General features: G+C 44.7%; 96 protein-coding genes, 2 pseudogenes and 2 riboswitches (1 of these 100 running past the window's edge). Of the genes and pseudogenes, 67 read left to right on the top strand and 31 right to left on the bottom strand.

The genetic code is table 11. The features are described 5' to 3' along the window. The coding region (locus tag HP552_RS34665) for a hypothetical protein (protein ID WP_217506343.1) at positions 1 to 188 on the bottom strand (188 nt) is incomplete at its 3' end. A gap of 117 nt (positions 189 to 305) precedes the next feature. Between HP552_RS34665 and HP552_RS06505 the strand changes: the two genes are divergently transcribed. The 6 genes from HP552_RS06505 to HP552_RS06530 all read left to right on the top strand — a co-directional run bounded on the left by HP552_RS06505 (position 306) and on the right by HP552_RS06530 (position 7,672). Beyond that, entirely contained in the window at positions 306 to 1,061 is a 756-nt protein-coding gene (locus HP552_RS06505; protein WP_175394757.1) for a response regulator transcription factor, read from the top strand. Beyond that, entirely contained in the window at positions 1,030 to 2,685 is a 1,656-nt protein-coding gene (locus HP552_RS06510) for a sensor histidine kinase (protein ID WP_175394758.1), read from the top strand. The genes HP552_RS06505 and HP552_RS06510 overlap by 32 nt, the downstream gene beginning before the upstream one ends. 220 nt (positions 2,686 to 2,905) lie before the next feature. After that, positions 2,906 to 4,543, top strand: a complete 1,638-nt coding sequence (locus tag HP552_RS06515) for an extracellular solute-binding protein (RefSeq protein ID WP_175394759.1) — start codon at positions 2,906 to 2,908, stop codon at positions 4,541 to 4,543. Between the two features lie 196 nt (positions 4,544 to 4,739). Then, positions 4,740 to 5,609, top strand: a complete 870-nt coding sequence (locus HP552_RS06520; RefSeq protein WP_175394862.1) for an ABC transporter permease — start codon at positions 4,740 to 4,742, stop codon at positions 5,607 to 5,609. Between the two features lie 10 nt (positions 5,610 to 5,619). Further along, positions 5,620 to 6,507, top strand: coding sequence for a carbohydrate ABC transporter permease (locus tag HP552_RS06525; RefSeq protein WP_175394760.1), 888 nt, complete (start codon positions 5,620 to 5,622; stop codon positions 6,505 to 6,507). 28 nt (positions 6,508 to 6,535) lie between these two features. After that, on the top strand, positions 6,536 to 7,672 hold the full coding sequence (locus tag HP552_RS06530) for a glycoside hydrolase family 76 protein (protein WP_175394761.1): 1,137 nt from the start codon (positions 6,536 to 6,538) through the stop codon (positions 7,670 to 7,672). A 140-nt stretch (positions 7,673 to 7,812) separates the two neighbouring features. Here the strand turns inward: HP552_RS06530 and HP552_RS06535 are convergent, their stop codons facing one another. Further along, entirely contained in the window at positions 7,813 to 9,870 is a 2,058-nt protein-coding gene (locus tag HP552_RS06535; protein WP_175394762.1) for a GxGYxYP domain-containing protein, read from the bottom strand. Between the two features lie 310 nt (positions 9,871 to 10,180). Between HP552_RS06535 and HP552_RS06540 the strand changes: the two genes are divergently transcribed. The 8 genes from HP552_RS06540 to HP552_RS06575 all read left to right on the top strand — a co-directional run bounded on the left by HP552_RS06540 (position 10,181) and on the right by HP552_RS06575 (position 22,281). Further along, on the top strand, positions 10,181 to 11,329 hold the full coding sequence (locus HP552_RS06540; RefSeq protein ID WP_175394763.1) for a GntR family transcriptional regulator: 1,149 nt from the start codon (positions 10,181 to 10,183) through the stop codon (positions 11,327 to 11,329). A gap of 160 nt (positions 11,330 to 11,489) precedes the next feature. Then, on the top strand, positions 11,490 to 13,700 hold the full coding sequence (locus HP552_RS06545; protein ID WP_175394764.1) for a hypothetical protein: 2,211 nt from the start codon (positions 11,490 to 11,492) through the stop codon (positions 13,698 to 13,700). Between the two features lie 39 nt (positions 13,701 to 13,739). Continuing rightward, on the top strand, positions 13,740 to 16,826 hold the full coding sequence (locus HP552_RS06550) for an alpha-mannosidase (protein ID WP_175394765.1): 3,087 nt from the start codon (positions 13,740 to 13,742) through the stop codon (positions 16,824 to 16,826). A 44-nt stretch (positions 16,827 to 16,870) separates the two neighbouring features. Beyond that, on the top strand, positions 16,871 to 17,797 hold the full coding sequence (locus HP552_RS06555) for an ABC transporter permease (protein WP_175394766.1): 927 nt from the start codon (positions 16,871 to 16,873) through the stop codon (positions 17,795 to 17,797). 12 nt (positions 17,798 to 17,809) lie between these two features. Beyond that, positions 17,810 to 18,706: a carbohydrate ABC transporter permease gene (locus HP552_RS06560; protein WP_175394767.1), complete on the top strand. Its 897-nt coding sequence runs from the start codon at positions 17,810 to 17,812 to the stop codon at positions 18,704 to 18,706. A 68-nt stretch (positions 18,707 to 18,774) separates the two neighbouring features. Continuing rightward, positions 18,775 to 20,421: an extracellular solute-binding protein gene (locus HP552_RS06565; protein WP_175394768.1), complete on the top strand. Its 1,647-nt coding sequence runs from the start codon at positions 18,775 to 18,777 to the stop codon at positions 20,419 to 20,421. A gap of 264 nt (positions 20,422 to 20,685) precedes the next feature. Then, positions 20,686 to 21,762, top strand: a complete 1,077-nt coding sequence (locus HP552_RS06570) for a glycosyltransferase (protein ID WP_175394769.1) — start codon at positions 20,686 to 20,688, stop codon at positions 21,760 to 21,762. An 18-nt stretch (positions 21,763 to 21,780) separates the two neighbouring features. Next, positions 21,781 to 22,281 (top strand): PIG-L family deacetylase, encoded by a 501-nt coding sequence (locus tag HP552_RS06575; protein ID WP_175394770.1) that lies wholly within the window; start codon positions 21,781 to 21,783, stop codon positions 22,279 to 22,281. 114 nt (positions 22,282 to 22,395) lie between these two features. On the opposite strand, the gene HP552_RS06580 is transcribed toward HP552_RS06575, so the two are convergent. Together HP552_RS06580 and HP552_RS06585 are read right to left on the bottom strand one after the other, a co-directional pair. Continuing rightward, entirely contained in the window at positions 22,396 to 23,187 is a 792-nt protein-coding gene (locus HP552_RS06580; protein ID WP_312884222.1) for a glycosyltransferase family 2 protein, read from the bottom strand. Then, positions 23,148 to 24,158 (bottom strand): glycosyltransferase family 4 protein, encoded by a 1,011-nt coding sequence (locus HP552_RS06585; RefSeq protein WP_175394772.1) that lies wholly within the window; start codon positions 24,156 to 24,158, stop codon positions 23,148 to 23,150. Before HP552_RS06585 ends, HP552_RS06580 begins: the two co-directional genes overlap by 40 nt. A gap of 265 nt (positions 24,159 to 24,423) precedes the next feature. Between HP552_RS06585 and HP552_RS06590 the strand changes: the two genes are divergently transcribed. Together HP552_RS06590 and HP552_RS06595 are read left to right on the top strand one after the other, a co-directional pair. Then, positions 24,424 to 25,419, top strand: a complete 996-nt coding sequence (locus HP552_RS06590) for a sugar phosphate nucleotidyltransferase (protein WP_175394773.1) — start codon at positions 24,424 to 24,426, stop codon at positions 25,417 to 25,419. After that, positions 25,416 to 26,708, top strand: a complete 1,293-nt coding sequence (locus tag HP552_RS06595; RefSeq protein ID WP_175394774.1) for a UDP-glucose dehydrogenase family protein — start codon at positions 25,416 to 25,418, stop codon at positions 26,706 to 26,708. Before HP552_RS06590 ends, HP552_RS06595 begins: the two co-directional genes overlap by 4 nt. A gap of 304 nt (positions 26,709 to 27,012) precedes the next feature. Here the strand turns inward: HP552_RS06595 and HP552_RS06600 are convergent, their stop codons facing one another. From HP552_RS06600 to HP552_RS06620, 5 genes are all read right to left on the bottom strand, one after another. Then, positions 27,013 to 27,648, bottom strand: a complete 636-nt coding sequence (locus tag HP552_RS06600; protein WP_175394775.1) for a LysE family translocator — start codon at positions 27,646 to 27,648, stop codon at positions 27,013 to 27,015. Between the two features lie 106 nt (positions 27,649 to 27,754). Beyond that, on the bottom strand, positions 27,755 to 28,504 hold the full coding sequence (locus tag HP552_RS06605; RefSeq protein WP_175394776.1) for a YqcI/YcgG family protein: 750 nt from the start codon (positions 28,502 to 28,504) through the stop codon (positions 27,755 to 27,757). A gap of 93 nt (positions 28,505 to 28,597) precedes the next feature. Further along, positions 28,598 to 29,167, bottom strand: a complete 570-nt coding sequence (locus HP552_RS06610) for a YdeI/OmpD-associated family protein (protein WP_175394777.1) — start codon at positions 29,165 to 29,167, stop codon at positions 28,598 to 28,600. A 41-nt stretch (positions 29,168 to 29,208) separates the two neighbouring features. Continuing rightward, positions 29,209 to 29,724 (bottom strand): DinB family protein, encoded by a 516-nt coding sequence (locus tag HP552_RS06615; protein WP_175394778.1) that lies wholly within the window; start codon positions 29,722 to 29,724, stop codon positions 29,209 to 29,211. 81 nt (positions 29,725 to 29,805) lie between these two features. Continuing rightward, a complete protein-coding gene (locus HP552_RS06620; protein WP_175394779.1) occupies positions 29,806 to 30,723 on the bottom strand; it encodes a helix-turn-helix transcriptional regulator in 918 nt (305 codons plus the stop codon). A 259-nt stretch (positions 30,724 to 30,982) separates the two neighbouring features. Between HP552_RS06620 and HP552_RS06625 the strand changes: the two genes are divergently transcribed. Both HP552_RS06625 and HP552_RS06630 read left to right on the top strand, forming a co-directional pair. Next, on the top strand, positions 30,983 to 31,459 hold the full coding sequence (locus HP552_RS06625; protein ID WP_175394780.1) for a DUF2975 domain-containing protein: 477 nt from the start codon (positions 30,983 to 30,985) through the stop codon (positions 31,457 to 31,459). A gap of 9 nt (positions 31,460 to 31,468) precedes the next feature. Continuing rightward, positions 31,469 to 31,687 carry a helix-turn-helix domain-containing protein gene (locus HP552_RS06630; RefSeq protein ID WP_175394781.1) on the top strand — a complete coding sequence of 73 codons (219 nt, stop codon included), beginning with the start codon at positions 31,469 to 31,471 and terminating at the stop codon, positions 31,685 to 31,687. A 132-nt stretch (positions 31,688 to 31,819) separates the two neighbouring features. Here the strand turns inward: HP552_RS06630 and HP552_RS06635 are convergent, their stop codons facing one another. Then, complete coding sequence (locus HP552_RS06635; RefSeq protein WP_175394782.1) at positions 31,820 to 32,677, bottom strand: helix-turn-helix transcriptional regulator; 858 nt, start codon at positions 32,675 to 32,677, stop codon at positions 31,820 to 31,822. 180 nt (positions 32,678 to 32,857) lie between these two features. Between HP552_RS06635 and HP552_RS06640 the strand changes: the two genes are divergently transcribed. The 3 genes from HP552_RS06640 (at position 32,858) to HP552_RS06650 (ending at position 37,071) form a co-directional block, all read left to right on the top strand. Continuing rightward, positions 32,858 to 34,924, top strand: a complete 2,067-nt coding sequence (locus tag HP552_RS06640) for a beta-galactosidase (RefSeq protein ID WP_175394783.1) — start codon at positions 32,858 to 32,860, stop codon at positions 34,922 to 34,924. A 157-nt stretch (positions 34,925 to 35,081) separates the two neighbouring features. Next, positions 35,082 to 35,609, top strand: a complete 528-nt coding sequence (locus HP552_RS06645; RefSeq protein ID WP_175394784.1) for a sigma-70 family RNA polymerase sigma factor — start codon at positions 35,082 to 35,084, stop codon at positions 35,607 to 35,609. Then, positions 35,596 to 37,071, top strand: coding sequence for a DUF4179 domain-containing protein (locus tag HP552_RS06650; protein WP_175394785.1), 1,476 nt, complete (start codon positions 35,596 to 35,598; stop codon positions 37,069 to 37,071). The genes HP552_RS06645 and HP552_RS06650 overlap by 14 nt, the downstream gene beginning before the upstream one ends. Before the next feature lie 409 nt (positions 37,072 to 37,480). Here the strand turns inward: HP552_RS06650 and HP552_RS06655 are convergent, their stop codons facing one another. Together HP552_RS06655 and HP552_RS06660 are read right to left on the bottom strand one after the other, a co-directional pair. Continuing rightward, complete coding sequence (locus HP552_RS06655; protein ID WP_175394786.1) at positions 37,481 to 38,530, bottom strand: Gfo/Idh/MocA family protein; 1,050 nt, start codon at positions 38,528 to 38,530, stop codon at positions 37,481 to 37,483. A 170-nt stretch (positions 38,531 to 38,700) separates the two neighbouring features. Next, positions 38,701 to 41,061, bottom strand: coding sequence for a beta-galactosidase (locus HP552_RS06660; RefSeq protein ID WP_175394787.1), 2,361 nt, complete (start codon positions 41,059 to 41,061; stop codon positions 38,701 to 38,703). Between the two features lie 121 nt (positions 41,062 to 41,182). Between HP552_RS06660 and HP552_RS06665 the strand changes: the two genes are divergently transcribed. From HP552_RS06665 to HP552_RS06675, 3 genes are all read left to right on the top strand, one after another. Continuing rightward, positions 41,183 to 42,028 carry a helix-turn-helix domain-containing protein gene (locus tag HP552_RS06665; protein WP_175394788.1) on the top strand — a complete coding sequence of 282 codons (846 nt, stop codon included), beginning with the start codon at positions 41,183 to 41,185 and terminating at the stop codon, positions 42,026 to 42,028. A gap of 117 nt (positions 42,029 to 42,145) precedes the next feature. Continuing rightward, positions 42,146 to 45,499 (top strand): DUF5107 domain-containing protein, encoded by a 3,354-nt coding sequence (locus tag HP552_RS06670; RefSeq protein ID WP_175394789.1) that lies wholly within the window; start codon positions 42,146 to 42,148, stop codon positions 45,497 to 45,499. Between the two features lie 298 nt (positions 45,500 to 45,797). Beyond that, on the top strand, positions 45,798 to 46,421 hold the full coding sequence (locus HP552_RS06675) for a DUF8426 domain-containing protein (protein WP_175394790.1): 624 nt from the start codon (positions 45,798 to 45,800) through the stop codon (positions 46,419 to 46,421). Between the two features lie 159 nt (positions 46,422 to 46,580). On the opposite strand, the gene HP552_RS06680 is transcribed toward HP552_RS06675, so the two are convergent. After that, positions 46,581 to 47,432: a bifunctional 5,10-methylenetetrahydrofolate dehydrogenase/5,10-methenyltetrahydrofolate cyclohydrolase gene (locus HP552_RS06680; protein WP_175394791.1), complete on the bottom strand. Its 852-nt coding sequence runs from the start codon at positions 47,430 to 47,432 to the stop codon at positions 46,581 to 46,583. Positions 47,433 to 47,483: 51 nt separating this feature from the next. After that, positions 47,484 to 47,563: riboswitch (ZMP/ZTP riboswitch) on the bottom strand. A gap of 199 nt (positions 47,564 to 47,762) precedes the next feature. Here HP552_RS06680 and HP552_RS06685 point away from each other — a divergent pair. The 3 genes from HP552_RS06685 (at position 47,763) to HP552_RS06695 (ending at position 50,276) form a co-directional block, all read left to right on the top strand. Continuing rightward, a complete protein-coding gene (locus HP552_RS06685) occupies positions 47,763 to 48,200 on the top strand; it encodes a ribonuclease domain-containing protein (RefSeq protein ID WP_175394792.1) in 438 nt (145 codons plus the stop codon). A gap of 16 nt (positions 48,201 to 48,216) precedes the next feature. After that, positions 48,217 to 48,492 (top strand): barstar family protein, encoded by a 276-nt coding sequence (locus HP552_RS06690; protein WP_175394793.1) that lies wholly within the window; start codon positions 48,217 to 48,219, stop codon positions 48,490 to 48,492. A gap of 770 nt (positions 48,493 to 49,262) precedes the next feature. Beyond that, the gene (locus HP552_RS06695) at positions 49,263 to 50,276 is read left to right on the top strand and encodes an ABC transporter substrate-binding protein (protein WP_175394794.1); all 1,014 of its coding nucleotides are present in this window, start codon (positions 49,263 to 49,265) and stop codon (positions 50,274 to 50,276) included. Positions 50,277 to 50,341: 65 nt separating this feature from the next. Here the strand turns inward: HP552_RS06695 and HP552_RS06700 are convergent, their stop codons facing one another. Continuing rightward, positions 50,342 to 51,103 carry an MBL fold metallo-hydrolase gene (locus tag HP552_RS06700; protein ID WP_175394795.1) on the bottom strand — a complete coding sequence of 254 codons (762 nt, stop codon included), beginning with the start codon at positions 51,101 to 51,103 and terminating at the stop codon, positions 50,342 to 50,344. A gap of 209 nt (positions 51,104 to 51,312) precedes the next feature. Here HP552_RS06700 and HP552_RS06705 point away from each other — a divergent pair, with 209 nt between their 5' ends. From HP552_RS06705 to HP552_RS06725, 5 genes are all read left to right on the top strand, one after another. Beyond that, a complete protein-coding gene (locus HP552_RS06705; protein ID WP_175394796.1) occupies positions 51,313 to 51,729 on the top strand; it encodes an Lrp/AsnC family transcriptional regulator in 417 nt (138 codons plus the stop codon). Positions 51,730 to 51,916: 187 nt separating this feature from the next. Then, a complete protein-coding gene (locus HP552_RS06710) occupies positions 51,917 to 52,288 on the top strand; it encodes an iron chaperone (RefSeq protein WP_175394797.1) in 372 nt (123 codons plus the stop codon). 162 nt (positions 52,289 to 52,450) lie between these two features. Next, complete coding sequence (locus HP552_RS06715; protein ID WP_246310787.1) at positions 52,451 to 53,536, top strand: threonine aldolase family protein; 1,086 nt, start codon at positions 52,451 to 52,453, stop codon at positions 53,534 to 53,536. A gap of 153 nt (positions 53,537 to 53,689) precedes the next feature. Then, positions 53,690 to 54,943, top strand: a complete 1,254-nt coding sequence (locus tag HP552_RS06720) for an MFS transporter (protein WP_175394799.1) — start codon at positions 53,690 to 53,692, stop codon at positions 54,941 to 54,943. Between the two features lie 166 nt (positions 54,944 to 55,109). Further along, positions 55,110 to 55,463: an MmcQ/YjbR family DNA-binding protein gene (locus HP552_RS06725; protein WP_175394800.1), complete on the top strand. Its 354-nt coding sequence runs from the start codon at positions 55,110 to 55,112 to the stop codon at positions 55,461 to 55,463. Between the two features lie 122 nt (positions 55,464 to 55,585). Here the strand turns inward: HP552_RS06725 and HP552_RS06730 are convergent, their stop codons facing one another. The 3 genes from HP552_RS06730 to HP552_RS06740 all read right to left on the bottom strand — a co-directional run bounded on the left by HP552_RS06730 (position 55,586) and on the right by HP552_RS06740 (position 58,673). Then, a complete protein-coding gene (locus tag HP552_RS06730) occupies positions 55,586 to 56,416 on the bottom strand; it encodes a carbohydrate ABC transporter permease (protein WP_175394801.1) in 831 nt (276 codons plus the stop codon). 1 nt (position 56,417) lies between these two features. Then, positions 56,418 to 57,290, bottom strand: a complete 873-nt coding sequence (locus HP552_RS06735; protein WP_175394802.1) for a carbohydrate ABC transporter permease — start codon at positions 57,288 to 57,290, stop codon at positions 56,418 to 56,420. Positions 57,291 to 57,359: 69 nt separating this feature from the next. Further along, complete coding sequence (locus tag HP552_RS06740) at positions 57,360 to 58,673, bottom strand: ABC transporter substrate-binding protein (RefSeq protein ID WP_175394803.1); 1,314 nt, start codon at positions 58,671 to 58,673, stop codon at positions 57,360 to 57,362. A gap of 207 nt (positions 58,674 to 58,880) precedes the next feature. Between HP552_RS06740 and HP552_RS06745 the strand changes: the two genes are divergently transcribed. Next, positions 58,881 to 60,644, top strand: coding sequence for a sensor histidine kinase (locus HP552_RS06745; protein WP_175394804.1), 1,764 nt, complete (start codon positions 58,881 to 58,883; stop codon positions 60,642 to 60,644). A gap of 20 nt (positions 60,645 to 60,664) precedes the next feature. Beyond that, on the top strand, positions 60,665 to 62,167 hold the full coding sequence (locus HP552_RS06750) for a response regulator (RefSeq protein ID WP_175394805.1): 1,503 nt from the start codon (positions 60,665 to 60,667) through the stop codon (positions 62,165 to 62,167). Positions 62,168 to 62,333: 166 nt separating this feature from the next. On the opposite strand, the gene HP552_RS06755 is transcribed toward HP552_RS06750, so the two are convergent. Further along, the gene (locus HP552_RS06755; RefSeq protein WP_175394806.1) at positions 62,334 to 62,747 is read right to left on the bottom strand and encodes a MerR family transcriptional regulator; all 414 of its coding nucleotides are present in this window, start codon (positions 62,745 to 62,747) and stop codon (positions 62,334 to 62,336) included. A 292-nt stretch (positions 62,748 to 63,039) separates the two neighbouring features. Here HP552_RS06755 and HP552_RS06760 point away from each other — a divergent pair, with 292 nt between their 5' ends. Beyond that, complete coding sequence (locus HP552_RS06760) at positions 63,040 to 64,080, top strand: NAD(P)-dependent alcohol dehydrogenase (RefSeq protein ID WP_175394807.1); 1,041 nt, start codon at positions 63,040 to 63,042, stop codon at positions 64,078 to 64,080. Positions 64,081 to 64,516: 436 nt separating this feature from the next. Here the strand turns inward: HP552_RS06760 and HP552_RS06765 are convergent, their stop codons facing one another. After that, positions 64,517 to 66,007, bottom strand: coding sequence for a glycoside hydrolase family 43 protein (locus tag HP552_RS06765; protein ID WP_175394808.1), 1,491 nt, complete (start codon positions 66,005 to 66,007; stop codon positions 64,517 to 64,519). Between the two features lie 175 nt (positions 66,008 to 66,182). Here HP552_RS06765 and HP552_RS06770 point away from each other — a divergent pair, with 175 nt between their 5' ends. Further along, positions 66,183 to 67,091: an ArsR/SmtB family transcription factor gene (locus HP552_RS06770; protein WP_175394809.1), complete on the top strand. Its 909-nt coding sequence runs from the start codon at positions 66,183 to 66,185 to the stop codon at positions 67,089 to 67,091. 386 nt (positions 67,092 to 67,477) lie between these two features. Next, entirely contained in the window at positions 67,478 to 69,463 is a 1,986-nt protein-coding gene (locus tag HP552_RS06775) for a methyl-accepting chemotaxis protein (protein WP_376768943.1), read from the top strand. A gap of 121 nt (positions 69,464 to 69,584) precedes the next feature. Here HP552_RS06775 and HP552_RS06780 read toward each other — a convergent pair whose 3' ends face one another. Then, positions 69,585 to 70,454: a helix-turn-helix domain-containing protein gene (locus HP552_RS06780; protein ID WP_175394811.1), complete on the bottom strand. Its 870-nt coding sequence runs from the start codon at positions 70,452 to 70,454 to the stop codon at positions 69,585 to 69,587. Between the two features lie 233 nt (positions 70,455 to 70,687). On the opposite strand from HP552_RS06780, the gene HP552_RS06785 reads away from it, so the two are divergent. Further along, on the top strand, positions 70,688 to 71,887 hold the full coding sequence (locus HP552_RS06785) for an MFS transporter (RefSeq protein ID WP_175394812.1): 1,200 nt from the start codon (positions 70,688 to 70,690) through the stop codon (positions 71,885 to 71,887). 228 nt (positions 71,888 to 72,115) lie between these two features. Continuing rightward, a complete protein-coding gene (locus tag HP552_RS06790; RefSeq protein WP_175394813.1) occupies positions 72,116 to 72,865 on the top strand; it encodes a gamma-glutamyl-gamma-aminobutyrate hydrolase family protein in 750 nt (249 codons plus the stop codon). Positions 72,866 to 73,373: 508 nt separating this feature from the next. Here HP552_RS06790 and HP552_RS06795 read toward each other — a convergent pair. After that, positions 73,374 to 73,982, bottom strand: coding sequence for a hypothetical protein (locus tag HP552_RS06795; RefSeq protein WP_175394814.1), 609 nt, complete (start codon positions 73,980 to 73,982; stop codon positions 73,374 to 73,376). A gap of 439 nt (positions 73,983 to 74,421) precedes the next feature. Continuing rightward, the gene (locus HP552_RS06800) at positions 74,422 to 75,282 is read right to left on the bottom strand and encodes an alpha/beta fold hydrolase (protein WP_175394815.1); all 861 of its coding nucleotides are present in this window, start codon (positions 75,280 to 75,282) and stop codon (positions 74,422 to 74,424) included. Positions 75,283 to 75,569: 287 nt separating this feature from the next. Here HP552_RS06800 and HP552_RS06805 point away from each other — a divergent pair, with 287 nt between their 5' ends. The 4 genes from HP552_RS06805 to nspC all read left to right on the top strand — a co-directional run bounded on the left by HP552_RS06805 (position 75,570) and on the right by nspC (position 79,977). After that, complete coding sequence (locus HP552_RS06805; protein WP_175394816.1) at positions 75,570 to 76,148, top strand: TetR/AcrR family transcriptional regulator; 579 nt, start codon at positions 75,570 to 75,572, stop codon at positions 76,146 to 76,148. Positions 76,149 to 76,327: 179 nt separating this feature from the next. After that, positions 76,328 to 76,678, top strand: coding sequence for a DUF3221 domain-containing protein (locus tag HP552_RS06810; RefSeq protein WP_175394817.1), 351 nt, complete (start codon positions 76,328 to 76,330; stop codon positions 76,676 to 76,678). Between the two features lie 931 nt (positions 76,679 to 77,609). Then, positions 77,610 to 78,848 carry a saccharopine dehydrogenase family protein gene (locus tag HP552_RS06815; protein WP_175394818.1) on the top strand — a complete coding sequence of 413 codons (1,239 nt, stop codon included), beginning with the start codon at positions 77,610 to 77,612 and terminating at the stop codon, positions 78,846 to 78,848. A 1-nt stretch (position 78,849) separates the two neighbouring features. Beyond that, the gene (gene nspC / locus HP552_RS06820) at positions 78,850 to 79,977 is read left to right on the top strand and encodes a carboxynorspermidine decarboxylase (protein WP_175394819.1); all 1,128 of its coding nucleotides are present in this window, start codon (positions 78,850 to 78,852) and stop codon (positions 79,975 to 79,977) included. 89 nt (positions 79,978 to 80,066) lie between these two features. Here nspC and HP552_RS06825 read toward each other — a convergent pair whose 3' ends face one another. Both HP552_RS06825 and HP552_RS06830 read right to left on the bottom strand, forming a co-directional pair. Beyond that, positions 80,067 to 80,945, bottom strand: a complete 879-nt coding sequence (locus HP552_RS06825) for an aminoglycoside phosphotransferase family protein (protein ID WP_175394820.1) — start codon at positions 80,943 to 80,945, stop codon at positions 80,067 to 80,069. Between the two features lie 98 nt (positions 80,946 to 81,043). Continuing rightward, positions 81,044 to 81,940: an AraC family transcriptional regulator gene (locus HP552_RS06830; RefSeq protein ID WP_175394821.1), complete on the bottom strand. Its 897-nt coding sequence runs from the start codon at positions 81,938 to 81,940 to the stop codon at positions 81,044 to 81,046. A gap of 154 nt (positions 81,941 to 82,094) precedes the next feature. Here HP552_RS06830 and HP552_RS06835 point away from each other — a divergent pair, with 154 nt between their 5' ends. The 4 genes from HP552_RS06835 to asnA all read left to right on the top strand — a co-directional run bounded on the left by HP552_RS06835 (position 82,095) and on the right by asnA (position 85,393). Continuing rightward, positions 82,095 to 83,006, top strand: coding sequence for a DMT family transporter (locus tag HP552_RS06835; RefSeq protein WP_175394822.1), 912 nt, complete (start codon positions 82,095 to 82,097; stop codon positions 83,004 to 83,006). 42 nt (positions 83,007 to 83,048) lie between these two features. Further along, on the top strand, positions 83,049 to 83,381 hold the full coding sequence (csaA, locus tag HP552_RS06840; protein ID WP_175394823.1) for a chaperone CsaA: 333 nt from the start codon (positions 83,049 to 83,051) through the stop codon (positions 83,379 to 83,381). Positions 83,382 to 83,609: 228 nt separating this feature from the next. Then, a complete protein-coding gene (locus tag HP552_RS06845; protein WP_175394824.1) occupies positions 83,610 to 84,245 on the top strand; it encodes a LysE family transporter in 636 nt (211 codons plus the stop codon). Positions 84,246 to 84,379: 134 nt separating this feature from the next. Then, a complete protein-coding gene (gene asnA, locus HP552_RS06850; RefSeq protein ID WP_175394825.1) occupies positions 84,380 to 85,393 on the top strand; it encodes an aspartate--ammonia ligase in 1,014 nt (337 codons plus the stop codon). Between the two features lie 53 nt (positions 85,394 to 85,446). Here asnA and HP552_RS06855 read toward each other — a convergent pair whose 3' ends face one another. Then, entirely contained in the window at positions 85,447 to 86,817 is a 1,371-nt protein-coding gene (locus tag HP552_RS06855; RefSeq protein ID WP_175394826.1) for an amino acid permease, read from the bottom strand. A gap of 247 nt (positions 86,818 to 87,064) precedes the next feature. Here HP552_RS06855 and HP552_RS06860 point away from each other — a divergent pair, with 247 nt between their 5' ends. The 3 genes from HP552_RS06860 (at position 87,065) to HP552_RS06870 (ending at position 90,267) form a co-directional block, all read left to right on the top strand. Next, complete coding sequence (locus HP552_RS06860; protein WP_175394827.1) at positions 87,065 to 87,406, top strand: ArsR/SmtB family transcription factor; 342 nt, start codon at positions 87,065 to 87,067, stop codon at positions 87,404 to 87,406. Between the two features lie 74 nt (positions 87,407 to 87,480). Then, positions 87,481 to 89,748 carry an ATP-binding cassette domain-containing protein gene (locus HP552_RS06865; protein ID WP_175394828.1) on the top strand — a complete coding sequence of 756 codons (2,268 nt, stop codon included), beginning with the start codon at positions 87,481 to 87,483 and terminating at the stop codon, positions 89,746 to 89,748. Positions 89,749 to 89,796: 48 nt separating this feature from the next. Beyond that, positions 89,797 to 90,267 carry a GNAT family N-acetyltransferase gene (locus tag HP552_RS06870; RefSeq protein ID WP_175394829.1) on the top strand — a complete coding sequence of 157 codons (471 nt, stop codon included), beginning with the start codon at positions 89,797 to 89,799 and terminating at the stop codon, positions 90,265 to 90,267. Between the two features lie 292 nt (positions 90,268 to 90,559). On the opposite strand, the gene HP552_RS06875 is transcribed toward HP552_RS06870, so the two are convergent. The 4 genes from HP552_RS06875 to HP552_RS06890 form a co-directional block, all read right to left on the bottom strand. Beyond that, a complete protein-coding gene (locus tag HP552_RS06875) occupies positions 90,560 to 91,015 on the bottom strand; it encodes a CBO0543 family protein (RefSeq protein ID WP_175394830.1) in 456 nt (151 codons plus the stop codon). A gap of 270 nt (positions 91,016 to 91,285) precedes the next feature. Continuing rightward, positions 91,286 to 92,566, bottom strand: coding sequence for a glycoside hydrolase family 27 protein (locus HP552_RS06880; protein ID WP_175394831.1), 1,281 nt, complete (start codon positions 92,564 to 92,566; stop codon positions 91,286 to 91,288). Between the two features lie 108 nt (positions 92,567 to 92,674). Then, the gene (locus HP552_RS06885) at positions 92,675 to 93,556 is read right to left on the bottom strand and encodes a helix-turn-helix domain-containing protein (protein WP_175394832.1); all 882 of its coding nucleotides are present in this window, start codon (positions 93,554 to 93,556) and stop codon (positions 92,675 to 92,677) included. A 99-nt stretch (positions 93,557 to 93,655) separates the two neighbouring features. Next, positions 93,656 to 94,300, bottom strand: a complete 645-nt coding sequence (locus HP552_RS06890) for a YczE/YyaS/YitT family protein (RefSeq protein WP_175394833.1) — start codon at positions 94,298 to 94,300, stop codon at positions 93,656 to 93,658. A gap of 169 nt (positions 94,301 to 94,469) precedes the next feature. On the opposite strand from HP552_RS06890, the gene paiA reads away from it, so the two are divergent. Next, positions 94,470 to 94,994 (top strand): spermidine/spermine N(1)-acetyltransferase, encoded by a 525-nt coding sequence (gene paiA, locus HP552_RS06895; RefSeq protein ID WP_175394834.1) that lies wholly within the window; start codon positions 94,470 to 94,472, stop codon positions 94,992 to 94,994. 131 nt (positions 94,995 to 95,125) lie between these two features. Here the strand turns inward: paiA and HP552_RS06900 are convergent, their stop codons facing one another. Further along, positions 95,126 to 96,457: an APC family permease gene (locus HP552_RS06900; protein ID WP_175394835.1), complete on the bottom strand. Its 1,332-nt coding sequence runs from the start codon at positions 96,455 to 96,457 to the stop codon at positions 95,126 to 95,128. A 260-nt stretch (positions 96,458 to 96,717) separates the two neighbouring features. Then, a riboswitch (guanidine-I (ykkC/yxkD leader) is annotated at positions 96,718 to 96,822 on the top strand. 70 nt (positions 96,823 to 96,892) lie between these two features. Here HP552_RS06900 and HP552_RS06905 point away from each other — a divergent pair. The 10 genes and pseudogenes from HP552_RS06905 to HP552_RS06950 all read left to right on the top strand — a co-directional run bounded on the left by HP552_RS06905 (position 96,893) and on the right by HP552_RS06950 (position 110,766). Then, on the top strand, positions 96,893 to 97,615 hold the full coding sequence (locus tag HP552_RS06905; protein WP_175394836.1) for an urea amidolyase associated protein UAAP1: 723 nt from the start codon (positions 96,893 to 96,895) through the stop codon (positions 97,613 to 97,615). Position 97,616: 1 nt separating this feature from the next. After that, the gene (locus HP552_RS06910; RefSeq protein ID WP_175394837.1) at positions 97,617 to 98,285 is read left to right on the top strand and encodes an urea amidolyase associated protein UAAP2; all 669 of its coding nucleotides are present in this window, start codon (positions 97,617 to 97,619) and stop codon (positions 98,283 to 98,285) included. Beyond that, positions 98,278 to 101,898, top strand: coding sequence for an urea carboxylase (uca, locus tag HP552_RS06915; protein WP_175394838.1), 3,621 nt, complete (start codon positions 98,278 to 98,280; stop codon positions 101,896 to 101,898). Before HP552_RS06910 ends, uca begins: the two co-directional genes overlap by 8 nt. After that, positions 101,895 to 103,658, top strand: coding sequence for an allophanate hydrolase (locus HP552_RS06920; protein ID WP_175394839.1), 1,764 nt, complete (start codon positions 101,895 to 101,897; stop codon positions 103,656 to 103,658). The genes uca and HP552_RS06920 overlap by 4 nt, the downstream gene beginning before the upstream one ends. Positions 103,659 to 103,942: 284 nt before the next feature. Continuing rightward, positions 103,943 to 105,412 carry a S8 family serine peptidase gene (locus tag HP552_RS06925; protein WP_175394840.1) on the top strand — a complete coding sequence of 490 codons (1,470 nt, stop codon included), beginning with the start codon at positions 103,943 to 103,945 and terminating at the stop codon, positions 105,410 to 105,412. Between the two features lie 347 nt (positions 105,413 to 105,759). Then, positions 105,760 to 106,617: an aldo/keto reductase gene (locus HP552_RS06930; protein ID WP_175394841.1), complete on the top strand. Its 858-nt coding sequence runs from the start codon at positions 105,760 to 105,762 to the stop codon at positions 106,615 to 106,617. Between the two features lie 161 nt (positions 106,618 to 106,778). After that, positions 106,779 to 108,212, top strand: a complete 1,434-nt coding sequence (locus HP552_RS06935; RefSeq protein ID WP_175394842.1) for a spore germination protein — start codon at positions 106,779 to 106,781, stop codon at positions 108,210 to 108,212. 41 nt (positions 108,213 to 108,253) lie between these two features. Continuing rightward, a pseudogene (locus tag HP552_RS06940) lies at positions 108,254 to 109,420 on the top strand (Ger(x)C family spore germination protein). A gap of 12 nt (positions 109,421 to 109,432) precedes the next feature. Further along, positions 109,433 to 109,660, top strand: coding sequence for a hypothetical protein (locus HP552_RS06945; RefSeq protein ID WP_175394843.1), 228 nt, complete (start codon positions 109,433 to 109,435; stop codon positions 109,658 to 109,660). A gap of 11 nt (positions 109,661 to 109,671) precedes the next feature. Beyond that, positions 109,672 to 110,766 (top strand): GerAB/ArcD/ProY family transporter, encoded by a 1,095-nt coding sequence (locus HP552_RS06950; protein ID WP_175394844.1) that lies wholly within the window; start codon positions 109,672 to 109,674, stop codon positions 110,764 to 110,766. A gap of 53 nt (positions 110,767 to 110,819) precedes the next feature. Here HP552_RS06950 and HP552_RS06955 read toward each other — a convergent pair whose 3' ends face one another. After that, positions 110,820 to 111,221: a collagen-like protein gene (locus HP552_RS06955; protein WP_175394845.1), complete on the bottom strand. Its 402-nt coding sequence runs from the start codon at positions 111,219 to 111,221 to the stop codon at positions 110,820 to 110,822. A gap of 441 nt (positions 111,222 to 111,662) precedes the next feature. On the opposite strand from HP552_RS06955, the gene HP552_RS06960 reads away from it, so the two are divergent. The 6 genes and pseudogenes from HP552_RS06960 to arsC form a co-directional block, all read left to right on the top strand. Continuing rightward, positions 111,663 to 111,992, top strand: coding sequence for an ArsR/SmtB family transcription factor (locus HP552_RS06960; protein ID WP_175394846.1), 330 nt, complete (start codon positions 111,663 to 111,665; stop codon positions 111,990 to 111,992). A gap of 14 nt (positions 111,993 to 112,006) precedes the next feature. After that, positions 112,007 to 112,404, top strand: a pseudogene (locus HP552_RS06965) (SRPBCC family protein). Positions 112,405 to 112,497: 93 nt separating this feature from the next. Next, complete coding sequence (locus HP552_RS06970) at positions 112,498 to 113,091, top strand: YdeI/OmpD-associated family protein (RefSeq protein WP_175394847.1); 594 nt, start codon at positions 112,498 to 112,500, stop codon at positions 113,089 to 113,091. 135 nt (positions 113,092 to 113,226) lie between these two features. Beyond that, the gene (locus HP552_RS06975; RefSeq protein ID WP_175394848.1) at positions 113,227 to 113,553 is read left to right on the top strand and encodes an ArsR/SmtB family transcription factor; all 327 of its coding nucleotides are present in this window, start codon (positions 113,227 to 113,229) and stop codon (positions 113,551 to 113,553) included. Between the two features lie 75 nt (positions 113,554 to 113,628). Beyond that, complete coding sequence (locus tag HP552_RS06980) at positions 113,629 to 114,924, top strand: arsenic transporter (RefSeq protein WP_281366013.1); 1,296 nt, start codon at positions 113,629 to 113,631, stop codon at positions 114,922 to 114,924. Between the two features lie 25 nt (positions 114,925 to 114,949). Continuing rightward, positions 114,950 to 115,343: the 5' portion of an arsenate reductase (thioredoxin) gene (arsC, locus tag HP552_RS06985; RefSeq protein WP_175394850.1), read on the top strand. 26 nt of this gene lie beyond the right edge of the window; only the first 394 of its 420 coding nucleotides appear in the window; its start codon is at positions 114,950 to 114,952; its stop codon lies off the right edge, out of view.

Genomic DNA, 115,343 nt, shown 5'->3' on the forward strand with positions numbered 1-115,343 from the left:
GCCTCCAATTTCAATTCCAAGGAGTACCGCCGGAAAGTTTGTCCTTTTTTAGCCATAAAAAAATCCCCTTCGTTTGGCAAGATTAAGTCCATCTTAACAGATGTCTTTTTTCTCTTGTCTACTAAAAGGGGATAATACCAAATTGGCGGCTTTTTTGGTCTGGAAAAGACGGCTGTTGAAATGCTCATTATAAATGAAAGCCCTTTCTTGATTCTATGATATACTACGATGTAACTGGCATATCATGAATAACATGTTTTTCCCATTCTCTATATCCTCTCACTTTCACTTGCAAAGGAGATGTCATGATGTTTAATGTTCTGGTTGTTGACGATGAGTCTGTTCAAAGAGAAGGAATTAAGAATTTGATAGCTCACTATGGCTTTCCTTTTCACATCATGGAAGCGGAGAACGGAAAGACCGCGGAACGGATTCTGGTTCAAAATGCAATTGATATCCTGATCACTGACGTCAAAATGCCACTCATGGACGGACTGGAACTTAGCAAGCAAGCACGCAAAACACAGCAGAACCTGGATATTGTCATTTGCAGCGGATACGATGAGTTTGAATATGCCCGCAGTGCCATTCGACTGGGCGTTGTGAATTATTTGCTTAAACCACTGGTGAAGGAAGAGTTTCTGCAGGTCATGGTGGATATCACAAAACTGAGCCCGTACGGCGGGAAGTCTGAACCTGAATCCATGGAAATGAAGGTTATTCGGCAGGTTAAGAACTATGTGAAGGATAATCATCAGAAAGATATTTCATTGTCTGAAGCGGCACACGATGTGTACCTGTCGCCAGGATATTTAAGCATTTTGTTTAAAAAGGAAACCGGAGAGAACTTCTCGAAATATTTGACGGATTACCGGCTGAGCCGCGCAAGTCATTTGCTGGTGCACTCGAATATGAAAATCAATGACATTGCGGTGGCTGTCGGCATCGACAACCATTCCTACTTTGCCAAGCTATTCAAAAACAAGTTCGGCATCAGTCCGTTACAGTTCAGAGAGTGCGGGGTGCTTCATGATCGGGTGGATCAAGAGCAGATTCAATGATATCAGGTTCCGTAACAAGCTGCTGCTTTCGCATTTGGTCATTGCCCTTATTCCGATTCTACTGCTTGGACTGCTCTCCTTCATTCAATCGTACCGTATTCAAATGAAAGAGCTGCGAAGTGAAGCAGAAGCAAGCCTGGAGCAGGTGGCGAGCATCATGGATTACAAAATCAATCGGTACAATACGCTGAGCGAGTTTATGGTGCTTAATCGAGAATTTTCGCAGATCTTTACCAAAGATTACGATGATAATTATTATAATATGTACCTGGATTTTCGTGACATTATGGAGCCATTGATCTCAAACATCAAAATGATGGACGATAATATTGAAGGGATTACCTTCTATACTTCCGGAGAATTGCTCGGAATTCGCAATAATATTTTGCCAATCGGGGAGTTCAGGAGCCAAGCGTGGTACGACGGTTTCCGAGGCAGGCGCTGGGTTGTGGATGGAGAGAAGCTTTATCTGGTTCAGGAACTGATCAGCAACCCGAAAGACAGCAACTTTATGGTGATTTCCATTCAGCATGACAGCATCTTTGGAGATCTGGATAATCTGTCTGAGCATGTGTCCGTTCATATTGAAGACTCGGATCAGCATGTTATTTTTCAGGAGAACAATAAGCGGAATGCGGTGAACGGATTGGGAAAAAAAGAGACTAGCGATCTGAGCCTAAACCGATCACTCTCCAGCAATGGCTGGACGATCCATTATAGTCTGCTGAATACCAATGCGTATGCAAATGCGATGGGCATTTTTCAAATTACTCTGTTTGTCATTATTCTCAGCCTGATCATTACCTTCCTGCTGATTTATGTTATCTCCAACAACTTTACGCGCCGGATTCTTCGTCTGAAGTACAAGGTCGACAAGGTTGAACGGAACAATCTGGAAGTGATAATTCAGAGTTCATCCCGGGACGAATTCGGTGAGCTGACGAACGGCATCGGTAAAATGCTCAGAAGAATCAACAGCCTGATCTCACAGGTATATCACGCCGAGATCGCCAAGAAGGAAAGTGAATATAACAGGCTGATCAGCCAGATTAATCCTCACTTTCTGTATAATACACTTTCATTTATCCGGTGGAGAGCCGAGAAGAAGGCAGATATTGAAACGAGTTATATGGTATCGGCATTAGCCCGTTTCTACAGAACGACATTGAACCAGGGGAGACATATGACCACGATTGAAGCTGAAACCCAGCATATTAAGGCATATCTGGATTTGCAGCTCATTATGAATGATGGTCTGTTTGACGTGGATTACGATATTGATGAAGAGTTGCTGCAAGCTGAAGTGATTCATTTTGTTTTACAGCCTATTGTAGAAAATGCTATTAAACACGGTTTTGTTAAGCCGGATGCGACGGATTACTGCATTCAGATTACGATCAATCGGGTGAACGAAGGTATAAAATTAGCTGTAACGGATAACGGCGCAGGCATGATGCCTGAACAAATCGTGCGGTTGCTAACCAGTGAAAATGGGGGATGCGGCGTGAGGAACGTGAATGATCGAATCAAACTGTATTATGGACAGGATTATGGACTCGCCATTCGGAGTGAGCCGGGGCACGGAACAGAAGTGTCTATGGTCATCCCGACTTCTACAGCATAACAACAAACAACAGACAGGCACAAAACAAAACGTTAGAAATGAAGGCGGTTGCTGAGGCAGCCGCTTATTTTGTTCTCTGCCCAAGTGATGAGCGCTGGGAGAAGGGGAAGTGGAGGTCATGAAAAAAGTGATACATATCCGAAAAAAATTGCATATACGCCAAAATTGAAAACGCATACAATTTGGTTATTCAAGCAAATCAAATGAAGGGGATGACAGGATGAACAAACGCGGTAAGATCGCTTCACTACTGATGGCCTGTATGGTGCTGGTTGTAATCAGCGGCTGCACCGGAGGGACCAGTGACAACGCACAACCTCAGATATCGGAGCAGGACTACGAACCTTACGGTAAATATGAGACACCCGTGGAATTCACAATTGGTCGAAATACGAATCATGTCAATAACTTGCCTCCCGGCGATACCATTGAGGACAATTTGGCTACACGTTATGTCGAAGATCGGGTGAATGTCAAGGCCAAGGTGGCTTGGGAAACGGACGACATGGATCAGAAGCTGTCCTTATCCATGACCACGGGTGACCTGCCAGATGTAATGCTGGTCAGCCGCGAAATTTTTAACCAGCTGGTTGATAATGATCTGATCGCCGATATGACAGAGGTATATGAGAAGACAGCATCCGAGGGTGTGAAGAATATCTATGGTTCCTATGGGGATTTGCTGCTGGATCAGGTTAAGGTGGACGGCAAAATCATGGGTCTTCCCATGACAAACATTGGGAATCAGCACCAATTGCTTTGGGTTCGGAAAGATTGGGTAGATAAGGTGGGCGCCAAGCTGCCGGAATCTGTGGAGGACGTGTGGAATCTCGCCAGAACATTTGTGGAACAGGATGTGTCGGGAACAGGCAAGACGGTGGGCATGGTGATGGATTCCAATGCAATGAACTTCACCCCGATATTTGCTGCACATGGTGCCTTTCCGATGAACTGGATTGAGAAAGATGGTCAAGTGGTATACGGCTCAGTTCAACCGGAAATGAAGCAGGCACTGGCAGAGGTCAGTGCCATGTATAAGGAAGGCTTGATTGATAAACAATTTGCTGTCCGGTCGAGTGAAGAGAAAGAGGCACTCGTTATTAACGGACAGGCGGGAATGGTTTTTAATCCATGGTGGATCGGCTATACCAACTACAAAGACTCCATCAAACAAGATCCCGATGCAGTCTGGGTTGCCGTATCAGCACCACTGGATGGGAATGGCAAGTTCAGAACGATTCGACAGGATCCTGTAGGGGGAGGGATCGTCGTGGTGAACAAGAACTTTGCCCACCCTGAAGCGATCATGAAATCAGTTAACCTCACAACGGATTTCCTCTACGCCTTAACAGAGGATGCGATCAATTACAAGAAGGAACATCCCGATGAGATGTTGACCGATGCGAGCCGCTGGAACAACGATCCGACACAAATCCCGATGCAAGTCGATTATGACGATGTGTTGAAGCGCTATTACGAAGATTTAATGAAAGCTGATGAGAGCGGAGATGCTTCCAAAGTTCAGGAAGATCGGGTCGTTTCTTTCAAGGCTTATCAGGAATTCAAGGAGAAAGGAAATGCCATAGACGTAAACACTTACGGCGAATATCTCTCACGGATTGAAGGACAACGTGAAGCAAATAACCCCAATCTGGAAGTGACTCCTGCCGGCTTTTACGGAACAACGGAGACCATGAAGCTGAAGTGGGCAAACCTGCAGAAGCTCGAGGAAGAAACGATCCTCAAAATCATTATGGGCCAAGCTCCTGTAGACGAATTTGATACATTTGTCGACACATGGAAACGTACAGGTGGAGATGAGATTACGGAAGAAGTCAACGAGATGAGCAAAAGGTAAAATAACCGGAGTGAAGTAGGAGCGCAATGTTGTGGAAGCCTGGTACCAGACTTCCGCAAGTGCTTTTACCGATAAGACCTGCCTATAGACGTGCAGGATGGAGGTGTAACGGACAATGGCGCAAGTGAAAACGACGATACATCCGAAAAGGGAAGTGCGCTACCCAGGCAAAAAAAAACGTAAGAGATTTGACGAGATGACCTACCATTTTATGCTGCTGCCCGGCATGGTCATGCTGTTCATTTTCTCCATTGTGCCTATGTTTGGTGTAATCATGGCCTTTCAGAAGTTCATTCCTGCCAAAGGCATATTCGGCTCCAAATGGGCAGGACTAAGCAATTTCACCTATATGTTTCAACTGCCGGACGCGAAGCAGATTTTTATCAATACCTTGGTCATTGCGGTCGGGAAAATAGTGCTTGGATTGATTGTGCCGATCGTATTCGCCCTTCTGCTTAATGAGGTGCGGCTGAAGGTATTCAAGAGTTCGATTCAAACCATTGTGTATTTGCCGCACTTTATGTCCTGGGTCGTTCTGGGTACGATGCTCACGATGATTTTCTCCTTTGATGGGATGATTAACAATTTCCTTGAAATCCTCGGTCTGGAGCGGATTATGTTTCTGGCTAGCAATGACTGGTTCAGGCCGCTGCTTATTGTGACGGATACCTGGAAGGAATTTGGCTATGGAACCATCGTTTATCTGGCTGCATTAACGGCAATTAACCCTGCCTTATATGAATCTGCTGCAATGGATGGAGCGAATCGCTGGAAACAGACGCTAAACATTACGCTGCCGGGCATGTTCCCGACCATCATTCTTCTGGGTACGCTGAGTCTTGGCAATGTGTTGAATGCGGGATTTGATCAGGTTTTCAACCTGTACAATCCGCTCGTATATGAAACAGGTGATATTATTGATACCTTTGTATACCGCATGGGTTTGATCAATATGCAGTATTCATTCGCGACGGCCATTGGTTTGATGAAATCGGTTATCAGCTTTGTTTTGATTGTCGTTTCGTACAGACTGGCATCGAAATATGCGGGGTACAGAATTTTCTAGGAGGGTTAGCATGATCCAATCAAAAACGCTGGGTTCCAGGCTATCCCGCCTGTTGATTATGTTTACTTTGATCCTGATTACATTCATGTCCCTGGCCCCGATTGTGAATACGATCATGGTTTCCGTCAGCAGCAGTACGGCTGTGAATGCCGGCAGGGTCTACTTTTTTCCAGTGGAGTTGAACTTCTCATCCTACGCACAGATTTTGAAAGATACGAAGTTTTGGAATGCTTTTCTGATATCCGTGGAACGGGTGCTGCTGGGGGGCGCCATTAATATGGTTCTCACCATTCTTATGGCCTATCCGCTGTCACGCAGTGTCACACAGTTCAGATCACGGAACGCCTACATGTGGATTATCGTATTTACGATGCTGTTCAGCGGGGGGATCGTTCCCTGGTACATGGTGATTAGCAAGCTCGGGCTGATCAACAGCATATGGGCGCTCGTACTGCCAGGTGCCGTTCCTGTCTTCAATGTGATTCTTCTGATGAATTTCTTCAAAGGAATTCCGAAGGAACTCGAAGAAGCCGCATTTATTGATGGCGCAGGACCAATGAAAATTTTGCTCAAAATCTTCATCCCGATCTCGATGCCAAGTCTGGCGACCATTATGCTGTTTGTCATCGTCGGGCACTGGAATAACTTTTTTGACGGAATCATTCTAATCAACGACAGCTCCAAAATACCGCTTCAGACCTATCTGCAGCAGCTTAGTCTCACGCGGGACCAGATGCAGAATCTCTCCGTAGAACAGCTGCAGCAGTATAATAAAATTTCTAACACCACATTGAATTCTGCCAAAATACTGGTCTCCATGATCCCGATTCTGCTGATTTACCCTTTTCTACAGCGTTATTTAATCCATGGAATTGTTCTCGGTGCAGTGAAAGAATAATCTGATGATGAAGAAGGGATGGAATAGGATGAGAAAAAAGAAAATCGTAAGTTTGACGGTTGTACTCAGTATCATTTTGGTGACCACTATGGGTGCCAGTGGTGGAGGCAAAAATCAATATACCCGCCAAGCGCAGTGGGCACAAGAAAAGCTGCATGAATACTACTGGAATGATGAAACAAAAATGATGAATAACGCTTATCCATCGACACCGGAAGGTGAACAAGCCCTGAATTATTGGTGGAAAGCTCATGCGGTGGATGCACTGGTAGACGGATTTGAACGGACAGGAGACAAAGCGTACACGGAACGTGCGGAAGAACTGGTACACAGTATTATTGAACACAATGGTTCCCTTCATAATGAGTTCTATGATGATATGGAATGGCTTGCCCTTGCTGCTCTTCGGTTATATGATGCGACAGGCAGTGAAGAGATGAAAGGGTACGTGCTGGATCTCTGGACAGACATTAAAACGGCCTGGTGGGAGGATGACCTGGGTGGTATGGCATGGAAGAAGGATCAGCGGTATAACCGGAATGCATGCTCCAGCGGACCAGCTTCCATTCTGGCAGCAAGGTTATATGAACATTTTGGTGATACACAGGACCTGGAATGGGCGCAAAAAATATACGATTGGGAAAAACAATATCTTGTACATCCGGAAACGGGACTCGTAGCGGATGGTTTGGTGCTGCGCGAGGATGGCACGCTTGATGTTAATGAAGCTTGGATCTTCACATACAACCAAGGTACATTCATTGGAGCCGGAGTAGAGCTTTACCGGATTACAGGAGATCAGATGTATTTGCAAGATGCAGAGAAGACAGCCGCGGGATCCCTGAAGTCCTTGACGGATGAGAAGACGGGGATTTTCTTAGAGGATGGGGATGGAGATGGTGCCTTGTTCAAAGGCATACTGATCCGTTACCTGGCGGAGTTGTATGATATTGGTCATAACAAGAATCTGAAGAAAGCGATTGACCGCAATGCAGATGCGTTACTGAAAGGCAGCCGAAAAAACGGGTTATTTGGTCAGGCGTGGGGTCAACCAGCCCAGAATCCACTCCACCTGACTGCACAGCTTAGCGGTGTCTTCCTGCTGGAAGCAGCTGCTAAACTGGAGGCGGGCAAACATTTCAAGCTGGAAAAGCCAAGGAAATAATTTACTCATTGTATGGTCAACTTAAAAATATCTATTTTCGATCAACATGAAGAAGAAGCATCGAATCCCTAGCAAAGGGCTTCGATGCTTCTATGCGTTCTATACGTGCTGCAGTCGAAATTCTCTATGAGTATGGAAGATTACTTGGAAGCAGGCAAATCGTAACTTTCCCGAATGAGGGAGAAGTAGTCATCCGCCCGTACTACTTTAAATTCGGCTCCCAGTTCTTCGGTGAGTGCGAGTGCATCGGATGGCATCATGCTCCAGGCAAGCAACCCTAGGGAAATGAACAACGGCGACTTTCCATCCCAATTCGCTTTTGCCTCATTCAATACCTGCAGTCCGTCCTGGGCAGTACTTATTCCACGAATTGTAGACACCGGCAAACTCTCACCAACGATCTCAACACCATAATTGTCTTCATAGCTAATGAACAGACCTGGTGAATGGTAGTCTTTCTCGTAAGCGCTTGCTTTAAATGGCGTGAGAGGTATATTTTCGCTGTCTTCCCGGTTCAACACATACGAGATATTCATGCCTGTCTTTTTCAGGTATTTTTCAGTCTGCTGCAAAAATGGACGGAAGCTTGAGTCTGGCCATGCACCCGGATAGAGGTATCCTGCACCGGATGGTCCGGCAATCAGCAAATCATTGGGGGTTGCAGTATTCACATAATGATTCAGTATCGCCGGCGCACCCTCATACAGTAGGGGGCTTGAAGTCCAGTTGATGGGAACCTTGCCTCGCGCCGGATCCTCCCACATGACACGCATGCGGTGCTGGTTGTACTGAAAATTATCGCCTTCCGTGAAGGTATACGTCACGTAGATTTTGTTCTCCAACTCCGGACGTGGAGATTTTTGGGCAGGTTTGAACTTGGGCTCGGTACCCGAGAAAACAGTCAGATTACTGAACCAGTCTGCAGCGAGTACATAGACACCATATCGGGAAGCAATCTCGACAGAGCTGAACTCACCTTCCACATCATTGCTGAACCAGCCAAGGTAGGGAGTTCCGGGTTCCACGTCGGACATGATTTTCTCAAAAAGTGCTTTCTGTTCAGGCACATTGGAATCCAGCCAAAATACCATCGCTTTGTTGGCGACCGCGTAATCCCGTAAATAGGCATAGGGTTCTTGCTGCTCGGCAGAGAGTGGGCGGATATTACCAGCCGATACCTTAAACTGGTTCCACATGTCCACTTCAGCCGTCAGCTTTTGGGTTCCCGCAGGAAGGCTGAATTCATATACAAAATAATTGCCATTATCGGCGAAACGGTGACCGCCCTGTCCCTCTGCAACCTTGGAATTTTGTCTGTCATACAGAAAAACTTCCTCTTCTGGTGTTCCTGCAACGAAGTTTGCAATGATTTTGCCATCCGCCTTCAAGGTAACTTCATGCACGGCCGGGCCCCAGCCATCCTGGGTTAAGGCGTCATCAAACCGGAGATAAACCTCTGATTTCCCAAGCAGCGAAGTAAGGTCAAGGGAATACGTGTCTCGGTTGCCAGCATCGCGTATCGGCTGCTCTTCCTCCGCAATGGTCACAAATGACTCAGGAAGACCGGATGGGATACGAATGGCTGTATCCGGATCCAGTCCGACTAACATCTGGTGGGTTGTCTTCTTCCACAGATGCTCATATTGCCAGGTATACGCATCAAGTCGGCTGCTGAATTTACCCTGTAGATCATCGAGGATCTTCAGGTTGTACGGTGCTTTGGATAATTGGCTTGCCAGCTCCGGACTGGCAACTACAGCATCCTTCAAACCGGCAAGCGTGGTTGCCACATTAATTGAATCAGGTAACTTCGGATCATACACAATTATGCCTTTGACTTCGCTGCGATATGTCGAAAACACATCCCAATAATCCTGATGAAGTGTATAGGGTACATCGAGATCATTGAGCCAGGTCAATTTTCCTTCTTCCTGGGATTCGATCAGATAGATTCGCGGTTGTTTCCTGTTTACAATTCCCTGTAACGTTCCAAACAGTAATTTGATATCACCTGGTGCATCATAGATATCGGCTGCATCCAGATGTTGGGGCTTCTTGAAACGGGGGAGTTCACGGTTAGCTTTGGAATCTCCAGGTTTAGCGGTCTGAACACTGGTTTGCGAAGCGGATGCCGCTCCGGCAGTTAAGGAAAAAGCACAGAGGAAGGCTAAACAGAGAATCGTGAATCTACGAGCCATGGCCAATTCACTCCTTGTTATAATCAGAAATATGAGCGTGTGTATCCCTCGGTCATCCCATCCTCCTTTTGCGGCTAAAATGCCAGGCAACACATCTCACTTCAAGATATATTAAATATATACATATATGTTATTGCAAGGGCTTCGACAAAAGTTCCCAGTGTTTATGGAAAAGAGACATTTTAATCACGGTATATCTAGGAGATCTTATGTCAAACTGCGGATAAGTTCAGCTTGTTTATTGCGCTCTTTTGTGAAAGGATATATTATATATCTCAAATATTACGAATGAATTGGTGATGTGATCCGAATGAATACAAACGAACGAGTTCCGTTGTATCAGCAAATCCAGGACTATGTCAGACAGATCATAACAACAGAAAAGATGAAGCCCGGTGACCGGATACCGACAGAGAAGGAACTGATGGATCAGTTTCAGGTCAGTAAAATTACCGTTGCCAATGCCTTGACAGGATTAGCGAATGAGAAGCTGATCGCCAGGGTGCCTGGCAAGGGCAGTTTTGTGGCAGAAGAAAACGATATCGTACCTTCGACATCAACGCCGGCGGCTGCAATAAAGGGAAGAGAAGGCACACTCGCTGCAGGAATGGTCGGTGTGATTATGCCCTCCATCCACGATTACTTCGCCATCAGACTGGTTGAGGGAATTGAACAAGCCCTTAGCGAGAAGGGCTATCGAAGCATGATCATGTTCACACATGGCAGGCTGGACAAAGAGAAGGATGTCATCAAGGAACTGAAGGCACTCGGCGCTGAAGGCCTGTTAATTTTTCCTGTCGATGAGGAAAACTACAACGAGGAGATCCTTGGCATGAAGCTCTCCGGTTTTCCTTTTGTACTGATCGACCGCTATCTGCCTGGCGTTGAGACACACTATATTGCGGCGGATGGAAGACGCGGTACAAAACTTGCGGTAGAGCATCTGTGGGAGCTCGGACACCGGGATATCGCCATCTGTTCGGATTCACCATTGCAAACGGTCACAGTCCAGGAGCGGATCGAAGGCTATATCGATGCCTTGAAAGGCAAAGGGGCGTTAATAAATCCGGCGCATATGATCACAGATTTCCAACCATTAAGCTTGCTGAAAGATGCAGAGTCCCATCCCCTTTACAGGTATATCGTAAACCGAATGGTGACAGCATACGTTTCGCTTAACGGAAGGCTCGGTGTACAAATTCACCAAATAGCCAAGCAGGCAGGTCTCCGGGTTCCTGAAGATGTGTCCATTGTAAGCTTTGATGATCCCACTTCCATCGTGGAGGAATTCAGCATATTTACTCACGTGAATCAGTTTGAGCGGGATATGGGATACCAGGCAGCGGTTAAATTACTTGAAGTGCTGCATGGACATGAAACAGCGAAATGCTATAGCAAAATTCTAATCGAACCGGAACTTGTGGTACGCCAAACCACTGCAAGAGTTCCTCAAATTTAACTTGGAAGCACATTGGAAACCTTTACGTTTAATGCGGGAAGGTTTTTTTTGTATTCAAAAAAACATATTGAATATATTCAATTCATATATTATAGTCTAGAAAATGATGGATAATCATACAACGCAATCCAAACCTACATCAACACTAGGGGGTTAGAATGTGTCACGAGACCGGAAAGAAGAACGCACCGGATTTCAGGAGTCAGCTCCGTATCATCCCGACTATGACCTGCAGACTGACTTTGTGATGGTATATGGCATTGACGAGTCAATGACGGAACGCATCAAGCAATGGAAAGAGAAGGGATATATTGTGCATCTCATGACCGGGGTAGCCTGGGGAAATTACAACAGTTACCTTGATGGCGAGGTGGATGGCATACCCCATTGGGATGAAGCGCAGATGGGTCGCCACCAGCAGATGATTCTTCACGGTGATCAGCCCGTTATTCCGTACATGGTACCTACCCTTTCGTTTGGACGCTATCTGGCGGAGCACATTCGAATTGCTGTAGATGCAGGTGTTGAGGCCATTCATCTGGAAGAACCTGAATTCTGGGTGAACGGTGGTTATTCTGAAGCCTTTAAGAGGGAGTGGCAGCTGTATTACAAAGAACTCTGGATTCCGCCGCATGCTTCTCCTGATGCACAATATCGAGCCTCCAAACTAAAGGCATATTTATATACTCGGGTTCTGGACCGGTTATGTGCCGAGATGAAGGATTATGCATTGCAACGATATGGCCGTGTACTCCGCTTTTATGTTCCAACGCACAGCCTAATCAATTACACGCAGTGGCGAATCGTCAGTCCGCAATCTCAATTGGTTGAGCTGGCCTCCATCGACGGATACATCGCGCAGATCTGGACGGGGACATCCCGCACACCCAATGTGTATGAAGGGGTTCGGAAGGAACGCACATTTGAAACCGCTTACCTAGAATATGGCGTCATGCAGGAACTGGTCCGCGGAACCGACAGACGCATGTGGTTCCTGCATGATCCGATCGAAGATAACCCCAATTACACCTGGGCGGATTACAAGCAGAACTATTTGAAGACCGTGGTTGCTTCGCTGCTGCATCCCGGGGTTGCCCATTATGAAGTTGCGCCATGGCCACGAAGAATATTTCAAGGAACTTATCCGGCGGAAGAAGGTGCTGGTAAGGAGAACATTCCGGCAGACTACGCAACGACGCTGCTGCAAGTCATGCATACGCTGGGTAACCTGGACCAGAATGTGATCGAGATCGATCAGATACCGCTGCAAGTTGGCGTTCTTATCGCCGACTCCGCAATGTTTCAGCGGATGAAGCCAGATCCTGAGGCGCCTCATCCGGGGAAATATGATGGAACAGACCCTGAAGGCTTTCAGCAAGAGGGCGATACCGAGCTGCTTGATTTCTCTCCATTTTACGGTCTGGCGCTCCCGCTACTAAAATACGGGATACCCGTTCGTCCTCTTTTACTGGATCATGTGCGACGATATCCGGGGTATTTGTCACCTTACCATGTTCTCGTACTCAGCTATGAATTTATCAAACCTGAGTATCCGGATATTCATTACGTTCTGGCGCAGTGGGTGCAGGATGGCGGGGCACTGATCTATGTTGGCGATGACAGTGATCCTTATCATGCTATTCGTGCATGGTGGAATCTCGAGCAGCAAGATGGGAAGAAGAAGTTCGGAACCAAGTATCATTCCCCGCGGGAGCATTTGTTCGAGCAGCTTGGTCTGAAGAAAATGAAGAGTGGTATCGAGATAGTGGGAAAAGGAGGCGTGGCTTGGCTGAATGAACATCCGGCTGATCTCACGCTGTCCACGGCAGGGGCCAATCGTCTCCGCCAAGCGGTTCAGGATTTGATTGGGATGCTCAACCAACCAGCGATGCAGTGGGTATCAAGGTCATATTTCAAAATCAAGCGCGGGCCTTACATCATCGCAGCTGCGTTAGACGAGTCGGTGAGCGATGAACCACTATCTATACCGGGTCCAGTTGTGGACTTATTCGATGCGAAGCTCGCGGTACTGAACCAAGTTGTTATGAAACCGGGAGAACAGGCACTTCTCTATGATATTGAGTCAGGACGTCCAGCGGCTGGAGGAATTTCCCTCATTGCGGCTTCCTCCCGAATTGAAGCTCTGTCCGAGTCGGCCACAGGTTTTCAATTCGTGGCGCGAGGGCCAGCTCGCTTGCAGGCTGCTGCACGGCTGTACAGTAAGGAGAAACCTGTATCTGCCCAGTATTTTGTTCAAGGGAAAGCAGCAGCCGCTTCTTGGGAGTGGGACCCGGATTCGCAGACCGTGCTTATTCAATATGAGCATGGGAACGAGAACCGGACAGAGGTACATGTGCGATGGTCTTCTTGATTCATAGCCCAATCATCGTAACAGAGAGGAGTAACGAACATGCCATATGAACCGATAAGGCCAGAACGGTTAAAACAGTTGTTGAACAAACTTCGAGAAGCCATATATGATCCGCTGACCGAACTGGAAGCAAAGGCATGGGTTACAAACGAGCCCGTGTCCTACGATTCTCGGAGTTCTGGAAGGGAAGTGACTCTGCAGCAAGGAGAACGATGGGGTGAGCTCTGGGACTGTGCCTGGTTCCGTTTTGCAGGCCCATTGCCAGCCCGTAGTGTCAGCAGCCATGAGCGCTTCGTTCTCTTGTTGGATGTCAGTGGAGAACTATGTCTGTTTGACCATGAAGGAACGCCTGTTCAGGGGTTGACGACCATTAACTCCGAATTTGATTTCTCCTTGGGATTGCCCGGCAAGCGGGTCGTTCATCTGAGCGAGAGATTTGTCAGGGGAGATGAGATTGAAGTATGGGCGGAAGCGGGCAATAACGATTTATTCGGCAAGTATCAGGGTGGCTCTTTAAGAGAGGCTGTTATCGCAGTCTGTCGGGAAGATATCCGCAGTTTGTACTACGATATCGAGGTTCTCCTGGAAACGGCAGACTGCCTGGCAGCTGGATCAGCTCGCAAGGAGAGAATATACCAGTCGCTCTATGACGTTTCGCTGCAGCTGACCGATTTTTCCGAAGAGCGTGTACGACTAGCGAAAAAACGTACGGAGGAACAGCTCGGTTTGCAAGGGGGAGATCCAGTCTTAACCTTGAGCGCTGTAGGCCATGCACATATCGATTTGGCCTGGTTATGGCCGATCCGGGAAACGATCCGTAAGGGTGCAAGAACGTTCTCGACCGTGCTTCGCATGATGGAACGTTATCCGGATTACGTATTCGGTGCGAGTCAACCTCAACTGTACGACTGGATGAAGCAGCATTATCCCAAATTGTACGATCAGATCAAGGAACGAGTTCGTGAAGGCAGATGGGAACCGCAGGGCGCCATGTGGGTCGAGTCGGATACAAATGTCCCCGGTGGTGAATCTCTTGTACGGCAGATTCTGTATGGCAAGCGCTATTTTCAACAGGAGTTCGGGTTGGAGATGAAGTCACTTTGGATGCCTGATGTATTTGGTTATTCGGCAAGCTTGCCCCAGTTATTGAAGCAGTCCGGAGTTGATTACATGATGACCCAAAAGCTCTCCTGGAGTGAGTACAATCGACACCCCCATCATTCGTTTATGTGGGAGGGGATTGATGGATCAGCAGTATTAACACATATGCCGCCCGAGGATACGTACAACAGCCCGGCGGCACCTCGATCCATTGCCAAGGCAGAGCGAGAATATCTGGATAAAAATGTATCCGAGCATGCGCTGATGCTCTTTGGCATAGGGGACGGGGGAGGCGGACCAGGTGAAGAGCATCTGGAACGACTCGAACGGACCAGGAATCTGCTTGGATTGTCTCCCGTTATACAGGAGCCTTCGTGGACCTTTTTTGAAAGGCTCAATGAAGAACGAGAGAAATTTCAAACGTGGCGGGGGGAGCTGTATCTGGAAAAGCATCAGGGTACGCTGACCAGTCAGGCGCGAAGCAAGCGGTATAATCGGAAAATGGAAAAAGCGCTGCGTGAATTGGAATTTGCCTCCGTTCTGGCGGCGGTCCATTCGGGCAGAGCTTATCCATCCGATACGCTCGAACTCATATGGAAGGAGGTCTTATTATATCAGTTTCATGATATCCTTCCGGGATCTTCGATCAAGCGGGTTTATGATGAATCACTCATCAGATATGCGGAGTTATTGACCCAAACAGAAAACATGATTGCAGAAACCTACAGCAGTTTAGCGGATCGGATCGCTTCAAGCAGCAAGCCCCCATCCGTATCTGCAGTGGTGTTCAATTCATTGCCTTGGCAGCGGAAGGAATGGCTTTTTCTACAAGGACGATGGATAAAGGTACTTGTTCCCTCCATGGGATACATGGTTGTACCTGAATATCCTAGCCAGTGTACGGTGGGTGAGGTCGGAACGTGCATCGAAATGGGATCGGAGACGCTGGATTCAGCGTTACATGTAAATGTGGAAGAACGCTTCATAGAAAATCATGTGCTTTTCGTGAAGTTTGATCAGTACGGTGCAATCATCTCGATTTTGGATAAAGCAGAAGGTAGAGAAATCATTCCTCAAGGACATCAGGGAAATCATCTCCGTGTATATCATGATGAAGGAGACGCTTGGGATTTCAGTCATGACTATTCAGAGCATCCGGGTATGCCTTTAACACTGGGTAACATTCGTGAGCTTCGTGAAGGGCCTAGGATTGGACTGATCTTTCAATACAGCTATGGTGAATCCGAATTTAATCAGAGCGTTATTCTTACGGAGGGCAGTCGCCGAATCGATTTTGAAACTCATGTGGATTGGCGGGAAGATGCCAAGATGCTTCGCTCGTCTTTTCCGTTGAATATTCGTACAGATCAGGTGCATTGCGAGATCCAGTTTGGCAGTCTGTCCAGACCGACCCATCGCAATACCCTATGGGATTTTGCCAAAGATGAAATCTGTGCCCACCAGTGGATAGATATTTCGGAGCCCGATTACGGAGTCGCATTACTCAATGATTGTAAGTACGGTCACAGAGCCCTTCATAATGTGCTTGACCTTAACCTGCTGCGCAGCAGCTCGTATCCTGATCCGGAAGCCGATCGTGCGGAACACGTATTCACTTATTCGTTATATCCGCATCAAGGGAATCATGTTCAAGCCGAGATCTATCGGAGAGGTAATGAACTGAATATTCCATTGCGTACAGTCCCCTTACCCTCTGTCCATGATAAACCGGCTGGAACTTTGCCGCTTTCAAAATCGTTCCTGCAACCGGAACATGCACACGTCATGGTAGAGTCCATTAAAAAAGCCGAAGATGGCGACGAAATCATCGTCCGCGTGTATGAAACGTCCGGAACACATGCCCATACGGTCATTCATCTTGGAATCAACACCGAGGAAGCATGGAAAGCTGATCTGATGGAGAACATCATTTCGTCGATTCCGATGACAGACCCATCGATGATCACGCTATCGTTCAAGCCATTTGAAATTATTACGCTGCGTTTGAAGTTGCTGCAGGTATAGCAGAGGCAGTGAATTTCTCATTTTGAGAAAGGAGATGTGGGAATGTGATCAAGACGAGAGCAACTAACAATCGATTGATGAAGCGAATCTGGCAGCATAAACTCTTTTATTTGTTCATGCTGCCAGGCATTGTCTGGTTTTTTCTGTTCTCTTATGTCCCTTTGTACGGGATTCAGGTTGCCTTCAGGGACTACAACTTCATTGGTGGATTTACCGGAAGTCCATGGGCAGGTTTCAAGTATTTCGAACAGTTCTTCAATTATTATCAATCCGGTGACATTATCCGCAACACGATCATCATTAGCCTTATGAAACTGCTGATCGGCTTTCCGATGCCCATTATTCTCGCACTCCTGTTAAATGAAGTTCGTAAGATCCGGTTTAAGAAGACCATTCAGACGTTGTCCTACTTGCCTTATTTCGTATCCTGGATCGTTGTGGTCACGCTGATGCAGAGACTGCTGACACCCTATGGTGGACCGGTCAATGACTTCATGGGAGCCATGGGTGCAGAATCCATCCAGTTCCTGAACAATCCAACGTGGTTTTATCAACTGATTGTTGGATCGGACATCTGGAAGAACATCGGCTGGAATTCGATCATCTTCATGGCCGCCATCGCAGGAATCGATCAGCAGCTCTATGAAGCTGCCAAGATTGATGGTGCAGGACGTTTCCGGCAGATGTGGCATGTGACACTTCCCGGCATTCGTAACGTGGCTATCATCCTGTTCATTCTTGCCGTAGGCAGCCTGATGAGCGCAGGCTACGAACAGCTGCTTCTGCTGAATGGTCCGGCGACCGCGAGTATCGGGAGTGTTCTGGATGTGCACGCCATCAACTCTGGCATTCGCGAAGGGCGCCTCAGTTATGCCGCAGCTGTTGGATTATTTCAAAGTATTATTGGACTTATCCTGGTACTGACCGTCAATCGCATTGCCCGCAAAGTCAGTGATGTATCCCTGTTTTAAGGAGGTGATGATATGGAACGAAAATGGTCTGTATTCTCGGTGTTTAACTATACCTTTCTTGCGTTGGTTGGATTCTCGATGATCTACCCGTTTATTTATATTTTGGCCTATTCATTAAATGAAGGGAAGGACTCGATGCAAGGGGCGATTTATTTTCTACCCCGAAAATTTACATTGGAGAACTATGCCGAGGTTTTTGATAATGCACGCATCTGGAAGGCATACCAAATTACCCTCATGCGCACCCTGCTGGGGACGTTTCTGCATGTAATCCTGTGTACCCTTATGGCATATGCGCTTTCCAAAAAAACACTGCCGGGACGTTCCTTTTTTACCTTCTACATTTTTTTGCCCACAATTTTCAGCGCGGGATTCATTCCGTTCTTCATCACACTGCAAAAACTGCATCTGATCAATACCTTTTGGGTGTACGTTTTGCCGCTTTTATTTAATTTCATGCACATCATCATTATTCGTACGTTTCTACAAGGCATCCCGGAGGAACTGGAGGAGTCTGCCCGTATCGACGGATATGGCGATTTTCAAATCTTTGTGAGAATCATTCTGCCTCTTTCTGGTCCGGTACTCGCAACCATTTCGCTGTTTATCGGAGTAGCCCATTGGAACGACTGGTTCTCTGGTGCCTACTACGTTTCCAACAAGGATTTGATTCCGGTTCAGACCTTGCTGCAAGAAATGTTGACGGAAGCGGAAGCGCTATCCAATTCCATGCAGCGAGCAGCACAGCAAGGTGGCCAAACGGTAGGTGGCGTCGGTGGTGCAGGAGCAACACCGGAATCGATGCGCATGGCTCTGCTGGTCATTACGGTTTTCCCAATCTTGTGCATTTATCCGTTTCTGCAGCGCTATTTTGTCAAAGGGGTCATGATTGGCTCGGTTAAGGGTTGATCATATCGGTTTGATCTGCCCACGCTTCACCGCGATTCATTGATATCCATAACCAGGAGGCGATTGGTTTGAATAGGATTTGGTCGAAAGGCATGTCTGTGTTGCTCGTGTCTATTATGGCTGGAAGTTTGCTGAGTGGCTGCATGAATTCGGCGGGGAATGGAGAAAGCGATGGAGAGGGTACCACACTTAAGATACTGCATAATTGGAATGGTTCAGGCGGATCGGACAATGGAATTACCCCAGTAGAGGAAGTTATTAAGGAGAAGACCGGAGTGACCCTCGAGTGGGAGTATACGAAAGGCAGCGAGACCGAGAAGGTAAACCAGATTTTTGCTACGCAAGATTTGCCGGATATATATACCGGACCTGCTTGGGGCGGCGAGCTTGACGGGATTATCAAGGCAGCGAAAGAAGGTCAGTTAGTCGATATATCCGACAAATTGGACAATTATCCCAACCTGGCCAAATCCATTGCAGAAGAAAACGTTCCGCCAGCATTGTATGAAAAAGCGATTAATGCGTATGACGGTAAAAAATATCTTCTTCTGCAGAATCAGCCTGCTACGAACGAAGACGGAATTGATTGGTTATACGGATTCTATGTACGCAAGGACATTGCCGAGAAGGTAGGTGTGGACCCGCAGTCCGTGGGGACGAAAGAGGATTTTTATGCTTTTCTCAAAAAGATAAAAGACGCCAACCTGCAGGAGAACGGTCAGCCTGTCTTCCCGCTGGGTGGATTCAGTAATGGCTGGTCTGTAGGCATCGGCAATACGATGTTTTACTCGGGAGCAAGTTACGTAGACAAGGGCGATGGTACGCTTGAGCACAGTTTCTTCACTCCAGGCTATGAAGAATACATGCTGTTCTATCGAAAACTGCTGGCAGAAGGCCTGCTCGATCCGGATGTATTTACCCAGACAGATCCCATCGCCAAAGAAAAAATCAATCAGGGTCGTATTGCCATTCTTGCGGCACATTATCCGGCCATTTTGGATGCTTCCAAGGAATACGTCACCTCTCATCCTGGAAGCGATTACATTCCCGTCGGTCCGCTAGAGCGGGCTGATGTCGACCCGAGTCGTCCCGTGGATCTTGGCATTCAGGGGAACAACGTAACGGTTATTACCAAGAGCTGCAAAGGTGCATGTGTAGATGCTGCGCTCAAGTTTTTGGATTATATGGCTTCTGACGAAGGTTTCATGCTGGCCAGATACGGGGTGCAAGGCGTTCAATGGGATATGAAGGACGGCAAACCCGTAGCCAATAAGGAATGGTTTGATAAATTCGCAGCGGATCAATCCGGTAAAGTCCGCAAAAACGTAGGGATCTCTATCGGTTTGGAATCGTTAACCGGACTTGATCGCATTAACTCGTATGCAGGTGGGGACATCTGGGCAGATCAGGACAGATTGGATGCAATGGATCATGCTCGTAAGGTACTGCGTCCGAACGGTATTCAGGTTATAACAGCTTATAACCCGGGTGATGTTATCACCAAAGCCTCTGAATGGGAAATGTTGAAACCTTCGATGGACCGGATGGGAGACGCCTGGAAGGAAGCTGTTTTTGCAAAATCGGATGAAGCTGCCATGAGCATTATTAACGAGTTGAGGGATCAACTGCGGAATACCGGATACGATCAAGCGATGCAGTTTACCAATGACAATTTGAAAGGAAAAGAAGTGGTAACCGTCCAGATGCCGAATTAAACTGAGACTTAAGAAGTAACAAGTCTATATTGGTATTATCCCTTTTTAGTAGACGAGAGAAAAAGAGACATCCAGAAAATGGATCTACTCTTGTCGAAAGGAGGGGATTTTTTATGCTCAAAAACAGAGAATCGTAAGAGTAGATATAATTCTTAAACCTATAAATCGCCTGTTTTGTCTTCCTGGGTAAATTCCGGTAACGACAACCATTAACACCCCATACTATAAGGAGTGAGAATGATAACCTTATGGGAGGGGAAATTCATGAAAAAGCCAACTCTTCGGTTGCTTATGATCATAGATAAATTTGAAGTGGGAGGAACAGAGACATATGTGTCTGCCGTTGTCGAAGAGATGGGAAAAAGAGGGGTCTCCATTTATGTAGCAGGTAAACGGGGGAGTTTGTTGTCCAAGTTCAGGGCGCTTGGTTGTCCAATATTTACGAAAATAAACGACCGGCAAAGATTGGAGCAATGGATTATCAAGCATAAGATCAACGTCATCAATGCTCACCATGAATCTACCGGAATAATCGGCAGCGCCCTCAGCAGAAAGCTGAGAATCCCTTTTGTCTACACCATACATGGGACATACTATCCTCGGGCACTAATCACGAAAATAATGAAGAGGTGTTATAGTCGTCACGCGGTTATAAGCGTTAGCTGGCCGGTTAAAAAGTGGCTGGAAGAGAAAAACATCCAATCTGTATTAATTCCAAATGGAATTAATACGCAGCATTTTAGATACAACAGGAACAAGCAGTTGCTCGCACAATTAAACATTGCCAGTAAGTCGAAAGTGCTATTGTATGTCAGTCGTATTGAGGATGAAAAAGCAGAGATATGTAAAAGTTTTTTAAGAGCTGCACAGCGCTGTATGGATTCATCCCCAAACATACATGTCGTAGTGGTTGGTGGTGGACCGGGATTGAATAGTGTCAAGAAACTAGCAGCTAGAAAACACAGTAATCGGATTCATGTATTGGGTGAACGCCTAGATACATCATCCTTTTTCTCCATTAGTGACGTTGTTGTAGGAACGGGACGAGTAGCTCTTGAAGCGATGTCCTGCAAGCGGCCCGTCATAGCGATCGGTGCAAAGGGGATATTTGGCATTGTGAAGCCAGATAATTTCAAGCTTGCTTGGAGGTATTACTTCGGAGATCACAGAGCCAAGGAGACTCTTGAAATAAGCAAGATCGAAAGTTTGATTCTTACTGCATTAAGGTCTAAGAAAAGTTCAAAAAATTGGGGAGAAGCAGGACGTGAATTCGTTAAGAAGCAATTTAATATCTCTGGTATCGTCGATAAGCTGCTTGGCTTATATCACTCCTTCATCTAAAGATTTGGAGGGAAGACAATGTTCAATAAATTGATGATTGTAGCCCATCCTGATGATGAAATAATCTTTGGAGGAGCTCAACTTATAAAGGGAAAAGGGTGGAAAGTTATCTGTGTAACCAACGGCAAAAACAAAGTGCGGGCAAGAGAGTTTAGAAAAGCAATGAAAGACGTAGGAGCCGAGTATGAAATGTGGAGTTATAAAGATAAATGGGAAGGAGATTTTAACCGAAAGGCTTTGAAAAAAGATATCGCACAGGTGCTGCAAGCCAATCCTCAGATCACGATGATTGTGACCCACAATAAAAAAGGGGAGTATGGCCATACTCAACACAGAGCATTGCATCAGGTTGTCAGAGAGTTAGCTCAGGAGAAGATGTATATTTTTAAACGCTCTAAATATAAATTGCCTGAAGATCTGATAAAGCAAAAGCACAAAATTTTAAAACGATACAGAAGCCAGGACATTGAATGGCTAAAGAAATATACGGATTACGAAAGTATTCGGAAATTAAGGTAGGGTATCATGATCAAATGTGCGGCAATGTTGTTTGATACGGCGAATAGAATGGACAGTCCCTAAAGTAGTTTCACTACAGGAACAGCCCATTCTTCGCTTCAAATGTCCAATTTGCTAAATTGAGCCATTTGAGAGTGAATTGGATTCTTCTTTACTGGTATCTTCATCTGGAATAGTATCGGTTGTATAAGGTATAAAGTCATCCGTGTAGGCAACCAATTTACAATTTCTCATATATTCCTCAGTATCCCGTTTCTGCGTATGTGACTGAATGTTCTCTCTTCGAATACAAACGTAATTTTTCTTCGACACATAATATACGGAGTAGCCAGCTCTGCGGCATTTTTTTGACCATTTGGCATCTGATCCTCCGATCGTATCCTCCGGAAATTTCACATGTTTCCATACCCTTTTACGAAAAAACAATGTCCCGCCTTTAATCCTTTTGCCAGGCACATTCTCTTGTCCGGGTCGGTATTCCATAAGCGCTTTTTTCGCCTCAAAATAAATATACGTTGTGTGTTTACCAACAATAGGTGCCTTGCGTGCTCTTAGTGCAAGGATGGATTCTTTTAAATAATGAGCTCCATAATAATCATCATCATCAAATTTGGCAATAAACGAACCTTTTGCTCTGGCAATGGCCCAGTTAAGACATTTTCCCAGTGTATATTTCTCAGGAAGCTTATAGACTCTAACATTTTCGTATTCTTTAGCTTTCTTTCGCCACTTTTTAAGATTCATACTATCTTTGTTAAGGATGATGATCATTTCTTTGTTATGCCATTCCTGTCGTGCATAATTTGCAAAAATGTTATCCATATATTCAGGTCTCATGGTACACGCTATGATTGAAGCCACTGATTTCAACTCCTTTTTAGAATCAGATTTTTTCTGGTGTTCCACACCGACTGACGGACAATTTTGTATTCCTTATTCGTGATGACTTTTTTATATAATTTAAGAAAATTGTCAGCCATGACTTTATCCGAAAAATGCTTTTTTACATAGGATCGGCAAACTCTTGCGGTGGGGAATTTGTTACGATATTTCACTTTGCGAACCATATCATCTGTAGAGTTACATAGTAATTGTGGTAAGCCTTTTAGCACTTCCGGAACGGCCCCTGCTTTGAATCCAAGTACCGGTGTACCACAAGCCAAAGCTTCGATAAGCACAAGTCCGAAGGGTTCATTCCATGTAGAGGTAAATAACACACAGCTTGCTCTTGAAATCAAATTAATTTTCTTGGTTCCACCGACAGGGCCGATAAATCGTATCTTTTCATTAAGATGCGGTTTGACTTCGCTATCGAAATACTCTTGATATGCAGGCTTGTTAATTGTCCCAGCAATAATTAATTCTTTCCCCGTTTTTTGTGCAACTTCAATCGCTAAATGAACTCCTTTTTCTTTCATGATTCTACCCAAAAATAAAAGATAGCCCTTTTTCTTGGTTCGAAAAGTATAGTCACGAAGACGAATCCCGTTATGCACGAAGTAACCCTTCTTGTTCTTATCACGAATTTTCTTGCTCACAAACACGGGAATTTGTGATCCTTTTGCCTTTTTGGAATGGGAGTTGTGGAGCGTAGGAATGGGCGGATTTGTTTTCGCAACAATGCCATAGTGATCATGGATAATATCCACATTCGAAGGAATGCGCTTAATGATGAAATCCAACTGCTGATCCGGGTCATCAGTGGGATATTCGTACGTCCTTGTGGCGTTGGTTTTCGAACCTTTCTTAGCAAATAAAATGACCTCATGACCTCGACGAACCAACTCTTCTGTCAGGTAGTGAATATCGCGCTGAGTGCCGCCATAATCTTCTGGGGGAACGGGAAGTGTATTTGTAGATATTTGAACTATTTTCATACCATTTCAGTCTCCTTTGGTTAGCATGAAGCCAACGGCTCTTTTGCCGTCATCTTATGCGAATGACCGATGGAATGAATGGGCTTCAGAAAATTTTCACAAGCGTCAACGAACCATTTCATAAGAATTAGAAAACTTAGTTTTCTGAGAAACGTTTCAAGGCTGTTAGAGCCATTCTATAAAATCTATCAGATATTCGTCCAATCCAAATATATTTGTTTTTCATAGAGTATACAGAAGTGAAAATTAGAAGGGAGGAAACGACTTGAAAGGACTAATTCTATGTGCTGGCAAAGGTTCCCGCTTGTATCCATTCACGTTCTCTTATCCAAAATCATTGATTCCTGTAGCCAATACTCCCTTGTTGCACTCCTGTATAGATAAATTGGTTGAACAAGAGATTTCTGAGATCGGAATAGTAATCCAAAAATCGCAAGAATCACTCATTAGAAGCAGCTTAGAGAGTGTCACTAGGTGGAGTCGTACGAATATTACGTTTATTTATCAAAAAGATCCAAAAGGAATCGCAGATGCCATATTACAAGCAGAGCATTTTATTGGTCAGGACTCATTCATTTTACTCTTGGGGGATAACTTAATTTCCATTTCACTCTCTCAACTTAAAAAGCAAATAGTAGAACATGGGAATCATGCTGCGCTGCTTCTATCGGAAGTGGACAGTCCTCAGGATTATGGCATTGCAGAGGTGGAAGACCAACGGATTGTGAAGCTTGTAGAGAAGCCGAAAGCTCCCAAATCAAATCTTGCGGTATTAGGAGCATACGGTTTTACTTCTTCTATTTTCAAAGCTGCCAAAAAGATAGAACCTTCGGCCAGAGGAGAGTATGAAATTACAGATGCGATCCAATGGCTGATCCAACAGGGCTACTCGGTATCTTATCAGCAAGCTGAAATAGCAAATATTGATGTCGGAACTTTACAGAGATGGCTTGATGCCAACCGAAAAATGCTTCGGGAGATGCCAGTTGAAAATGATATTCATCCTTCGGTGATTCTACAAAATTGCAAGATTATTGCCCCAGTCTCTATAGAAGCAGGCTGTATTCTAGAAGATTGTGTGGTTGGTCCTTACGTTTCTATTGGTGCAGATTCCACTATTGAAAGCTGCTACATCAGAGACAGCATTCTATTAGGTAATGTTCATATCAAGCAACTATCACACGCTGTTGTTAATACGGTAGTTGGGACCGGTTCTACCCTGGCTGGCTTAGAAGCGAGAAGGAAGGGTGACGAGGAATGAAAATACTTGTGATTGGGACAGGCTACGTGGGTACAACCACTGCCTTGGTGTTTGCCGAGATGGGCTGGAAAGTAGTAGGACTTGATACAGATGCACACAAGGTCGATCAATTAACGAAAGGTGAACTTTATTTCTATGAGCCAGGTCTCAAGGAACTACTGGTAAAACATCTTAAATCCGGTCAGATTATGTTTACTACAAATCAAGCAAAAGCTATTCAGGAGAATGATGTAATATTTATATGTGTCGGGACTCCATCGCTTAATGATGGAAATGCAGATTTAACTTATGTGAAGCAGGTTTCACAAGATATTGGTCGTTATATGAACGGTTATAAACTCATCGTTAACAAGAGTACCGTGCCCGTAGGGACACAGGAAAAAGTGACTCAATGGATATTGCGGTCTCAGGCAGCATCTTATCCTTATGATGTTGCATCCAATCCTGAATTTCTGCGGGAAGGTAAAGCAATGGAGGATTCTCTAAATCCAGACCGGGTTGTCATTGGCGCGACGAGTACTAAAGCGACCAAAATGCTTCAGACCCTCTACGCTTCAGTTCAATGTCCCATTGTGGTAACAACACCGCGGACCGCAGAGCTCATTAAATATGCATCGAATGCTTTTCTAGCCACAAAAATTTCTTATATTAATGAACTATCCAGATTAAGTGACAAACTTGAGGTAGATATAAAAGAGGTTGCTTTTGGGATGGGACTTGATCAAAGGATTGGCAGCAGCTTCCTGCAAGCAGGAATTGGTTATGGTGGATCATGTTTTCCAAAGGACGTTGCAGCTTTACTCCGTATAGCAAAGGATAATAATACGGAACTACAGGTACTGAAAAACGTCGTTGAGGTTAATGAAACACAATATTTGTATATGGTTGAGAAAGCTAGAAGAAGGTTAGGAGATTTCGCAGGCAAAAAAATAGTGGTTCTTGGCCTGGCATTCAAGCCCGATACGGATGACATACGGGAAGCTCCTGCGATCCGGCTCATTCAGGAATTGACTGTGGGACAAGCACATATTAAATTGTTTGACCCGGTCGCCAAACTTCCCTCCTATTTGAAGAATTCAAATATTCAATTCATGACTACCCCTGAGGAAGGCTTTAAAGATGCAGATGCTGTTTTTATATGTACGGAGTGGAAGATGTATCATGACCTAAACTGGAGTATGCTCAGTAAACAGATGAAGCAGCCCAACATCTTCGATGGCCGAAACATGTTGAATGCCGACTTCATGAAATCGCTGGGTTACTATTATCAAGGCGTCGGTTATAACTAATATGAGGATTCAATGGCGATATTGTTGCAGTTTTGGCTGCCGGCACGAGCTCATAAATTAAATCTTCTCACAGAAATCCCCCAATCCTTGTTACTGAGGAATGGGGGATTTTACATGGGAATTAAAGAGTAAGATTTTATCTTCTATGAACTACTCTCCATATTACTGGCCGAAGGCTGTAGCAGTGAATACGAGTGGACCAGTGACAAATGCTGTCGTAGCGGGTGACTGGTTTTCAATACGATCCACTCCTTTTTTTTGTCTAAGCATTCATATTATTGTGCAGGTTGTCCAACGAAGGCAATCACAGAATATATGCCCAAAGTGACATAACGAACTCATACAAAAAATAGAATGAAAAACCGAGCAAAAGTGTGCCTGCAGCAACTGAAACCAAACGGATCAATCTTCTGCTCATCACTTTTCGCGTCACGGAAACCAGAGAAACCAAACCAAGATCATGAATCAGAATGCCGCACAGCACCCCGCAAGCTGCGATAGCGAAGCTCTCCTTCCCGGCAGAACGATATGAATCAGACAGTACGGCACCAAAAACGGATACCCAAAAGATCAGATTACCCGGGGAAATGGCAACCAACAAACCGTTACGGTATGTCTTCCAAAATGATTTTTTTACTTTTTCATTGGCGGGTGTAATATCCTGATCTGCATTCCTGATCGAATCATAACCCAGATAAGCAAGAAAGCCCGCTCCAACAAGCCAGAGCGGAATCTGAATGTAAGGTAGGGAGAGGAAGGAGGCAAACCCCAGATACATCGCTATAATTAATGTGGTATCCAAGGTCATTCCGCCCAGACCCACAGCCCAGCCGTGAACGAATCCATTTTTTAAACCCTGTTTTGTCATTTCCACAGTGATCGCTCCAACAGGCATGGCAATAGCTAGTCCGATCAGAACATATTTGATATACATTTCCATGGTCATGTCCCTTCCTTGATCCAGTTAATGGAACGCTCCTCCTTATAACTGTAGAGTACAGCTTATTCGGAGGAGGGCACTTTTAGGACAAGTAAGGGAAACACTTCTATTCTTGCACCTTTTCAGCTTGTAGAGCGCGAAGAAAAGGGCATAGAGAGGGGGAGGAGTCATCGTCTCTTAAAAAATACTGCTTATATTCAAGATTCCCTTGGGCTCCATACTGTTTTAGTTCAGGATGGGCGGGTATGGCATCGTATTCCGCTAGTCGTTCACGGATCTTAGGGCTAATTGCAGCTGCTTTCTTGGGATGAGCATTCCATTGGTCCAGTACCCAACGAGGCGTCATAGCCAGCATGAAGTAAGGGAAACTCCGACTCTGACGGGAGATGTGGGCGGGTGTCCCGCAATAGACGAAATATCGCTCATCGTCATAACAGAATTCCCACAAGGGATTTTCCGGGTTCTCCGGAATGTCTGCAGGCCATCGCTTTACATCCAAAACGCTAACCTTGCTTAATAAATCCCAGAATATCTCTTCATAGTCCAAAACGGTCCTCATCGTTTTCTCCAATTCAAAAAACACAATCAAAGATGAGTAATCACCAAAAGAACGCGATTCCCGGCCGTATTCGGTAATGATGTCCGCGAGTCTACGATCTGCTGACCCGGGATCCAAATATGACACAAAACCATATCGGAGATGCCCCATGGCGAAGGCCTGAGTCGCCGGAATGCAGGGGAAACGAGCCTCCCGATCACTCATTTTGGAAGCAAACAACTGGTAGGCATCCTTCTTCCAGGCTTCCAGAGGAATCTTTTCATTCTCCAGTTCAGAATGTTGAAACAAAAGCGACATGAACAGTCCTCCTTTTACCTATAGGATATCGTCCAATGGCAAAAAGGTGACTGTCCAACACCACTTCCATGTGATAGACCAAGATGGGGGAATCTAATAATTCAGAAGGCGTCCATGGTCATGCCATTGACCAATCATTTTGTTTTCTCTTGTGTTTGTAATGAATTTGTCCAATCTGTGATTGAACAATGCCGACTGATTTTTTACGCTCTGAATGGTGTCGATGCGGACTCTTCTATAAAGAGAAGGGAAGGCCATGAAATTCTCATAAGTTTGTTTATCTTCCTTAAGCCTGATCTCAATATCCTTGATAATGCGAAAAGAATCGATCTCCATGTCCGGTAGTACCCGTCTTCCTTCGTCCCTCATAAGCCCCAACTTTTCAAGACGCCTTACACGTTCTTTATTCAATTCGGTCCACGGACTGCTTTTGCTTCTGGGTGACAATCGCTGTGCGAGTTCTGTTTCCGATACTTTCTTTTTAATTCCATCGATCCATCCAAAACATAAGGATTCCTCTACCACGTCAAGATATAGCAATGTATTGGGCTTTGCCGTCATACTCACCACAACCCAGCAGGATTGTTCAATCCTGGATTTCGCCTGTAACCATGACCTGAAATCTTCCCTTGCGTTTACCGAAATTAAATTTTGAATTTCCATTAAATATATGATCTGCTCCTTGTATCAAAATGTGCTGTACATTAGAAGGATTGCACAGGTTCCTGATACCAAAAAAGAGAGTAGTCGTTCATGATGGACGCATGACCCAATTGACGCAGCATTGTGGAAACATTGCCCCTATGATAGGTCCCGTGATTAACCACATGCAGCAACATTTCGGAAAGACTCGTTTCGCGGAGGCCAGCGAATGGATTATCAAGTAGAATCGTTTGCTCCAAGTCGGTTTGGTGCTGGAACCATTCATTGTATCGTTTGGCTAGCTCGGCAAAGGTATCGATGTACTCATTCACGGAAAGGAGTATTTTGGAATTTAAAGGCATGCATGCCTGGAACGCCTCAGGCATCGCCGTTCCTGATAAAACCAGATACCACATCTGATCAACAGCATGGATATGGCTAAGGGCATGTGCGATGGTGGGATATGAGCTGTTCACTTCCTGACTCAGTACAGAGGGTGGCAGTTCCTTGATTCTGCCCAGAATGGTTTGGTTGGCCCATGTGTGGTAATTAAACATTTCAATTGGATAATTCGTCATTCGTATCTTCTCCTTTAGCTATGCAATGGATTTGTTTTGAATCTGTTGTCATTATAAAAAAAGAAGTATGACAACAGCGTGTCATACTTCTTCGTATTGCAGGAGTGCATGTTGAAGCTGTTCTTTTAGGATCTCTCGCAGCTCAAGCGGTTCTAGAACAACAACCCCACTGCCCAAGCCTAGCAGAAAGGACCTAAGCCATCTTGCCTGGAGTGGCTGATAAACGGGGATACGCATGGTCATACTCCCGTCATCATTGAATTGCTTATCTGCCTGCTGAAAGTGATCCAGTGCTTCCGCTAATGCCTCTGGGGAAACCCGAAACACCACATCACTTACCTGATCCTGCCATTCTTTGGTTGGCAAAACAGTCTCTTTTGGTACCTCAAGATGCCGTTGAAATGTTTCTGGTGTCAGCGACAGATTCATCATGCGGGATAGACGGAATTCCCGATAATCCTGGCGTGCTCGGCAGAATCCATATACATACCAATTACGATACTTATAATAAAGCATCACCGGTTCCAACTCACGGGTCGTACGTTCATTCTTGGTGTTAATGTAATCGAAACGGACAAGTATATGTTCCGTAATGCCTTTACGCAGATGGCGAAGCGCATCGTGGTCGTTACGGTGAGTTTCCAAGTTTACAGCTAAGCTGGGAGTCTGATGTTCAGTCCCTACCGTTTTTAATCGTTCAATCGTGCCCTGCGCACGCTCGTCTTCAAACACTGTAGAGAGACTGTGCAGGACAGTAATCAGGGAATTGACATCGTATGTACCGAGCAAGCTTTTGTCCAACTTGTATCCATCCATCATGCCATATCCACCGTTCATCCCTTGATAGGATACGACGGGAAAGCCGGCAGCACAGATCACATCAATGTCCCGGTAAATGGTTCTTTGGGATACCTGAAACTCTTCAGCCAGCACGGAAGCAGAAACAACTTCGTTGTTCAACAGCTTATAGATCATCGAGATCAATCGCTCTAATTTCATGAGTAAGGTCCGCCTTATATTCCATTTTTTTCGTATTAGCTGGTCGTTATTATATCACAAGCTATTCCGTACTGGATCGATAAACGTGGGAAGGTCAAAAGCAAACTGTGATGAACCGATAAGGATATGTTTATTAGGATGTTTAAGGAAGGGATAATTGATTATCAATAATTAAACAATATAAATCGATAATTATTTATTGTAAAACGATAAAATGTATGATAAATTCAAATCACTTAAAACAAGAGAGGTGCTTTTTGTGAAACGAGGTTCCACGATTTTTTTGAAAATGGCTGTTTTGCTCGTTGGCGTTCCGATTCTTGCCTTATGTATATTCGGCATACCTTGGTTAGCTAACAATCCAGTGAATCCGAACTATGCCGGCTCATTGTATCCCATTGTGATCATAATGTATGTCTCCGTCATACCGTTTATCATTGCGCTGTACCATTCATTCCGTCTTCTGAGCTATATTGACAAGAACGAAGCGTTTTCTTCAATCTCCGTGAGATCTTTAAAAATCATAAAATATTGTGCTATTGTAATCTGTAGCCTGTATGTTGTGATGCTTCCATTCGTTTTTCTAGTAGCAGATAAGGATGATGCACCTGGGCTTATTATTGTTGGGATGGTTCCTATTTTTGCTTCATTGGTCATTGCGGTGTTTTCCGCTGTTCTTCAAAGACTGTTACAGGAAGCCATTGATATTAAATCTGAAAATGACCTAGTGGTTTGAGGTGAAAATATGGCTATTATAATCAATATTGATGTAATGTTGGCCAAGCGGAAAATGACGGTTACCGAGCTTGCAGAGAGAGTTGATATCACAATCGCCAATATTTCAATATTGAAGAACGGGAAGGCGAAAGCGATACGCTTGTCGACGCTGGAGGCAATTTGCAAAGCGCTGGAATGTCAGCCTGGAGATATTTTGGAATATAGAGCTGACGAAGATGAAGAATGAAAACACGGTTGATCACCCGTGACCGAAAACTAAACATGAGAACAAGAGAAGAAGACTCTACACTAGATGTGTAGGGTCTTCTTGTACGTTCGGTATAAAGGAACATCTGCAGCTTCTAAACAACCAGAGTATTTATCTGCCTATAGTAAGATTGTGAATATTTCTGAATTGCAAAGGTGTTAGGTTTTCTTGACTCCTAAAACACCGGATGAAGTAACTCGACTGGGAAAATCCGGTCTCCAGCGTAATTTGCTTAATGGATAGGTTGGTTGTTGCTAACAGATGCTTCGCATGCAATAGCCTGGATTCCATTAGAAATTCCGGAAAGGACATTCCAAACGTCTGACTGAACTTGCGGCTGAAGTAGGGTGTACTGTACCCGGCAATCCCAGCAGCTTGCTCAAGTGTGATGTGCTCATGGCTATGCGATCGAACGTAGTTTGCTGCTTCACGTATTCGCTCAGCGGTTTGATTCACAAGCACATTAATTTGGTTCGCTGTGGATTGTAATGTTGTCAACAGTTCATATAACGTTGCTGCCATACTGTGCTCATCCTCAACTTGATATTCCCTTCCTAACTGAAGTAATCTATCCATCAGCGCTGTAACAAGTGGAAAGTTGGAACATTGAAACAACCATGGCTCGTCAATTCCTTTTCCATTCAGCAATTCTTCGAGACGAATTCCGTAAAAGTGAACCCAACGAATACTCCACGGATCATCGGAGTCCGAATGATACGTTTGTCTAAGACCGGGGCCGTAGAGGAATCCCTGTCCACGTGTTAACTCATAACTATTGGTTGGGGTATGCAGGAATCCTTTACCGCCAAGTACCAAGTGCAAATTGTAGCATTGATCCAAATTAATTTCTTTGCTCCGATATTCCCGATTCACACTATGCTTCGGAAAGTCACTGTAACCTCCAATAAAATCGGGATAGCAAACATGTCTGGGGAAAACGGGTTTCGGAAGAAAGATGTGTTCTTTCACGTGAAGCCTCCATTTGAACGCAATATTTTTATGTGATGAGTAATAAAGAACTTAAGTGATCGTAGTTCGAAAGATAATTGATGACAATATTTTATTATAAGACGCATAATCTTGTCATTTATTATACGCAAAGTATCCAATAAAATGGAGGCAGCATGGTACATTAAGGGGGCAATAAAGTTGGCGAAATCAATACAAATGGAAGAACTGAAACTGGGTGTCTGTTATTACCCTGAGCATTGGTCGGAGGAGTTGTGGGAGGACGATTTCCGAAGAATGCGAGAGATGAATATTACAGTTATTCGGATGGCCGAATTCGCCTGGTCCATCTTTGAACCGGAAGAAGGCCAGTTCGATTTCAGCTTTTTTGGGCGGGCTTTGGACCTGGCACATCAATACGGCTTGGGCGTCATTCTGGGAACACCGACGGCTACTCCACCTGCGTGGTTAACCGAAAAGTATCCTGAGGTTTTAAATGCAAATAAAGACGGTGTATTATATAGGCACGGCATGCGACGTCACAATAACTACAGCAGCCCGATCTATAGGCAGCAATGTGAAAAAATCGTACGGAATATGGTTATCGCATATAAAGATCATCCGGCTGTCATTGGCTGGCAGATCGATAACGAACTCAACTGTCATATGGATGTTTTTTATGCGGAGGCAGATCATATCGCGTTTCGCGAGTGGCTGAAGAGTCGTTATAACACGTTAGAAAACTTGAACCAAGCATGGGGAACCGTTTTTTGGAGTCAGACCTATACCGAATGGGAACAAATTTATCTTACACGTAACATGGTTAATCAATCGCCAAATCCTCACTTGGCATTGGATGAAAAGAGATTCATATCGGCGAATACCATTTCATTTGCCAAGCTTCAAGTGGATATCATTCGTGAACTGGATCCTCAACATTGGATCACGACAAACGGTACGTTCGGACATATAGACAATCATGAATTGACGGATGAACTCCTTGATTTCTTTTCCTATGATTCGTATCCGCAGTTTGCCACAATATTTACTGGTGAGGACGAAAAGCCATTGCAAGACCGGGCTTGGAGCATGAAATTATCCAATGTACGAAACATGTCTCCGAACTTTTGCGTAATGGAACAACAGTCTGGTCCAGGCGGCTGGGTTGATAGTATAGGTATGGGCACTCCAAGACCCGGCCAGATCCGATTATGGTCATATCAATCCGTCCTTCACGGAACAGACCTACTCGTATACTTCCGCTGGCGGACGGCAACGTTCGGAACGGAGATGTACTGGCACGGCATCAATGATTACCACAATCAACCCAACCGGCGAGTCCGAGAGGTAGCACAGGTCGGCGAAGAGTTTGTTAAAATAGGTCGGGCTATTGCGGGTACGACGTATCAAGCGGATGCAGCCATCCTGCAGGATTACGATAATATGTGGGATGGTGAGTTGGACGAGTGGCATGGTCCGCTTCATCAACAGAGCACTCGCGCTTGGTATAAGCAGCTGCAATATCGCCATATTCCCACCGATCTTGTTACGCTGCGATCATCAACCGTTCTGGAAGACCTGTCCAAATATAAGGTGATCATCTATGCTCACCCGGCAATCATGACAGACGAAACAGCAGAACTTCTGCAAACGTACGTCAGTCAAGGTGGAACCCTGTTGTTGGGTGCCCGTACCGGATATAAGGATCTCAAGGGACACTGTTATATGAGACCTTTTCCAGGAGCAGCTGCGGAGCTATGCGGAGTGACCGTGGAGGATTTCACCTTAGTCAAAGGAACCGTTCCCGCAGCCGAACTGCAGTGGAAAGGCAAAAGGGAGCAACTGCAAGCGGGAATGCAAACGGTCGGATTCAACGAGGTTCTTCATGTGGAGAATCCCGAAGTGCAGGTCGTAGCGGAGTATGCTTCAGAGTACTATGCAGGTAGTCCAGCTATGACCAAACGTGCCGTAGGTCAAGGTGAAGTGTGGTATTATGGGGCCGCTTACAATGAACAGGTCGTTGATGCAATCATGGACGAAATCGGGCTATTTTCACCGGTGGATGACTTGATGGAGGTACCGTCCGAAGTTGAACTTGGTATCCGTTCATCGAACGATAAGGCGTATTTATTTTTACTTAACTTCTCGGACAAACAGGCAGGAATCAAGCTCAAGAAGGAAGCCAAAGAGCTGCTGTCGGGAACAACCTATAAGAATGAAATCAAAATGTCTCCGTATGGTGTTTTCATTTTTGAGATAGATAAGTGATATAAGAAAACAGCCGGACTTCCTATGTTCGGCTGTTTTTTAGTTGGATAATAAGGAAGGTATAGTTTACCGGAAAAATATTTGAATTCTTTTGTGAACCAAATGAAGTCTTTGAGTATCTAATGAATAGATAGTTTGAGAAGGAGGGGAGATCTTCGTGGATTTGACAGAGAAAGCAGAACTTGCGAGAAAAGGGGATAAGGAAGCATTTGTGTTATTGGTACGAGCGATACAGCAGAGCCTCTTTGTTATAGCAAGATCAATTGTAAAGAACAACGAAGATTGTGCTGATGCGATGCAGGAGACCATTGCCAAAGCATTTTCTAATGTACATACACTGAAAGAGCCTGCTTATTTTAAAACATGGATTATTCGGATATTGATTAACGAGTGCAATCAGATCAATAGAAAAAAGAAGCGGGTATCCCTCATTCCTTACGATTTAAGAAAGACATCTTATAAGGAGGAGTACGAACAAATTGAGCTGTTTGAGGTGATTGACGAACTGGATGAACAGCTTCAAACCATTGTCACGCTATTTTATATCGAAGATATGTCGGTCAAGGACATCTCCAACGTGCTCGAAGTTTCTGAAGGTACAGTAAAGTCACGTTTGTTCAGGGCTAGAAAGCAGCTATCTGAGCTTGTATTAGGGGAAGGAGAAGAAAAATATGAGTTATCATGATCCGGTTGATCACAAGATAAAACAATTTCTTAAGTCAAAAACACAAGACGTGGTCCTCCCTGATACAGTCCAATTAGCGGTGGAGAACGCTCTTTCTTCACTTTCTGAGCCAAAGTCGAAAAAGAAATCGTACTTTAAACAGTGGAGATGGGCTGCCGCAGCAATAGCACTCTTTTTTGCCATAGGTGCAGTTACAATCTATACCGTGCCAACATTTGCTGAAATGATCCGATCTTTGTTTGCCAAGGACAACCCCGATATCGGGCTTCTTCGAGCGCAGGAACTGGGATTGGTGCATAATCCACATATTAAGGTGAAGGACAAAGGTTATACGCTTGTCATTGAGGAAGCTGTAGCAGATCCAACACGAGTGACAGTTGCACTTCAGCTTTTTGATAAAAAGGGAAAGCATGAACGTGAAAGGCTTATTCTTGGAGAACCAAACAACATAACGATTAAAGATGATAAAGGAAACATAGTGGGCAGCATGTATGATATGGGATATACAAATGATTTTTATTATATGGTTGAATTTTTTAGTGAGCCGCTGCAGACGGACAAGATAACGATTGAGGGGAATATTAATACGCTTGGAAACAGAAATGTACCTTCCATAGAAGGAAATTGGAATTTCAGCTTTGACCTGGATATGAAAGAGGCAAATAGCAAGACCCAAGTTGAGGAACTCTCTGGAGCTTACACAACACCACATGGAATGACTGTCAATTTAAAAAGGATCACACGAATGGTACAGGGAGTACGATTCGAAGTGGAGACCGAATTGGATGAAGCAGCAATGGCGAGATCCCCCGGTGATTTGTGGGAAAAACAAATGTTGAGCTTTCACTTTGAAACCTTGGATAACGAGGAGATACATTCAGTAAACCCAAGAAAACTTGGTTACATGGACAGCCTTATGACATTTGATTATAGTGTAACTGAAAAAGGGAAAATGCGTTGGAGTTACACTTTTAAGTACCTGCCTGAACAAGAACCTTACCGTTTTGTATTGGACGGATACTCTATTGCTGAAGTGGATGGAAGTAAGTTTTCTTTTAGACCTGCGGAGTTAAAAGAGTCCAAAGACTTTAAGATTTTGAAAGATAAATTCGAACTGATTGGTACTTCCATGGAGAAGTCGCAAAGAGGCGATGGAACAGATGAACTGGCTGTCTTATTCTATGGGAAAATAGATAACGAGATTCGTCAAGAGTTATGGTCTGCATATGATTCGGAAGGCAAACAATATATCGTGAGTAAGAGAGGTGCGTCGAGTCTCGAAAATAGTTTACCCGATCATTGGAGAAAGGGATTTATCAGCATGGGAGATCGTAACATGAAAACCCCTTATGAATTCCGAATTGAAGGGTTAGATCATATTCCGGAGGAGCTCACCCTCGAAAGGGAAGTAGTTGATAAACGATATAACGACCCTAATTGGTCCGTAACTTTAAATGAGTAGTCAAAAACGAACTTATTCCTGTCAGGGAGTAAGTTCGTTTGTTTCTATTAGATTCTAATGCAGGATCATTAATTGTTCTTCTCTTCATTCTTGATAAACAATGAACTGGTGATTATTAAAACGACAACAAAAAATAAAATCATAATTGAATTAGAAGGTACTTCATTGAATATGTAGTCTTGAACAAACAGGACTATAATGGATAGTGCTAAGATAAATCTCATGACTCGAGCCGACGACCGATCCGGGTTTTTGGAATGTTTGGATACGAGATATATGACATACCCTATTCCAGCAAAAAGCAGAAGTAAACCTGTGACTATCATGGCAAACATTAAAATACACCTTTCTTGCATTCATTTCATTAAAAGTTAATAGAGAAGTTAGTAGAGATTTCCAAGTCATTATCTCATACCCATACAGGGGCTTGAGTTGCGATTGACTTCTCAATGGCAAGGGACAAACGTACATCGTTAAGAGCTTCTGTCAGAGAATAAAAAGGGATATTCTCTCTCACATAAGTCGACATTCGTGTTAAAATTTCAGCCATGGCCAGCTCTTCATCGGAAAATGGGGCAGAAGAGAAGGGATTACGGTAAAGGCACTGTTGGCCAGCACGAAGCTCACGTAATGACAGCGGCCCCAGGCTTCCTTCCATACCGCTCTGAATTCGATGGATCGAGTATGTATCAAACGCTTCAGCACCCACGCTGATTGTAACTTCGTTATCCCGTATCTCTCCATGGGAACCGCGAATCAGAACCCGGTTTTGACGGAGGGGAGAAAAGTATTGAGACCGAGTAAAGTCCAGCAAAGCACTCTTGCCGTTCCGGAACGTCAGCATGGCGATATCTTGTAATTCGTTCTCGATCTGATCCTGAACTTGTCGACCACGGTAGGGGACTTCCAGAATCGGAAGTTCGAAGCGGCGGGCAACGATTTCGCAGCTGATATCCGATATCGATAACCAGTTACGGATGAGACTGATCCCATGATAGCCGTGCGCTGATGACACCTGAACATGATGAACCTGACCCAGTTTTCCAGAACAAATGAGAGCCATACGAGCCGTATGATGGGGCTGCAGCGGATATTGTTCTGCGATTTGAATATGTGCGTTTGTCTCGGCGAACTTGGACATTAGCGCAAAGCTTTCTTCATCGAAAGCCGGAGGCGTTTCAACCAGGAGGGGCACGTGCAGTGAAGCAAGTTCTTCAAGAACTGCGGGTACGGCAGTTTTGGAAACAGCAACCAAAAGAAAATCACTATGACGGGTCAATTCACTTGACGACTCGTAAAGTGTTACACCCCATTGATCGGCAGCTTCTTGGTACTTGGCCGAATTTCGAACGACTATGCCGCTGATTCGGAATAGATGGGGGAGCTGCTTCGCAATTCGCAAATAAGCTTCCGCTCTCCAACCGAAACCTATAATTCCAAAACAAATCGGTTGTATCAAATGAATCTCCTCCCTTTTCAATATTCGTATTATTGACATATGTCCTGCCTGTATTTTCTACTCAAGGATACCATGGAGCTAACTATTTTCAACAATAAATATGATTTAGCAATGGTAACGACCAGAACCGCCCTGAGATCGCTCCAATTGAACGATTTCAGGGCGGTTTTTTAGGAGAGTGGAACAGGGGAATGTTCAACCGCAGCTGAAGTTTTGACAGGATACAAGGCAACCTGATATTGCGGGATGGCCTCAATGCGGTGGAACTCGGCAATCTCGACACCTTCGAAGCGCTCAATTTGCGCCTGATTGACAAAGGTATGGACCGTTCCCCGGCGCTGTGGCGTGATCGATAGGTGCAAGGTAGAGGATTCAAGCTGCGTGTAGAATTCCTTCAGGCCGATGGACCAAGTCTTCCCGTAATAAACGTGATCCGTAATAAGCCGGCCATTCAGGAAGGCTTCAGCCACATCACCTTCATAATCTACCTCGAGCCACACATCATGAACATGAGAGGGCCATTCTCCCGCAAACTGCAGGAGAGCCGATTTCTCCGCAGGCTTCGTAACCAGCACGTCAGGCGTATATTCAGGCAGCTCCAACGTGTAGGTAGCGAAGAATGTCGATTCTTCCTTTTGACAAGGGATGGAGTTTGCGTTTTTCGTTTGTAAATCGTGTGCAGGTGCTGGATATAACGAAACATCAAACCGGGATACTCCCATCGATGTGCAGACAAGCTGATGTTGGTTGAAGATCACGGGACAATCGCTGATCACGAGTGTTTTTTGCCCCCATAGTTCGAAGGTATATGCTTTCTGTGCTTCTTCTCTGGATAACGTTACAAAGCGTACATTACGGCCATCGGTTGTGCGGAAGTGGACTGAATCAAGTTTGTTTACGCTCGGCTGGATCACGTAGTAAGAACCTCTGTCCGTTAATATGCCTTCTCCAGCGTGCACATCCGTCAGGTTCGTTTTGGATACGACGTATTCCGGTGCCATTCCTTCATGTGCATAGAAGAATATCGTTTTCTCATTGTCGGTTTCAATCTCCGTCAACAAAGGAGTCGTTGCGCTGACAAGCGACACGCCATGAAGCTCCAGATTAAATGGCAGCATCAGCCCGATTCCGCCTGGGAGCTCAAGTTCACCTTCAGCCGGGAAAGCAACGTGCCCCTTGACGGTTTCCAATTCGATTCGGATCTTACGGCTGGTTAGGTTGACTTGGTCCTGAAAATTATTCAAGAAAACAAAGCCGGAACCGTTATGATGTCTTACACACCAACGCAATGTCTCTGTATCTGTCGGATCTATGGTGGATTGTCCCTCAGGCAGTATCGTCTTCATCGGCGCAAGAATCGATCCGAAGGATTGAAGAAATATGGAAATCGCGCGGATGCGGTCATAGGATGCACCGACCCTGCCGAATTCACCCAAAGGTGACTGGTAGTCATACGTGATTTTCGGCAGGAATTGCTCATTCAGGTAACCCTTCTTGCCGACAGGATTGGAGCCGCCATGGTACATGTAATAACCGAGCAGATTGCTGCCGCTGGCCAGCTTGACAAGAGTCATGGCCTCAATGCTGTTCTCTGGAACGTACGGCCTTACATTATAACTGACCTGCATGCCGCCCGCCATCTCGCAATATGCAACGGGGTATTCGGGCACATCAAAATGAACCGGTTCGGCTGGTGTATCATGAAGATCGCGATACAAAAACTCCGTGCTCGGTGGCTGGGCTGGTATCCAAGACGTGTAGGCGTAACCTGCAAGCATGGGCAAAAAACCTTCCTCCGGAACGGCTGCACCACCCCAAGCGGTAGCCGTGAAGAATAGAGGACGAATGCCTGCATCCTCCGCAATGCGACGCAGCTCGGCGAGGTGAGCTGTGCCGCCCGTACCGGAAGACAGAAACTTGCCTGTTTTGTAACCCCAGGCATCATTGGGCGCCCCGGCGTGCATGAACTCATTTTCAAGCTGTACTGCAATAACGGGTCCTCCATCCTGATACAGGCTGCCTTTCATCTGAACGGCAATCTCCCGGTAGAGTTTGCGGGCGAGTTTCAGATAATCGGGATCATTGGAGCGGATCTCGATTGGCTTAGAGAGTACCCAATCCGGAATTCCACCATTGCGAACTTCACCGTGACAGAATGGACCGATGCGAAGGATTAGGGGGAAATCGAGCTTGGCGCACAGATCGATAAAGTGGCGAAGGTTTCGCCTACCGCCCCATACAAAAATCCCTTCTTCTTCCTCATGAAAATTCCAGAATACATACGTTGCGACAATGTGAATCCCTCCAGCTTTCATCTTGAGAAGTTCTTCTTCCCAATGTAAATACGAAAATCTGGAAAAGTGAAATTCACCGACAACAGGGATGAAGGGTTCTCCGTTACGCGTCATATAATAATTCGTAAATCCAAAGGATTCACCTTGTGGGTTTGCTCCGCCATTCTCACCCAATTTTCCTGGATAGATTTCCTTGTCACCCACGTTTTTTAATGATAATTTCGATACCTGGAACATTGTTGGAATACCCTCCTTGTGATATGTTCTTTACGATGAATTCTACTGTTTATAGCAAATACAAGAAGTATCAATATAGCTATATTTTATACGGAATACGATATGGCGAGGTAGTGTGATAATGGCTGAAAAACATGCGGATTATGCTATTCATGAAACCCGGCCCTTTGGGATATTAATTGCAGGACACTATGAGGAAAAGAAGGGATACGAGATTCATCGTCCATCAGGGAGTATTGACTGGTTATTGATGTATACGCTTTCTGGTGAAGGCGTGATACAGCATGGTAAAAATTCAATCTCCTGTACGTCTGGGGATGTAGCCATCCTCTTGCCGGGACTTCCACATCATTATGAAACGAAGCAGGAGCATTGGGAATTTATATGGGTTCATTTCATTCCCGACCCCAACTGGAGTACGTGGTTGAAACTGCCTGAAATGTCCGATCGTTTCTTCTTTCAGCAGATCGCTTCAGAGGAGCTGCAGCATGATGTGCACAATGCCCTTCAAAGGCTGGTGCGTCACGGACGTTCGGAAGGAAGTTCCGAACTCCATCGCCGATTAGCTGAGCTTGCCCTGGAAGAGACGTTGATTCGCATTCAACAGACGTTTCCTCCAGATGTTCCGGCGACAATGGATCCCAGAATTGCGGAGATGATGCGACATTTGCAGATGTACCCAGCCCAGAAAGTAAGCATACCCGAGCTGGCGAGCCGATGTTGTTTATCCACGTCACGCCTGTCTCATCTGTTTAAGGAGCAGGTGGGTGACACAATTCTGAATACAGTTCATAAGTTCAGATTGGAAAAGGCGGCGCAGCTCCTGAACGGCACCAATCGGCAAATTGCCGAAATCGCGGCGGATGTTGGATTCGACTGCGGCATTCATTTTACAAGAAAGTTCCGCGAAGCGTTCGGTGAGACGCCGTCTGCGTACCGAAAACGAAAAAATAGCCCTCAACAGTGATCTGCGAGGTGTTTCCCCATATAGTCCATGAAATTCAGAGGATATTGAATGGCCCTTCGCTGTTCATTTTTCTTACTATGGATACACCGACAGTTCACATGAGGAGGAAAAGAAATAATGAGCACGAGAGAGTCAACTTTACCCGTTTCAAACGCTGTTCGCGTCTGGGAGGAACATGTTGAGATTCCTACCTATGGCACCGGAGAGCCTGACAAAAATCCTATGTTTCTGGAGAAGCGTGTCTACCAGGGCTCGTCGGGACGTGTTTATCCGCATCCTGTAATCGATAAAATCATGGACGAAAAGGAAATGAAGTCCTATCGCATGGCCATACTCGAGAATGAATATGTGAGAATTGAAATCATGCCCGAGATCGGCGGCCGTATCTACCGGGCATTGGACAAAACGAACAATTATGACTTTGTTTACTATAACCGTGTTATCAAACCTGCACTGGTAGGCCTTGCGGGACCTTGGATTTCGGGCGGTATAGAATTTAACTGGCCGCAGCACCATCGTCCTAACACCTTTGGTCCTGTAGAGCATGCCGTAACCAAGAATGAGGACGGCAGCGCCACCGTTTGGGTCAGTGAAATCGACCGAATGTACGGAACAAAGGTTACAACAGGATTCACGCTGCATCCGGGAAAAGCCTACCTCGAAATTAAGGCACAGATGTATAACCGGACTTCGGAGCCGCAAACGTTCCTATGGTGGGCCAATCCGGCTGTTGCGGTCAATGACCATACTCAAACGGTATTTCCGCCTGACGTCACGGCAGTGTTTGACCACGGCAAGCGTGATGTGTCGAGGTTTCCCATTGCAACGGGAACCTATTATAAGATGGATTATTCAGAAGGTGTAGACATTTCCCGATACAAAAATATACCTGTGCCCACGTCATATATGGCCTATAAATCAAATTACAATTTCGTTGGAGGATACGATCATGGCGTTCAAGCAGGGCTGCTTCACGTAGCGAACCATCATGTGTCCCCGGGGAAGAAACAATGGACGTGGGGCAATGGCGAATTCGGGCAAGCGTGGGATCGCAGTTTGACCGATGAGGACGGGCCATATATCGAGTTGATGACAGGCGTATTCACGGACAACCAACCAGACTTCACTTGGCTTCAGCCGTACGAGGAAAAATCGTTTGCACAGTATTTCATGCCATACAAAAATATTGGAGTCGTGAAAAATGCATCGATCGATGCAGCGGTGAATCTGGAGGTGGACGAATCGCTTCGCACTGCGACTGTAATGGCCTATGCCACATCCGTGTTCGCGGGGGCAATCATTCAGTTGAAGGGCCGGAAGAGGAGCTATTTGAAAGATAAAGCGACGCTCTCACCGGAACTGACCTATAAATCAATTGTCACGTTAGACGAAGAAGACCAGCCACATGATTTATTCGTAACCATTCAGGATGCGAATGGCCATCAGCTGATATCCTATCGTCCGGCAAAACCTCGTATTGAACAAGTTCCCGATCCAGCCAAACCGCTTCCTCTTCCGAAGGAGATTAAGAGTACGGAGCAGCTGTATCTGGCCGGTATACACCTTGAACAATATCGGCATGCTACCTTTGAACCTGAGGATTATTATGAAGAAGGGCTGAGAAGGGATGCCTCCGACATTCGGCTCAATGTTGCTTATGGCACGTTGCTGCTCCGCAGGGGATGGTTCAAGCAGGCGGAAGAACATTTTCGGACAGCCATAGAATCGTTGACCTGGCGTAACCCGAATCCGTACGACAGCGAAGCCTACTATCAACTCGGGCTGGCACTCAGGCTGCAGGCGCGAAACGATGAAGCGTACGCAGCGTTTTATAAGGCGGTATGGTCTGCCGCTTATCAGGATAGCGGTTACTATGCATTAAGCCAAATTGCCTGTGAACGAGGGGACTATGCTGACGCATTGGAACTTGTAGACAGAGCTTTGGTGCGGAACGCAAGGAACTACAAGTCGAGACTCCTGAAAACTGCGGTTCTGCGCAAGCTTGGACGTTATGTGGAAGCGGCTCAGTTTGCGGAGGAAACGTTGAAGCTGGATATTGCGGATTTTGGAGCAGCGTACGAGAAAGCCCTCGCCTTGAATTTGTTAGGACATCATGAGAAAGCAAAGGAGACACGAACAACTCTTGAAAAGTTTATGAGAAACGATGTGCATAATTACTTGAATCTGGCATCGGATTATGCTGAAAGCGGAATGTACGAGGAGGCAAGAGACGCACTGGTGCAGATTCGTTTGGCACACGGCAATCACACCTATCCGATGGTGCATTATTCACTCGCTTACGTGTATGACAAAATGGATTTCCGTGAAAAAGCAGCCCGGGAGCACCAGTTGGCTCAAACCGCCTCATCCGACTATTGTTTTCCGAACAGTCTGTTCGACATGCAAGTGTTGGAACATGCGATTGCTGCGCATCCGCTGGACAGCAAGGCTCACTACTATCTGGGCAACCTGTATTATGACAAAAAGCGTGCAGAAGACGCCATTCATCATTGGGAACGATCCGTGGAATTGGATGATCGTTTTGCAACGGCACATCGTAATCTTGCCTTGGCTTATTACAATAAACGGAATGAATCAATGGCCGCACTGTCCTCGCTTGAAAAGGCTTTTCAATGTAATCCGGAAGATGCTCGTGTATTCTATGAGTTGGACCAGCTGCACAAAAAAGTGGGTGTTTCCGCTCAGGAGCGAATGGCAAAGCTTCAGCAGCATATGCAGCTCACACATCAACGGGATGACCTATATCTCGAATATGTGTCCTTGCTCAACATGCTCGGTCAGTACGAAGAAGCGTTATCTGCTCTGCTGCAGCGCCAATTTCATCCTTGGGAGGGTGGAGAAGGCAAAGTTACGGGACAATATGTGCTTGCACTTGTGGAGCTCGGCAGACAAGCCAATCAGCAAGGGAAGTTTCAGGAAGCTGTTTCTTTATTAAAGCGTGCGCTCCATTATCCCGAGAATTTGGGCGAGGGCAAGCTGGATGGTGCTCAGGAGAATAACGTTCATTACGAGCTTGGCCAAGCATTCAACGGATTGGGCCAGAATGAAGAAGCGGTGTACCACTGGACCGTTGCTTCGCAAGGTCTGGAAGAGCCGGCCAGTGCCATGTATTATAACGATCAGCCTCCAGAGATGATTTACTATCAAGGCTTGGCATGGTTGCAATTAAACAATGAGAAAGAAGCCAAACGCCGCTTTAACAAGCTGATTGATTTTGCTGAGAGACACCTGTTTGATGACGTGAAAATAGATTATTTTGCCGTATCATTACCTGATTTTCTCGTATTTGAGGATGACCTGAACAAACGCAATCGAATTCACTGCCTGTTTATGCTGGGTTTGGGCTTGTTAGGATTAGGAAAAGCAGCTGAAGCTAAAGTGCGATTTGAAGAAACGCTGCAATTGGAGCCGAATCACCAAGGAGCAAGGTTTCATAAGGAGATGTGTTAGATATATAGCAAAACCAAAGGAACTGCGATGTCGCAGTTCCTTTGGTTTGTTAATCGTGCTTAATCCTCATCATCTGGCAACCTTAGCAAAGGAGGCCTGGCTGATTTTTGGGTTGCAACTTTGAGCGATCGGGCCAATAGTCAAACAAAAATGAACCATCTATAATGTAGAGACCAAGGTAATATACGAACTCATTTCCGGGAAATGAAAACGTAATGACTTTTTGAGTGGAACATTGTAATACTTCTGTGAGTTTTCAATTAGACTACATTAAGGATTTGGGCGAGGAGTGATTAGCATGAACCTATATCATATACAATCTACATTACACGGAGTGGATCGAACTACTTCGTTTCTGGAGAATAACTTTATCGGTATCGTTTGGCCAGCTACAGGGGATCTGGAACAACTGACTTCTGAAGAATGGAAAGAGCAGCTCGTACAACGCTATTCGCTTAATGAAATGGAGCTGAACCGGACAATGGATACTCTCCATACTTTTGTAAACATCATTCAGGATGGGGACTTTATCTTGATAGACGATGATGAGTGGGTATACGTTGGGGATGTGGGTGATTATTTTTATGATGATTCCTCGGGCACGGGTGAAGACTCGATATGTCACCGGCGAGGAGTTACCTGGATGGGGCGCATTCCTCTGACCGCGATAAATGAAAAAGTACGTGCACTGCTTAATGATTCTTCTATTGTTGTAAAATTCGATCATCCCTTGTCACAGGCTCAACTGGACCCATGGCTTTCGATAGCTCCCAAAACTGAAATGCCAGATCATGATACCGTTAGGGTAGACGAAAGGATCGTTCAGCAAGCTCTCGATGTTTTGAAAGAAGCATTGCATAGTGAAGATGCAGACTTGCGAATCCGTGCAGCGACGGCTATTTTGCAATATGTAAAATCGTAGGGAGGATAAGAGCGTGTGAAAAACCAGAGGAATTGACGATCACACCAGAACTTGCCACCAAAAAGTGTAGTCTTGAGCTAATATTCTTCCACAAGAAAATAAAAGAAGAGCACACAGGCCCCTCATCAGACAGAGTGGGCTTGCGTGCTGTTATAACGACTATGCTCTTTCAGATAGCATATAAGCTGACTGGATTGTGTGTTCAATAAGCGTAGCAATAGTCACGGGGCCAACTCCACCTGGTACTGGTGTAATGGCAGATGACTGCTCCAAGCAGGATACATAGTCCACATCACCGACGTTACCTTTATTGTAGCCGGCATCGATCACAACAGCGCCAGGTTTAATCCAGCTGCCTTTTACAAACAACGGTTTGCCAACAGCAGCAATCACAATATCCCCTAACCTCACAATTTCGTCCAGATTGACGGTTTTGGAGTGACAGGTCGTCACCGTTGCATTTCGGTTTAGTAACATGGCTGAAACAGGCTTGCCCAAGATTGGGCTTCTACCAATGACAACGGCATGTTTGCCTTCGATTTGAATCCTATAGAAATCCAGAATACGGATAATCGCCTGTGGAGTACAAGAAGGGAACGCGGCTGCCCCAAAAGCATTTAACGCATAGCCTTGGGTCGTAACGCCATCAACGTCTTTCTCAATGCTGATTGCATCAAAAGCGGCTCTTTCGTTGATATGATGCGGCACAGGGTGCTGTAACAGAATGCCATGTACGGAGTGGTCTGCGTTTAATTTGTTTATTTCTTGAATTAATTCCTCTGTTGTCGTTTCAGCCGGCAGAACGACCTTAATGGAGTGTACACCTAAACGGGCACATGCATTTCCTTTCATGCGTACGTACGTTTCTGAGGAAGGGTCATTGCCGACCAGAATAGTAGCGAGACAAGGGAGGATGCCTTTCTCCTTAATCATTGCAACTTTTGCTACCATTTCTTCCTTCATAAAGTCCGCTACCGTTTGTCCATTTAAAATGAGTTGATCTGTAGTCATCTTGTTCATCGCCCTTTCCAACTAAAAAGAGGCAAGGAAATAAATATTCCTTACCTCTGCCCAGGCGTACGGCTGATTAGAATCATATGCTCCCTCACGGTTCACCGTGTTCGCCAGTTACATACGACCATTACATTATTAATCTGATCGTACTTCAATTTGAAAAATTGTTCAATACTTTTGATTGGTATATACTTTTTTGTACCATGATCCTGAATGAGCGATGCTGATGTTAGGGAATGGATGGTGAAACAGTTCATAAATTAGCTCACGTCATTGCAATCACAGCACAATGGGAGCGATGAAAAGATCAAAAGGAGACAAATCGCAATGCTTATTAAAAAATGGTTAGGCACGTTACTTATTATTCTGGCAACCATGCTGTTCGCAGGTTGTTCGCTTGAATCGATTTCTTTGGATGATCCTACTCAGGAAAATGTTGTCCTGACCCAATTTGATGAAGTTGCCAATTATATCATCGACCATCAAGAACTTCCGGAAAATTATATAACGAAGAAAGAAGCCAGAGCTCTGGGTTGGGAACCAAGTGAAGGCAATCTGCAAACCGTCGCTCCAGGCAAAAGTATCGGCGGTGATGTATTTCAGAATCGTGAAGGGTTGCTGCCCAAGAAAAAAGGGAGGACCTGGTATGAGGCAGATATTAATTATTCAGGAGGAACCCGGGGAAGCGACCGAATTCTATACTCCAGTGATGGCTTAATCTATAAAACAACCGATCATTATCGCACGTTTGAACAAATCAAATGACCAAAGGTAGGATGGTATGAAAACAGTAATTATTAATGGAAGTGACATTCATGGAAAAGAAGAATTACATGACATTCTTCAGGCGAAGCTAGGATTAGGAGAATCTTATGGACGGAATTTAGATGCGTTGTGGGATGGTGTGACGGGTTATATTTCAATGCCGCTTACCATTCAATGGCTTCATTTTGAGGCCAGCAGGGCAGTCCTTGGAGAATACGCAGATCAGTTATTGGAATTGCTGCGTGAAGCCGAAGAAGAGCTGGAGCAGTTTACTCTTGAAGTGAAAATGTAGTCTGAGTGGGCAGTCCTTAGGGACTGCTTTTTTGTTTTTGCAACAAGTACATCATGAGTTCCGTTATTTAAATAATGAAATACTAGGAGGGGAATATTATACAGAAAAAGCTATTATATTGTGTTTTGGTTTGTGTAGCAGTTTCTCTGACATCAGCTTGTTCAGGCAGGTCTACAGATGCTGAGGCAATAAACAGTCTAGATGGACTTTATCGTGCTGCATTGGATGAAATCATATCTACAGATACAGCTCTTAACACAAACATGGAGTATATATCCGTAGTCTTCGATCAAAGCATTCAACCAGGTGATTCTGACCGACAACACATCGTAGAATACCTACACCAGAAGTACAAAGTGGAGATTTATAAGCTGACATACAAACAGTTGGTGAAACAAGGCTTATATGATGGTGATAAATCCAACCTGAAAGGGATATTACTGCAAATAGCAAAACCGGAACAGCCGGATCAACAGAATAAAGTTAGTATTGATGCAAGCAAATATCGCTCCAATGAAGGTTCTTATTCTTCGAAAATAATTTTGGAATATCGGAAAAACAAGTGGACCGTCGTTGATCATATCCCTATAAGTGAGAGTTAAATCGGAGCTGCTGCACCATTGTTACCTACAGACAAAAAGTTACTTCAGTAGTCGCCATTGGCGGCTTTTTTCATGTATTAAATATCTTGTCAAATTCTCTATATCATGATAAAGTGATAACGATTATCAATATCAATTATCAATATCAATTAAAAGGGTGGGTTTACATTGTTGAAACGATCCAATTCGATCTTGCTTATACTGGCACTGAGCGTACTGCTGGTATTGAGTGCATGCGGACAGTCTGCGACGTCAAGTACAGCAATGGAGTCAAACACGAGTACCGCTGAGCAGACAACCGACTCAGCCTCTGCAGCTGAACCAGCGACAACTGATGAAGGAGAGACGGTTACATATCAATCCGATGCAGGAGAAGTACAAGTACCTAAAACACCGAATCGTATCGTTGATCTGACGTCATTTACGACAGGATACTTTGTAGCACTGGATGTTCCGGTAGTTGGAGCGCTGTCAGGTGCAATGGGCAACAAATACATCAAGGATCAACTGACAAGTCAAGGGACAACCGATCTGGGTGAGCTGCCGACAGCGGAACAATTGGTAAGCCTCAAGCCCGATCTGATCATTGCTTATACCGGAACAGAAGGGCTTGATCAGTTGTCACAGATTGCACCAGTGGTGCAGATTCAGTATGGCAAACTTAATTATAAAGACCTCATGCTTGAACTCGGCAAGCTGACCAATCGAGAAGACGCAGCCAAAGCCTGGATCACAAACTGGGAAGCACAGATCAATGAATTGAAACCCAAAGTACAAGCAGCAGTAGGCGATCGCACAGTCTCCATCCTGAATCCCTATGCGAAGGGATTGTATGTATTCGGTCATAACTATGGTCGTGGCGGTGAGATCCTATACGGCGAGTTTGGCTTCAAGGCTCCAGCCAAGGCTCAAGCGGAGGCGATTGACAGCGGGACAGGCTTTGCCTCGATTTCCATGGAAGTACTGCCGGAGTATGCAGGTGATATTATTTTCACCAGCCCATGGTCAGGGGATACAAGTGATGCCAGTGTCGTTTACAGCAATACCTTGTGGGAGAATCTCCCTGCTGTTAAGGCAGGACATGTCTTCCAGCTTGATAAAACTTCAGACACATACAATGATCCTATAACATTGGAAGGGCAACTGAAATTCATCTCGGAAAGCTTGCTTTCGGTGAAGTAAGCTGAGCAAGAGCACTCCTGGCCGTCACTTATGTGACAGAGGAGTGCTCTTTTTATCCAATTGAATTAAATTACGTAGAAATCCCCATCCTCTGGAACAAGAACGTTCCGGGTCATACCTTTATCCTTCAAGAAGTTTCTCAGCTCTTCTCTTGAAAGCCCCCAGTGGTTAACAGCTTCCATATGAACAACGATAATTTTGGCATCGGATGCCGTTTGGTAAACTTCATAAATGTCGTCTTTCCCCATCACCAAAGAACCACCCTGCAAAAACTGATTATCTCCTCCATTGACGACGATAACTTCAGGTTTGTACGTATGAATCACTTCCTCAACAGACTCAATCCAAACAGTATCACCGGCAACGTATAAGGTTTGTTCACTAGTATGTTTAAAGACTACGCCGCACACTTCACCAGCAAGCTTCAATATTTCACCTCTGCCGTGCTCTCCTTTGGTTTTAACCAGCTCGATTCCCTGGAAGACAGTATCTATTTGAAGAACCTCTACGTTGTTAAAACCTGCATTTTTCACCTCTATGGCATCTGCATCGTTCTGTACAAACATTTTGATGTCTTTGGGCAGCGCTTCTTTTGCGGCATCATCGAAATGGTCCAAATGCAGGTGAGTAACGATGACGGCATCGATGTTACGAATTATATTGTCAATCGAAGTTGGAAGGCTAACCAACGGATTCATCTGATCCTGTCTTGCCGAATTCGGGAAAGGAGGATAAGTGCCTTTGTCAGCCAAAAAGGGGTCAATCAGGAATTGGTATCCTGCATATTCAACGATAATCGTAGCATTTCGAATGTGAGTTATTTTCATTGCAATTCTCCTTTGATCATGAATATATAAATAGCTTACACGTTGTGGTTTTTTACGTACATGCATGAAATAAAGTCTTTCCGGACATTTACTTGAATGTTGAAAGTATTTTTATTGAATCGTCTGTATGCATAACAGAGTTAACTTTACTTATTTCACGAATTGGTATTTTAATTAAGAAGACAATAAATGAAAGGGGATGATTATAAGTGATTGACCACATAGATAAGTTAATTATTGAAGAGCTGTCCCAGAACAGTCGTATGACGATGAAAAAGTTGGGGGAGAAAGTTCATCTCACCGGACAAGCAGCTGCTTCAAGAGTGTTAAAGCTGGAGGAAAGCGGCATCATTGAGAAATACACCCTACAAGTGAATCAGGCCAAATTAAACTGTTTAGTTCATGCTTTCATTACGGTCAAACTGACCAATCCGTATCATCAATCTTTTCTGTCCTTTATTAAAAACGAAGCGCATTATGTATTGAATAATTACAAAGTGAGCGGGGACGGATGTTATTTACTGGAATGCAGATTCCCTTCTAATGAAGTATTGGATCAATTTCTCGTACGTTTAAATGAACATGCAAACTATAACTTGTCCATCGTGATAAACAAGCAAAAGTAGAAGGAGTTAAAAAAGAAACGATTAACCCTCACTGTAAGTGAAGCGGCAAGAAGTTTATGCGTAAAGAAGCAACGATGAATTGCATTCTTATATGGAGTCTCTCAAATAGAGTGTATACTTGGGTGAAGGGAATTGAATCATTAAGGACCACGTTAAATAACATCAATTACACCTAGGAGGAGTTTTAATGGAAGAGTTTGAAGATTACCTCGCACGTATGGATAACCCGGAACACCGGGCAAGAACAGAAGAAGTTCTGCATTGGGTCGCTACGAAATTTCCAAATTTAAAGCCGAAGATTGCATGGAATCAACCGATGTTTACTGATCATGATACTTTTATCATAGGCTTTAGCGTATCCAAACAGCATATGGCAGTTGCCCCTGAAAAGGCAGGCATCCATCATTTTTCAGAAGAGATTGTGATGGCCGGTTATGATCATACAAAGGAATTGATCCGTATGAAATGGAATCTCCCGGTCGACTTCTCTTTGCTTGAGAAAATTATCGAATTTAACATTTTGGATAAGGCTGACTGCTCGACGTTTTGGCGGAAATAAAAAGAACAGAACATATCTGAAGGTCATTTTAGTTATATAACTATTAGAGAGGTGTGGGTAGTAATGGGTCAACATTCTGGTCATGAAGTGGAAGAGGAATTGGCAGATGCAGCCGGTGAAGAGTCTAATGGATATGGTTCGAAAGAAACACCAGGCTCGTTGATGGAAGCGTACATGCAGGCTGAATATATCGTCAGTGGTCATGGCAGCCGCAAAATTAAAGTTCTGCAGGAAGCATTTCAGCACATGGATGGAGAGATGGACAGCGACCATTACGGAAATGGGGAAACCATTGAACAGTTCCAGCGGCAAATGGCTGAAGTGCTGGGCAAGGAATCGGCTATATTTTTCCCGAGTGGTACCATGTCTCAGCAGATTGCGTTACGTATCTATTGTGATCGGAAGGGACTGAAGCGCGTAGCTTATCATCCGCTATGCCACATTGAGATTCATGAAGAAAACACCTTGAGAGAGCTTCATCAGATTGAAGCGGTGTTACTAGGGGAGAAGGATCGTTTAATTCGATTGGAAGATGTAAAAGCCATCGAAGGCGACATTGCTTGTCTATTACTTGAACTGCCACAGCGGGAGATCGGCGGACAACTGCCTTCATATGAAGAACTTGAAGCCATTTCAGCCTATTGCCGAGAACAGGGTATCAAGTTACATTTGGACGGAGCCAGGCTGTTTGAAATTACACCCTACTATCAGAAGACCGCGGCGGAGATATGCAGCCTGTTTGACAGTGTCTATGTATCCTTTTATAAGGGGATTGGTGGTATTGCAGGAGCCGTATTGGCTGGAGATGCAGACATGATGCAAGAATCCAGAGTATGGAAGCGCCGGTTTGGCGGGGATCTGATCGGCCTGTATCCATACATTCTCAGTTCCCAATATTATTTTGATCAGCGCAAGGATAAAATGGGAGTCTATTATGAACATGCCAAGCAGCTAGCCGCTATGCTGAATCAATGTCATGCGGTACGGACGCTGCCAGAAGTACCAGTTTCCAATATGTTTCATGTTCACATCGCATTAGCACAGGCTGAGGCTGAACCTATTTTCTCGAAAATGACTCAGCAGTTTGGGATAGGCTTAACCTCCTATCTAAATGAAAGCAATGAGACGGGGCATTGTTCATTTGAACTTTCACTGGGAGATCGTTATGAAACCGTACCACAGGATCAGCTGCAGGCTGCTCTGGAGTGGCTGGACGAACAATTTCGTGTACTCGTTCCGAAGAGTTAAAATAAGCGTATCATCATTGGGAAATACATGCTATAAAATCAGTCTTTAGTAGGAGGCGCACGATAACGATGTCCGTATAATTATGATGTGAAAGGAGACGTCATATCATTATTTTGTATGGGCATCTTTATCAAAAATTGGAGGTTGAGGAGATTGAGTAGGCACGAAAAAAGCACCAATGCACCTAGCCTGTTTCGCAACCGGTTCCTTCAGACGATATTATTATCAAGCGTTCTCCTGCAGATCGGTATCTGGGTACGTAATTTTGCTATACTCCTATACGTTGCGGAGACAACAAACAATGATCCTTATGCGATCTCCCTCATCAGCGTCGCAGAATTTGCACCCATTTTTGTTTTTTCGTTCATCGGAGGCACCTTTGCGGACCGTTGGCGTCCGAAGCGAACGATGATCTGGTGTGATTTATTATCTGCGGTATCGGTATTTGTAGTACTTCTGACCATCCATTACGGTTCTTGGCATTCTGTCTACCTGGTCGCATTCATCTCGGCTATTCTTTCGCAGTTCTCCCAACCTTCAAGCATGCGATTGTTCAAGTATCATGTAGCCGAAGAGCAGCTGCAGCAAGGCATGGCTCTGTTTCAATCGCTAATGGCCATCTTCATGGTGCTCGGCCCGATGCTCGGGACCTTCGTTTACAGCACGTTTGGACTTGAAGTGTCCATTGCTGTCATGGGTATCGTTTTTCTGCTCTCCGCACTCGTGCTCATTCGTCTGCCAGAGGACAATATGCAAGCACAAACAGTTGCAGTTAAAGGACAGTTCCGTAAAGAATTCGTGGAAGGCTTTCGCTATGTATGGCAAAGTCAAGTGCTGCGAATGCTTGGACTCGCGTTTATTCTTGCGGGACTCGCTGTTGGCGTAGCCCAAGCGCTCAACCTGTTTATCGTAACGGAGCGGCTTGGCAGAAGCGAGGAGTTCCTGCAATACCTGCTAATGGTGAACGGAGCAGCCATGCTGATCGGTGGCGGTATCGTAGCCGTTTTCGCGAAGAAGGTTCCGCCGCAAGTTCTTCTTGCGATCGGCATGATCGCTGGCGCGGTCTGCACAGCCATTGTAGGGTACTCAACCAGCGTTCCTGTCACTCTGACCGTTCAATTTCTGAATGGGTTAGTGTTCCCTTGCATTCACATTGGGATCAGCACAATGATTCTGAAATGGTCAGAGTCTTCGATTGTCGGTCGGGTGAATGGGGTTCTGAATCCGATGTTCGTAGGCATGATGGTCATTTCCATGTCCTTCGCAGGTGCGCTGAAGGATGCCTTTTCACTGAGCACGATCTATAGTGGAGCAGGATTTTTGTTTCTCATTGGCGCATTGGTGATGGTGCCGATCATGAACCAAAAAGCGCCGGAAAAAGCACCACCAGTTGCACAAGAGGTATAGTCAGCGATATCCATAAGGGTTTAGTCCAGAAGAATCGGCTAGGAAAATGCCGGTTCTTTTTTCCTTTTGTAGAGTAAGGATGCTTGCATATATACCACAGTTCATACAAAATGAATGAGATAAATGGAGTAAACCCAGAAATGTACAGATGGAGGAAATAGAGCAGATGACGTTGGAAGAGTTAACGGAGTACTGTTTGTCTTATCCCAGTTCATACGAAGATCATCCATTCGGAGAAGGATGGACGGCGATACGCCACCAAGGAAACAAAAAATTGTTTGCACTCATTTTACACAACTATAACGGTCATGTATGTGTGAATCTGAAGTGTGATCCTGAACGTTCGGATTTCTTGCGGAACGCATTCCCGGAGGTAACACCTGGTTACCATATGAACAAGGAACATTGGAACACGGTTAATGTGGAAGGTAAACTGCCGGAAGAGGATGTGCATGGAATGATCAAGCATAGTTTCGAACTGACAAGGCCCAAGCGGGTTAAAAAGAAAAGCGAATCATAAGCACAATTAATCGTGCTTACGGTTGCGCCAAAAAGATGAAAACCCACCTTAATGAGTGGGTTTTTTTGGTGCAATTTGAGAGATTTCGAATTTCTATCTTAAAGTTCCTAACCTCACGAAGCTCAGCCTTTAACTGCTCCAGCCGTAAGACCGCTTACGATGTATTTCTGACCAAATAAGTACAGGATGAAAACAGGCAGGGAAGTAAGCACCAGATTGGCAAAAATTAGATTCCAGTCCCGGCTGTATTTGCCGTAAAAATTATAGATCGAAAGCGGCATCGTCCACGTTGAGCTGTCCGTAAGGAAGTACACCGGTATTGTGATATCATTCCATACGGACATGAACACCATGATGGCTACCGTAGCGTTAACAGGCAGAATGAGTGGTGTGACGATGCGGAAGAATACACCGAACACGCTTGCGCCTTCCAGAAACGCCACCTCGTCCAGCGCTCTCGGAATCGTTTTGATAAAACCACTATACAAAAATACACTAAAAGCCGTATTAAGAGCTGCATAAATTAGGATGACGCTTGTGATACTTCCGTAAAATCCCAAACCCTGCACGACCCGAATGGTCGTAATAATTGACATCGGAGCGATCAGCCCCATGAAAAAATACATGTAGATGGCACCGGAAACTTTCGTTTCCCGACGTGCCAGGATGAATGATGCAGCCGAAGATGCAGCAATGTTGATCACGGACGAAACGCCTGTAATCCAGATACTGTTGAGAAATGCCCGGGACAGACCGCCTTCTTCGAAGACTCGGACATAGTTTGAGAATTGCCATGTATCAGGCAGGCTCAGTGAGAAGCTGAGCACTTCAGCACTTGTTTTGAACGAACCGAAGATCAGAATCACGAGCGGCAATAGAACAATCAGGGAGGCCAGAATCAGGAACCCTTCCACAATGTAATTGCGGATGGCCAGTTTGCGTGTATAACCCATATTATTCGGTAACCTCCTTACGACGCATAAAAATCAGCAGTGGAATGGCAATAATGGTGACGACTACGAACAGCAATGTATTGACTGCGGTACCGAGTCCCCAGTTGCCTTCACCGAAGGAGCGCAGAATAATGGTGCCCACAACCTGAGACGCGTTACCCGGTCCTCCGCCGGTCATGACGTACACTTCCGAAAATACTTTGAGTCCGCCGATGAGCGTCAGCATCAGGTTGATGTTAATGGCTGGCAGCAGTAGTGGCAGGGTGATTTTGAAAAAGCTTTTCCATGAACTCGCCCCGTCTATGGTGGCAGCCTCGTAATATTCCTGGGAAATGGATTGCAACCCGGCCAGATAGATGGCCATCTGGAAACCGGCACTCTGCCAGATGGAGACAATGGCAATTGTCCAGATGACAATGGATGGGTTGGTGAGCCAAGCCTGGCTTAATGAATCCAAACCTACGGATTCCAGCAAGCGATTGATCGTGCCTTCCGTGCGCAGCATCGGTGTAAACAGAATGCTGATGACAAGAATACTCAGAATGGATGGGGAGTAGAAGATGGCACGCAGCAGATTCTTGGTTCTTAGTCTCATGTTAAGTCCTACGGCCAGCAGTAGACCGATGACATTTTTGCCGATGACCGTGACGATCGCAAATATCGCCGTGTTTTGAAGTGCCAGGATCAGCGTTTTGTCGGAGAAAATCTTCTTGAAATTATCCCAGCCGATGAACTGCAGTTCCAGTCGGTCCAGCCGCCAATCCGTAAATGAATAGTAGAAACCTGCCATGGCAGGAATAACGAAGAAGATGGAGTAGATAAGCAGTGCCGGAAATATCATGTAATACGAATATAAATTTTTAGCCCTTTTCATGTCTCACGCTCCGTTATAGCTTGGTCAGCATATCACTTAGGAGTGCTATGCTGACCTGTATTTATCTTCTTAGAAACCGGCCACACCTTTGTCTTGCATCAATTGGCTGAATTTCTCGTCCCATGCTTTCAGTACCTCTTCCGGTGTCAAGCCGCCTGCAAACTGATCCTGCAGCAATCGGTACAGCTCACTGCGGTCAACCAGCATATAGGCATCCGTTGTTAACACGGTTTTCTTAGGGGTAATGTAATTATCCACGATGTCCTGCTTGTAGGCAGGCAGCTCCGGTGTTGTAACATCACTGAAATTGGATACATAACCTTTGGAATCCACGATCTGTTGCGCAATTTCTTTGGAGGCGATAAAGTCCAGGAACTGTTTGGCCTCTTCCAGATGCTTGGATTTTTTCGGAATGAACAGCTGTCCGCCGAGTGGACTTGCTCCCAGGCTTGCATCCTCAGAAGACGGGATAGGGAATACGCCGAGCTCCATGTTTGGATCCTGCTGGGCAACCCCTTCAATTAGCCAGTCACCCATAAACATCATGGCGACTTCCTTGTTTAGGAATTTACCCACGGCCATGTCGTAGCTGTCACTAAGCACGTCAGCATTGGTGTATCCTTTGGTGTATATCTCATATTGCTGTTCCAGGAATGTTTTGAATTCCGGGATATCAGACCATTTTTTCTTGTTGCTGTTCAGATCATCAAAAAACGTTGGCTCATTCTTGGCTGCAAAATCGGCAAACGCTGCTGCAGGCCAGATGTTGGCGGCCCAGGCATCTTTGTACGGCATAAATACGGGGGTGATGCCACTCGCTTTGATTTTTTCACAAATGGCCAGAAATTCTTCGTAGTTTGTCGGAATCGATAGGCCGAGTTCCTCAAAGATCTGTTTATTGTAAACAACCCCTTGCATACCTGTATCCTGGCTGACATGGAAACTGTAGAGATGACCACCGGAAGACAGGACGTCTTTGTTCACAATTCTGCTCGCCCACGGCTCGTTATCCAGGATCTCGAAGTTGCGTTCAAGGTTCAGATCCGTCACTGCGCTCGCGAGATTGTATTGAATGATGTCAGGCGTTTCGTCAACAGCAAGCTTGGTTTGTAATACGGTTGTGGTTTGTTCAGCTGGAATCAGCTGCAGATTCACGCGAATGTTGGTCTGTTTTTCAAACTCATCCAGAATGTCCTGCTGAATAAAGGCAGAGTCCTGCGAACTTTTGGAAATGGCCAGTTCCAGGGTGACCTTGGCATTTTTGCTGTCTCCGCCAGCAGACGTGCCGGAATCAGAACTTCCTGATCCGCAAGCGGTTAACGAGATGGATAATAAACTGGCTAGAACAATAGATAATGCTTTTTTTCTCTTATGCGTCTTCAAAGCAAATCCCCCTCTAAAACGTTTTATGAATCCGTTTACAAATTTAATTATAAATATTTATTGGTCCCCGGTACATGTCTGTGCTTGAACGTTTATGTGTAAAATCCTGAACTTGAAATCGCTATCATTTCATTCAAGTGCATGATACAGTAAGACATAAATGATTGTGAATGTCAGATCATGTAGAACAGGGGGAGCTTACGAAGAATGGCGAAGTTCATACATAGGGCAACTCAATTCAGTTTGCAAACCAAGGTTTTTTTGACGTTTCTGGCACTGCTTTTGTTCGTGCTGGGCTGTTTTATCGTTTATGTAAACATTGTCGTTATTCGCCCGCTCAAACAAAAAACAGAACAGGATACCCTAGTGACAGCGACAAAGGTAAGAGAACAGGTGGATCTCTATGTGGAGCAGCAGAACCAGATGTCCCAGCGAATCTTGTCCAGCAAGGATATTTTTGTCACAATGGACAAAAGTTCCTCGGCTCATAGTAATTATGAAAGGTTGAAGCAAATCCGGAAGCTGAAAGATATTATGTTTCAGGCCATCGGGCCCAGTATGAATATCAAGGACATGTCAATTTATGACAAACAAGGCGTGCTGCTTACGTCGTATCTCGGAACCGGCAATCTTCCGGCGATCCTGAGCACCATGGTGGAAAACAGCAGTGTTGGACGAAAGTGGGAGGGGAGCGGATTTATTCTGGTCCGGGAATCGGATACCATCTCCTTTATTCGTACGATCAACGATCAGAACGGCAAGGTATACGGTTATCTTAGCATTCAGATGGATCAGGCTTATATTCAAAAGCTTACTGAAGGAATTACAGCTGGCGATGTGTATATTCTGAACCAGCAAGGTGAGCAGATGACCGGCTCGGAAACAGCTGCGAAGTCGTTGAAATGGGCTAAGACATTGATTGACGAAGGATTGTATGTAGACGAACACAACAACTACGTGACGCATTCCACATCTCCCAGCACGGGTTGGATTACGTATATCGTTACACCAAGAAAGTCGGTATTAGGCTCGATCCATTCTGTACAGAGCATGTCCATTCTGTTGATTACGGCATTGATGCTGGTTTCGTTTGTCTACATCTTCCTGACGACGCGCAATCTATTGCTTCCCATCCGCAAGCTTCGCAGCCAGATCTGGCGCATCAACTATAGCAATATGAATCTCAAAGTGGATGAAAGGCCAAAGAATAATGATTTGCTGCTGTTGAATGAGGCTTTTCAGGATCTGATGGAACGATTGCAGCAATCCATTGACCGTGAAAAAGCGGCACTGCATGAAGAGGTCATGGCGCGGAATTCGGCGCTGCAAGCTCAGATAGCCCCTCATTTTATCCATAACGTGCTTTATTTAATCAGCATCGCTGCACAGGAGGGGAGAACCAAAGTTGTATCCGATATGTGCAAACACCTCTCGGACAGTCTGCGGTATATCGTATCCTCACCTTATGCACATGTGACCCTGGCTGATGAGCTTGAGCATACCAGACATTATTTATCGCTAGTACAGCAAAAATATGAGGAAGACCTGGAATGGGACATCAGCGCTGACGCGTTAGCGAGTGAGATTCGGCTGCCCCGGTTGATTATTCAGCCTTTTGTGGAAAATTGCATTGAGCATGCCTTTTCCAATACTGCACCGCCCTGGCGTATTCGAATTACAGTGAAGCAATATAACGGATTATGGGCGCTTGAAATTAAAGATAACGGAGAAGGCTTCTCACCCGATAAAATCCGGGAAATCTTAGCCAATGTTCAGGAATCAGATGCCGGGATGAATCAACTGCCCCATCATCCAACGTCCCTCGGTAATATGGGAATACTCAACAGCGTTAACCGACTTAAACTGATGTATAGTAACCGGCTTTTTTTTAACATTTTCAATAATCAAGCGGACGAGGAAAGAGGAGCAACCATTCAAATCATCGGCTCGCTGACAAAAGATTTTTACTGAGCAAAGGAGAGACACAGGTGATGTATAACGTCATGATCGTTGAGGATAGCAAACCGATATTGCGTAATATTAAGATGCTTTTGGATGCGCTTACCTTGCCAATTCGGGTAGTGGCTACGGCAACGAACGGGGAGGATGCCCTGGCAGCGATTCACCTTGAGCACATTGATCTACTCTTAACAGATATTCGGATGCCCAAGATGGATGGCCTAACGTTAATCGAGCAGGCAAAGCTAGCCAATCCGGACCTGAAAGTCATATTAATCAGCGGCTATAGCGACTTTGAATATACACGAAAAGCTCTGAATCTGCAGGTGTTCGACTACTTGCTGAAACCCGTGGAGCAAGAGGCGCTGGAGGAGGTCATGGGCCGGGTCATGGAGCAGCTCGCTCAACAGAAGTCTAAGAACCTCCAGGAATTGCAAGAGATCGTCGATCCCCAGTGTCATGCTGAATTACAACAAGGGGACGATTTTTCTCTGTTTACACAAATGATGATCATTATACGCAAACAGCCCTTCACCTCAGACCGGGAGCGGTGGACCCATCAGAAGCTTCTGACCATAGTGGAGGATTTATTTGCTCCACAGCCATGTCACGTATTTCTGAGTCAAACGCCACATCAATTTATCATGTTCGTAAATAAGGGGGTTCTTGCATTATATTCTTCTGTGCATGAGTGTCTGGAATCGTTGCGACGGCATTTAATTGCCCACAACATGGATGCCATCATCGGGGGGCAGCTGCTCTCTTCTGAATCCGTCCATTTGCCTGAACTCTATCACCAAATAACATCGATTTTGTCGGCTCAGCAGCGGCTGAAACAAGGGCTTGCACTGGATACTGGAATTCCTGTTTCGATGGCAAGATTGGAATCAGGCTGCCTGAATTCCGTGTTGGAATCTGCTTTTGTCCATATGATGCAAAATCATCAGAAGGATCGATTCACTCTGAAACTGTCCGAGCTGCAGGACCGTTGGGCGGAGGACAATGTGCATGTGAAAGAAGTGGAACGATTCATCGGTTTAGTGGTGGATACGTTTGCTCATCTGTACGAAGAACAGGGCTCGGGAATTAGGCTGGGTCTGGAGCTTAGAGCAAGAGAACTTTATGAGGAAAAGACATATGCTGATTTTTGCCGGGAACTAACGGAATGGACAGGGCAGTGCTTTGATATGCTGCAATCACATGTTCGAAAAAGTAAGGCGGTCCTATTCGAGCAAATTGACGAGTATATCAAGCTCAATAAGTATTCCCACTTGTCCATCAATGATATCGCCATGAAGTTTCACGTCAGTCCATCTTACGTCAGCAGAGTGATCAAAAACGTCACGCAAAGCACATTTGTTCAATATTACACCCGTCTGAGGATCCAGGAAGCCTGCAGGCTGATGGAATGCCAACCCGACATGAAGTTCAAGGAATTATCGGATTTGCTATCATTCAGCGATCAGCATTATTTCTCTAAGGAATATACGGGATTCAGTCCCACGGAATATAAAGAACAGATGCCCAGCAGTTGAAATACTTTGTGAGTGATATCTGGACTTGTAATGGATGCCGAGAAGAACAGGACCCGATTGAGTTTAAGATAAACGGAACACACCAACTGAATCGGCAACTTTGCAGCAATGATTAGCACAAAAAAACCAGACCCTCAAAGGAGTCTAGTTTTTTTTGTGTTCCTCTTTAGTTGGACATCGAATGACTAATCTTATTCTGTTTATGAATTTCTTCCGTTCCGGCTTCGAGGGCAGTTTTATAATAGGCGCATTTATGTTCTATGACTTCCATGGTCTTTCTCAGTTCTTCCAACTGTGCTTCTACACTAGCCTTTCGCTCAATAAACATGTCGTACCTTTCCTGCAGCGTGGAATCGCCTTCGGAACACCATTCGATGAAATCTTTGATATCCTTGATTGGCATACCGGTAAGTTTCAGGCATTGAATGATCTTTAAGAAATCGATGTCTGAATCTTTGAACTTGCGTACTCCGCTAGGGGTACGTTCTACAAAAGGCATAAGTCCTTCCTTATCGTAATAACGCAATGTATATACGGTGAGATTCAATTCTTTGGCAACTTCACTGATCGAATAAGGCATTTGTCTTCTCCTTTTCTAGGCATAGACCTCGAGCTAACTCTAGGATATGTGTGAAATTTTATCACTCTGTATTCAGGATGTCAAAATTCACAGAAACATGAAGGGTATGAAGCGGTATTCTAAAAACCACCTAAATTTTTTTAAGAATAGACATTTGACCTAGAGTTAACTAGAGGGATTATGATGAGTTTGCAAGAGAAAAGAGCAGGGATAAAATTAATGTTTATTCTGATATGTATTGTCCCTAACGAGCGTTTCTCTTAAAAAATGAACATTTCAGGAGGTTACTATTATGATAACTGCTAAAGCACGAGCTGTGGACGGTCCGGACCAATCGTTCCGGGCGGCTGAAATTAAACGACGTGATTTGGATACTCATGATGTCCTGATCGAAATCAAATATGCCGGCATTTGTCATTCTGACATCCATACGGCTCATGGTGAATGGGGCCCTGTGAATTATCCGCTTGTACCTGGACACGAGATCGCTGGTATTGTTACGGATGTAGGAACCGAAGTGTCGAAATATAAGGTCGGTGACCGAGTAGGGGTCGGATGTATGGTTGACTCCTGTGGCGAATGTGAGAACTGCCAGCGTGGAGAAGAGCAATATTGTCTCAAAGGAAATATTCCTACCTACGCAGGTGTTGATAAATACGGCGAGCCTACACAAGGCGGCTATTCTACCCATATTGTCGTGACTGAGGACTTCATCGTCCGGATTCCTGACAACATCGGGCTTGATGTCGCTGCACCATTACTTTGCGCAGGAATTACGACATACTCGCCGCTTCATCACTGGGGAGCAGCTCCAGGTAAAAAAGTAGCTGTAGTAGGTATGGGCGGACTTGGTCACATGGCTGTGAAAATTGCACATGCCATGGGCGCCGAGGTAACTGTTCTGTCCCAATCGTTGAATAAAAAAGAGGATGGCTTGCAGTTCGGCGCTGACCATTATTATGCTACAAGCGAAGGGGAAACCTTTGAGAAACTTGCGGGTTCCTTTGATTTGATTATTAATACGGTAAGTGCCAATATCGACATTAACGCTTACTTCGGATTGCTCACTCTGGATGGTACGCTGGTTAATGTAGGAGCACCAGGGGAACCGTTAGCTGTAAACGTGATGTCCCTCATCGGCCACCGTCGTTCATTTGCAGGATCCATGATCGGGGGCATTCGCGAAACTCAGGAAATGCTGGATTTCTGTGCGGAACATAACATCGTGCCTAACATCGAAATCATCTCGGCTGATCAGATTGACGAAGCCTACAAACGGGTATTGGCTTCCGATGTGAAGTATAGATTCGTCATTGATATTAGCACCATGTAAGCTGTGTAATTAAACGCAAACTTGTACCATAAACGAGGGTGTCTCCAAAGCTTTAGCTTTGAGGACATCCTCACTTTTTTTTGCTGGAATTTAATAATTGAAAAGATTTCAGATCGCATTAGTCCGAGACAACAAACCCATCAAAGTTCTCTGGGACAACGCGAACCGTACCGAGCAAATTAGAGCTAACGTATGCGCTATAGGTTAATTGGGGCAAGAGTGGTGGATTAAAATCATTTCCTGAGAAGGTGATCACTTATGGCGCCAAAACACTCAATCCAAATGTGGATGTTGCGGAATAATGTGACAGAATAGTATATTCAAATGTTTTTAGTTTGAATGGACTCCTTGTCTCTAATAAAAGAAAAGCCCTTTTTCCCGTAGAAAACCGAGAAAAGGGCACTTCCTTTTTTGTCTTATTTGGTTTAGCTGTATATTAAATATAGTCACACTTAAACTCGGAGAACTCGGCCAAAGCACCATGTCCGTAAGCATATAAACCGATAACAACACCTGTAAACCCGCCGGCGACCTCAGAGGAAAGGTATTTTGTTTGTGCACTGCCCAAGTGAATATCCTCGCCATCTGCATGAAGTATGAAGGTATAGCGATCATGAGCTGCCCGGATCTTCAATGCTGCTTGATTACTGTTTCCCAAGTCTACTTCATTTTCAATGGATTTGATATCTCCTATATTAAGCCGCTCGATAACCTTGTATCCGTTGTTGTCTTTCCGTATAGCTATATCATAGTGATGGTGTTCATCCATATAGAGGGTGATACCCGCTTCTCCGTCAGTGAGTGTGACATCACATGAAATGTCCGCATTGAAATCTTTTTGCCGTATACCGATGAAGGTGGGTGTATCCGGTTGATCCAGCGAAATTTCTGTCCCTTTCAGTGTGAGCTTGTTTGGCTGTAAGAGATAATTCTGCGAATGAGGGTGTCTAAGGTAACACCATTCCTTGTGCCATTCCGTATTTTCAAACGTAAATGACTTTTTCTCTGCCTGAACAACCGAATCGGGTATGCGATCTGTTTCGAAAGTTAATAGAGTGGTCCCATTATGACCAGCTGTAAACCAGCCATCCTCATGAAATGTTACAGGCGCCAGAAAAACTTCGCGGCCAAGATGATGAAAAGTCTGCCATTGTCCAATTTGCCGGAATCCCAAATGGAAGAGCCACCAATTCCCCTGATTATCCTGGATTAGATCCCCATGCCCTACACCCTGCAGCTCATAACCGCCCAGATTCCGGTTGGTAAGGACCGGATTGTGAGGATAGGCTTCGAAAGGACCGGATACAGAGGAGCCTCTGGCATACGTTTCCATGTGGCCATACTCGGTACCTCCTTCAGCAGCCAGCAGATAATATAGGCCATTGATCTTATACATATGAGGACTTTCCAGATAACGACCGCCTGAACCTTGCCAAATCGTACGGCTTGGTGTCAGCTTCTTGCCGGTTTCAATCTCGATTTCACATTGTACGATACCCGATACACCAAAATCATCGGAGCCGTTGCTCATGAAATACGCTTTATGGTCTTCAAAATATAAGTCCGGATCAATTCCACCCTGATCTACGTAAATCGGTTCAGACCATTCGCCATAAATGTCATCTGTCCATACATAGAAATTTTGGTGTGTCGTATCATTTGTCGTCGTCATATAAAATCGTCCGTTATGGTGACGAAGAGTAGGAGCGAATACGCCTCCTGAGCTATTCACATGTTCAAGTTGGACCTGGCTTGTCTTGGTCAGACAATGACCGATTTGCTCCCAATTAATAAGATCTTTGCTTTCAAAGATCGGAACGCCGGGAAAATATTGAAATGAACTGCAAATCAGATAATAGGTATCGTTTACTTTACACACACTTGGATCTGGATAAAAACCTTTAACGACCGGATTATTAAACTTCATCTGTTCTTTCACCTCAATGATTAATTCATATAAATAAGAATTCTAATCGCATGGAATAATGAAATTAAACACCACTATTCATTTTATTTCAATATAAATGGGTTGTATTTTCTTTTAATATTCTATAAATTTATATAAATGTGATTTCAACAAGAGTCTTCAGGAGAGTGTGTACATGATCCGATCAAACGGAGAATCCAAATTTATGGCATTATACGATGCATTGGCTAGTGAAGTCCGATGGAACATCATGAAGTTAATTGCCGATCAAGAAATGAGTGTCAAGGATATAGCGGCCAAGATCGAACTCAGTCCGTCCATTGTGACAATGCACGTACGAAAACTCGAACAAGCAGAACTCATTGGGAGTCGCAGAGTGCGGCGAAACGGTGGGACACACAAAATGTGTTTTCTCAAACAAAAAAAGATTGAAATTGAACTGCCTTCTGCCAGCAGAGTTTCGAATATAAGAGAGCAGACCATTTCCGTTGGTCATTACACCGCATTTGATATCCATCCAACCTGCGGACTGGGTACGCGAGAGAAGGAGATAGGAATATGGGATGATCCTCGTTACTTCCTGGATCCTGAGCGGGTTCAAGCCTCCATATTGTGGTTCGGGAGGGGCTATGTTGAATACAAAACTCCGAACTACCTGTTCCCCGACCCAAAAGTTGAAGCCATAGAAATTTCCATGGAGATTGCTTCAGAAGCACCAGGGTTAAAAGACGATTGGCCATCGGATATTACATTTACGTTTAATGGCGTTGTCCTGGGAACCTGGACGAGTCCGGCGGATTTTGGACGAGCGGCACGCGGGAAATATACACCGGAATGGTGGCATCGTAACGTGAATCAATATGGCTTGTTAAAGACGATTCGAATGGATACGTCGGGCACATATATAGATGGAGAACAGATGTCAAACGTGACTTTAGAAGATATTAAGCTGAGTGAACCGTTCTGGACCCTTCGATTCGCGGTTGAGGAACAAGCCGTTAATGTCGGGGGATTAACCCTGTATGGGGCAGGTTTCGGCAATCATGACCAGGATATTGTGATCCGCGTACATCTCGGCGACTAAACTGAATATAGTTAACAAATTCCTTTTATTTATGCTATAATACAAAACAAATAAGGCTTGTTACTGATCTTTTTCAGGCAATACCTATGTATATAAATGCCCAAAGTTTCTTTGGGTGTGTATATATATGGGTTTTTTTGTGTTTACATTCTGGATCGAATTGAAGTTTTACCAGTGTTAAATTCAACGGAGAGGAGTTCTATTCTAAATTCTGTTTATTACTTATAGAAATAAATTATACCAATAATTAAATTATTTCCTAGATATACCGATATATAGTGATGTTCAGAATTCATAGTGAGAGGGCGATACATTTGAAAGAAAAAAAGAAAAATAAAAAGAAAGAAATATCTTTTGTTAAAAAAGGGGTATCTGTTTTACGTCTAATGAGTACCAGGCTAATTGCAGCTTTCCTTATTGTACTCATTATTCCAACTGCGCTTATCGGATATTTCTCCTATCACAGTGCGCAGGATCAGGTTCAACAAAGAATGACAGATCCAATGAATACCATGTTAACAATGACAGGGCAGCATATTGATAACCTGGTGGGCGCAAAAGCACAATTATTGAGTTATTTAGATAACATGTTTGGCTCCGCATCCATCGAAGCGAACACCGAAGCGGTTCAAGCAGAAATAAACCAATTAGCTGATACATATCCTGATATTCTCTCCATTACGGTAGGGAATGACCAAGGAAACTTCATTACTTCTCCAGAAATAGGGGAAGCAGCATATGATCCACGCAGTGCGGAATGGTACACCAATAGTAAAAGCAACAATGGAGCTCTAACTTTTTCTGACATCACGAAAGACCCGGTTACCGGAAAGATTTATGTGGAGATATCAAAAGCTCTAACTAACGAACAAGGTGTGGCAAGTATTAAACTTGATCTTGAGCCACTAGCCAAAGAGCTATCTTATGTGGATGTTGGAGGCAATGGAAGTCTGATCGTCGTTGATGCCAATCGAACCATCGCGGCTTGGTCCGGTGCCATTGCAAAAGGTGGGGGAGGAGAGCTCGGCGGAGCGCTTATTGACGGAATACCAGTCCATCCCAATACAGCTTCAAGTTCTGATGAACCGATGGCCTTCTCCCAATTTGTGAGAACGGACTTGGAGTATGACTTGGAGGTTTATAATGGTGTTAATGCTTTAACGGGTTGGAATGTCATTGCTTTGATGGGCCATGAAGATTTCATCGCCGCTGCGAAACCAATCCTGGTCACTAGCCTCACGGTAATTATTATTTCTGTATTGTTAGCCGGAGTCATCATATTCTTTATTCTGAGATCATTTATGATACCCATGCAAAAACTGCGAACGGCAACCCGCAGTGTACGGGAAGGAAATCTTTCGGAGCGGGTTAACCTAAAAAACAAAGACGAATTTGGTTTATTGGCAAATGATTTTGACCAAATGACCATTTCGCTGCAGTCCGTTGTTAGTGAACTGAATCAGACATCCTCGTTGCTAAGTCATTCATCACAATTGATACAGGAAAGCACAGAACAAACCGCCGCATCGGTTCAACATGTTGCCGAGACCATGCAGCAGACTGCCGAAACGGCTGTAATTGGGGCGGAGAATTCGGAACAAACTGCGAACGCAGTGGAAGAAATGGCCAGAGGCATCAGTACGATCGCAGAATCTGCGAGTGCAATTGTTGATTCGGCCGAAGAGACGGAGCGTGCAGTGGCAAACGGTGGAAAAACCATAAACCAAGTCGAAGAACAAATGGAACATATTCTTGGAGCTGTTGAAGAAACATCAGCTTTAATTAACGAGCTGTCCAATCTATCGGCAGAAGCCAATCGAATGAACGAAGCCATTGCCGATATTTCTCGACAAACCAATCTTCTGTCACTGAATGCTTCTATTGAAGCAGCGAGAGCAGGGGAACACGGAAAAGGTTTTGCTGTTGTTGCAGGCGAAGTACGTATGTTATCCTTGCAGTCCAAACAAAGTGCAGAACAAATTGGTGCTACCATTGGCAAAATGTTCGATCTGATCGAGAAATCAACTTCACTGATGAATGATAAAGTACGTAATCAAGTTGGTGAAGGGATGCGCATTAGCCGAGAAGCTTCTGCTACCATATCCAACATTGAACAATTTACAACGCATATTGTGGATCAAATCCAAGATGTTTCTGCTGTATCAGAGCAGCTGTCAGCAAGTACGGAGCAGGTCTCTGCTACGGTTGCCGAAATGGCCAATATCTCGAAAGTGTCGGCTGACAGTGCCCAGACTACTTCGGCTGCAGCCCAAGAGCAAATGGCGGCAATGGAGGAGATCTCGGCATCATCTGTGCAGCTGTCCAAAACGGCTGAGAATATGCAAAAGCTGGTTCGTCGATTTACGCTCTAAACTAGATGTAAGGTTAGGATAATACACAAAGGCGCTCCCAATAAGGAGCGCCTTTGTGCTGTACGATTAGTCCGGAATCATATGTTGAGCAACGAGGAGGTTAACAAGGACATTTAATTTTTTACTGACTGGATGCAGCATCGCCGAACATGTCCTTTTGATTTCGTTTCCGGAAACTTCGCGGAGATTCTCCGACCGTTTTCGTAAACAGAATGGTGAAGTAATTGGGATTATCATACCCGACCAATTTAGCAATTTCCCATATTTTTTTCTTGGTAGAGACTAACAAGCGGGTCGCTTCACCCATTCTTCGCTGGATCAAATAATGATAGGGTGAAGTACCATAGCGATTTTTGTACATATGAATCAAGTAATAAAAATCAATATGAAATTGATCTGCAAGTTCCTTCAGTTTGATGTTTTGCCGGTAGTTGGTATCCAAATAGTCCTTAATGCTCTCGGCAAGGGTGTTGCTCCGAACAATTTCTCCTGCAGTGAGCTGATGACGGGACATTCGATCAATGATCACCAGTACAGCTTTCAAGACGTATTGGGAGATGGACTCGTATCCATCCTCTCGAATAGAAAACTCACTGAACAGGGACTGCATTAACGAATGAAGCTCGTCTGAGTAGCGGTTTGCTCTAATGATCGGCTCGCTCCCTGGAGGAATGACCCAATCGTTATGATCACGGATACCTTCTTTAAAACGAAAGCCGCAATAAAAGGTGGACAACGGAAACACAGGGTCCGATTTCTCCTCATGGAGTGTTCCTTTATTGTAAATGAGCAGATCCCCCTTTTGAGCCCAATGCTTCACACCATCAATGGTGAAGGATCCTTTACCTTCATTTACGTAAATGATCTCATGGAGATCGTCATGTTTATGCGTTGGAAAACTCCAATGGGGGTTATCGGCCAGCTTCCCCACGTAAATAATGATGCAATCTTGATCCTCATTCAATTGGCCGGGTTCGTGACGTGTATTCATCTATGTCTTCCCTTCGAGGTTCTATGATGAAATGACAACATTCATAATGTTTTGAAATAAAACCACAACAACCTTGATTGTCGCCCTGGCATATCTGACAGTACAATTTCACTATCCAATATGTACTATATATCGAAACTGAAGGGATGGGAATGCAGAAATTACACTGTTTAGAAAACGTTTTAGAAATTGAAGCGCTTGCAATATTAGAAAGGATTAGTGAGAACTGATTTATGACTAGAACTAGAGAGAATTTACTTATTTTAACACTTACGCTGGTTAGCTTTGTACTGGGAACAACCGAGTATGTGATCGTAGGTGTATTGAAGGAAATTGAAAGTTACATGAAAGTGTCCCTCGCTGCCGCAGGTGCTCTTGTTTCTGGTTTTGCCATTGCCTACGCAGTCGGTACACCATTCGCTGTGGCTTCCTTGGCGAAAATATCCAGAAGAAGCTCCATTTTAATTGGATTTGCCATTGTGCTTGCTCTGAATGTATTGACTGTGTTTTCAACAACGTTTACTTCCCTGATGGCGATTCGGATCATATCAGCCGTTGCTTGTGGACTTACGATATCGCTTTCGATCTCGATCGCAAGCGACGCAGTGAATCGGGAGCGGAGGGGAGAAGCCATCGCGTGGATTCTGGGCGGCTTCTCCATCGCGAATGTGCTAGGTGTTCCGCTTGGTACGTTCATCGGACAGCATCTGAGCTGGTCCATGACATTCGTCGTCACCGCATGTATTGGTGTTGTGCCGTTTGTGTTCATGTTCCGGATACTTCCGCGCCGCACGACAACCGTTACTGGTTCGTTCAGCGATCAGATGGCTCTCTTTTTGAAGCCGCGGATCTTGCTAGCCTGTCTGATCCCGGTATTGGGAAACAGCTCCATCTTCGTAACGTTCACGTATATCACCCCGATTCTGAGTGAGTCCATGGGTGTGCCTGCACGTTGGGTTAGCGGCGTACTCCTCATCTATGGAGCCTGCAGCATCCTGAGCAACTGGATCGGTGCCAAAATAGCCAAGGGCGATTTCTTGCCCAAGCTCAAGTGGCTTTTTGTGATTCAAGCCGTTATCTTCTTGGGACTGAGTTTTGCCTTGTCCAATCTGTGGCTTGGCTTGGCGTTCCTGTTCCTGATCGGATGCCTGTCATCTTCCATGAGCGCTGCATCCCAACTCTATTTGTTCGACGTATCTGCAGCGATCGCACCGAATTCAAAAGCGTTTGCGTCTACACTGCTGCCTGTGGCGGCTAACGTGGGGATTGCAGTCGGTTCAGGAGTCGGGGGGATTGCCGTCAATTTGGGTGGTGTGAACTGGGTACCTCCGGTTGCTGTGGTGCTAGCTTTGCTGGCTTTTGCCATTACGAGAATATGCCAGCGTTCCATTCAATTGAATTCGGAAGAAGCAGCCACTTCAAACGCGGCTTAGATTTGAAGATTTGGATTAGACCTAGTGTATGGTACTTCAGCATACATTGGGTCTTTTTATTTTTAAACAAATCTAGATTTAATTGTGCTCGGAGAGTAGAACTTTAATAGTAAGAAAGTGCAACAATTTAGTGAGCTTGTATATGAGGAGTTCTGATAAAATAAATGAAAAGATTTCTCAATCCACAAATGTGATCTTCATGCATTCAACCAATGAGGAGGTAAACCAATGAAAAAGCCCATGATCGGTGTCCTGCCATTATATGATTCAAACAAAGAAAGCTATTGGATGCTTCCAGATTATATGAACGCCATTGAAGAGACGGGTGGAATTCCGGTCATGCTCCCTTTGACCCAAAACCTCGAGATTATTGCAGCACTGGCTAATGCGTTTGATGGATTTCTGTTCACAGGCGGACATGATCTCCATCCGGAGCTTTATCATGAAAGGGTAGAGGATACCTGTGGGGAGTTATGTATTGAACGCGATAGGATGGAGGCACTCCTTTTTCAAAAAGTAATAGAGCTCGATAAACCAGCCTTTGGCATATGCCGCGGACTACAACTATTTAACGTGATGTTGGGTGGGTCTCTGTATCAGGACATCCCTACACAGGTTCATTTGAGCGATCCAGTTAACCATAAACAAAGCCCACCATATACCAATCTTGTGCATCAGGTACATATTGAACAAGATAATTTGCTGCATGATATTGTACAAACAGATATGATCCAAGTGAATAGTTATCATCACCAAGGGATCAAGACGTTATCAGACAAGTTAACTGCAGCGGCAGTTGCTGAAGATGGTCTGGTCGAATCTGTGGTTATGCCCAACCAAAAATTTGTGTTGGCTGTGCAATGGCATCCAGAGTACAGTTATAAAGTAGATGATCATAGCCATAGACTATTTTCAGCTTTTGTCACCGCTTGTAAACCTCTAAGTGCTGATAACAATGTCGAAGAAATCACCGCTTAAATGTAAGCAGCTGGTTCGTTTATGATCGGCTGCTTTTTTATTTCAGATTGGACCCGATAATCAAGATTCAAAACTTTAATTAGAGTACTATTAAGAACCTAATATCCCATTTGTTATTTTAGATAAAATCCTACTTAAACAGAAATGTAATAGGGATAATGTCACTAATATGATCAGAATGAATATGCCAACGCTTTTAAATTGGATTGGAATGAAGTCTGCTAGCCAATTTCCGCCTATGTAAATACAAATAAACGCAATTAAAATTGCAAATACATAAGTAATAGTAACCCCGATTAACTGTTTAGGTGATAGCTTTTTCAATACATTTCTATGCTTCCACATTAATAATACGAATAAAAGTAAACTTATTACCGTCGTTATTATTTCTTGGATTATAACCAACTCCTTCCTTATCTACATTAAAAATTAATTCGGAAAGTGGAGCATGCTGCAAAAGCAACTGCTCCCTTTTTTGTTTACATTTATAGTGCTCTTACATCAAACTCTAATCGATATTTTCAATACGCCATTTGCCTTCTTTGTTTTTTGTAAAGAAGTAAGTAATAGCTGTGTTCTCAATACGCTCATCAGCATATTTTTTGGCATATTGAATGCCCACTCGAATTTGTTCACGTCCATCAATTTTTATTTTCTCCAGAAGATCCAGATCATAGAACATATACTGCACGTCTTCTTCACTGAAAAAGATTGATTCTTTCCGAGAACCTTCATAGAGATATTTTCCGAATTTTTCTTTGTTATTCTCCACAACGGCTTCAATGTTGCTTTTGAATTTTGAGATAATATCATCGTTAAAAAAGCTTTTTTTATATCGGTCAAAATCAATGAATATACCTTTTTCAAAGTTTGCCGCTGAAATCTCTTTGAGTTCCAAACCTTTTGGATTAATTAATATTTCCGATTCTGTTGGGGAAGTGCTTGAAGTTGGTATTTGGCTTACTGGTGTATTGCTGGGTGAAGGTGTCTGGCTTGTATCACTGATCGATTCTTCACTACTGTCAGGAACGTAGGTATCACTCGATTTTTCACATGCAGATAGCAGTAAGACTCCACTAATAACTACAGATAAAAAGCCACGAGATAGTTTTTTCATTAAGGAACCCTCCGATATTAAAAAAATCAACTAAAACATCCCATAACTCTTTTACTTTCATTCTGGAATTGTTAAGTACTCTATCATTCACTATTACAAACAAAACTAATGGACAAAGGTTTGTAACGCAGAAGAAATCCATCCTTCGATTTTGAAATCTGAGCCATGTTATAACATTTCATTATATGAAAAATTCACAATAGAAAAACATTTCTCGTACTTTGTATCTATCATCATAATCAGTTACGTTTACACTCCCTCATTGTTACAAATAACTACAGAACTAAGAAATAAAATTCAAGCTCTTTTTTTACATTGTCTATCTTTTGTGAATGGTTCAAAATAATAGGTAACTATAACTAAAAAGAAGACCCCTTGTTTGTCAGATACAAACAGGAGGCCATCTTAATTAGCTACTTCATCAGATTACAGCCTACTACTACAGACTGCGCGACGCTTCGTTCGTTTTGAACTGCTCATACTCTGAACTCATTCCATCCAGGAAGGTTAACAACTCCTGGTTGAACTTTTCCGGCTCGTCGAAGAGCATGGCATGACCGCTATCCTCGAACTTCACCAAGCGAGCATTTGCGATGCTTTGTGCCGTTAATTCTCCTAGCTCAGGCACGACAATTTTATCTTTTTGTCCATGGAACACAACTGTGGGTATGTTAATGGAAGCCAGATCATTTCGAAGATCTTCGTCTCTTAATGAGGCTGCGGCTTTGATGGTGCCATGGTGAGATGCCTGATAACAAAGAGATTCGAGCCACACCAGCATACCCGGATTTGATTTTGTTTTCGTGAATTTCAGACCGAGTTTATTGAGCATTGCAGGTCTGTTGTCGTAAGTAGCGTTGATGAGCTGGGAGGTTACCTCATCCGGATCCATTCCGTACTCTATACCTGGGCGTCGGGTAAATACAGGCGTGGCAGCTCCGGCCAGCAGCAGTCTTTCTATACCGTGACCCTGATGACGTGCCATATAGCGTGATGCTATAGCTCCACCCATGGAGAAACCAACTAGAGCTGCATGATCCAGGTGAAGTTCATCAATAATTGTACGGAGATCATCTGCCATCCGGTCATAAGAATAACTTTCCCAAGGCGCATCGGATTTGCCAAATCCACGAATATCGATCCCAATACACCGGTAACCATGAGAAGCCAGCAATGTATATTGATATTCGAACATGAGATGGTTGGCTGGCCAGCCGTGAAGGAAGATGACCGGTACGCCTTCACCAATATCTTCAACATAGATTTTTACTTTGTCTTCTACCTGTACATATTGTCCCATCTTGATTCCTCCTAACAATTTACTATTACAGTACAGTTACTTCGGTTAAGAACTCGAATAAATCCGTTCTGCTCATACAATATTAAACTCATACCTATGGACACAAACAATCCAGCTTTTATAGAGCGATCGTTCTTTATTGAGTGCAGGGTTGGTAAATAGTGGGGGATTCCAAAAAAATCTTTGGAACCTGTTTACCAAGCCAGAATTAAGACTCCATTGATATTCTTTATCGATCATTCTCAAAATGGTATACTTGTAATGGTTGATGATTGGAGGGAATTCAAATGGCCAGAAGCAAGGAATTTGAAGAAAACGAAGTGCTGGAAAAAGCCATGAAGCTTTTCTGGGAACAGGGATATGAGAAAACGTCGATGAGTGATCTTGTCGAGCACATGGGCATCCATCGCAGAAGTATCTACGATACGTTTACAGATAAACGAACCTTATTCTTTAAAACAATGGAGCGCTTCGAGAACCGAACTGATGCTAAATTAGGGGCGGGCGTCAAGCAAGCGAAGACAGCGAAGGAAGCACTTCAGTTCATTTTTGATTATATGAGTAACGGTGAAGAGGATGCTCCACCTGGATGCATGTTCGTCAATTCTGCTGTAGAAATGGCTTGTCGGGATGAAGACGTCGATGCCAAGGCAGTTGGAGGCTTCGAAAAAGTTGAGCATCTGCTTGTGGAGATTGTTACGTGGGGACAACAAAATGGGGAGTTCACAGATCGATATGAGGCTCAGGAATTAGCTGAGTATTTGCACAATGCTCTAACAGGACTAAGAGTGATGGCACGGACATCGGTGTCAAAAGAAAAGCTCCATCGCATTACCAAGATGACCATGCAGATTTTAGAAAAATAGAAGTCTTTTGGAGACGGGCCGGTCGGTAGGTAAAGTTGTACTTGAGCATTTTTAAGCGAATGCATCGAAGCCGCATATTTGCGGCTTTTTTAGTTAGTTACTGTTTGGTGAAAAAGCAACTAATGTTCCACTTTTAGCGTCTTCTATAGAAGATAGCTGTATTGTGAGGAGGAGTATGATTGAGAAAACCAGTCATAGGTGCGATTGTATTAACTTTCCTATGTTCTCTTAGTGGATGCTATTTCTTCTCAGCAAACGAAACAGGGGATTATATTATATTGAAGGAAGAAGAACGAATCCTGGTAGCGGAAAATATACCTCCAGAAGAAGCTGGGAGTAATCTTGCTGCTCTCAGAGAAAAGAAAATTAAAGTCATCTCCTACATTGTGGAAGATTCCGAGCTCTATGAACAACTGGAAGTGGGGGACAAAGTGAAAGTCTCACCAAAAGTAAATGAAGAAGGGTTCTATGTTGTCGGACAATCTGATCCACCTCAAATTGTAGCGGGCAAGATCGAAATAGAAGAATGAGCTAGCCAATGACAAGTAAATAAGTACAAATAATAGTCGGAGAATATAAATGGTTAATGGTGTAAACTTACGTTATCTTTAGTAACTATACAAATGCTTGTTGATAAATATGATTCCATTGATAACTTAACGTGTTTGAAGGAGCAGAGAAAACGTGCATTTCTTTGAGAAATGGTTTTATATCAATTAAGAACGAGCTTCTTCAGTGATGATGATTTCCGGTCATACGTTAATGTTACATTGTGCAAACGTCAAACATGCATTTAACCAGCTTAGTAATCCATTCGAAATACGAAAACAGATTTGAAAAGTTGAACGAAAAAGGGAGCTTCCAACCCAGGGTGAGGTCAGTCCACAATGAGGAAAAAAACTTTTTTGAATTATGCCTTGATTTTTTTTGGAGTGTTTGATATTGTTTAACCTGTGATTTTGGAAAGCCGATATATCAATTGGAACGAGAACTTTCCAGCAGATAATTTTGACCACTTCCTCAAGGGAGTCAAGGCCATACGGACAGCCGGGTCAAACGCCGATTGGCAACTACATGTTGCCTTATTGATTGAGTTAAAAGCTCAAATTTTATAAGTTGGTTACTTTACAACCAGTGCAATTGCACATCAACTTGTGAAACGGTCAATAAGAGTGGTAAAGGCGAATTATTTGCTATATAGACTCTGATCTAATATTGATATACATGAGGGAGCTTTCCGCTAGAGGAGTTCTTGGGAACTTTTTTGGTCATGGAGACTTTACGTTTTTTCACGATGTATATCGACAAGCAAGTGTGATGATGCGCGATTGCGGCATTTTTCACCTTGCTTTTTTTGTTGTATCAGGAACAGACGGAAGTTGGAAAATGAGAAGACCTTGAATCGGACGTTTTAATCAAAAAAAACAAAAAAATCTACATATTGGGATAGGAGAATGAAAAATGGGAAAAGCACTAATCATCGGCGCCGGCGGCGTGGCTTCTGTGGCAGTACACAAATGCGTTCAAAATAGCGAAGTTTTTGAGGAAATTTGTATCGCGAGTCGTACAAAATCCAAATGTGATGAACTCAAAGCCAAGCTGGACGGTGGCAAAACGAAAATTACGACAGCACAAGTGGATGCGGACAATGTAGACGAACTGATTGCCCTGATCAACGAAGTGAAACCGGATATCGTAATGAATCTGGCTCTGCCATATCAAGACCTGACAATCATGGATGCGTGCCTTGCAACCAAAACGAATTACATGGATACAGCAAACTATGAGCCGGAAGATACAGCAAAATTCGAATACAGCTGGCAATGGGATTATAAAGAGCGTTTTGAAAAAGCAGGAATTACTGCACTGCTCGGCAGTGGTTTTGACCCAGGTGTAACTGGTGTATTCTCTGCGTATGCCCTGAAACACTATTTCGACGAAATCGAGTACATCGATATCCTGGACTGCAACGGCGGCGACCACGGTTATCCGTTTGCAACCAACTTCAACCCGGAGATCAACATTCGCGAAGTTTCGGCTAACGGAAGATACTGGGAAAATGGTGAATGGATCGAAACAAAACCAATGGAAATCAAACGTGTCTACGACTTCAAGGAAGTTGGCGAAAAAGACATGTATCTGTTGTACCACGAAGAGTTGGAGTCTCTGGCGAAAAACATTCCTGGTCTGAAACGTATCCGTTTCTTCATGACATTTGGCCAAAGCTACCTTACTCACCTGAAAGCTCTTGAAAATGTGGGCATGACTTCGATCGAACCGATCGAGTACGAAGGGAAACAAATCATCCCGCTGCAATTCTTGAAGGCTGTATTACCTGATCCGGCGTCCCTTGGACCACGTACTGTCGGTAAAACGAACATCGGTTGCATTTTCAAAGGGAAAAAAGACGGCAAAGACAAAACATACTACGTTTACAACATCTGTGATCACCAAGAGTGCTTCAAAGAGGTTGGTTCCCAAGCCATTTCATATACTACAGGCGTGCCAGCAATGATCGGTGCAGCAATGGTGATGACTGGCAAATGGAACAAACCGGGCGTATACAATGTTGAAGAGTTCAATCCGGATCCATTCATGGAAGAGTTGAACAAATGGGGTCTTCCATGGGTTGAGGACTTCAATCCGGTGCTCGTTGACGAACTCCCGGAGGAAGTCAAAGAAACGGAGCTCGTTCGTTAAGATGCGGTTTGAGCAATTACCGACACCATGCTTTGTTGTTGACGAAGGGCTTATCGAGAGAAATGTGAAAATCCTAAACGGTGTCATGCAGCGGACAGGTGCCAAAATTGTTTTGGCCCAAAAAGCATTTTCCATGACAGCGATGTACCCGCTTATCGGACAGTATCTGAGCGGTGCAACGGCAAGCGGGCTGTATGAAGCCCGCCTGGGCCATGAGGAAATGGGCAAAGAGAATCATGTCTTTGCACCAGCCTACCGCGAAGACGAGATCGATGAAATCATTTCGATCTGTGATCACATTATTTTTAATTCATTTTCCCAACTGGCAAAATTCAAGGATAAGGCGCTCCAGGCTGGCCGAAAAGTAGGTCTGCGCATTAACCCTGAATGTTCAACCCAGGAGGGACACGAGATCTACGATCCGTGCTCTCCGGGTTCGCGTTTCGGTGCGAAACAAGAGGATTTCCGTGCAGAGCTGCTGGAAGGTGTCTCCGGACTGCATTTCCATACGTTGTGCCAGCAAAATTCAGACGATCTGGAAACAACACTGAACGCGGTAGAAGAGAAGTTCGGACAATGGCTGCCTCAAATGGAATGGATCAACTTCGGCGGTGGTCACCACATTACGCGTGAAGATTATGATATTCCAAGACTGGAAGCATGCATTAAACGCATGCAGGACAAATATGGACTGGAAGTATACCTGGAACCGGGAGAAGCTGTTGCGCTGAACGCAGGTTATCTGGTGACCTCCGTGCTGGATTTCCATAAAAACGGCATGGACATTGCCATTTTGGATACCTCAGCTACTTGCCACATGCCAGACGTGCTGGAAATGCCGTATCGTCCGCCGCTGGTAGGCTCAGGAGAAGTAGGGGAGAAACCGCATCTGTACCGTCTTGGAGGGCAAACATGTCTGTCTGGTGATGTTATTGGAGATTATTCTTTTGATCAGCCTTTGAAAGAGGGCGACCGTCTGGTCTTTGAAGATATGGCGATCTATTCCATGGTCAAAACGAATACGTTTAATGGCATGCCGCTGCCAGCTATTGCTGTAAAAAGAAAAGACGGCGATTGTGAAGTCGTTCGGGAATTCGGATATCAGGATTTCAAAATGAGACTGGCATAGTTGGTCATAATATATATGAATTAATATAAAACCGGATTCCGCTAATAGGAATCCGGTTTTTATGTGTATCTTCAGGTGCTGTTCTGAATTTAGAGTGAGTTATAGTCTCGAATTATAACATCGAGAACACGTTTTCCCCAGTTCGATGACTCTGTATCCGGTTCATTCCAGGCATAGGTGATAAGCGCTTTCCACAAAGCCCAGCCACGTGCACGGTTTATCATATCTGGGTCAGCATTCATCCGACCGAGGAAAATATCTCTACTTTTATCATCAAAAAAATTCCATGCCATTACCAAATCACTTGAAGGATCCCCGACGCCCATCGTTCCAAAATCAACCACGCCGGACAAGCGCCCGTCTTGCACGAGCAGATTGCCTACTGCAATGTCACCATGTACCCATAGCGGTTTCGATTCATACCTTGTGGCAAGGGCAAGATTCCATATTTCCAGTAACAGCTGTTGATCATATTGGCCCGATAAACCGTCAATGACAGATCGGGTTTCCGAGTCGTAAACCGCTAAGTTTCCTCCGCGATGAAAGTTTTGAATGCCTGCTGGTATCCCTTTGCTTGCATCGATCGCTTCTAATTCTTTCAGAAAATTTGCAAGATCCTCAGCAAATGTGTTCAGATTAACGATATTATCATATGTGACAGTCTCACCTTCAATCCACCGGTTGATGGACCAGGGAAGGGGATATTCCTCCGTAGGTTTGCCTTCTGCAACAGGGGCCGGGATTGGCAAGGATAGTAAAGGCTTGAAAACAGGAAGCCATGTCATCTCTTTCTTCACCGCAGAGGCGTAACGTTCATGACTCGGCAAGCGAATAGTCATATCGTTTCCCAGTCGATAAGTACGGTTATCATGTCCGCTTTTTTCTACGGGTGCGATCGGCAATTCCTTCCACTTGGGAAATTGGCTATGGATTAATTGACGTACCAGTTCAGTAGTTATTTCAATCATTTCACTCGCCTCATTTTTTTGAAGTTGATTTCAGCTTTATTTTACTGCCAATTCTATTATTATTCCTTATTTTCTCTAAATATCATGTTGCGAAGGAATTAACTTTTCGTATTCTCATTCCAAAATTGACGGTATTCTTTAGGCGTTCGTTGATGATGCTTTTTAAAAGACTGAATAAAGTGATTTACATGATTAAAACCCACACGGTGGGCTATTTCGGTTATGGAATAATCTGTTGCACGTAATAACTCAGCGCTTTTCTTGATACGGTACTTAATTAAGTAGTCGTAAGGTGTCATATGAATGGTTTTTTTGAAACTTCGGCTGCATTCCGAAACACTGAGATGTGCTGCATCAGCTATCTCCAGCAATGTAATCGGATTAGAGTAGTACTGGTGGATGAAACTAAGCATGAGCTGAAGTCTTTCCTGTTGCAGCTTCATGGATTGAGGTACATCCTCAGAAGAAAGAGAAATATTAGAGATTAAAATTAACCACAGTTGTACGGTTTTTATAGAAACTTCGTACTCCCATCCCCATTTCTTTGTCATATCGAATCTTGATTTCATATCCCAAAGCATTTCAAGTATGTGACGTTCCCATTCTGCTTCTCCCTTGATTTCGAGTGATACTAAGGAAGAGTTTGTATAAGGGAGTACATAATTTTGTTCCATGGCACTATCTGCGTAGAAAGCCAACAGCTTCTCGGGAAAATTAAAACTCACATATTGACCATGATGTGTCAGTTTCGTAGTAACATGCAGGATGCCCTTATTATTCAGAATAGCTTGGCCTGTTTCTAATTCATGATTGATCCCATTGACTTGTATCACTAGTTTTCCTTGCGTGACTAACGTGATCTGTAATTCTTCATGCCAATGCAGATCGTTAAAGCCTCTACCTGCAGGAATACTTTCATGGATCGTATGCGTGTACATGATGTATGGAAATGAAACATCCGGATATACAATGGTCTCATGCAATGGTTTTCCCATAGTGATTTCCTCTCTAATGGCGATATTTCTATATTATATAAAGATATAATTACACAATTAAAACTTTAATGGTGATATTATTATATCAGTTATTCGCTTTATCACTACAATCCTGTGCACAGACGATTGGATAAAACATCTTGGAGGCGTACATGTGAAATTAAATCAATCGTCATTACCGTTTCATCCCTATGTACTACTGTTAATCAGCATATTGTCTGTTTCAATCTCGTCCATTATGATAAAATCCTCAGATACTCCAACGTCTGTGGCTGGGATGTACAGATTGTATATTTCCGTAATAATTATGCTTCCATTTGTACCTTGGAAAACCCTCCATACAACAGGAATGAACAAAAAAGATTGGGGTACCGTTTTGTTAGCAGGTCTGTTTCTCGGATTACATTTCTTGTTTTGGATGGAATCGTTGGTATATACCTCGGTTGCGAGCTCAATGGTCATCCTATCTTTACAGCCTTTGTTCGTAATGGTGGGTTCATATTTTTTGTTTAGAGAACGCATCACCACATTGACAATGGTTTGTTTGATTGGTGCTCTTCTAGGTTCACTGATTATAGCTTGGGGAGACATTGGGGTTTCTCGGAGGGCATTAATAGGTGATGGATTATCTTTAATGGGAACAATCTTGGTTTCAGCATATATGCTGGCAGGACAAAAAGTAAGTCGCAAAATAGACACCAATCTATACAGCGTTATTGTTTTTTTTCTAGGTGGAAGCGTCATGCTGGGCTACTGTTTGTTCCATGATATCACTTTGGTAAACTATGATTCTTCGGATTGGACGTATTTCTTATTGCTTGCAGTAATTCCGACTATTTTTGGACAGTATATTTTTAATCTGTTGTTAACATCTATAGGTGCAACGACTGTTTCGGTAGGAATAATTGGAGAGCCGGTTTTAGCAATAATTCTTGCCTATCTATTTTTGGGAGAGAGCATCTCAACATTTCAATGTATAGGTGGATCGTTAACACTACTGGGTATGGGGATGTATTTTTGGATGCAGTCCTTTGACGGTTCAGTGGCTAAATATAAAGTCGATTAATTCGTAATTTTAATAAAAGACAAATGATGAGGAGAAGTATACATGGCAACCATTGATGATTTTTTAAAGCTGGACATCCGAATTGGAACGATTATTCACGCTGAGTTCTTTGCGGAAGCAAAGGTGCCTGCAATCAAGCTTGAGATTGATTTTGGAGAAGAGGTTGGAATCAAAAAATCGAGCGCGCAAATTACCAAAAGATATACGGCTGAGGATATCGTAGGGAAACAAGTCATCGGGGTAGTGAACTTTCCTCCACGCCGGATCGCAGGATTCAAGTCTGAGGTGCTCGTTTTAGGTGGAGTACCCGAAAAGGGAGACGTCGTTCTGTTACAACCGGATATTGAACTACCTGCAGGGACACCTATTGCGTAGAGATTGCGACTTCGTATCTTTTAACATTTTAAATAAGCAAATTCATAGACTGCTAAAATAATCAAAGGCTATTTCCGGACATGTTCATCTGTCTTGTGAAATGGCCTTTTGTTTGTATCTTGTGTCCATATAAGTTAAAGGAAGATCTTTATCATTTTGTCATTTTAGAAGAGTAAGGATCATATGATGTGGAAATAAACCGGACAAGCGAGTAGGAGTGAAGAAGAGTTGAGTGTTCAACTTCTGATCAGTTATATTTTCCTTGGTTTGACGCTTGCTGCTCCCATTGGGCCCGTGAATTCAGCACGATTGGACAAGGGTATCAAAAATGGATTTTGGCATGCCTGGATGGTCGGTGCAGGTTCAATGATTGCGGATGCCGCATTTATGCTCTTGATTTATTTGGGTTTGGTTCAATTCCTCAATATCCCCATGGTTCAAATTCTCCTCTGGCTTGTTGGCGGGTTCACACTGACCTATACCGGAATCGAAAGTATCTTGCAGATTAACAAACTAAAGCTGCATTCGTCCAAAAACCGTAAGGATTCCCTCATCCACTGCTTTATGCTTGGCTTTTTCATGTCCATTACGAGTCCGATGTCCATCATTTTCTGGCTGGGGATTTACGGCTCCATTCTGGCCAAAACGGCAGTCTCTTTTGGGACGAGTCATTTGCTGATCTACAGCAGCATGATCTTTATCGGACTGACGCTCTGGGATGTGCTGGTGGCGGGTTTGACCACAGGTATGAGGCGTTATCTCAATCAAAAGAGTCTCGCCATAATTTCCGTTGTATCCGGGTTGTCTCTCGTTGGATTCGGGGTATACTTTGCTCTGCAGGGGCTGCGAGCCATATTTTCGTAGATGCTGGGCATACACCCAAATGCATCGATTCTGTACTGGGACAACGCGACACATGCCCATTAGGCACATAGACTGCTCTCATCAGTTATGCAGAACACTGCATGAAAATCAAACTGAAGGGATGATGTACCTAAATGCTGCGAACGATTGTTGTACCAAGCGAGTATAAACCGATGCTGAATCTCAGGGAAACTGCCGAGGCGATACATTTTTCAAGAAAAACATTTCAGGAGAAATTGGAGCAGCACTTAAACCTCATGCAGATACCCTCACCGGTTCTTTTGCAGGAAGGTACAGGAATCAATGATAACTTGAATGGTGTGGAGCGAATGGTCTCTTTCGATGCACTGGATATGGAAGAGGGGCAGGTTGAAGTCGTTCAATCGCTAGCCAAGTGGAAACGTATCGCTCTGAAAACATATGGGTTCCAAGTGGGAGAAGGATTATATACGGTTATGAATGCGATTAGACGCGATGAGTGGATGGATAATCTGCATTCCATTTATGTGGATCAGTGGGATTGGGAAAAAGTGATCGCTGAAGAACAACGTAACCTGACCACTTTAAAGGAAGAAGTTCATAAGATCTATCGTTCGATACAGGCCACGGAACAGGAATTGTGCAAACAATATTCATGTCTTGAACCTGTTCTTCCAGCTCAAATATTCTTCATCACTACACAAGAATTAGAATACCAATACCCTGATCTCACTCCAAAACAAAGAGAAAATGAGATTACGCGCCAATACGGTGCCGTCTTCATTATGCAGGTAGGTGGAGTAATGGAATCCGGAAGTGTTCATGATGGTCGATCCCCTGACTACGATGATTGGACTCTAAACGGAGATATATTGTTATGGTATCCCGTACTGGAGCAGGCGTTGGAGGTTTCATCCATGGGGATCCGCGTGGATGCCGTTTCTCTCGAAAAGCAGCTTGCTCTGAGCCAAACGAAAGAACGGGCTGCACTTGATTTTCATCAGTCTGTCTTGAATGGGGAATTGCCATTTACCATCGGAGGCGGCATAGGTCAATCCCGGCTTTGCATGTTTTTGTTAAGAAAGGCGCATATTGGCGAAGTGCAGGCTTCGGTGTGGAATCAGAGAACCTGGCAGGAGTGCCAGGAGGGAAATATACCTTTGCTATAGAACAAAACCGAGAAAAGGATATCCAATGAGGATATCCTTTTTTTTTTGGTTGATTACGTGGAGACCTTATGTTTTTTCCACCATCTCGTCATGATCCAGGTTACCAGACCAATAACAACAATCATGATTAGACTTACGAAAAATCCAACCCGGATGTCCGGCTTCACTAGTGTCCCACTAACGGCACCCAATAACAGAACCAAACCTGTTATACCAAGGATCACATCTCGCATGCGGATCCGGAGGATCTTAAACGCTGCAATAATGATAAAGGACCAGTTATACATCTGCAGAATACCAGCTGCGGTGGTGATGTACTCGTAGATTTTTCCTGGCAGTAATAGGGCGGTTACGATGGATGCACACAATCCCACGGCGGCTAGCGCAAGGGAAGGCAGGGGGAGCTGTTTGAAGTTCAACTTGACCTTGAATAACTTGGGAGCGTCCCCGTCTTTGGACATGGTAACCAATAAGTTAACGACAGCAAACAATGAGGCACTCATGGCAGAAAAACCAGCCAGGATGATGGCCCCGTTGAATACATGTGGAAAAAAGGCCAAATGATACGAAGATAAGGCGGTTACAAACGGACTTTCCTTTTCATTCATCTTCGTATATTGCACCATGAATACGGCCAGTCCGATCGATAACATGTACAGGATTGAAAGTCCGGTCAGCATGACTTTTCCCGCTTTGGGGGCATCCTTTTTATCCTGTAACTGAATGGACATGAGACCGATGGTCTCCACGCCGCCATAGGCGTAAAACGCATAGAGGAGCGAGGACCAGAAGGCTGGGAATTTTCCAGGGAATACTTCAGCAGCTGAACCAGGAAAGCCCGGTCTTTCATTGCTGCCCCCATGAATCCAGCCAAAGATTGCAGCTGCAGCCAGCAGAATAAACATAACGATAGCTGCCGTTTTGACAACGGCTAGAACATTCTCGATTTTGTCAAACCACTGTGTGCCGAGTAATACAACAAAAATGGACAATACCGCATATCCTGCTGCAAAAACCCAGAGGGGAACATTCGGAAACCAGAATCGGGAGAGAATGGACAAGGCAGTTAATTGGCTTCCCATGATCAAAATTTTGGTACTCCAGTAATTCCAGCCGCATCCAAAGCGCGCCCAGCGTCCAAATGCTTTGCCAGCATAATAACAGAACGAGCCTTCCTGAGGATCTGCCGTAGTCATTTTCGCCAGAAAATGAAACACAATATAGGTGCCCAATGCCGCAATCAAAAAGGACAGCACCATGGAAGGTCCAGTCTGTTTAATACCGATACCCGAACCAAGAAAATATCCGGTTCCAATCGTACATCCGATGCCAAGCAGGGAAAGCTGCCACCATTTTAACTCTCCCTTTCCCTTCCCTTCAGACGATGAGGAAGCGTCTTGTGCAGTGCAACTTAAATCGGTCAATGTAGAACACCTCTCCTTCTCAGATAAGGTGATCCAATAAAGGATAAAATATGCCGTCTTCTGTAACTTTAGTTTTTCGTATCAAATGGTTCAGGATTCGTTGACATGACTCCAAACGGTATCTTACAATCAATACGTCACTAAAAGGTGTCTAATTTTCGGAAAAGAAAGCATCCGGTGAGAACTCAACGTGAAAATGAATGTGTACACTGCATATTCATGGAAATGATATTTAGGAGAGAGTGTTGTGAGTGAGAACATCCAATCGCGCGATGTATTTGACGCGATTGCAGATCCAACCAGACGACGACTGATTGAGTTATTAGCAGAAGCAGAGGCGGAAGAAGTACCGCTATACGAATTAACAGCACAGTTTGAAATGGGTCGGACGGCGGTATCCAAGCATCTAACCGTCCTTAAAGAAGCAGATTTGGTGCATGACCGTAAGGTCGGAAGAGAAACGAGATTCAAGTTAAATGCAGCTCCGCTCCGAGAAATTCAAGATTGGGTCGCTTTTTATAGTAAATTCTGGAGTAACGATATGATGCGCTTAAGCCAACTGTTAGAAGAGGAAAATGAGCCCAACTGAACCGAATTCGCCAATAGCGGTGAACTCGAGTGTTTTTCTGAATGACTAATTAAAAAATCGGAGGGTTTCCAAGCATGAGCGAAACGAATCAGGAGTACATCGTACTATCTGGTGCGAGGGAAAACAATCTTAAGAATGTATCCTTGCGCATCCCCAAACGGAAAATCACAATTTTCACCGGGGTATCCGGATCCGGCAAATCATCAATCGTTTTTGATACAATCGCTGCAGAATCCACGCGTTTGCTGAATGAGAACTTCAGCATGTTCGTACGTATGTTCCTGCCCCGAGTACCACAACCGGATACGGATGCGATCGAAAATCTGAGCATGGCAGTGATTGTGGACCAGAAACGATTAGGCGGTGGTTCTCATTCCACAATGGGTACGATTACTGATATTTCACCCATTCTGCGGCTGCTCTTTTCTAGAGTCGGTAAGCCTTATGTTGGACCAGTTAACATGTTCTCGTTTAATGATCCACAAGGCATGTGTCCCGAGTGTAACGGAATCGGACGAAGGCTCGGCGTTGATATGAGCAAGGCTGTGGACATGACCAAATCTCTAAACGATGGGGCTATCTTGCTCCCGGACTATGGCGTGAATGGCTGGGATTGGAACATGGTCCTGCAGTCCGGGGACTTCGATCCGAACAAGAAGCTGAACGAATATTCCGACGACGAGTTGGAACTGCTTTTGTATGGCAAGGCTAGAAAAGTGAAGGTGGATTTCGCAGGTAAGGCAACTAATATTACGGTAGAAGGTGTCATTGAGAAGTTTACCAACAAATACATCAAGCAGGATGTTAAGACGAAATCTGAACGAACACAAAAAGCGGTTATGCCGTTTATCTCAGAGGGTCCCTGTTCCAGTTGTCAGGGTGCAAGACTTAGTCAGGCAGCGCTCAGCTGCAGAATTAATGGACTCAATATTGCGGAGATGTCTGCCATGGAGGTGGGTCAGCTTATTGGAGTCATTCGTGAGATTGATGACGCAGTTGCAGCGCCAGTTATCAAGTCATTGACGGAACGGCTGCAGCATCTGGTGGATATCGGACTGGACTACCTGACATTGGACCGTGAGACAGATACATTATCCGGCGGCGAGTCGCAGCGGGTCAAGATGGTGAAACACCTCAGTGGCAGCCTTGTGGATGTCACTTACATCTTTGATGAACCTAGCGTTGGCTTGCACCCTCGTGACGTACACCGATTAAATGAAATACTTCAGAAGCTGCGTGATAAGGGCAACACCGTGATTGTCGTTGAGCACGATCCGGATGTGATCAAGGTTGCGGACCATATCGTAGACGTTGGACCTCATGCTGGCAGCCGTGGCGGCACAATAGTATATGAAGGAAGTTTCCATGGTCTGCTGGAATCAGGTACCCTGACTGGCTCCTACATGAAACGGCCTCTGCAATTGAAGCACAATTGCAGGCAGTCATCTGGCAAGCTGCCCATTAAGGATGCCACCTTGCATAACCTGCAGAATGTAAGTGTAGACATTCCAACGGGTGTGCTTACTGTCGTTACAGGTGTCGCCGGTTCAGGCAAAAGTACGCTAATCAACGAAGTATTTCTCAGCCAGCATTCGGATGCAATCGTGATCGACCAATCCGCGGTAGGTGTATCAACACGCTCGAATCCTGCAACTTACACTGGCATCATGGATGATGTTCGCAAAGCGTTCGCCAAGGAAAACAAGGTGAACCAAGGCCTGTTCAGCTTCAATTCCAAGGGAGCATGCGAGCATTGTCAGGGGCTTGGGGTCATATATACAGACCTTTCCTTCCTGGACAGCGTGAAGCTGCCGTGTGATGTATGCGAAGGCAGACGGTTCAAAGATGAGGTACTCGAGTATAAGCTGAACGGCAAGTCAATTGCTGAAGTACTGGAGATGACCGTGGAGCAAGCGTTGGAGTTTTTCCAACTCAAAGAAGTTATGCGCAAACTTCAAGCCATGAGTGATGTCGGACTGAATTACATTACGCTTGGACAGCCGCTTAGCACGCTCTCCGGTGGGGAATGCCAACGAATCAAGTTGGCAAGTGAACTGCACAAGAAGGGCAGTATCTACGTAATGGACGAGCCGACAACCGGTCTTCATATGTCGGATATCGGTCATTTGCTGGAGATCATGAACCGCCTGGTGGATGCCGGCAACACTGTGATTGTCATCGAGCATAATCTCGACGTGATTAGCCAAGCGGATTGGATTATTGATATGGGACCAGACGGAGGCAGCAAGGGTGGACAGGTGGTTTTCGAGGGATTACCTTCGCAGATTGTCCATGAGGAAAAGTCGATTACAGGTAAGTATTTAGACAGTAATGAGAAATAATAAAAAGAACAATTTATGGGATTCAAGGGGAATGCGGAGGCTTACTATATGTTCATAAGAGAAATAGAAGAGAGAGATAATAAACAGGTCGAATCGCTTATTCGAACCTGTTTGATCGAATTTGGAGCAAATAAACCAGGGACAGCTTGGACTGACCCCAATTTAGGTGATTTCTATAATCTATACCAAAATGAGGGCTCTAAATACTGGGTGGTTGAGGAAAACGCAAAAATAGTAGCGGGTTGTGGCATTGGACCGATTGAGGGCTTTCCGCAAATTTGCGAATTGCAAAAGATGTATGCATTAAAAGAGACAAGAGGCACAGGTATTTCAAGCGAATTACTTCACGTTGTCCTTGAATTTGCGAAAAAGCATTATGAACAATGTTATCTTGAAACCCTCAGCAATATGGTTGCAGCCAACAAGTTCTATGCAAAAAACGGATTTATTTCATTAGACAAACCACTAAATGAATCGGAACATTTTGCATGCGACATATGGTATATGAAATCTTTATAAACAGAATTAGTTTTGTGGAAAACACTAGCCGGTACTCCCTAAAGCAGGGAATATCGGTTTTATTATTTTTATCAATAAAAATGGAGAAGCTCATATGCTCACTGTTATGCACTTCCTTTTTATGTATAATTAAGTTGAACATTGGATTGTCGATCAAGTCACTGAGGAGGAAATATATGTTAGCTTTAATCTTGATTTTGGGTTCGATCTATATTGCAGCTTATTTGCGTGCAATCTACATCAAACTTGAAAAAATAGCTGATGCACTGGATCGGAAAAATGGCAGTGGGGACTAGTTTGTCTTTCTATACATTTTGAAGAATAACACGGAGTACACATACATGGCTATGATGGGAATCAAATAAGAAAAGAACGTCCAAAAAACATTCCAGTTATTAAAGTACGTTACTCTTCCTTGCTGCTTCAACAGCCATTCCAGGCACGTCAGCATAAGGGCACTTATGAAGATTAGAGGTACAGGTTTAATTTTTTTTTCATAGACCAGATACAGCATATATGAAGCAATGATGGGGAACAGACCTAGATCAAACGGAATTGCAGAAAAAGCTATATTTTTAAAAACAGGCGAGAGCAGCCAAAAGTAATTGAATCCAATGTTATTAACCACAGAAGCCAGAGCAACTGCAACTGGGAAGAAAGGAAATAATAATCTCCAGTGCTTGATAAACAGATATATGAACAACACCCAAGGTACAACAAAACCAACAAGGATATTAAGAGTCATCATGTTCCTCCCCAAAATTCAGTTCCTTATATTCTTGGCGGTAAGTCTTAATTTAATCCAGAGTAGATTATTAAGGGGGAGAGCTGAACATGGAAATCAAAAAATCAGGTTTGACTCATTTGTGAGTGGAGCCATAACCGTCATATGGCAAAAGACGCCTAGCAGCAAATTTGGGAATTAGCTGGTAAGCGTCCGCTCCATATAACGTTTTTACCGACCGCCCCTCTGACCAGTATCCTTCAGCCAGACTCTTTAAACAGACGAAATCAGGAATTAAATGAACCGATAAAGGCGTACACCGTGCGGAGGAACAGTTGTTTGTACCACACCTGTCGTAAGTTTGGCTGCCGTCCCGTTCCACAAATCGGTGCCCGAGGTAAAACCTGTAAGCCCGATTTGCTCCAGAGCCAGGTTCAGCGGCAGCTCAGAATCACCAACGTTAAATATTGCAGCGTAACGGGAATCATCGGTGTCTTCAGCTGTCCAGACAATGAGATTACCTTCGCGCAGTGCTTCCTTCGCTCCACGGCTCTCCTGCTGCATGCGCAATACTTCTCGGTTGGTAAGCAGGGACAGCGTCCATTCGTCACAGTCGCGAAGCTCGCCGCCAAAGATAAGAGGTGAGCGGAAGATGCTCCAGAGAGACATCATAGTCAACTGCTCGTCTCGTGTGAAACGGGTCCATCGGTCTGCGCCACCGCCATCCACAGACCGGATTCCGATGTGGCCGAGCGGGAGCATGTCGCAGTCTGGCCAGCAGCCTGCCTGCGGAATCCCTTGCCATGTCCTGCAGCGGTCAAACATATCCAGCAGCAGCGGCCATTGATCCCAGAAGTCATCCGTAACCCGCCACATGTTGGCATGTTCGGTGAAAAATGCGGAGTATTCCACCGGAGCCGGACCAGGGGAGAGGCTAAGCACCATTGGTCGGCCGCAGCGTTCGATGGCTTTGGAGATTAACGCGATCTCTGGCTGATGGGTGTCGTACAGTCTGGAGGCAGCAATGTCGTCTACTTTTACCAAGTCAACACCCCACTCAGCATATAGTTCAAAGAGAGAATCATAGTAAGCTTGTGCGCCTTCTTTCGACGCATCCACGCCGTACATATCCGTATTCCACGGACAGATGGAATTTGTGTGTGCAATATCACGCGCTGTTGCCGTAGTGTTCATAATGGGAGCAGCAGCGTGAGCAGCCTGTCTTGGAATGCCGCGCATGATATGAATGCCAAACTTCAGTCCAAGGCTATGTACATAATCGGCTAATGGCTTGAAGCCTTGCCCGCCTTCTGCGGACGGAAAACGGTTCTCGGCAGGCATTAGGCGGGAATATTCATCCATGATGAGCGGGACAAACGGTCTGTACTGAGAGGAGTTTGCATAAGGCTCGTACCATTGAATATCGACAGTAATGTAATTCCAGCCAAATGCTTTGAGATGTTCAGCCATGTAATCCGCATTGCCCCGGATTTCTTCTTCTGTGACGGCCGCGCCGTAGCAGTCCCAGCTGTTCCAGCCTAGCGGTGGTGTAGGTGCTGCAAGCTTATGATTCATGGTAAATCTCCTTTACTGATTAATTATTGCTCTTGTTGTGTTCATCATAATAAAGGAGTTTAGTAATATCTACAGTAATTTTAAACACCAAGTAGCACAATATTGCGGTTAATCGAAGAACAGTTTACGATATGCCAGGCTATCGCCTCCGCTGCGGAACTCACCTGGTGTAAGCCCGGTCATGGTGCGAAAAGCTTTAATAAAGTAACTTCCGCTGGAGTAGCCAACCCGTTCTGCAATGGCCTCAATGCTAAGTCCGGTTCCCCGAAGCAATTCCATGGCTTTCTCCGTGCGGATGCGAGTTAAATATGCGCCTGGTGTCAGACCCGTGCTGGCCGAGAATCGGCGAATCAAATGATATTTGGACAAAGAGACATGCTCAGATAGCTGATCAATACTAATCATCTGTGCATAGTTATTCTCTATAAATTCAGCTGCGCGCTGAACGTTTTCTGACCAATTGTTTCTGTTTCGCAGAGTTGTTACCTGTAGTCTGGCCAGTTCTGTGATGAACTGGTATACAGAAGAAGAAGCGATGAAAGGATCCGAGATTCGGCCTGCTGCCGCATCGTTCACAATCATTCGCAATAACTTAACTGGTGAACAATCTACGGGCAGGTATGGGACTTCTCCTGCTTCACGCAAGAATTTGCGCCAAAGAGGCAGAATCAGATTCGGCCGGAAGAGCAAAAATAGAAATTCCCATGGATCTTTGGAATCAGCATGGTAATAATAGCGATGGGGTCCTGGAATTTCAGCAAGAAAAGCCTGTCCGCCAGTGATGCGGTGTCGCTGTTTCCCGGATTCATATATACCTTCGCCGGAAAGGGTGTACTGGAAAAGAAGGAGAGGCCCATCGGTACGCTCCAGCCCGTCCCAATGATAGGAAGGATTGGTGATGGAATCACAGCCAGCCGCAAATAATACGCATAGCTGCAGCTCCTTATCTTCCGCGAATCGAAAGCCGTATGTACCTCTGGGCATGTCCATGAATGTCTCCTTATGGTTATGAGATTGTTTTTGCGAACAACCGATTAATTCTGATTATATGCTATTACGATTAGGATGAGGAGGCAATTGCCGTGTTTACTATATAGAATGCCTGTTGTCTTTCATGAGATCCGTTGAGGAACCGGAATGGCTGGAGAAACGATCTACTACCTTTTTCATCAAAGGCATAAAAGTATTTAGTATAACTCCTCCTAAACAAACGGTCAGTATCGTTCCCATACCAATGGGGCCCTTTAAAATCAACGCCAGTAACAGGAACACAAGGTAAATGAGCGTTCTCGCAACCAAGAGATTCGATCGGGTAAGTTTTTGAATAATCAATGTTAATCGATCCAGGGGAATCGGTGCGAAGTTGGTCAGTAGGTATGTTGCAGTTCCTAATCCAATAAGTACCAAACCAATGACCATATATACAATTTTACCGATCCATAATTCTGGAGTTATCCAACTGTGCAAGAAGAAAAGCCACATATCAATGCCAATCCCTGTTATAAATGCGGTTAACAACCCTAGAAGTTCTGGTTTTTGTTTTGATAGAACAGAATTGCAGCATATCAGGAGCAGCGCAATAATGATCTCCCAGCTTCCTACTGAAAGCCCCACATTGAACGAAAGCCCTACCAACAATGCATCAAAAGGCGAGGTCCCAAGGTCCGATTGAATCGTAAACGAAATTCCAAGTGTCAATATTAATATTCCCATGATAAAAAATACATATTTCAATTTAATCGCCCTCATTATTACTATTTTATGTTGCAAATACAACAAAATTAAAGTAGATTTAATATATCCTTTTTTAATTGAGTTTGCAACAAAATAAATAGCATTCAGGAAAATAAATAAACGGGAACAGGGAGGATCTGTTCAATCTATAAAGGAGCGAAATCTTAATATGACAGAGGCAGTAAAAATCACAAAATGCAGCCGTGAAGATGTGCATACACTCCAGGGAATCAGTATTGAAACATTTAATGATACATTTAAAGATCAGAATTCACCTGAAAATATGAAGGCATACTTGGAGAGGGCATTTAACACGGAACAGTTGGAGAAGGAGTTATCCAATCGTTCTTCCGACATTTTTTTCATCTATTTTAATGAAGAACTTGCTGGCTATTTAAAGGTAAATATCAATGATGCCCAATCCGAAAGCATGGGGGAGGAGTCTCTTGAAATTGAGAGGATCTATATCAAAAACCATTTTCAGAAGTACGGGCTCGGTAAGCATTTGTTGAATAAAGCTATAGACGTAGCAATCAAAAAGAATAAAAACAAAATTTGGCTTGGCGTGTGGGAAAAAAATGATAATGCGATTGCATTTTATAACAAAATGGGATTTGTTCAAACAGGAGCACACTCATTCTATATGGGGGATGAAGAACAAATCGATTTTATAATGACCAAATCTCTCGTATAACTCAGAAAAGTCATTGCCGGATTTGCTTTAGCATTAAAAATAATATAAATGATCCAAAATAGAACCTGAATTTGACATTCGGGTTCTTTTTACTGTACAGACGGGTGAAACCTCCGAATAAATGTTTGGGGTTACATCGCTTCTTCAATTTCAGGCAGCGCGTTTTGTGCTGATGTGCTTCTGATGCGCTGATTCACATACAGAACCAGGCCCACAACGATCCATCCCGTGCCGAGCAGCAGTGAGGAAGCTTCAAGTTGAGTGATGAGATATAAAATGAATAGGGCTCCTAACAAAGGAAAAACCATTCGTAGAACCCAGTCCTGTACACTGCGCTTTTTCTCACGAATCATATAATGACAGATGACGGAGAGATTGACGAACAGGAAGGCAGTTAGTGCACCAAAACTGACAAACATGATGGCTGTCTCAAGACTGATGAACAATGCAGCCAGCGAAATGGCACTGACCAGCACGATATTGAATACTGGCGTACGGAACTTGGGATGGATTGAACTGAATTTCCGTGGCAGCAAGGAGGATCTTCCCATGACAAACAGCAGCCTCGAAACAGTTGTCATGGAGGACATGCCCTGCGCCAGTACGGAGAAAATGACGACAAAGGTAAAGATGGATGCAAGTGTTCCTCCACCAATGACCTGCATTAATTCGAATCCTGCGGAGTCCATATGTGTAAACGTGAAGGAAGGGTACATTTGTTGAATCAAATAAGCCGTTGCGAAGTACATAATGCCTGCAACACTGACGATAATTAGAATGGCCCGAGGTATCGTTTTTTCGGGTTTACGTGTTTCTTCTGCCATCGTTGTAATGGAATCAAAGCCAAGGAATGAAAAACAGACGAGAGAAGCACCGGCCATTACCGCGGAGAAAGGAACGCCTTCTACCGAATGAAGGGGATTGAATCCTGCTGACACCCCTTGGGTCATGGCTTTGTATACAAGAAAGGCGCAAAAAGCTGCTATAAAAATGATCTGCATCAGCACGAATATTTTGTTGACGTTTGCGGACGTTTTGATGCCGATCACATTGATGGTCATCACAATAAGGGTGAGCAGCACAATCCAGACTGCTGAAGGGATGGAGGGAAACTGGGCATGAAGATTAATGCCAAACATGAGAACAGCTACAATGCAGGAAAACAGATAATCGAGTAGAATCACCCAGCCGACCAAAAAGCCGATAAAGGGGTTCATCGCCTGACTTACATAAGTGTATGCCGAACCGGACACGGGGAAAGCTTTGGCCATTTGTCCATAGCTGGCTGCCGTAAATAAAATGGCTACAAAAGCAAGGACGTAGGCAGCGAGCAGCATTCCTTGAGATCCTTCATGAAGCACGCCAAAACTTGTAAAAAAAATCATGGGAGACATCCAGGCCAGCCCCATGGTCACCACATGGCTCAAGGAGAGATTTCTTTTGAGTGTTATATTTTGTGACATTACAGAACCTCCTTCAATATCGAAAATGATACAACGTTTAGCTATGTCATGACACTTCACATTCTTGCAGGGGTTTTATTAAAAATCAAGTTATTTTTTCGAAGATATACGAACGTTCGTTCATTTTCTATAGTAGTATTTTCGTCATTTTGAGCGGATTAAGAAATAAACACAAACGAAATGGACTGTTTTTTAGTTTTTTTCAAAAAAACTATTGTGAAATATGATATTTGATGTTAGTATTCATAACATGAATTGCATACAATGTTTTCTAGGGTTCCGAGCCGTACACGGCTGACTGGTCCGAGAGAAAACGCATGGGGTATATAACCTGATGTACACGGCGGGATAAAAGCCCGGGAGAATCGATCAAAGAGCAATCTTTGATGTTTCTCCCGGGCTTTTTTCTATACTTTTCTACAGGAGGAATGAACAATGACACCCATATTTACGATGACAATGCAGCCTGGCAGCAAATGGTCTGCCCATGTAGGAAGAGGAAAAGCGATCACATTAACGGCAACAGGTGATCGGGCCAACGTATCAGCATTGTTATTCCATACTCTTGATGCGGCGGAACGCTATAACATGCCTGATACGCTGAAAGCCCAACATACCGCTTATTTGACGACAGGCAATGTACTGATGAGCGATCAAGGGAAGGTGCTTGCTTCCATTACGGAGGATACGGTCGGCTGGCATGATCCATTATCGGGATATACGACACGTGAGGCTACCGATGAGAAATACGGGAAAACAACTTATCAGACTCAGCGCAACGACTGGTTGAGAAGCGGGGAAGAGAACTTCAAGGTGGAACTATTCCGGCATCATCTGTCGCCGCGAGACATCGCGGTTCCGATCAACTTTTTCTCCAAGGTCGTATGCGAGCTGGATGGAACGATGAAGTACACGTCACAAGAAACGACAGAACGCTCGGTTACGATCCGCACGGAAATGGATATTCTGCTTGTGCTATCGAATACGCCGCATCCGCTGGATCCTTCAGGGCAATATCCTGATGCAAGCATTATCGTTTCGGTGTCCGATGCCGAACCGGTATCTGAACTGGACTCATGCGTCATGCACTGTGATGAGAATCGGAGAGCGTTTGAAAATACATGGAATGCCTATGCTTTGCTGAAGGGGGCCAACTAATATGAGTACCATTCAACCAGTACAGAGTCAAATGCAGACGGAGAAAGCTATGTATGAACACGTGATTCCTGCCGGTGACGGCTGGTTACATGATCTGCTGCCAGGGCAAATCCTGCGCATTGTCGATATGGAAGGCAATCAGGCCGTTGATACACTATTCTATTCCACGGAAGATCCGACCGACCATTACAGCGCCGTACGCACGATTACCCACCAGGGGAATCTGTACTTGACGACAGGTTCTACATTGCTCACCGAATCAGGCAAAGAGTTGTTGCGGATTACGGCTGATACTTGCGGCAGGCATGATACGATTGGCGGCGCGTGCTCAGCACAGAGCAATACGGTTCGCTATGCACACGATACACTTCCGATGCACAATTGCCGCGACACTTTCATGCTGATGCTCTCTCAGCGAGATGAATACACCAAACGGGATCTCGCCCCTAACGTTAACTTTTTCATGAATGTGCCGGTTACGCCCGAAGGGGAACTAACATTTGCGGACGGCATTTCCGCACCGGGTCGTTACGTTGAGCTGCTTGCCCTGGCTCCGGTAACGGTTCTAATCAGCAACTGCCCACAGTTGAACAATCCATGCAATGCCTATAACCCCACTCCGGCCAAAGTGCTTATCTGGGACGCAGAAGGAGCGAACGCCAATGTTTAAAAAAGTATTGATCGCCAATCGTGGTGCCATTGCGGTACGCATTATCCGAACTTTGCGTCAGATGGGCATTTCCAGTGTAGCCATCTACACCAAGGCAGACCGCGATAGTGTTCATGTTGAGCTTGCAGACGAAGCAGTGCTGATCGGTGAAGGTCCTGCGAGAGAGAGTTACGTTAACGCTGACTTGGTCCTCCAGACCGCTCTGGAAGCAGGGGCAGACGCCATTCATCCTGGCTACGGATTTTTGAGCGAGAACGCAGGCTTTGCCAAAGCATGTGCAGAACAGGGCATTGCTTTTATCGGTCCCTCTCCCGAGCATATTGAGCTATTTGGCTTAAAGCATACCGCACGAGCGATGGCGGCGGAAGCGGACGTACCTTTGCTGCCAGGCACGGGTCTAATGCATTCTCTGGAGGAAGCCGTTCAACAGGCTGAAGAAATCGGTTATCCCGTCATGCTGAAATCAACGGCTGGTGGTGGTGGGATTGGCATGCGGGTCTGCGAAAGCGAAGAGGTATTGAAGGAAGCGTTCGAATCGGTATCTCGCCTGGCATCCGCCAATTTTAATGACGGCGGTGTGTTTCTCGAAAAATATATTGCGCGTGCGCGTCACGTCGAGGTTCAAATTTTCGGCACAGGTAACGGCGAAGCGTTGGCTTTGGGGGAGCGGGACTGCTCGGTACAGCGGCGCAATCAGAAAATTATCGAGGAAACCCCGGCATCTAACTTGCCAGATGTCATTCGGCAAGAGATGCATGAATGTGCCCGAAGACTGGCGATTTCCGCAGGTTATCGTAATGCGGGCACGGTGGAGTTTTTGTACGATCCCGAAGAGCAGCAATTTTACTTCCTGGAAGTGAACACAAGGCTTCAAGTAGAGCATGGGGTGACGGAAGAGGTACTTGGCATTGATTTGGTGGAATGGATGGTCAAGGAAGCTGCGAATGAATCTGGTTCTTTGAACGTTTCGGTCCCCGCGCCAACAGGGCACAGTTTGCAAGTGCGCTTGTATGCAGAGGATTGCATGAATGATTTTCGGCCAAGCGATGGACGTATCGACGCTATTAACTGGCCAGAGAACGTGCGAATCGAGAGCTGGATTCAGCCTGGATTAATCGTTACTACGCTGTATGATCCGATGCTTGCCAAATTGATCGTACATGCTAACACACGCAGCGAAGCAATAGACAAAATGAAGGATGCACTGCGTCAGCTCAGGGTGTATGGTGTAACGACCAATCAGTCTTATATTGAAGCATTTCTGCACAGCGATTCATTCAAAAGTGGAGAAGTGCATACCCGAATGCTTTCTGGCTTTAAACCAATGGAGTATGCGATCGAAGTATTGGATGGCGGTGTTCAGACAACCGTACAGGACAGTCCTGGAAGAATTGGCTATTGGGATATCGGTGTACCGCCATCCGGTCCGATGGATCAGCTTGCTTTTCGCATAGGCAACAGGCTGTTAGGCAATGACGCACAAGCGGCCGGACTGGAAATGACACTTCGCGGGGGATCGTACCGCTTCAGGGATGAAATCACCTTTTGCTTAACCGGGGCTGACATGCATGCCGAACTGGATGGTGTTATCGTTGAACCGTACACGCCGACAATAGCATCCCTTGGTTCGGTGCTGACCTTGGGCGAAGCCAAACAAGGCATGCGGACATATTTGCTCGTATCCGGCGGTCTCGATATGCCGCTCACTCTGGGGAGTGCAGCTACATTTACTTTGGGCGGATTCGGTGGACATCGCGGAAGTGCGCTGCGAACAGGCGCTGTGCTTCGGGTGTGCGAAGAAAAAGGAACTCTTGGCGCACTTGCACCTCTAGCGCCTGATCGGAGGCCCGAATACAATAACGAATGGACGATTGGCGTAATACCAGGACCACATTGTACCGACGAATACGTGCTTCCGGCCTATCTGGATCAGTTGACCGAGACCACATGGGAAGTGCATTTCAACAGTTCCAGAACAGGCGTCAGATTAGTTGGTCCGGCTCCGCTGTGGGCAAGAACCGACGGTGGAGATGCAGGACTGCATCCTTCCAATATACACGACAATGCTTATGCTGTGGGTGCATTGGATTTGACGGGTGATATGCCGATTCTGCTTGGTCCGGATGGTCCCAGCCTTGGTGGTTTCGTCTGCCCGGTCACAACGGCGACCGCAGAATTGTGGAAGCTCGGCCAATTAAGCCCGGGAGACAAAGTCCGCTTCCGACTCATGACCGTTGAGGAAGCTGAACAGTTGAGAGCGGAACAAGAGCTATATTTAAGAGAACTGGGTGGTCAGCTGCCGTTTCCCGTTTTACCCGAAACCTCTACTGGTGAGTATATGCCGATATTAGCCCAAGCGGTAGAAGGCCGACGCTTCTCTATTACCGTACGCTGCTCTGGTGATGAAAATATTTTGGTCGAGTATGGCGAACGCGAATTGAACCTGTTATATCGTTTCCAGGCTTACGTGCTAATGGAAACGATCAAACAGGATGGAAACATTCCATATATCGAGTTGACTCCAGGTATTCGCTCTCTGCAAATCCATCTGGATGCTTCCCGCATGACGGTAAAAGAAGCGGCTGCCCTAATCATGGATTTGGATCTGCAGCTTCCGGAACTGGAAACGATTGAAGTGCCTTCGCGAATCGTCAAATTACCGTTGTCCTGGGATGATCCGGCCACCCAACTTGCTATCGAACGGTACCAGCAAAATGTTAGACCAGATGCACCGTGGTGCCCTAGCAACCTGGAGTTTATCCGGCGGATGAATGGACTTGGATCACTGGAAGAGGTAGCGGAGATCGTGTTTAATGCTTCCTATCTCGTTATGGGACTTGGAGACGTGTATCTTGGTGCTCCGGTAGCCGTACCGCTGGACCCACGCCATCGACTTGTAACAACCAAATATAACCCGGCACGGACATGGACTCCGGAGAATGCCGTCGGCATTGGCGGCGCATATCTCTGTGTATATGGTATGGAAGGCCCAGGCGGATATCAGTTCGTTGGTCGTACAGTACAAATGTGGAACTCGTTTAGAGAAACAAGCAATTTCGAAGCAGGGAAACCATGGCTGCTGCAGTTCTTTGATCAGCTTCAGTTCTATCCAGTTTCGGAAACAGAGCTGCTGAACATGCGTGAGGAGTTTCCGCGTGGAGGCTTCGCTCTGGAGGTGGAAGAAACCACTTTTCATTTGGGAGCGTATCTGGATTGGCTGGGAACCATTGAAAACGAGTCGGGCCATTTCCGTCAGCAGCAGCAGAGCGCGTTTCAGGCTGAACGAAATTACTGGAAGGAGCTTGGTATTGCCGAGTATGTATCCGAGCCTGAAGCAGCGGCTGCAATGGAGGAAGTGGAGATGCCGGAAGGAAGTCTGGGCATGAGCAGTTCCATGTCGGGAAGTGTATGGAAGGTGCTGGTTGAGCAAGGACAGGAAGTTCGAAAGGGCGACACCATTATAATAGAAGAAAGTATGAAAATGGAGTTCCCGCAGCTCGCTCCAACGGATGGAATCATCGCTTCCATTTATGTATCGCCGGGAGATCAGATTAAGTCGGGGGACTGGATTGCTGCCATCATCCCAACGAGTAAGGAGGAGGTTGCATCATGACGGTACATGCGATCCCGAAAATCATGACAATTGAAGCACTCCGCACAGGTTATCTTCGAGGAAGCTTCACACCTTTGGAAGTCATAGAGAGCATTGTCCAGCGAGCACGGGATTCAGAAGACTATCATGTCTGGATCACCCCCCCGTCACTGGAGCTTATAGCTCCATATCTGGTCAATATTCAACATATGTCCGTTACCGAATATCCACTGTGGGGCATTCCGTTTGCAATCAAAGATAACATCGAGGTTCGGGGCTGGCCTGTAACGGCTGGATGTCCCGAGTTCTCATCAATCTCCGAACAACATGCGATTGTGGTGGAAAGATTGATCGCCGCAGGGGCCATTCCTGTCGGTAAAACCAACCTGGATCAATTCGCCACAGGGCTGGTTGGTACGAGAAGTCCTTACGGTGAGACGCATAACGCATTACGGCCTGAACTTATCAGCGGAGGATCAAGTTCAGGTTCAGCGGTAGCGGTGGCGCTTGGGCAAGCAGCTTTCTCGCTGGGCACGGATACTGCCGGTTCGGGCAGGATTCCGGCCGCACTGCATGGTCTGATTGGTTACAAGCCTGCTGTAGGTGCTTGGCCATCCACCGGTTTGGTGCCTGCATGCCGCAGCATTGATTGCATTACCGTGTTTGCGCATGATTTGGAAGATGCCGTTGCAGTTGACCGGACGGTACGTGGCCCGCACAGTGAAGATCCCTTTTCGAAAGATCGTCCTTTGGGTCCGACTCGGGCACCTGCCAAGTGGTTGCTCCCCCAGGGAAAGCTGAACTTTTTTGGTCCATTCGCTGAGGCATACGAAACTGCCTGGCTAACAGCCAAACAAACCATGCTGCAGTCGGGGTTAAACGTGGAAGAGGTCGATATCTCTTTGCTGCAAGAAGCAGCAGCACTTCTGTATGAAGGACCGCTTGTTGCTGAACGCTGGGCAGATCTGGAGATGTTCGTCGAGCAGCATCCTGGGACGCTGTTTCCCGTGACGGAGAATATCCTTCGAACAGGCAGCAAGGAGACGTTTACAGCTGCTGCACTATTTCGTGCACAGCACCGACTGGCTGAAATTCGGCGCAGCACGGAAGAGCTGCTGCAGAATGCCGTCCTTATACTGCCAACCTGCGGAGGAACGTGGACAAGAGAACAGGTGTGTCAAGACCCGGTCCAAACCAACAGCCAAATGGGGCTGTACACGAACCACTGCAATTTGCTCGATCTAAGCGCCATCGCTATTCCGGCAGGCAAAGTGGCAGAGGATATGCCTTTTGGAATAACGCTGTTTACACTGCCTGAGCATGAAGCTGCCATGGTTGAAGCGGCAAAAATGGTTGAGCAATACCAGGAACGTATCCTGGTTGCTGTATGTGGCCTGCATATGAGGGGCATGTCACTGGAACCCCAGATGACTAGTTTCGGCGCTTTCTTTGTGGAGGAAGCACAAACGGCACCGGCATATCGGTTGTACAAACTGGATACGAATCCTCCAAAGCCGGGCCTGGTGCATACACATGAAAATGGTGAAGCCATTGAACTGGAGCTCTGGAGCATGCCACTTTCCTCCTTTGGTGCGTTTACTGCAGCCATCCCGGCTCCATTGGGCATGGGTAAAATCCAGCTGTATGACGGCAGGGTAGTGTCGGGCTTCATTTGCGAAGCATCAGCTGCTCAGGATGGGGTGGACATGACACAGCTAGGTGGATGGAGAAACATCGTTTTAGGTGATTTAGAAGAAACCAAGCAGGCGTCTAATGTTTAAAGCAGGTTGTATGGTTTACGACTGTTAGAGATGCTGTCTGTTTCCACCGTTAACCGTTTCCTGTATTTCACCGGGGAGCGGTTTTGTTTTACAGAAAAAGCAGGGTGAAGATGGAACATGGTGAATATATACATAGCACAGGAGTCGGATTTTTTACGAATGGAGAGCTAAACGTTGTTTTTCCTGTTTAAAACATGAGGATGTTAAATTACTAGGTTTCATAAGTTACCACAGTATTTATTATGTAAACTAAATTCATACGGTTTAATAAGGAGATAACGATTATGGAAGGTAACATTCCTGATCCGACATGGGCAAGACTAGGTTTTAGGGAACCGCCTGATTTTAATCACTCAGGACAAAATATTGGAATTGTAATTATTGATAAAATTAAGCCCCATCATACGATTCGACATTTAGGTCATCGGATCAAGCAGGTCACCGTCCATGATGACTTGTCTATAGAATGCAGCAATGTTGCGCTAGAACCTCCCCCGGAGAAAGATGTGGAAATGGGTGTACATGGCTTACAAACTGTACTTGCTCTATCACATATGCCATTTGTGATCGGGGGACAAACGCATGTAGGACTAGCACCTGCAGCGAACTATATTGTGCTCGATCATGGAGCATTCACGGAGGGTGAAGGAGAGCGTTTAAAAAGAGGAATGGATTGGATATTAACGGAACAAACCGAATGGAATATTAAAATCATTTTATGTATGGGTTGGCAGGCTTCAGATCATATTGTTCACCTAAACCATACCCAGGAGAACTCTACAGTTCAAGCTTTGGATTCTGCGCTCCAGCAAGGCATACTTGTGATTTGCTCCAACGGCAATACAAGATTAGGCAACATCATGCCACCTATCGATTACTTTACCGTGGGTGGCTACAATGATCGTGGAAAAGCAAATCGTCATTTGCATGTCCCCTACCCTGATGAACCTTTTGGCAGAAATGGTGACGGACACTATAGACCTGATATTTTAGCTCCAAGAGTATATTTAACGATTCCATTCTGTGAATCCAAAGAGAAACCTGAGAAAATATCGTATTATTGGGGTACTTCTGGTGCTGCAACGCTTGTAACAGGTGCTGCTGCATATTTGTTTTCTAAATACCCTGAAATAAGCTCAAAAGACCTGCGTAGGTTACTAATTGAGTTCGGAGATCCATTAATCGAATATGACAATAATGCCCCAAGAATAAATGTCGGTAGAGTTACTAATAGCTTGGAGATGGGGGATAAGCTCCCAAAAAGTAAAAGTATAAATTGCTTACCAAGCGTTAAAACGATTGCCCAAGCATCTATTCATTCTTCGGATGAGATCGAGAGAGGGTTAGCTCTAACCAGTCTTGTTCAACGTCAACAATGTACTCGTCAAGATTTATGGAAGTTCACTGAAGATGATTCCTCCGTCGTTAGAAAAATTGCCGTATTCGCCTTAATTAAACCGGAAAATGAACAGGAGAGAGCAACGTTCTGGGAGAGATTAAGCGCAGAAAGTGAGGGTGGGGTCCGTGGCTGGTATGCGTATGGATTGTTACAAGATGCAGACGAAGTGGAAGCTCCCAAATGGATTCCATGGTCTACAGATACGAACTGGGCAGTGCGTTGGTGTGTGAGTGAATACTTATCCCAATATACGGATTTCTTACCCCAACTGGAAAAAACTCATGATCCGGATTTGATCCAAGATAAGGCGTTAGCTGTACTTCAATGGTTAAGCAGCTACAGATCATTAGAGTAATTAGTTAGTCACATTACAAGAAAGAACAGATTGCTCAGCATCATATGGAAGGCAAGCCGAACTCAAATTGGCTTGCCTTTTCGATATGCAGTAACATTGACTGAGAGGTGTTGAGAGGAATAGGCAATCATTTGAGACAAATGAGATAACGGTTGCTCCTTCGATTGGTGCATAATACGAATAAGCAGAGCATGGATTGATTATTCGAGGGATTGTTGCTGTAGAAAATATGAAATGACATTATCCCAATAATATAAGAGAAAGGGCCGAGGAAGGCATTTGAAGAACGGAAGACTTTCCGATCATTCATGAAACATGCTTTCAACTAATCATGAGGAGGAATTGAAATGGAATATGTAACTTTAAATAATGGGGTAAAGATGCCGATTCTAGGATATGGAGTGTATCAAATTCCAGATCAGGCTGAATGCGAAAAATGTGTGCTTGATGCGATAAGTGTAGGTTACCGTTCCATTGATACTGCACAGGCTTACCGAAATGAAGAAGCAGTGGGCCGAGCCATCAAGAAAAGTGGAGTGCCGAGAGAAGAGTTTTTCATCACGACCAAAGTCTGGATTTCCAATGCAGGCTATGAAAAAGCAAAAGCATCCATTGAGGAATCCCTGAGAAAACTCCAGCTCGACTATCTGGATTTGCTCCTGATCCATCAGCCATTCAATGATTATTATGGGACATACCGTGCAATGGAAGAATACTATAAGGCTGGTAAAATCAAAGCGATCGGTGTAAGCAACTTCTATCCGGACAGATACATCGACCTGGTTCAGTTCAGCGAGGTAGTGCCGGCTGTTAATCAGGTAGAAACCCATGTGTTCAACCAGCAGGTCAAAGCTCATGAAATTATGAAAAAATACAATACGCAGATTGAATCCTGGGGTCCTTTTGCAGAAGGGAAAAACGATCTGTTCACCAATGCTACGCTGCAAGAGATTGGTGATCAATACAATAAGTCGACAGCTCAAGTTGCTTTACGCTTCCTGATTCAGCGAGGAGTAGTGGTCATTCCGAAAACAGTCAATAAAGACAGAATGGAACAAAACTTTAATGTTTTTGATTTTCAATTAACCTCGATGGATATGGAAAAGATAGCTGCGCTGGATACAGAACAAAGCGCCTTTTTCTCCCACTATGATCCACAAACCGTTGAATTCTTAACGGATTACGGTAAAAAAGGTTTGGAATAAGGTCAAACTCTATACTACTTTGAAGACCGTCCTGCTGGACGGTCTTTTTGCCATATAAGGGTATAATCTTACGGCTAATGCTGCAAGCACGAAGATAAGAACGTTTTGTTTATTATTTCATTTAGTACCAATACTACATAAATGAGGGGGATTGGTACTAAATGAAGCCCGAATTTTCCAACCAAATTTGCCAAAATATCGATCTCATTTGTGACTTCATGGGAAACAGTTCCGATGTTGTGGTTCGTGAAATTGCGATCGGCAGCAACCACGCCGCACTTTTTTATTTGGATGGAATGACCGACATGCAGAAGGTACAGGACAACGTAATTCGTCCGCTGCATGAGTGCTCCTCTTCTGATGAGATCACGTTAACGTTCATAAAGGATGGCATTTTAGATGTCGGTGAAGCAAGTCTGATTCAGAGCTTTGAAGATGCGTTGGATCAAATCCTTTCGGGTGGAGTTCTTCTGTTATTGGACGGTATGAATGAGGGTTTGATCATTGCTTTGCCTGGATGGGAAGAACGCAGCATTACGGAATCGAAGGCGCAGCCTGTTATCAGAGGTCCGCAAGAATCGTTTACGGAAACGTTACGCACGAATACGACAATGGTTCGCCGCAGAGTGAAGGATACAAGAGTTAGGCTGACAAACGTCAAAGTTGGTCAAAAAACAAAGACGGACATTTCGGTCATGTATATGCATGGAATTGCTGATCAGGACATGGTGCAGAGCATGATATCCAGATTAAAGAACATGCGTGTAGATCGTGTACTTGAAGGTGAGTACCTCGAAGAATGTCTTGTTGAGAATAAACAGTTGACGATTTTCCCGATATTTTATAATTCAGATCGTCCTGATTCTATTGCAGCTGGAGTGATGGAGGGAAAAATTGCGATATTTGTGGATGGAACTCCCTTCGTAATCCTTGCACCTGCGGTATTTGTTGATTTCATTCAATCCGCGGAGGATTACTATCAGTCCTATATTTACAGCAGTATTATTCGAATATTAAGGTACATCTGCCTGGCCATATGCATGTTGGCCCCTGCCATATATGTAGCGTTAACGACGTTTCATCAGGACATGATCCCAACGGTTCTATTGTTAAGTTTATCCGCGCAACGTGAAGGAGTACCATTTCCGGCATTTGTCGAAGCGATGATCATGGAGGTGATTTTTGAGATCCTGAGAGAGGCTGGTCTACGTATGCCACGGACGGTCGGTCAGGCAGTTTCCATCGTCGGATCCATTGTAATCGGCCAGGCAGCCGTAGAAGCAAACATCGTTTCGGCTGTTATGGTTATCGTTGTAGCCATTACTGCGATTTCCAGCTTTGTTATTCCCTCATATACGATGGCCATTCCAATCCGGATATTACGGTTCGCTTTTATCGGACTAGCCGCGATGTTTGGGGTGTACGGATTGACTATTGGCCTTCTCATTCTCTTGGTACACTTGAATAGCCTTCATTCCTTCGGTGTACCGTATATGAGTCCATTCGCCAATTATAATTCGTCTAAGCAGAGGGATGCCATATTGCGTTTTCCATTTAGCAATAAAACAAATCAACACAAAAAACAAAAGGAGTAAGCCCAATGAACTCGTACCGATCTGCCATATTCACACTGATGATGTACACCTTGATGATGATCGTTGTTACGGGTTGTTGGAATAGTAAGGAATTAAACGAAATATCCGTTGTGATGGCTATGGGCATTGATACTGTAGATGACCAATATGAAATCAGTCTGCAAGTAGTTGACCCCTCACAAATGTCTCGTAATCGAGCTATGGAACGAACGCCGACGATCGTTTTCTCAAGCCGCGCCAATACGCTATTTGAAGCCCTTCGAAAACTCACAACGGAATCATCCCGGAAAATGTATTTGTCTCACTTGAAGTTTGTAATCTTTGGCGAGGAAACGGCAAAAAAGGGCATTAAGGAGCCGCTGGATTTTCTGTTCCGCGATCATGAAGTGCGGCCTGATTTTCATCTGGCCGTTGTCAGAGGGAGTTCGGCTAAGGAAGCCGTTACTTTTGTTGCTCCTACCGAGGTTTTGCCTGCTATGGATATGTATAAAGCTTTGAATGTGTCCGAGAAAACATGGGCGCCCACTTCCGCAGTCAATGTTAAAGATATTTTGCAGCGTTTAACGAAAGAAGGCATAGAACCGGTTCTTACGGGTATTCGATTGCACAATTTAGAAAAAGGCCTGAGCACTGATAATGTGACCAAGTCACCTCAACATGTGAATTATTCATTTACCGGGATTGGCGTGTTTCAGGGTGACCGGCTGATCGGCTGGATGGACGAATCCAAAAGCAAAGCCTTTACCTACATATCCAACCGTGTTTCCAGTACAGTCTCTTCCATTAGTTGTCCGAATCAAAAAGGGACGTTTGCATTTGAAGTCATACGTAACAAAGTTAAAATTGTTCCACATATAAAGAATCACGAACCGCACATTACTCTTGTTGTGGATACAGAAGCCAACATTGGGGAGGTCGAATGCAAAGCAGACCTTATGGATGAGACGACGTTCAATGATTTTCAAGAAGCAGCCAGAAAGGAACAAGAAAAAATCTTGAAGGAAGGCATTCGGAATGCGTAGCAGATCGGTTCGGATATATTCGGGTTTGGAGAAGTATTTCATCAAAAGTTTCCACATGAATGGCATGAATGGAAAGCGGACTGGAAGCAAAAGTTTCAAACACTCGAGGTGAATCTTGATCTCCGCTATCATTTAAACCGTCTTGGAAAAATTACAAATCCTATGGATTCGGATTCGCACAATTAGGAGTGAACGTATATGCAGTATGTGATTCTTGTAGTTGTGATCCTTACCATGTCATATGAGTTTCGAAATTTGAAGGAGAAGCATTACATACGTGAGATCGTATATAGTTCGGTACTGTTGACTATAGGCGTTATATTGATCGTCCTGGAAATTGCCAACATGAAACTGCCGAGTCCACTGATGGGTATTCGAATCCTATTTCAACCGGTAAGCCAGTTCTTTGTAAACATATTATCTTAGGGGGTAATGGAGTGAATACCAAGTTGACCGTTCGACAGGCTATTACATGGTTTGCACTGTATCAAATCGGAAGCGCCTATCTAGTGCTCCCGGCTGCCCTTAGTTCTGTCGCTAAACAGGATGCTTGGCTTTCCATTCCTCTTTCCCTGCTGTTCCATCTGTTATTTATCCCGTTATATACCTCCATCGTCAGAAAAATGCAGGTAAGGTCCTTCGTGGAGTATCTCCGCTGTCTCTTCGGTCCTTTGGGCGGAACGATAGCCACCGTTTTCATAGTTTGTTACCCCTTTCTTGAGTGTGTCATGACGCTTCGAAACCTAGGCGACTTTGTCACGACATCCATTATGCCGGAAACTCCCTATGATGCCGTATATTTCATTATGCTTATAGCCGTTTATTTCGCCGTTAAGTCGGGTCCAGTTGTTATTGGCCGTTGTGCGGAGATTCTGTTCTTTTTCCTTCTAGCCTTGTTTCTATTGGTCAGGATTACTCTTCTTCCTGGGTCAGAGCCTAACAATCTGCTTCCTATTTTGGAAAATGGGTTGAAACCTGTCGTTCTCGCATCCATTAATTTATTGGCGTTTCCCTATTTGGAAGCGATCCTGTATCTTTTCTTTGCACATCACTTTTCGGATCCAAAACAGTGGAGAAAGTCGGTGATAGCAAGTGCTTTGATTAGCGGAGTGATGTATTTTTTCATGGTTCTGCAAATCATCACAGTGATCAGCGCGGGTGTAGTGGCGGATTTGACGTTTCCCACATTTTTTATTGATCGAACCATCAGTATCGGCGAGTTTCTTCAACGATTTGAAATCATCCTTGCAGTGGTCTGGTTCGTTACCATTTTCTTTCGACTTGCGCTGCTGCTGTATATTTCTTCGCAAGGACTTGCAGAGGCTTTTCGACTTCGAAGTGCTAACGCTCTGCTAGTTCCGCTGGTGCTGATTGTATTAGCTATGGCTGATTTCATTTGGCCAAACATTTCATTTATCATTGAGTTCAATCAAATATGGCCCTACTACGCCATGATCTTCGGCATTGTGTTCCCTATTGTGCTATGGTTGACTGGCAAGATGAGAGGATCATTAGACTCGATCAAAAAGTAGAGCAAGTAAAATACCCTGTATGCGGAGTGATCCGCAAGCAGGGTAATGAAGTACTAAAAACAGCTAAACGAACTGATTCGCTGCAGATCAATGCCGCTGTACAGCCAGAAGAAACCATTCCAACGGAAGCCAGCCACCGAATTTCTGCCGACAAATACCGGATACATCCAGAAGCCGGGCCCCTGATTCGGCCATATATACGTGTAGCGGAACAGACAACCGGATATTGCTCTCGGATCTACTGCAAACAACGAAGGGGATTGCTGTGGAATGAATGAAGGTGGTGGCCCAGGGGGGGGCTGCACACCTTGGGGTCCGCCGCCTCCGCCTCCAGGGAACGATGGAGGACCAGGTGTTCCTCCGGGACCGCCAGGACCACCTGGTCCGAAAATCCCTCCAGGACCTCCAGGTCCACCAAATCCTCCGCCGGGTCCAAAAGGGGGTAAAAATGTCATACAGCATCACTCCTGTTCATTAGTCTGGTGTATAGTATGTAGGCATTTGAGCAGGGGGAATGGGTGAGAGCCCATTGATGGCCGTAAATTAGTGGCTTTTTGGAAATAGGATCAGGATTCACTAAGTGAATACTTTTCCATCTGGTAAGTAACATTACACCTCATAAGAGGTGTTTTTTATTTTCATTATTTCGAAGTGCAGAAAATTTTGGAAAGTGTACTTAAAACTTTATTGACATGACACCGATAGGTGTCGTATAATCAAATCGACACTAAATGGTGTCCAAATGAGAAAAGGTAGCAGCGGCTATGCTGCTCTAAATATTGCATCTTGGGCGCTGCGACCAAAAAGCCGCAAGCTATAGAGAGGCAGGAGATCAACAATTGTCCCTCCGGATCACCATCCATATTTATCCATAGTGAAGATTGGAGGGGAGTGGTATGAGCGAGAACAAGCAATCACGGGATGTTTTTGTCGCCATAGCCGATCCAACCAGGCGCCAACTTATGCAGCTGTTAGCTCAAGCAGAGGAAGTACCGCTTCATGAATTAACGGCACGGTTTTCCATGGGCCGAACAGCGGTATCCAAGCATTTGAACATCCTGAAAGAGGCTGGTCTGGTTGTTGATCGAAAGGTCGGCAGAGAAACGCGGTTTAGGCTAAACGCCTCTCCACTTAGAGAAGTTGAAAATTGGTTGGCTTTTTACAGCAAGTTCTGGAGTATAAATATGATGTGCTTGGACCAACTATTAGAGGAGGAAGAAGAATGAGTTTAACATAGGAATTGGATTATCAGTATAAGCATCGGTCGAGAAGCTGTGGTCAGCCTTAACTGATTCAAACAAGCTTGCCAAATGGATGGCCAACATCCATACCGGTCAAGGAATGGTTAATGATTTTAAACCGGTCGTTGGACATCGTTTTCAATTCCGCACGCAGGCTACGGAGTACTGGAATGGAATTATTGAAGGTGAAGTACTGATCGTGGACGAACCTCACCGGTTATCCTATACTTGGGAGAGCGGTGAGAAGCATACGATTACCTGCACACTACAGGACCTAGGAGATGGAAAGGTTAACCTTCACCTCGAACAAACTGGAATCTCTAACGCTCAGGCACTGGGTGGAGCTAAGTATGGCTGGAGTAAATGGTGCGACGAGCTTGAAAAGATCTTGGCCTAATTGAAAATGGAGGATAAGCATATATTTTTAAGCTTATGCTTGTCCTTTATTCTGAACCATGGATTATAACCAAAAGTATCAGGGGGTAATTTTATGTTGAAAGGTGAAAGAAATACGAAGATTGATCCTTATTTTAACAAGCTTAAGAACTGGAAAGAAGAATTCGAGCTGTTGCGTGAGATCGTACTTGACTGCGGACTGACGGAGGAGTTCAAGTGGATGCATCCCTGTTATACATATGACAACAAAAACATCGTTTTAATTCATGGTTTCAAGGATTACTGTGCACTGCTGTTTCATAAAGGAGCCTTGTTGAAGGATCCGCACGGAATCCTGATTCAACAAACGGAGAATGTTCAGGCAGCCAGGCAGATTCGGTTCACCAATGTTCAAACGATAGATGAAATGCAGCTGATGATCAAGGCTTATATTGATGAAGCCGTTGAAGTTGAGAAATCCGGTCTGGAAGTGGAATTTAAAAAGCACTCGGAATTCACCATTCCTGAAGAGCTGGCTAATAAATTCGTAGAAATCCCTGACTTGAAAACGGCTTTTGAGGGATTGACGCCGGGGCGGCAACGAGCGTATATCATGCATTTTTCTTCACCCAAACAATCCAAAACTCGTGAGTCAAGAGTCGAAAAATATATCCCTCATATCCTTGATGGGAAAGGATTAAATGACTAGATGTGAAACAGCAGAGAAGCGATGGTTCAGCCTTGAGCCCTCGCTCTATTTTTACTTTCTTGTGCACAACATTGACTTTGTCATTTTGGTATTATAATATAAGCATGCACTTATATGCAGAGAGGAGAACATGTGATGAATTCTATTCAAGAAGCATCTGATAAGCTAAAATTGCTGGGCGATAAAACACGTCTAACGATATTATCACTCCTCCAAGAACGTGAATGGTGCGTATGTGAATTTGTTGACATTCTGGGCATGTCTCAACCTGGAATCAGTCAACATTTGCGTAAGTTAAAGGATCAAGGCCTGGTTAAAGAGAGCAAACGGGGACAATGGGTATATTACGCTTTGAATGTAGAGGAAACTCCTTACATTAAGTCCGTTTTGGAATTTATGCCAGACTCGGCAGCCATTCTTAAGTCTTTAAATAAAGAGGGCATTTCATCAGGGTGTAAATAATTTTTCTGCACAATATATAAGTATATTATTATATACAAATATAAAAGATAATAAACGGATAGGGGGTGTATGTGTTTGTTTGCTACGCTTCTTGCGAGCACTATATTTTTGATAACCCTAGTTCTTGTCATTTGGCAACCTAGAAACCTGTCCATTGGTTGGTCTGCTTGCGGTGGAGCGATTCTCGCTTTACTTGTGGGTGTAGTCACTTTCAAGGATGTATGGGATGTTACACAAATCGTCTGGAACGCCACACTTGCTTTTGTTGCAATCATTCTGATTTCGTTGATTCTGGATCGGATTGGATTTTTTGAGTGGGCTGCTTTACATATGGCGAAGGCGTCACATGGCAACGGTGTCCGAATGTTTGTATACGTATCGATTCTGGGAGCGATCGTTTCCGCTTTCTTTGCCAACGACGGAGGAGCGTTGATTCTGACGCCGATAGTTCTGGCTATGGTTAGAGCACTTCACTTTGATGAGAAAAAAGTATTCCCATTTATCATCGCCAGCGGATTTATTGCAGATTCGACATCCTTGCCACTTGTTGTAAGTAACCTGGTCAACATTGTCTCTGCTGATTTCTTTGGTATTACCTTTATGGAGTACGCAGGGAAAATGTTCATTCCGAATCTGTTCTCACTGGTTGCAAGTATAGGCGTGCTGTATCTCTTTTTCAGAAAAAGTATTCCGAAACGCTTTGATGCCAGCGAATTGAAAGCTCCCGTAACGGCCATCAAGGATATGAAGATGTTTCGGTTGTCGTGGGTGGTCTTGAGCGTTCTGCTTATAGGATACTTCGCGAGTGAATTTATAGGACTTCCTGTATCCCTTATTGCGGGTGTTGTTGCAATGTTCTTCCTGTTCATGGCTTCCCGAAGTTCTGCTGTACCGACCACATCGGTCGTGAAGGAAGCACCTTGGGCCATCGTATTCTTTTCAATCGGTATGTATGTTGTCATCTATGGCCTGCGTAATGTTGGTCTGACGGATCTGCTGGCCGTAGCGATCCAGGCTGTGGCCGATCAGGGATTGTTTGCTGCAACCCTTGGTATGGGTTTTATTGCTGCAATTATTTCATCCCTGATGAACAATATGCCTACCGTGTTGATTGATGCTCTAGCCATTGATGCGACAACGGCTACGGGGACTGTTCGGGAGGCGCTCATCTATGCCAATATCATTGGATCGGACTTAGGTCCAAAGATTACCCCCATTGGTTCACTTGCGACCCTGCTCTGGCTTCATGTGCTTAGCACCAAAGGTGTCAAAATCTCATGGGGCACTTACTTTAAGACAGGCATCATTATAACGGTACCAACTCTGTTTATTACGCTAGTGGGACTGTATCTGTGGTTAAGCATTATCTAATTCAAACTACGAGGAGACGATAGACATGACCAAAAAAACACTTTACTTTTTATGTACAGGTAACTCTTGCCGGAGCCAAATGGCCGAAGGCTGGGCCAAAAAATACCTTAGTGACGAATGGAACATTTATAGCGCAGGAATCGAGGCACATGGCCTAAATCCCAAAGCGGTAGCAGCCATGAAGGAAGTTGGTCTGGATATTTCCAGTCAAACTTCAGACATGATTGACTCCGAATTGCTGAACAACGCAGATTTCGTCGTTACCCTATGTGGGGACGCAGCAGATAAATGTCCAATGACTCCTCCACAAGTGAAGCGGGAACACTGGGGTTTCGATGACCCTGCAAAAGCACAAGGCACTGATGAACAGAAATGGACCGTTTTCCAAAGGGTACGTGACCAGATTGGAGAACGGATTA

Source organism: Paenibacillus xylanilyticus (assembly GCF_013359935.1).
GTDB classification, from domain to species: Bacteria; Bacillota; Bacilli; order Paenibacillales; family Paenibacillaceae; genus Paenibacillus; species Paenibacillus xylanilyticus.

Bases quoted from the DNA above. Each gene is read 5' to 3' on its own strand.
- HP552_RS06615 (WP_175394778.1), bottom strand. From the start codon at position 29,724: ATGACGAATTATCCAATTGAAATGTTTAATTACCACACATGGGCCAAC.
- HP552_RS06690 (WP_175394793.1), top strand. From the start codon at position 48,217: ATGAAAACAGTAATTATTAATGGAAGTGACATTCATGGAAAAGAAGAA.
- HP552_RS06785 (WP_175394812.1), top strand. From the start codon at position 70,688: ATGACTAGAACTAGAGAGAATTTACTTATTTTAACACTTACGCTGGTT.
- HP552_RS06945 (WP_175394843.1), top strand. From the start codon at position 109,433: ATGCAGTATGTGATTCTTGTAGTTGTGATCCTTACCATGTCATATGAG.
- HP552_RS06925 (WP_175394840.1), top strand. From the start codon at position 103,943: ATGGAAGGTAACATTCCTGATCCGACATGGGCAAGACTAGGTTTTAGG.
- HP552_RS06770 (WP_175394809.1), top strand. From the start codon at position 66,183: ATGATCCGATCAAACGGAGAATCCAAATTTATGGCATTATACGATGCA.
- HP552_RS06710 (WP_175394797.1), top strand. From the start codon at position 51,917: ATGGAAGAGTTTGAAGATTACCTCGCACGTATGGATAACCCGGAACAC.
- HP552_RS06665 (WP_175394788.1), top strand. From the start codon at position 41,183: ATGGCTGAAAAACATGCGGATTATGCTATTCATGAAACCCGGCCCTTT.
- HP552_RS06505 (WP_175394757.1), top strand. From the start codon at position 306: ATGATGTTTAATGTTCTGGTTGTTGACGATGAGTCTGTTCAAAGAGAA.
- HP552_RS06870 (WP_175394829.1), top strand. From the start codon at position 89,797: ATGTTCATAAGAGAAATAGAAGAGAGAGATAATAAACAGGTCGAATCG.
- HP552_RS06885 (WP_175394832.1), bottom strand. From the start codon at position 93,556: ATGGACATGCCCAGAGGTACATACGGCTTTCGATTCGCGGAAGATAAG.
- HP552_RS06685 (WP_175394792.1), top strand. From the start codon at position 47,763: ATGCTTATTAAAAAATGGTTAGGCACGTTACTTATTATTCTGGCAACC.
- HP552_RS06715 (WP_246310787.1), top strand. From the start codon at position 52,451: ATGGAAGCGTACATGCAGGCTGAATATATCGTCAGTGGTCATGGCAGC.
- HP552_RS06920 (WP_175394839.1), top strand. From the start codon at position 101,895: ATGACGGTACATGCGATCCCGAAAATCATGACAATTGAAGCACTCCGC.
- HP552_RS06875 (WP_175394830.1), bottom strand. From the start codon at position 91,015: ATGATGACTCTTAATATCCTTGTTGGTTTTGTTGTACCTTGGGTGTTG.
- HP552_RS06610 (WP_175394777.1), bottom strand. From the start codon at position 29,167: ATGGAAATTCAAAATTTAATTTCGGTAAACGCAAGGGAAGATTTCAGG.
- HP552_RS06935 (WP_175394842.1), top strand. From the start codon at position 106,779: ATGAAGCCCGAATTTTCCAACCAAATTTGCCAAAATATCGATCTCATT.
- uca (WP_175394838.1), top strand. From the start codon at position 98,278: ATGTTTAAAAAAGTATTGATCGCCAATCGTGGTGCCATTGCGGTACGC.
- HP552_RS06585 (WP_175394772.1), bottom strand. From the start codon at position 24,158: ATGAAAATAGTTCAAATATCTACAAATACACTTCCCGTTCCCCCAGAA.
- HP552_RS06865 (WP_175394828.1), top strand. From the start codon at position 87,481: ATGAGCGAAACGAATCAGGAGTACATCGTACTATCTGGTGCGAGGGAA.
- nspC (WP_175394819.1), top strand. From the start codon at position 78,850: ATGCGGTTTGAGCAATTACCGACACCATGCTTTGTTGTTGACGAAGGG.
- HP552_RS06755 (WP_175394806.1), bottom strand. From the start codon at position 62,747: ATGCCTTATTCGATCAGTGAAGTTGCCAAAGAATTGAATCTCACCGTA.
- HP552_RS06540 (WP_175394763.1), top strand. From the start codon at position 10,181: ATGAATACAAACGAACGAGTTCCGTTGTATCAGCAAATCCAGGACTAT.
- HP552_RS06805 (WP_175394816.1), top strand. From the start codon at position 75,570: ATGGCCAGAAGCAAGGAATTTGAAGAAAACGAAGTGCTGGAAAAAGCC.
- HP552_RS06515 (WP_175394759.1), top strand. From the start codon at position 2,906: ATGAACAAACGCGGTAAGATCGCTTCACTACTGATGGCCTGTATGGTG.
- HP552_RS06675 (WP_175394790.1), top strand. From the start codon at position 45,798: ATGAACCTATATCATATACAATCTACATTACACGGAGTGGATCGAACT.
- HP552_RS06735 (WP_175394802.1), bottom strand. From the start codon at position 57,290: ATGAAAAGGGCTAAAAATTTATATTCGTATTACATGATATTTCCGGCA.
- HP552_RS06530 (WP_175394761.1), top strand. From the start codon at position 6,536: ATGAGAAAAAAGAAAATCGTAAGTTTGACGGTTGTACTCAGTATCATT.
- HP552_RS06905 (WP_175394836.1), top strand. From the start codon at position 96,893: ATGACACCCATATTTACGATGACAATGCAGCCTGGCAGCAAATGGTCT.
- HP552_RS06525 (WP_175394760.1), top strand. From the start codon at position 5,620: ATGATCCAATCAAAAACGCTGGGTTCCAGGCTATCCCGCCTGTTGATT.
- HP552_RS06880 (WP_175394831.1), bottom strand. From the start codon at position 92,566: ATGAATCATAAGCTTGCAGCACCTACACCACCGCTAGGCTGGAACAGC.
- HP552_RS06955 (WP_175394845.1), bottom strand. From the start codon at position 111,221: ATGACATTTTTACCCCCTTTTGGACCCGGCGGAGGATTTGGTGGACCT.
- HP552_RS06680 (WP_175394791.1), bottom strand. From the start codon at position 47,432: ATGACTACAGATCAACTCATTTTAAATGGACAAACGGTAGCGGACTTT.
- HP552_RS06825 (WP_175394820.1), bottom strand. From the start codon at position 80,945: ATGATTGAAATAACTACTGAACTGGTACGTCAATTAATCCATAGCCAA.
- csaA (WP_175394823.1), top strand. From the start codon at position 83,049: ATGGCAACCATTGATGATTTTTTAAAGCTGGACATCCGAATTGGAACG.
- HP552_RS06815 (WP_175394818.1), top strand. From the start codon at position 77,610: ATGGGAAAAGCACTAATCATCGGCGCCGGCGGCGTGGCTTCTGTGGCA.
- HP552_RS06780 (WP_175394811.1), bottom strand. From the start codon at position 70,454: ATGAATACACGTCACGAACCCGGCCAATTGAATGAGGATCAAGATTGC.
- HP552_RS06595 (WP_175394774.1), top strand. From the start codon at position 25,416: ATGAAAATACTTGTGATTGGGACAGGCTACGTGGGTACAACCACTGCC.
- asnA (WP_175394825.1), top strand. From the start codon at position 84,380: ATGCTGCGAACGATTGTTGTACCAAGCGAGTATAAACCGATGCTGAAT.
- HP552_RS06795 (WP_175394814.1), bottom strand. From the start codon at position 73,982: ATGAAAAAACTATCTCGTGGCTTTTTATCTGTAGTTATTAGTGGAGTC.
- HP552_RS06910 (WP_175394837.1), top strand. From the start codon at position 97,617: ATGAGTACCATTCAACCAGTACAGAGTCAAATGCAGACGGAGAAAGCT.
- HP552_RS06790 (WP_175394813.1), top strand. From the start codon at position 72,116: ATGAAAAAGCCCATGATCGGTGTCCTGCCATTATATGATTCAAACAAA.
- HP552_RS06960 (WP_175394846.1), top strand. From the start codon at position 111,663: ATGAGCGAGAACAAGCAATCACGGGATGTTTTTGTCGCCATAGCCGAT.
- paiA (WP_175394834.1), top strand. From the start codon at position 94,470: ATGACAGAGGCAGTAAAAATCACAAAATGCAGCCGTGAAGATGTGCAT.
- HP552_RS06605 (WP_175394776.1), bottom strand. From the start codon at position 28,504: ATGTCGCTTTTGTTTCAACATTCTGAACTGGAGAATGAAAAGATTCCT.
- HP552_RS06660 (WP_175394787.1), bottom strand. From the start codon at position 41,061: ATGTTCCAGGTATCGAAATTATCATTAAAAAACGTGGGTGACAAGGAA.
- HP552_RS06620 (WP_175394779.1), bottom strand. From the start codon at position 30,723: ATGAAATTAGAGCGATTGATCTCGATGATCTATAAGCTGTTGAACAAC.
- HP552_RS06730 (WP_175394801.1), bottom strand. From the start codon at position 56,416: ATGGGTTATACACGCAAACTGGCCATCCGCAATTACATTGTGGAAGGG.
- HP552_RS06760 (WP_175394807.1), top strand. From the start codon at position 63,040: ATGATAACTGCTAAAGCACGAGCTGTGGACGGTCCGGACCAATCGTTC.
- HP552_RS06575 (WP_175394770.1), top strand. From the start codon at position 21,781: ATGTTCAATAAATTGATGATTGTAGCCCATCCTGATGATGAAATAATC.
- HP552_RS06970 (WP_175394847.1), top strand. From the start codon at position 112,498: ATGTTGAAAGGTGAAAGAAATACGAAGATTGATCCTTATTTTAACAAG.
- HP552_RS06650 (WP_175394785.1), top strand. From the start codon at position 35,596: ATGAGTTATCATGATCCGGTTGATCACAAGATAAAACAATTTCTTAAG.
- HP552_RS06700 (WP_175394795.1), bottom strand. From the start codon at position 51,103: ATGAAAATAACTCACATTCGAAATGCTACGATTATCGTTGAATATGCA.
- HP552_RS06975 (WP_175394848.1), top strand. From the start codon at position 113,227: ATGAATTCTATTCAAGAAGCATCTGATAAGCTAAAATTGCTGGGCGAT.
- HP552_RS06560 (WP_175394767.1), top strand. From the start codon at position 17,810: ATGGAACGAAAATGGTCTGTATTCTCGGTGTTTAACTATACCTTTCTT.
- HP552_RS06765 (WP_175394808.1), bottom strand. From the start codon at position 66,007: ATGAAGTTTAATAATCCGGTCGTTAAAGGTTTTTATCCAGATCCAAGT.
- HP552_RS06830 (WP_175394821.1), bottom strand. From the start codon at position 81,940: ATGGGAAAACCATTGCATGAGACCATTGTATATCCGGATGTTTCATTT.
- HP552_RS06745 (WP_175394804.1), top strand. From the start codon at position 58,881: ATGGCGAAGTTCATACATAGGGCAACTCAATTCAGTTTGCAAACCAAG.
- HP552_RS06535 (WP_175394762.1), bottom strand. From the start codon at position 9,870: ATGGCTCGTAGATTCACGATTCTCTGTTTAGCCTTCCTCTGTGCTTTT.
- HP552_RS06900 (WP_175394835.1), bottom strand. From the start codon at position 96,457: ATGTCACAAAATATAACACTCAAAAGAAATCTCTCCTTGAGCCATGTG.
- HP552_RS06750 (WP_175394805.1), top strand. From the start codon at position 60,665: ATGTATAACGTCATGATCGTTGAGGATAGCAAACCGATATTGCGTAAT.
- HP552_RS06775 (WP_376768943.1), top strand. From the start codon at position 67,478: ATGAGTACCAGGCTAATTGCAGCTTTCCTTATTGTACTCATTATTCCA.
- HP552_RS06520 (WP_175394862.1), top strand. From the start codon at position 4,740: ATGACCTACCATTTTATGCTGCTGCCCGGCATGGTCATGCTGTTCATT.
- HP552_RS06800 (WP_175394815.1), bottom strand. From the start codon at position 75,282: ATGGGACAATATGTACAGGTAGAAGACAAAGTAAAAATCTATGTTGAA.
- HP552_RS06570 (WP_175394769.1), top strand. From the start codon at position 20,686: ATGAAAAAGCCAACTCTTCGGTTGCTTATGATCATAGATAAATTTGAA.
- HP552_RS06630 (WP_175394781.1), top strand. From the start codon at position 31,469: ATGGCTATTATAATCAATATTGATGTAATGTTGGCCAAGCGGAAAATG.
- HP552_RS06550 (WP_175394765.1), top strand. From the start codon at position 13,740: ATGCCATATGAACCGATAAGGCCAGAACGGTTAAAACAGTTGTTGAAC.
- HP552_RS06930 (WP_175394841.1), top strand. From the start codon at position 105,760: ATGGAATATGTAACTTTAAATAATGGGGTAAAGATGCCGATTCTAGGA.
- HP552_RS06510 (WP_175394758.1), top strand. From the start codon at position 1,030: ATGATCGGGTGGATCAAGAGCAGATTCAATGATATCAGGTTCCGTAAC.
- HP552_RS06670 (WP_175394789.1), top strand. From the start codon at position 42,146: ATGAGCACGAGAGAGTCAACTTTACCCGTTTCAAACGCTGTTCGCGTC.
- HP552_RS06725 (WP_175394800.1), top strand. From the start codon at position 55,110: ATGACGTTGGAAGAGTTAACGGAGTACTGTTTGTCTTATCCCAGTTCA.
- HP552_RS06600 (WP_175394775.1), bottom strand. From the start codon at position 27,648: ATGGAAATGTATATCAAATATGTTCTGATCGGACTAGCTATTGCCATG.